The sequence below is a fragment of the Planctomicrobium mucosum genome (genome assembly GCF_051466335.1).
Taxonomy (GTDB): domain Bacteria; phylum Planctomycetota; class Planctomycetia; order Planctomycetales; family Planctomycetaceae; genus Planctomicrobium.
In genome coordinates, this window is record NZ_CP195793.1 from 1,095,760 (window position 1) to 1,211,102 (window position 115,343).

86 protein-coding genes (2 of these 86 only partly in view) are annotated in these 115,343 nt (G+C 52.5%); 51 read left to right on the forward strand and 35 right to left on the reverse strand.

The window, feature by feature from the left end:
• Positions 1-1,490, forward strand: the final stretch of a protein-coding gene (locus SH668x_RS04440; protein ID WP_437187491.1) for an FtsK/SpoIIIE domain-containing protein. 2,578 nt of this gene lie to the left of the window's left edge; the window shows 1,490 of its 4,068 coding nt (coding positions 2,579-4,068); its start codon lies beyond the left edge, outside the window; it ends in the stop codon at positions 1,488-1,490.
• Positions 1,491-1,628: 138 nt separating this feature from the next.
• A complete protein-coding gene (locus SH668x_RS04445) occupies positions 1,629-2,186 on the forward strand; it encodes a thioredoxin family protein (protein WP_437187492.1) in 558 nt (185 codons plus the stop codon).
• 43 nt (positions 2,187-2,229) lie between these two features.
• Here SH668x_RS04445 and SH668x_RS04450 read toward each other — a convergent pair whose 3' ends face one another.
• The 10 genes from SH668x_RS04450 to SH668x_RS04495 all read right to left on the reverse strand — a co-directional run bounded on the left by SH668x_RS04450 (position 2,230) and on the right by SH668x_RS04495 (position 10,972).
• On the reverse strand, positions 2,230-2,565 hold the full coding sequence (locus SH668x_RS04450; RefSeq protein WP_437187493.1) for an HDOD domain-containing protein: 336 nt from the start codon (positions 2,563-2,565) through the stop codon (positions 2,230-2,232).
• Between the two features lie 60 nt (positions 2,566-2,625).
• Entirely contained in the window at positions 2,626-3,540 is a 915-nt protein-coding gene (locus tag SH668x_RS04455) for a hypothetical protein (protein ID WP_437187494.1), read from the reverse strand.
• A gap of 42 nt (positions 3,541-3,582) precedes the next feature.
• Complete coding sequence (gene flgK / locus SH668x_RS04460; protein ID WP_437187495.1) at positions 3,583-5,550, reverse strand: flagellar hook-associated protein FlgK; 1,968 nt, start codon at positions 5,548-5,550, stop codon at positions 3,583-3,585.
• Between the two features lies 1 nt (position 5,551).
• Complete coding sequence (locus SH668x_RS04465) at positions 5,552-6,061, reverse strand: hypothetical protein (RefSeq protein ID WP_437187496.1); 510 nt, start codon at positions 6,059-6,061, stop codon at positions 5,552-5,554.
• 27 nt (positions 6,062-6,088) lie between these two features.
• A complete protein-coding gene (locus SH668x_RS04470) occupies positions 6,089-6,394 on the reverse strand; it encodes a rod-binding protein (RefSeq protein WP_437187497.1) in 306 nt (101 codons plus the stop codon).
• A 32-nt stretch (positions 6,395-6,426) separates the two neighbouring features.
• Complete coding sequence (locus tag SH668x_RS04475) at positions 6,427-7,596, reverse strand: flagellar basal body P-ring protein FlgI (protein ID WP_437187498.1); 1,170 nt, start codon at positions 7,594-7,596, stop codon at positions 6,427-6,429.
• A gap of 56 nt (positions 7,597-7,652) precedes the next feature.
• Positions 7,653-8,279, reverse strand: a complete 627-nt coding sequence (locus tag SH668x_RS04480; protein ID WP_437187499.1) for a flagellar basal body L-ring protein FlgH — start codon at positions 8,277-8,279, stop codon at positions 7,653-7,655.
• Between the two features lie 47 nt (positions 8,280-8,326).
• Complete coding sequence (gene flgA / locus SH668x_RS04485; protein WP_437187500.1) at positions 8,327-9,355, reverse strand: flagellar basal body P-ring formation chaperone FlgA; 1,029 nt, start codon at positions 9,353-9,355, stop codon at positions 8,327-8,329.
• 73 nt (positions 9,356-9,428) lie between these two features.
• Positions 9,429-10,226, reverse strand: coding sequence for a flagellar basal-body rod protein FlgG (gene flgG, locus SH668x_RS04490; RefSeq protein ID WP_437187501.1), 798 nt, complete (start codon positions 10,224-10,226; stop codon positions 9,429-9,431).
• Positions 10,227-10,231: 5 nt separating this feature from the next.
• The gene (locus SH668x_RS04495) at positions 10,232-10,972 is read right to left on the reverse strand and encodes a flagellar hook-basal body protein (protein ID WP_437187502.1); all 741 of its coding nucleotides are present in this window, start codon (positions 10,970-10,972) and stop codon (positions 10,232-10,234) included.
• 453 nt (positions 10,973-11,425) lie between these two features.
• Here SH668x_RS04495 and SH668x_RS04500 point away from each other — a divergent pair, with 453 nt between their 5' ends.
• The 12 genes from SH668x_RS04500 to dapB all read left to right on the forward strand — a co-directional run bounded on the left by SH668x_RS04500 (position 11,426) and on the right by dapB (position 21,626).
• Positions 11,426-11,935 (forward strand): flagellar basal body-associated FliL family protein, encoded by a 510-nt coding sequence (locus tag SH668x_RS04500; protein ID WP_437187503.1) that lies wholly within the window; start codon positions 11,426-11,428, stop codon positions 11,933-11,935.
• Positions 11,936-12,128: 193 nt separating this feature from the next.
• The gene (locus tag SH668x_RS04505) at positions 12,129-13,067 is read left to right on the forward strand and encodes a FliM/FliN family flagellar motor switch protein (RefSeq protein ID WP_437187504.1); all 939 of its coding nucleotides are present in this window, start codon (positions 12,129-12,131) and stop codon (positions 13,065-13,067) included.
• A 67-nt stretch (positions 13,068-13,134) separates the two neighbouring features.
• Positions 13,135-13,554, forward strand: a complete 420-nt coding sequence (fliN, locus tag SH668x_RS04510; RefSeq protein WP_437187505.1) for a flagellar motor switch protein FliN — start codon at positions 13,135-13,137, stop codon at positions 13,552-13,554.
• On the forward strand, positions 13,551-14,228 hold the full coding sequence (locus SH668x_RS04515) for a hypothetical protein (protein ID WP_437187506.1): 678 nt from the start codon (positions 13,551-13,553) through the stop codon (positions 14,226-14,228). The genes fliN and SH668x_RS04515 overlap by 4 nt, the downstream gene beginning before the upstream one ends.
• Positions 14,229-14,269: 41 nt before the next feature.
• Positions 14,270-14,947 carry a flagellar type III secretion system pore protein FliP gene (gene fliP / locus SH668x_RS04520; protein WP_437187507.1) on the forward strand — a complete coding sequence of 226 codons (678 nt, stop codon included), beginning with the start codon at positions 14,270-14,272 and terminating at the stop codon, positions 14,945-14,947.
• On the forward strand, positions 14,947-17,115 hold the full coding sequence (locus tag SH668x_RS04525) for a flagellar biosynthesis protein FlhA (RefSeq protein WP_437187508.1): 2,169 nt from the start codon (positions 14,947-14,949) through the stop codon (positions 17,113-17,115). The genes fliP and SH668x_RS04525 overlap by 1 nt, the downstream gene beginning before the upstream one ends.
• A 61-nt stretch (positions 17,116-17,176) precedes the next feature.
• A complete protein-coding gene (locus tag SH668x_RS04530; RefSeq protein WP_437187509.1) occupies positions 17,177-17,398 on the forward strand; it encodes a hypothetical protein in 222 nt (73 codons plus the stop codon).
• 76 nt (positions 17,399-17,474) lie between these two features.
• The gene (locus tag SH668x_RS04535) at positions 17,475-18,191 is read left to right on the forward strand and encodes a sigma-70 family RNA polymerase sigma factor (RefSeq protein WP_437187510.1); all 717 of its coding nucleotides are present in this window, start codon (positions 17,475-17,477) and stop codon (positions 18,189-18,191) included.
• Between the two features lie 809 nt (positions 18,192-19,000).
• The gene (locus SH668x_RS04540; RefSeq protein ID WP_437187511.1) at positions 19,001-19,297 is read left to right on the forward strand and encodes a hypothetical protein; all 297 of its coding nucleotides are present in this window, start codon (positions 19,001-19,003) and stop codon (positions 19,295-19,297) included.
• On the forward strand, positions 19,294-19,974 hold the full coding sequence (locus SH668x_RS04545; protein ID WP_437187512.1) for a hypothetical protein: 681 nt from the start codon (positions 19,294-19,296) through the stop codon (positions 19,972-19,974). Before SH668x_RS04540 ends, SH668x_RS04545 begins: the two co-directional genes overlap by 4 nt.
• 260 nt (positions 19,975-20,234) lie before the next feature.
• A complete protein-coding gene (locus SH668x_RS04550; protein WP_437187513.1) occupies positions 20,235-20,720 on the forward strand; it encodes a YfcE family phosphodiesterase in 486 nt (161 codons plus the stop codon).
• A gap of 105 nt (positions 20,721-20,825) precedes the next feature.
• Positions 20,826-21,626 (forward strand): 4-hydroxy-tetrahydrodipicolinate reductase, encoded by an 801-nt coding sequence (gene dapB, locus SH668x_RS04555; RefSeq protein WP_437187514.1) that lies wholly within the window; start codon positions 20,826-20,828, stop codon positions 21,624-21,626.
• A gap of 81 nt (positions 21,627-21,707) precedes the next feature.
• Here dapB and SH668x_RS04560 read toward each other — a convergent pair whose 3' ends face one another.
• From SH668x_RS04560 to SH668x_RS04570, 3 genes are all read right to left on the reverse strand, one after another.
• On the reverse strand, positions 21,708-22,595 hold the full coding sequence (locus SH668x_RS04560; RefSeq protein ID WP_437187515.1) for a purine-nucleoside phosphorylase: 888 nt from the start codon (positions 22,593-22,595) through the stop codon (positions 21,708-21,710).
• The gene (fmt, locus tag SH668x_RS04565) at positions 22,595-23,530 is read right to left on the reverse strand and encodes a methionyl-tRNA formyltransferase (RefSeq protein ID WP_437187516.1); all 936 of its coding nucleotides are present in this window, start codon (positions 23,528-23,530) and stop codon (positions 22,595-22,597) included. The genes SH668x_RS04560 and fmt overlap by 1 nt, the downstream gene beginning before the upstream one ends.
• Positions 23,531-23,702: 172 nt before the next feature.
• Entirely contained in the window at positions 23,703-24,446 is a 744-nt protein-coding gene (locus SH668x_RS04570; RefSeq protein WP_437187517.1) for a metallophosphoesterase, read from the reverse strand.
• A gap of 294 nt (positions 24,447-24,740) precedes the next feature.
• Here SH668x_RS04570 and SH668x_RS04575 point away from each other — a divergent pair, with 294 nt between their 5' ends.
• The 9 genes from SH668x_RS04575 (at position 24,741) to SH668x_RS04615 (ending at position 40,444) form a co-directional block, all read left to right on the forward strand.
• Positions 24,741-26,000: a formylmethanofuran dehydrogenase subunit B gene (locus SH668x_RS04575; RefSeq protein WP_437187518.1), complete on the forward strand. Its 1,260-nt coding sequence runs from the start codon at positions 24,741-24,743 to the stop codon at positions 25,998-26,000.
• Between the two features lie 218 nt (positions 26,001-26,218).
• The gene (locus tag SH668x_RS04580) at positions 26,219-28,675 is read left to right on the forward strand and encodes a hypothetical protein (protein WP_437187519.1); all 2,457 of its coding nucleotides are present in this window, start codon (positions 26,219-26,221) and stop codon (positions 28,673-28,675) included.
• 51 nt (positions 28,676-28,726) lie between these two features.
• On the forward strand, positions 28,727-31,114 hold the full coding sequence (locus SH668x_RS04585) for a hypothetical protein (RefSeq protein WP_437187520.1): 2,388 nt from the start codon (positions 28,727-28,729) through the stop codon (positions 31,112-31,114).
• Between the two features lie 49 nt (positions 31,115-31,163).
• Positions 31,164-32,924, forward strand: a complete 1,761-nt coding sequence (locus tag SH668x_RS04590) for a hypothetical protein (RefSeq protein ID WP_437187521.1) — start codon at positions 31,164-31,166, stop codon at positions 32,922-32,924.
• Entirely contained in the window at positions 32,924-34,009 is a 1,086-nt protein-coding gene (locus SH668x_RS04595; RefSeq protein ID WP_437187522.1) for a hypothetical protein, read from the forward strand. The genes SH668x_RS04590 and SH668x_RS04595 overlap by 1 nt, the downstream gene beginning before the upstream one ends.
• 302 nt (positions 34,010-34,311) lie before the next feature.
• Entirely contained in the window at positions 34,312-35,544 is a 1,233-nt protein-coding gene (locus SH668x_RS04600; RefSeq protein ID WP_437187523.1) for an NPCBM/NEW2 domain-containing protein, read from the forward strand.
• 59 nt (positions 35,545-35,603) lie between these two features.
• Positions 35,604-37,328, forward strand: a complete 1,725-nt coding sequence (locus SH668x_RS04605) for a S1C family serine protease (RefSeq protein ID WP_437187524.1) — start codon at positions 35,604-35,606, stop codon at positions 37,326-37,328.
• The gene (locus SH668x_RS04610; protein WP_437187525.1) at positions 37,325-38,362 is read left to right on the forward strand and encodes a S1C family serine protease; all 1,038 of its coding nucleotides are present in this window, start codon (positions 37,325-37,327) and stop codon (positions 38,360-38,362) included. Before SH668x_RS04605 ends, SH668x_RS04610 begins: the two co-directional genes overlap by 4 nt.
• Before the next feature lie 87 nt (positions 38,363-38,449).
• Entirely contained in the window at positions 38,450-40,444 is a 1,995-nt protein-coding gene (locus SH668x_RS04615) for a PDZ domain-containing protein (protein ID WP_437187526.1), read from the forward strand.
• Positions 40,445-40,459: 15 nt separating this feature from the next.
• Here SH668x_RS04615 and SH668x_RS04620 read toward each other — a convergent pair whose 3' ends face one another.
• From SH668x_RS04620 to tilS, 4 genes are all read right to left on the reverse strand, one after another.
• Positions 40,460-41,344 carry a sugar phosphate isomerase/epimerase family protein gene (locus SH668x_RS04620; protein ID WP_437187527.1) on the reverse strand — a complete coding sequence of 295 codons (885 nt, stop codon included), beginning with the start codon at positions 41,342-41,344 and terminating at the stop codon, positions 40,460-40,462.
• A 55-nt stretch (positions 41,345-41,399) separates the two neighbouring features.
• Entirely contained in the window at positions 41,400-42,953 is a 1,554-nt protein-coding gene (locus tag SH668x_RS04625; RefSeq protein WP_437187528.1) for a hypothetical protein, read from the reverse strand.
• 118 nt (positions 42,954-43,071) lie between these two features.
• Positions 43,072-44,259, reverse strand: coding sequence for an ADP-forming succinate--CoA ligase subunit beta (sucC, locus tag SH668x_RS04630; RefSeq protein ID WP_437187529.1), 1,188 nt, complete (start codon positions 44,257-44,259; stop codon positions 43,072-43,074).
• Between the two features lie 203 nt (positions 44,260-44,462).
• On the reverse strand, positions 44,463-45,452 hold the full coding sequence (gene tilS, locus SH668x_RS04635; protein ID WP_437187530.1) for a tRNA lysidine(34) synthetase TilS: 990 nt from the start codon (positions 45,450-45,452) through the stop codon (positions 44,463-44,465).
• Positions 45,453-45,641: 189 nt separating this feature from the next.
• Between tilS and SH668x_RS04640 the strand changes: the two genes are divergently transcribed.
• The 4 genes from SH668x_RS04640 to SH668x_RS04655 all read left to right on the forward strand — a co-directional run bounded on the left by SH668x_RS04640 (position 45,642) and on the right by SH668x_RS04655 (position 50,093).
• Positions 45,642-46,388 (forward strand): lipoyl(octanoyl) transferase LipB, encoded by a 747-nt coding sequence (locus SH668x_RS04640; protein ID WP_437187531.1) that lies wholly within the window; start codon positions 45,642-45,644, stop codon positions 46,386-46,388.
• Positions 46,381-47,349 (forward strand): lipoyl synthase, encoded by a 969-nt coding sequence (lipA, locus tag SH668x_RS04645; RefSeq protein WP_437187532.1) that lies wholly within the window; start codon positions 46,381-46,383, stop codon positions 47,347-47,349. The genes SH668x_RS04640 and lipA overlap by 8 nt, the downstream gene beginning before the upstream one ends.
• A gap of 375 nt (positions 47,350-47,724) precedes the next feature.
• Positions 47,725-48,984 (forward strand): sulfate adenylyltransferase, encoded by a 1,260-nt coding sequence (locus SH668x_RS04650; RefSeq protein WP_437184977.1) that lies wholly within the window; start codon positions 47,725-47,727, stop codon positions 48,982-48,984.
• Between the two features lie 125 nt (positions 48,985-49,109).
• The gene (locus SH668x_RS04655; RefSeq protein WP_437187533.1) at positions 49,110-50,093 is read left to right on the forward strand and encodes a 3'(2'),5'-bisphosphate nucleotidase; all 984 of its coding nucleotides are present in this window, start codon (positions 49,110-49,112) and stop codon (positions 50,091-50,093) included.
• Positions 50,094-50,225: 132 nt separating this feature from the next.
• Here the strand turns inward: SH668x_RS04655 and SH668x_RS04660 are convergent, their stop codons facing one another.
• Entirely contained in the window at positions 50,226-50,819 is a 594-nt protein-coding gene (locus tag SH668x_RS04660; RefSeq protein WP_437187534.1) for a hypothetical protein, read from the reverse strand.
• Positions 50,820-51,174: 355 nt separating this feature from the next.
• Here SH668x_RS04660 and SH668x_RS04665 point away from each other — a divergent pair, with 355 nt between their 5' ends.
• Positions 51,175-51,417, forward strand: a complete 243-nt coding sequence (locus SH668x_RS04665) for a hypothetical protein (protein ID WP_437187535.1) — start codon at positions 51,175-51,177, stop codon at positions 51,415-51,417.
• 59 nt (positions 51,418-51,476) lie between these two features.
• Here SH668x_RS04665 and SH668x_RS04670 read toward each other — a convergent pair whose 3' ends face one another.
• Positions 51,477-52,145, reverse strand: a complete 669-nt coding sequence (locus tag SH668x_RS04670; RefSeq protein ID WP_437187536.1) for a hypothetical protein — start codon at positions 52,143-52,145, stop codon at positions 51,477-51,479.
• Between the two features lie 329 nt (positions 52,146-52,474).
• Here SH668x_RS04670 and SH668x_RS04675 point away from each other — a divergent pair, with 329 nt between their 5' ends.
• From SH668x_RS04675 to SH668x_RS04690, 4 genes are all read left to right on the forward strand, one after another.
• The gene (locus tag SH668x_RS04675; protein WP_437187537.1) at positions 52,475-53,269 is read left to right on the forward strand and encodes a DUF6655 family protein; all 795 of its coding nucleotides are present in this window, start codon (positions 52,475-52,477) and stop codon (positions 53,267-53,269) included.
• 1,244 nt (positions 53,270-54,513) lie between these two features.
• Positions 54,514-56,493 carry a transcription termination factor Rho gene (rho, locus tag SH668x_RS04680; RefSeq protein WP_437187538.1) on the forward strand — a complete coding sequence of 660 codons (1,980 nt, stop codon included), beginning with the start codon at positions 54,514-54,516 and terminating at the stop codon, positions 56,491-56,493.
• Between the two features lie 103 nt (positions 56,494-56,596).
• Positions 56,597-58,123: a deoxyribodipyrimidine photolyase gene (locus SH668x_RS04685; protein WP_437187539.1), complete on the forward strand. Its 1,527-nt coding sequence runs from the start codon at positions 56,597-56,599 to the stop codon at positions 58,121-58,123.
• Positions 58,124-58,547: 424 nt separating this feature from the next.
• Positions 58,548-61,091, forward strand: coding sequence for an ATP-dependent Clp protease ATP-binding subunit (locus SH668x_RS04690; protein WP_437187540.1), 2,544 nt, complete (start codon positions 58,548-58,550; stop codon positions 61,089-61,091).
• Between the two features lie 176 nt (positions 61,092-61,267).
• Here SH668x_RS04690 and SH668x_RS04695 read toward each other — a convergent pair whose 3' ends face one another.
• The 3 genes from SH668x_RS04695 to SH668x_RS04705 all read right to left on the reverse strand — a co-directional run bounded on the left by SH668x_RS04695 (position 61,268) and on the right by SH668x_RS04705 (position 65,827).
• Entirely contained in the window at positions 61,268-63,100 is a 1,833-nt protein-coding gene (locus tag SH668x_RS04695; RefSeq protein ID WP_437187541.1) for a DEAD/DEAH box helicase, read from the reverse strand.
• A gap of 502 nt (positions 63,101-63,602) precedes the next feature.
• Positions 63,603-64,907 (reverse strand): hypothetical protein, encoded by a 1,305-nt coding sequence (locus tag SH668x_RS04700; RefSeq protein ID WP_437187542.1) that lies wholly within the window; start codon positions 64,905-64,907, stop codon positions 63,603-63,605.
• A gap of 203 nt (positions 64,908-65,110) precedes the next feature.
• Entirely contained in the window at positions 65,111-65,827 is a 717-nt protein-coding gene (locus SH668x_RS04705; protein WP_437187543.1) for a response regulator transcription factor, read from the reverse strand.
• A 296-nt stretch (positions 65,828-66,123) separates the two neighbouring features.
• Here SH668x_RS04705 and SH668x_RS04710 point away from each other — a divergent pair, with 296 nt between their 5' ends.
• The 3 genes from SH668x_RS04710 to SH668x_RS04720 all read left to right on the forward strand — a co-directional run bounded on the left by SH668x_RS04710 (position 66,124) and on the right by SH668x_RS04720 (position 71,860).
• Complete coding sequence (locus SH668x_RS04710; RefSeq protein WP_437187544.1) at positions 66,124-69,144, forward strand: PVC-type heme-binding CxxCH protein; 3,021 nt, start codon at positions 66,124-66,126, stop codon at positions 69,142-69,144.
• Between the two features lie 205 nt (positions 69,145-69,349).
• The gene (gene nadA / locus SH668x_RS04715) at positions 69,350-70,357 is read left to right on the forward strand and encodes a quinolinate synthase NadA (protein WP_437187545.1); all 1,008 of its coding nucleotides are present in this window, start codon (positions 69,350-69,352) and stop codon (positions 70,355-70,357) included.
• 213 nt (positions 70,358-70,570) lie between these two features.
• Positions 70,571-71,860, forward strand: coding sequence for a citrate synthase (locus tag SH668x_RS04720; RefSeq protein ID WP_437187546.1), 1,290 nt, complete (start codon positions 70,571-70,573; stop codon positions 71,858-71,860).
• Between the two features lie 200 nt (positions 71,861-72,060).
• Here the strand turns inward: SH668x_RS04720 and SH668x_RS04725 are convergent, their stop codons facing one another.
• Entirely contained in the window at positions 72,061-74,748 is a 2,688-nt protein-coding gene (locus SH668x_RS04725) for a protein kinase domain-containing protein (RefSeq protein WP_437187547.1), read from the reverse strand.
• 561 nt (positions 74,749-75,309) lie between these two features.
• Between SH668x_RS04725 and ilvB the strand changes: the two genes are divergently transcribed.
• The 4 genes from ilvB (at position 75,310) to aroF (ending at position 80,394) form a co-directional block, all read left to right on the forward strand.
• A complete protein-coding gene (ilvB, locus tag SH668x_RS04730; protein WP_437187548.1) occupies positions 75,310-77,130 on the forward strand; it encodes a biosynthetic-type acetolactate synthase large subunit in 1,821 nt (606 codons plus the stop codon).
• 312 nt (positions 77,131-77,442) lie between these two features.
• Positions 77,443-78,513: a DUF1559 family PulG-like putative transporter gene (locus SH668x_RS04735; protein ID WP_437187549.1), complete on the forward strand. Its 1,071-nt coding sequence runs from the start codon at positions 77,443-77,445 to the stop codon at positions 78,511-78,513.
• A 52-nt stretch (positions 78,514-78,565) separates the two neighbouring features.
• Positions 78,566-78,892, forward strand: a complete 327-nt coding sequence (locus SH668x_RS04740) for a hypothetical protein (protein WP_437187550.1) — start codon at positions 78,566-78,568, stop codon at positions 78,890-78,892.
• 488 nt (positions 78,893-79,380) lie between these two features.
• Entirely contained in the window at positions 79,381-80,394 is a 1,014-nt protein-coding gene (gene aroF, locus SH668x_RS04745; protein WP_437187551.1) for a 3-deoxy-7-phosphoheptulonate synthase, read from the forward strand.
• Between the two features lie 140 nt (positions 80,395-80,534).
• On the opposite strand, the gene SH668x_RS04750 is transcribed toward aroF, so the two are convergent.
• The 4 genes from SH668x_RS04750 to SH668x_RS04765 form a co-directional block, all read right to left on the reverse strand.
• Positions 80,535-81,560 carry a DUF1559 family PulG-like putative transporter gene (locus SH668x_RS04750; RefSeq protein ID WP_437187552.1) on the reverse strand — a complete coding sequence of 342 codons (1,026 nt, stop codon included), beginning with the start codon at positions 81,558-81,560 and terminating at the stop codon, positions 80,535-80,537.
• A 157-nt stretch (positions 81,561-81,717) separates the two neighbouring features.
• The gene (locus SH668x_RS04755; protein ID WP_437187553.1) at positions 81,718-83,274 is read right to left on the reverse strand and encodes a hypothetical protein; all 1,557 of its coding nucleotides are present in this window, start codon (positions 83,272-83,274) and stop codon (positions 81,718-81,720) included.
• Positions 83,177-84,496, reverse strand: a complete 1,320-nt coding sequence (locus SH668x_RS04760) for a B12-binding domain-containing radical SAM protein (RefSeq protein WP_437187554.1) — start codon at positions 84,494-84,496, stop codon at positions 83,177-83,179. The genes SH668x_RS04755 and SH668x_RS04760 overlap by 98 nt, the downstream gene beginning before the upstream one ends.
• A gap of 80 nt (positions 84,497-84,576) precedes the next feature.
• Positions 84,577-84,945 carry a hypothetical protein gene (locus tag SH668x_RS04765; protein WP_437187555.1) on the reverse strand — a complete coding sequence of 123 codons (369 nt, stop codon included), beginning with the start codon at positions 84,943-84,945 and terminating at the stop codon, positions 84,577-84,579.
• Between the two features lie 264 nt (positions 84,946-85,209).
• Here SH668x_RS04765 and SH668x_RS04770 point away from each other — a divergent pair, with 264 nt between their 5' ends.
• The gene (locus SH668x_RS04770) at positions 85,210-86,019 is read left to right on the forward strand and encodes a hypothetical protein (protein WP_437187556.1); all 810 of its coding nucleotides are present in this window, start codon (positions 85,210-85,212) and stop codon (positions 86,017-86,019) included.
• 238 nt (positions 86,020-86,257) lie between these two features.
• Here SH668x_RS04770 and SH668x_RS04775 read toward each other — a convergent pair whose 3' ends face one another.
• Genes SH668x_RS04775 through SH668x_RS04790 form a run of 4 tightly spaced genes read right to left on the reverse strand, consistent with a single transcriptional unit; the run spans position 86,258 to position 92,543 of the window.
• Entirely contained in the window at positions 86,258-87,193 is a 936-nt protein-coding gene (locus tag SH668x_RS04775) for an amidohydrolase family protein (RefSeq protein ID WP_437187557.1), read from the reverse strand.
• A 46-nt stretch (positions 87,194-87,239) separates the two neighbouring features.
• Positions 87,240-88,478 carry a M20 family metallopeptidase gene (locus SH668x_RS04780; RefSeq protein ID WP_437187558.1) on the reverse strand — a complete coding sequence of 413 codons (1,239 nt, stop codon included), beginning with the start codon at positions 88,476-88,478 and terminating at the stop codon, positions 87,240-87,242.
• 48 nt (positions 88,479-88,526) lie between these two features.
• A complete protein-coding gene (locus SH668x_RS04785; protein WP_437187559.1) occupies positions 88,527-89,948 on the reverse strand; it encodes a DUF1501 domain-containing protein in 1,422 nt (473 codons plus the stop codon).
• A gap of 51 nt (positions 89,949-89,999) precedes the next feature.
• A complete protein-coding gene (locus tag SH668x_RS04790) occupies positions 90,000-92,543 on the reverse strand; it encodes a PSD1 and planctomycete cytochrome C domain-containing protein (RefSeq protein ID WP_437187560.1) in 2,544 nt (847 codons plus the stop codon).
• A 183-nt stretch (positions 92,544-92,726) separates the two neighbouring features.
• Between SH668x_RS04790 and SH668x_RS04795 the strand changes: the two genes are divergently transcribed.
• Positions 92,727-93,653, forward strand: a complete 927-nt coding sequence (locus tag SH668x_RS04795) for a LysR family transcriptional regulator (protein ID WP_437187561.1) — start codon at positions 92,727-92,729, stop codon at positions 93,651-93,653.
• Positions 93,654-93,800: 147 nt separating this feature from the next.
• On the opposite strand, the gene SH668x_RS04800 is transcribed toward SH668x_RS04795, so the two are convergent.
• Positions 93,801-94,085, reverse strand: a complete 285-nt coding sequence (locus tag SH668x_RS04800; RefSeq protein WP_437187562.1) for a hypothetical protein — start codon at positions 94,083-94,085, stop codon at positions 93,801-93,803.
• A gap of 380 nt (positions 94,086-94,465) precedes the next feature.
• Between SH668x_RS04800 and SH668x_RS04805 the strand changes: the two genes are divergently transcribed.
• A complete protein-coding gene (locus tag SH668x_RS04805) occupies positions 94,466-95,860 on the forward strand; it encodes a phytoene desaturase family protein (protein ID WP_437187563.1) in 1,395 nt (464 codons plus the stop codon).
• A gap of 204 nt (positions 95,861-96,064) precedes the next feature.
• Positions 96,065-96,991 carry a YihY/virulence factor BrkB family protein gene (locus SH668x_RS04810; protein ID WP_437187564.1) on the forward strand — a complete coding sequence of 309 codons (927 nt, stop codon included), beginning with the start codon at positions 96,065-96,067 and terminating at the stop codon, positions 96,989-96,991.
• Positions 96,992-97,030: 39 nt separating this feature from the next.
• Here SH668x_RS04810 and SH668x_RS04815 read toward each other — a convergent pair whose 3' ends face one another.
• Positions 97,031-97,429 carry a Dabb family protein gene (locus SH668x_RS04815; protein ID WP_437187565.1) on the reverse strand — a complete coding sequence of 133 codons (399 nt, stop codon included), beginning with the start codon at positions 97,427-97,429 and terminating at the stop codon, positions 97,031-97,033.
• Positions 97,430-97,754: 325 nt separating this feature from the next.
• Between SH668x_RS04815 and SH668x_RS04820 the strand changes: the two genes are divergently transcribed.
• Complete coding sequence (locus SH668x_RS04820; protein WP_437187566.1) at positions 97,755-98,741, forward strand: acyl-CoA desaturase; 987 nt, start codon at positions 97,755-97,757, stop codon at positions 98,739-98,741.
• A gap of 154 nt (positions 98,742-98,895) precedes the next feature.
• Here the strand turns inward: SH668x_RS04820 and SH668x_RS04825 are convergent, their stop codons facing one another.
• Positions 98,896-99,915: an AAA family ATPase gene (locus SH668x_RS04825; protein WP_437187567.1), complete on the reverse strand. Its 1,020-nt coding sequence runs from the start codon at positions 99,913-99,915 to the stop codon at positions 98,896-98,898.
• A gap of 292 nt (positions 99,916-100,207) precedes the next feature.
• Here SH668x_RS04825 and SH668x_RS04830 point away from each other — a divergent pair, with 292 nt between their 5' ends.
• The 5 genes from SH668x_RS04830 (at position 100,208) to SH668x_RS04850 (ending at position 109,795) form a co-directional block, all read left to right on the forward strand.
• Positions 100,208-103,258, forward strand: coding sequence for a PVC-type heme-binding CxxCH protein (locus SH668x_RS04830; RefSeq protein ID WP_437187568.1), 3,051 nt, complete (start codon positions 100,208-100,210; stop codon positions 103,256-103,258).
• Positions 103,259-103,896: 638 nt separating this feature from the next.
• Complete coding sequence (locus SH668x_RS04835) at positions 103,897-104,931, forward strand: DUF1559 family PulG-like putative transporter (RefSeq protein ID WP_437187569.1); 1,035 nt, start codon at positions 103,897-103,899, stop codon at positions 104,929-104,931.
• A gap of 118 nt (positions 104,932-105,049) precedes the next feature.
• Positions 105,050-105,487, forward strand: a complete 438-nt coding sequence (locus SH668x_RS04840) for an Ig-like domain-containing protein (RefSeq protein ID WP_437187570.1) — start codon at positions 105,050-105,052, stop codon at positions 105,485-105,487.
• Between the two features lie 204 nt (positions 105,488-105,691).
• The gene (locus SH668x_RS04845) at positions 105,692-108,355 is read left to right on the forward strand and encodes a PSD1 and planctomycete cytochrome C domain-containing protein (protein ID WP_437187571.1); all 2,664 of its coding nucleotides are present in this window, start codon (positions 105,692-105,694) and stop codon (positions 108,353-108,355) included.
• A gap of 54 nt (positions 108,356-108,409) precedes the next feature.
• Positions 108,410-109,795, forward strand: coding sequence for a DUF1501 domain-containing protein (locus SH668x_RS04850; RefSeq protein WP_437187572.1), 1,386 nt, complete (start codon positions 108,410-108,412; stop codon positions 109,793-109,795).
• 78 nt (positions 109,796-109,873) lie between these two features.
• On the opposite strand, the gene SH668x_RS04855 is transcribed toward SH668x_RS04850, so the two are convergent.
• Positions 109,874-110,818 carry an aldo/keto reductase gene (locus SH668x_RS04855; RefSeq protein ID WP_437188515.1) on the reverse strand — a complete coding sequence of 315 codons (945 nt, stop codon included), beginning with the start codon at positions 110,816-110,818 and terminating at the stop codon, positions 109,874-109,876.
• Positions 110,819-111,303: 485 nt separating this feature from the next.
• Here SH668x_RS04855 and SH668x_RS04860 point away from each other — a divergent pair, with 485 nt between their 5' ends.
• Positions 111,304-114,318 (forward strand): PSD1 and planctomycete cytochrome C domain-containing protein, encoded by a 3,015-nt coding sequence (locus SH668x_RS04860; RefSeq protein ID WP_437187573.1) that lies wholly within the window; start codon positions 111,304-111,306, stop codon positions 114,316-114,318.
• A gap of 83 nt (positions 114,319-114,401) precedes the next feature.
• Positions 114,402-115,343, forward strand: partial view of a DUF1501 domain-containing protein gene (locus SH668x_RS04865; protein WP_437187574.1) — the 5' portion only. It continues 540 nt past the right edge of the window; only the first 942 of its 1,482 coding nucleotides appear in the window; the start codon lies at positions 114,402-114,404; its stop codon lies off the right edge, out of view.

Below are 115,343 nucleotides of genomic sequence, written 5' to 3' on the forward strand. Positions count from 1 at the left end.
ACGGTGTTCAGGATATCGCTGGCTATCGAAATGCAACGAACCTACAGCTTCCCCGTATCTTGCTTGTCGTCGATGAGTTTCAGGAGTTCTTTGTCGAAGACGACAAAATCAGCCATCAAGCGGCACTGCTGCTCGATCGACTTGTCAGGCAGGGGCGAGCATTCGGAATTCATGTCGTGCTGGGATCACAGACTTTGGGAGGAGCCTACTCGCTCGCTCGAAGTACGCTGGGGCAGGTGGCAGTACGCGTCGCACTGCAGTGCAGCGAGTCCGATGCCCATTTGATTCTCAGCGAGGAAAATAGTGCTGCCCGGCTTCTGACTCGACCGGGGGAGGCAATCTACAACGATGCAAATGGAATGGTGGAGGGGAATCACCCGTTTCAGATCGCGTGGCTAAGCGATCTGGAACGCGAATCGGCCTTGAACGAGATGCAGCAACGACTGTCAGGCGCTGGTATCGCTCAGCAATCGACCTTGGTTTTTGAAGGTAACATTCCATCGGATCTTTCAAGAAACAGAGATCTTTTGTTGTCGATCGCAGATTTTACTAAGCGAACTGCGTCTGTTCACACGCCCACAATCTGGTTGGGAGATGCAGTCGAGATCGCTCCGGCAACATCAATCACCTTTCATCGACAGAGTGGAGGCAACCTGTTGATTGTCGGCCAGGATGCGAGCGCAGCCTTGGGAGTGATGTCGGCAGCTTTCATCGCACTCGCTGCCGCTGTCAGTCCGAATGAAGAGGCAAACACGCTGTTCGTTCTTGATGGAAGTCACGAGGGAACAGCAGAAGCGGAATCATGGAAGAATCTGACACAGAAACTTCCTTTCCATTCACAGCAGATTCCGCAAGCGGAAGTCGCTCCTTTTTTACAGGCGGTGACCACTGAATTGCAGCGTCGACTCGATGAGAACGACGCTCAGGCCCCGTCCATGTTCATCTTCGTCTATCACGTCGCCCGGTTCCGGGATCTGCGAAAAGCAGACGACGATTTCGGGATGAGCGGTTTTGGAATGGGGCAGGCAGAAAAGCCACCTCAACCAGGGAAACTATTTGCGGATCTGTTGTCCCAAGGGCCATCGGTAGGGATTCACCTGATCGTCTGGTGCGATTCGTACAATAACCTTGATCGATGGTTCTCACGTCAGTCAATGCGAGAGATGGAACTACGAATTGCGTTCCAGATGAATGCGTCGGATTCCAGTAATTTCATCGATTCACCAGCTGCAAGTCGACTCGGCACGCATCGTGCAATCCTTCACCGTGAAGAGACAGGACATTCTGAAAAGCTCCGACCATATGGGCCGCCCAGCGAGGATTGGCTGAACCGGATTGCCCGAATCATGAGCGGTGAAGCTGAATCGCAGCAGGTTTTAAATGAACAACCTGCTGAAAACTCGGCGAAGGTGGCGGAAGCAGCATCGGAGCAAAAAAATCAGGACGATCATCTGGCCGATTTAGATCTGGAAGAGTTCACAATTCAGTGACTTTCCCCCCACCTGACCAAGAAGACCAGAGTGGATCGGTCGAATATTTGGATGCGCAAGTCGCCAGCTTGACGCGTTGAGATCGGATGAATCATGATGCCGATCAATTGGATTGGTACTTGAAAGTGAGTGACTAAGATGAATTTTGCAGCGAAGTTTGAATCTGCATTGCCATATCAGGAATTTCTGGCCAAGTATGGAACTTCGGAGCAGCAGCGACGCTGGGCGGATTTTCACGCATCGATTTCACTATCTCCTGAGCAGACTGAGTTGCTGCAGAGCTTCAAGCGGGAGATGAAGGTCATCGTGATGGCGGGGGCCTGGTGCGGTGATTGCGTGAATCAGTGTCCGATGTTCGAGCACTTTGCAGCGGCCGCACCCGTCATTCAGATTCGCTACATCGATCGAGACGCCGATCCAGAATTCGCAGCGGAAATGACAACCTGCGGCGGAGCCCGTGTTCCAGCGGTGATCTTCCTGAGTGAAGATGGCCAGTTCTGCGGTCGATACGGTGACAAGACGATTTCGAAGTATCGCAGCGCTGTTCGTAAAATCGACGGAGCGAGTTGCGATACTGGACTCGGTGCGGACGCAGGACTCACTCAGGCGGTTCTACAGGACTGGCTCAACGAATTCGAACGAATTCAGTGGATGCTTCGGACTTCAAGTCGACTCCGTCAGCTACATGGCGACTGAGACGAGACCGTCTCTAGAACATTATGAAAAACAAGCGTCCGATTCAGGAGAAGCTCTCCGTGGGATTGGACGCTTGTTCTGTTTTGACAGCTGTGGGAAGGAGATTTTGGAGAATCGCCCGAATCCGAACGAGGCCGATGAGGATCAGGGCGTGACGCATGGTTTTTACTTGGCGCGTTGAACCATGTTCGACGGAATTGGCTGCTCGAATAATTGTCGTCGACAGGAGCGGGCTGCGTTCCATCACCGCTGCAAGTCGGTAGAAGTCGACATCGTCCTCCTGAACGATTTCCAACATTGCGTGGAGATCATCGAGGGGCGGACGAGGCGAAAAATGTGGACGCGTCGGTGCGTGACCGTTGTGCCTGAGGGTTTCCATGCCAATGACTCTCTCTATGAAACTCTGCGCTGGGATTTTGGAAGACACCGCCTGTTGCTGTTACAAGTAGTCCAGGACAGAGACTCGGTTGAGCGTCATCACTGTTTGCAACGTGAACTGTAACAAGGTCTGCTGTTCCTGAAGCTTTGTGATTGCTTCCGCGTAATCAGTCGATCTCGTTTCTCCCAGAAGCGATTCCGCATTGAGTTTCAATGAGGCAAACCTGTCTTTCAGCGACTCAATCGATTCAAGGTCGACCGCCTGTTTTCCAATCACTGTCCGGAGGTGATCAGCTGCCCCGTCAATGTCTTTGATCGATCGTTCAAAGGCTGCATCAACTTCAGACGAAGTGAGATCTTCGGAATTGAGAATCGCCTTCTTCAGATCCTGAACGACCTGAAAGATGCTCGTTGTCGTCCCCGGTTCAAACACGGATTTTCCAACGTAACGCGTCTCGATGTTTGCGTGACCGGGAATCAAAACCATTCCCCCGTCCAAGCTCCCCTGGTATTGCGGGTTTCCTTCGACGATGCCTGTAAAGGGAGGTGTTCCGGTTTGGGTTCCCGAGAAGAGATAACGGCCGTTCGATTCCGCATTCGCGATCGTCTCCAGCCGATTGAGGATGGAATCGAGTTGTTGGGTCAACACGACTTTCTCGCTTTCATCCGTCGCTTGGCGAGCTTGTAACGCGATTTCTTTTGCTTTCACCAACTGCGTTTGAGCGTCAAGTAAATTGGTTTGAGCATCCGAAAGAGTACTCTGTGCGGAAGCAACTGAGCCCATCTTCGTCTCGAGGTTTTGAATGAGAGTTTCCTGCGTCAGAATGATTTTCTGACCAGAAGGACTGTCTGAGGGACGGTTGATTCGAAACCCGGTCGAAACCTGCTCTTGAATTGCAGCCCCTTTCGCGAAGTGTGTCCGGGAATGGGCTAGCCCGAGTTCGTATTGCCGGTGAGGTGTGACGCGGAGGTTCATGATCGATTCTCGGATGAGATGGATCGCATCGCTGTTGAAACATCAGGCGATGAGTCGTAACAGGTCATCGAGTGCGGTGTTCACGGAGGACATAAACCGAGCATTGGCCTGAAATGCCCGTTGGAATTGAAGCATGGCCATCAACTCTTCATTTGGATCGACTCCTGAGACAGCGTCTTGCTGGCTACGGAGTTGCTGCTGTTGTGACTCGAGTTGCTTCACCTGCAGTTGCTGCGCGTTGACGACGATACCTGTTTCACTGATCGTTGAGTGAAGCCGCTCTTCAAGAGTCTCGGTTCCACTTGAGAAGATCTTCATCGCCCGGAATTGTGCGATTCGGTCAATCTGCGTTGCATCGCCTGGGTGTTCGGTGCGACCGGCTGCCAGTAACGAGGGATTCTTTGCCACTTCTGAATTGACAGAAATCGTTCGCAGGTCGGTTGTCTGAAAGAGACCGCCGATTCCGAGCCCTGTCAGTAATCCAGATTGATCAGGATTCGCAATGGCTTGAACCGAGAACTCATCACCGCTAACGAAAGTTCCAGCACTCAACTCAATCGAGAGTCCATCTCCGATCGAGATGGGCTGTCCAGCGCGATAGCCGTCACCAACATCAAGGATCTTGACCAGTTGTCCCGTTGTCTTATTGATGACGTGCAGAGTGAGGCCGCTCGAGACTCCAACTTCTCCTGTCGACTGAGCGACGAATGAGAAATCAGTGTTCTGCAGACCAGAGTAGACTCCAGCGACGGCTGGGACCGTTGTTCCGGAGAGGGAACTGCGATTCACGGGGGATTCTGGGCGGCCTGCAAAATCAATGGACGCACCAGATTCTCCAGAAATTCGGAGCCGACCCGAGATCAGTTCCGCTTTCAGATTTGGAATTGAGTTCAGTTTGACGATGACGTCGCTCAGGCTGTCCCGTTGAGGATTCACATCGATTTGGTGCAACCGACGTTCACCCGTCACTCCATCTGTCACTGAGAGCGAGAGTGTTCCAGACTGGATGGGGAGCAGGGTTTTGGCCTGCGCAAGAGGAATCGTCGAGTCATCGATCGGGTACCCCCCCGCGATCATCGGAAGCGGGCCATTGAGTCCCAGCCCGGTTGCCTGTGCGGAGTTCGCACCACTGATGAAGGCACTTGTCCATTCCAGAAACTTTGAGCGAACATCCGGAATGAGTGACTTCAGCGAGGTGATCTCACCCGCCAACTTTCCACTTGCAGGAGTGACCGGCCCCATATTTCCGAGCATCAGTTGGACTTCGCCATTGGGACCCTGCATGACACTCAACTGAGGAGGGCGATCTCCCACGACCAGCCAGCCACCTGCAACAACCAGAGTGCTGTCGTCACTACGGAAACTTCCGACGCTGATATCGACGAGTTCACTCAAATTCGAGATGGCGAGATCGCGTTGATCGAGCAATGTGGCGGGTTCGGAGCCTTGCAGTCGGCTGAGTTTGATTTCCTGTTCGAGCTGAGAAATCTGTGTGGTCAGTGCGTTGACTCGATTCACTGTTTCATGAATCGCTTGAGTCTGTTGAGACTGAAGTCGGTCCAGACCAGTGTGAATCGCAGTAATCTGCTGAGCTACGCTGTCCGCGGCAGCGATGACCTCCTGGCGCAACGTTGAATGTTCTGGAGTGACTGAAAGCTTTTCGAATGCGTTGAAGTACTGCGAAACCGCTGCGGAGAGAGAGCCAGAGGAGGGAGTCACCAAACCCTCAATGGCCTGAATCGCTGAGAGGCGAGCCTGAGTATTTCCCAGGTCGGAACGATTTAATGTTAATGATTGGTTTGCTGCTGCGCTCACCATTCGCTGTAGACTCGCAACACTAACTCCGGCACCAAATTGAAATCCACCCTGCGTGAAGGGACGATTCTCAGCGAGGGTGATTCGCTGTCGGTGGTATCCATCCGTGTTCGCATTGGCGATGTTGTTGGAGATCGTCTGCAACGCTGCCTGATTGGCCTGCATCGCTGAAATACCAATGTTGTAGATGAGCATTCTAAGACCTCATCTCAATGTGTCCGGATCCCATGTTGGAGACTCGAAGACCATTTGCTGAATACCGTTGAGACGTGACCGATGTCTCCATGAGTTCGCCGAACATGTACCCGACGACTGTTGACCAGCTACGCAGGGAGCGAGTCGCGATCTCAAGGTTTGCCTGTACGTCGGCCGTTAATGACGCCAGCCGAGAACATTCGGCATTCAGGGCAGCCGTTTCATCCAGAGTTTGAAATTGAAGATGAGAAATACGCACCTCCGAACTGGGAACTCCAGTGACTCTTGCAATCGCTATTCGAACCAGTTCACGTTGCTTCCCGAGATGTTGTAACTCCTCCTGCACAGCGATGAGTTTGGACTGTCGATCGATGAGTAATGATGAGCGAAAACCGCATTCGGTGACGTCGATGGCAGCTTGTTTCAATCGTTCAAGGATTGCCCGTTCTTCCTGAAGGTGTGCAAAGATGGCTCCTTGAAGTTTTCGAGAAATGGCATGGTCCCGATTCATTGTCTACCTCGGTTTCGCTATGAAGCCTCAGCCAGCCACGCCGGCATCGATGGATTTCTGAATGGAATCTGCCAGTCCGATTCCTCCACTTTCAGAGAGATGCTGTCCGAGATACATGTCAAAAAGTCCGCCATAGGTGTCGGAGCCGTCTCCCGGGAACATCCCTTCGCCCATCTGGCCCGATTGTCTGAGTTCTTTCACGAGCATTGAGATAAACAGACTTTCAAACTGCTGCGCGACCGCCTGTGGTGATTGACTGTTCAGCGCTTGGGGATTGTCGCCGAATGCTGTCGGCATGACTGCGGGCGAAAATGAAGTGCTGATGCCGTGCATGATCTACATACTCATTCTGATTTCTGGAGGCGTTACCGCATTTCGATTTCGGCGTGAAGCGAACCGGATTCCTTCAACTGCTGAAGAATCGAGCTCAGGTCGCGAGGAGCGACTCCCAGGGCGTTCAGCGCCTGAGCAAGTTCACCGACTGTTGTGTTCGGTGGGACCTCCGTGAGCTTTTTGTCGTCCTCGTTCACATTCATGTTTGTTCTCGGGACAACTGTTGTTTCACCGTTGCTGAAAGCATTCGGTTGAGAAACCTGCGGGGCTTCCGTCGTCGTGATGGCCAGATTGGCGTGGGTGATCAGCACGCGGGAGACTCGGACGTTTTCTCCAACGATGATGGTCCCTGTTCGTTCGTTGATCACAACACGGGCAACGACGTCCGGAACAACATGCAAGTTGCCGATGAGCCCTGCGAATTCAGCGGGATTTGATTGATATTCAGGAGGAATACAGATGTTGACTGTCCCTGCGTCGATGCAGCGTGCGACTCCCGGTTGCTCTGCGTTAATGGCATTTGCAATTCGACGCGAGGTCTCAAAATCCTGCGACTTCAGAAGTAGGCGAAAGGAGCCATCAACTCCAATCGGGGTTTGCGTCTCTTCTTCGATCGTGGCGCCGTCGCTGATGCGACCGGTCGTTGGAAAGTTCTTTTGGACAGTCGCCGCCTCTCCTCCAAAACTGAATCCTCCGGTTGACACAGGACCTGAAGCAACTGCATAGACTTGACCATTTGCCGCGAAGAGCGGGGTCATGATCAGTTGCCCTCCTTCGATGCTTTTCGCGTCGTCAAAGGCTGAAACCATCACGTCGATCGTCGATCCGCGGCGGGCAAACGCTGGCAGATTCGCAGTGACAGTCACAACAGCCAGGTTGTCTGTCTTCTGGGTTGTGTCCGTTTGAATTTGGGCGCGAATTGCGGGGTCGACTCGCATTCCGAATCGCTGCATGAAATTGATCGCGAATTGGCGGGTAATTGGGCTTTTGCTCCCTGTGCCACTCAGGCCAGTCACTAATCCCATCCCAACGATCTGGTTGACTCGAACCCCTTCAATATCCGTAATGTCTTTAATGCGGACTTCGCCCATCGCGGTGCGAGCCGAAACGACTCCTGCAAATGCAATCAGGCACACACTCCACGCGAAGATGCAACGCCTGATGTGGTTTGGACGACAACTTGTTGAATTGAACCTGTGCATATCCGTTGCAGTCGGTTGAGGCTGTGTTTTCTGGAAGAGAAGACAATCGCCACTGTTCAAAACGGCCAGACAACATTCGCTGCCCGTCCCATCCAGCCTTGCTTGGTGAATCGCTGTGACGTCCCTCCCGCCTGATAGTCCATACGGAATTCGGAGACGTACTGGGAACTGATCATGTTGTCCGGACCGATATCGAGTCCTCGGATGATTCCCGTGACAACCAGCGTCTTTTCTTCGCCAGCGACGCGCACACGCCGTTCACCCGAAATCACCATGTTGCCGTTTGGGAGTACATCCATCACAGTCATGGTCATGCGGTCTGTGAATGCCTGTGCGGAACTGTATTGAGCTTCCCCATTGAATTTCCGCGATGATGAGTTGTTCAGGTCGAGCGCTGCTTCCGCGCCTTGGTCGCCAAATCCGCCGTCGCTAGTTCCCTTGAATTTGAACCCAGTGGCAGCAGCGGTTGATTTTCCGAGTTTGCGATCTTCTTTGTTCGACACGTTCGTTGTCTGAGTGATCAGCACCGTTACGTTGTCGCCGATGTTTCGGGCCTTGGAATCATAGAACAGGAAGCCGCGTTCCGGAGTTCGTTGTTGCCAGAGGTTCTCTGCCTGCACTCTCTCAGCAGGAAGGAGCAGTAGAAATGCTCCAGCCGCTAGAAGTGCTTTTTGTAAATTCATGTTTGGCCCCCCACTTGTGACATCCTGTCTGTCCACATCAACTTTCCCTACGGGAGTACGACGTGAACTTCCCCTTTACCTGCAACGACTCCAGTGACAATCTGATTTGACTGGATGTTTCGGACTCGAATGAGTTGTCCTTCACGACCGGGTTGCATTGCCTCCGCGACGGGAACGGTCACAGTCAGCCTCCCTTTTCGAGCAATCAGGCGGACTGCGTCGCGTGCCTGAATCAGGATCGGGCCTTCCTGAGCAACCGGTTGACCGACATGACGAAGGGTAAGTGCGTCATCGGGGCGGAATGGAATCAAAACTTGGCGCCCGATGAGTTGGTCGACCGTGAGTCGATCGGTCGGAGTATCGACGAATCGCATTTCCTCTCGAAGATGTTCTGCTTTGACGATGCTCAATCGTTCCAGCGAAGAGGCCGCGACAACGACCTGCTGGCGACGGGCGATTTCAAATGACCCCATTCTGGCTGCGATCACCCGGTCATTTTCAAGAATCCGGATCGTGAGTTGAACTCGACCGAGCGGGATCTGATTCGTCGGCATCACTTCAAGTCGTGGATGGCGTAATTCCATCCCCGGTGGAAGAGCAGTGGTCATGAACGGTGAAACCAACCGAACTCGAATTTCTTCGACAGGAATAGAATATTGCTGGCTGATGGACTCCAGGGCTGCCTGCTCAACAACCAGGTCAGTCATGACGGTGGCTGGAGGGGTCTGAAGAAGAATTTTTTCAGGGCCCAGGATTTGAATCTGCTCGGATTCAAATCCTGCGAGCATGATTCGGATATCGATAAACGATCGCTCGATTGTCACGTCTTTCGTTGCGTCAAACGCGATCAAATCGAGCGAAGCGAGTTTCGCCCGTCGTATAGGATTTCGGTCAACGATTGTCGCAATATCTCCTAACTTCACCTGCTCACTGGCAGCGAGTGTGATTTTAGGGTTGAGCCGTATCTCTGCACGCGGTTGCTCGGGCGATGTTCCTTGAGCCCTCAACTCAGGCTGAAAACCAGCCAGAATCAGGAGACTCAGCGAGATCGCAATATTTTGCAGGAGAGAAGGCACCAATGCACCAGTGGGAAATTTGTGAAGTTGATTGAGATTCAGTCAGCGAGATTCAGTTCAGAGAGACGAAGGACTAGCGAACGATTCCAGCAGACGTGGAGAGCATTTCATCCCCTGCGCGGATCGCTCGTGAGTTGATTTCATAAGCACGCTGGGCGGCGATCAGGGAGATCAGTTCTCCGACGACTTCGACGTTTGAGCCTTCAAGTGCTCCCTGACGAAGCGATCCCATCCCGTTGATTCCTGGGTTAGAAAGCGTCGCAGTTCCAGAGGCGGGTGTGGCTGCGTAGAGATTTCCACCTTCACTCGAAAGACCGGCTGGATTGCTGAATCGTGCGAGTTGCAGTTGTCCTAACTGGACAATGGAATCTGGCGTTCCGGAGAGCGATCCTGTAATCGTTCCATCAGTCCCGATAGTAATACTGTGCAGGTCGACACCGTTTTGGATCGTGACTGGTGGATTGATCAGAAAGCCATCTGTTGTGACGAGCTGGCCGTTCGAATCCATGCGAAAGGCACCATTGCGGGTGTACCGAGTCTGTTGATTCGGCAGCAGTACGGAAAAGAATCCATCCCCCTCGATCGCGATATCAAGAGGGTTATTGGTTTGTTCGGTTGTGCCAGGCGTGAATACTTTTGTCGTACCGACTGGTCGTACTCCACTTCCAATCTGTAAGCCCACCGGAACCTGCTGCGAGGCAGAGACGTTTGCCCCCGGTTGTTTGATCGTCGAGTAAAGCAGATCTGCGAAATCGAGGTGACTCCGCTTGAATCCCGCGGTGTTGACGTTGGCAAGATTGTTGGCGGTATTGTCGATCAACATTTCTTGCGCCTTCATTCCAGTGGCGCTTGTATACAGGGCTCTTAACATGACTGCTACCGTCCTTGCATATTAAGGTATTTGCCGATGGACTCGCTGAGAGTCGTCATCGACTTCTGGGCAGCTTCATGCTGCCGTTGAGTCGCGATCAGATCGACCAGTTCCTGAATGGGAGAGGCGTTTGATCGTTCTCTGGTGTTTTGGGAGACCGTCGCAGGGATCGGAGTTGGGGGAAGATCCTGCGGAGCGGAATACAGCGTCGCACCGGCCGGTTCGAGTTTTTGTAAGTCGGAGAAGGTGACGATGTGCAGCTTTCCAACGGGATTGTTCTCCGCGGTAATCGTCCCATCCATCGCGACACGAATGGACGAGACATCCGTGTTAGGCGGAAATGTGATGGGACCATTTGGCCCGAGGACCTGAAGGCCATCAGCCGTCAATAAATTCCCTGATTGGCCCAGTTGAAACGCTCCATTACGAGTGAAAAGCGTTCCTTCCGGACCCTGAATTGAGAAAAATCCTTCCCCTTGAATGGCCATGTCTAATGGATTTTGAGTCCGTTCCATGAAACCCGGGGTGAAATCAATCAGCATCTTTTCAGCGGTGTGAACCCCCTGTGATTCAAAATTGACCGCTTGGTGCATTTCGTCGCTAAACCGGGATTCACGGCTCGAATGAACAGGCATCTGTCGACGATGCCCGGGCATTTGTAAATGCGCCAGGTTCTGTGAGATCGCTTCATGACGAACTTGCGAGGCGTCCATAGCTGAAGCTGCGCTTAATAATCCGCTTATCATATTAACGGGCTCAGCAGTGATAATTTTATAGGGGTGTTTTTAACGTTGGACGACATCGAATGGCGCTATTGGTTTCGCAAGCGAACGATTCGCATGAGATGCGATCGCGATAATCGTTCGCATGTGTATGTTTAAGAAATGAAACTGTCCTGTTTTTTGTACGAAATCAGCATAATTAGACTGATCGGCACATCTTCCCGTCGCGCTGTAGGCGAAATGGTTTGTGCGATTGTCTTTTCTTTGTGTAGAACCCTGCACTTCACGTCACTCCAAGAATTGACGCGGATTAAATGCCCCCAAGATCCCCTGATGTCTCGATGTTGTCAGAAATCAACAAGTCGATCAGCGATTGCAGATCGTTACCCGAAAGCGATGCCAGTCCAGTGTGTCGAACTGATCATTGTTTTGACGAGCTCCGAGTTCGAACCTCGATTATTTAGGTAAGTATCCACCATGTCAGAAATCGAAAAAACGGATGCTAAACAGTCCTCAACCGCCGGCGGAGGTGGCGTTCTGGTCTGGGCTATGATCGCGCTCGTCGCAGCGGGTGTTGGCGTTGCGGTGCCGTTTGCAGTGAAACTACTCGCTGCCCAATCTCACGGCCATGGGGGAGGGAGCGGAACTCATACAGCGAGCTCGAATGGGATGAAGTTTCTTCCGTACCGCGAAGTGACCGTCAATCTCGATGAAGCCCGCATGAATCGATATCTGCGAATAAAGATCGTCCTGCATATCCGGGAAGCGGATGAAAAGCTGATTACAGCTGCGATCGCAAAGAACGATCTGATTCTTCGCAACTGGATGGTCAGTCATCTGTCAGACAAAGAGTTGGACGATATTCGTGGCAAAGCGGGTTTGAATATGTTGCGACGCGAGATTCGTGACTACTTCAACTCGACACTTTTCGATGACAAGTACGAACGGATCTATGATGTCTTGTTCGACGAGTTCAATGTTCAATAGGAGGTGACTTTGCGTTCGATCGTCATCAGTCCAGCGTCACTCGATCAGAATTTTCGACAAAGAAGTGATCGCGACCAGTTGGGCAATCGTCAAGTTAAATCTCTGATGTAAACCGGTTCCGGAGTCTGCTGCAGAAATTTGGACCAAGGGATTTAGCCAAGCATTTCATCTTCCCACATCTCTTCCTAGTGACATGTCTCAAACTCCTCAACCGCATCTATTAGACTTCTCTTCCCCGCGACGCCCCCCATCGTCTGCGATGCGGCAACTTGCACATTGGCAATCGCGAATTTGTGATCAGGTTCAGGAAAGTTGGGGAACACTTCTTGCTCAAAAGGTTCTGGTGCAGGCAGCATCGGTAAAATCAGTGCAACTTCAAAAAGGGCTTGAAGAACTTACCGCGGAAGCTGTCGGAGTTTACTTTTCGATCGGTGAAAACCTACTGCCTTCGATGCTGGTGATTCCAGTCCGGCAAATTCATGGGCTCATCGCCGATCTCCTTGATCTCCCCGGAGAAGGTTGGCCAGTACCAACGCCATTAAGCGCAGCAGAAGACTCGATGTTGGAACTGTTGTTTCAGAAATTCGCAGACGCGATTGGAGAATCCTGGCCAGACACGCATCCCCTCAAATGCAATTTTCTCGAGACCACCTCCAAGCCGCAACGAACAAGAGTGTTTTCTGTCGGAAGTGCGTTGTTTCAATTGGATTTGAAAATCTACTCGCGATTTGGCGAAGAAACCTGCACTTGGTTCTTGTTGAAAGATGAAACTGAAGAATTGATTCAGTTGCATTTCGGAACGCCGTTAAGCGACGTTCGCCAATGCCATCCCGCTCTCGAAGAACTGGCGGAAAAGATTCCCCTGGAAATTCGAGTGGAACTCGGGACCGTAGCATTGAGCATGCCCGAGGCTTCTGGGCTCGCAGTGGGAGACGTCTTGATTCTGGATCAAATTGTGAGTCGTCCTTTGATTGCATTCGTCGAAGGACAACCGAAATGGGCAGGCAATCCAGTCAGAATCGGTTCTCGTCAGGGATTTGAAGTGACCCACGTGCTATCCAGAGAAGAGATTGCCTCCGCGTTAAAAAATGGTGTGGGCTTCAACCGAGATGCTGTGAAGCAGGCAGAGTAATTGACTCGGTCACTGTGGTCAGTGAGCGAATCGAATTGAAAGTACTGAAGTTTCGTTGAGCAGAAAAATGGTCGAATGGATGTCGACCGGTTCAGTCCAGAGAGCGGGTAAATACATGGATGTTGAAAAATCACGATCCGATGGTCCGACTGACGTATATCCGGTCGAGTTCCCAACTTCTGGAGGACCACAGTTCACTGGGACAAAGCTCTCGTTGGATCGATTCTATGACGTCAATATGACGATCAGCGTGGAGTTGGGCAGGGTGACGATGCCCATCGGGGATCTGCTCCAACTCGCGGAAGGCTCCGTCGTCCAGTTGGAGCGGGCCGTCAGTCAGCCAGTTGACATCATCGCACAAGGGGTTCGATTGGCTCGAGGAGAAGTCGTCGTCGTCGAAGATCGATATGCAGTCCGAATTACTGAAATCGATTCAGCAAGTCATTCGCAGACCGGAGATTCTGCACAGAGGATTCTCCGGAAATGAAAACGATCCGAATTGTTGCGATCACGTTTTTCTGGCTGCTGACCCTCTCCGAAGGGGGAGGAATCACTGCATTCGGTGAAGATGCTTTCGTTGCAACAGATCGAATTCAACCTGTTTCGTTCTCGCTGTTCGAAGACTCAGAAGTAGATTCCTCGATGAATTTCGGGGAGAAAGACCCCGTTAAAACGAGACGGGATCGTGTTCAGAAGGTTCAGCGCTCGGCTGGACTGGAGGAAGAAGCGAAAGAGCAAAAGCGAAGTCAATTACAGACGTCGTTTGCCAGCGATGGAAAGACGTCCCTGGCGATTCAGGAAAACCTAACCGGCGACATCGTGAATCTGACAAAGTGGACAATCATCACGATTGTGATCGGAACGTTAGTCGCTGTCGGTTTGAAGAAGTTTCAGGAAACAAAAGTGAGCCCCGTCTCTCATCGGAAGATCCGGGTTCAGGAGACACTGCTGATTAACCGGCAGCAGATGTTGAAACTCGTTGAAGTTGATGGGGAACGATTCCTGATTGCGAGTGATCAGAGTGGCATCAAAGCGGTCACGTTATTGCCAGCGTGGCCTCAAATGGATCAGGAACGGGACACGGCGTTCCCGAGTATTGGTGATGAACCAGCATCGTTGGCTGCAATTGCAGGAAGCATTGTGCAGCGGCAAGCCGTTTAATCGAGAGTGTCAGCTACTTTAGTGAGATCGTCAGGGATGACATGATCGAACCGACAACAGCCAGTCGTATTCTGGAGTCAGAAGCGTTTCAGAACTTGTCGCCTCAATTGAAGGTGGCATTGTTTCTGGGAGCGATGGCGTTCCTGTCATCGGCCCTTGTCGCCATGACCGCATTTACACGAATCGTGATCGTCCTCTCCTTTGTCCGACGAGCACTCTCCACTCAAGAAATCCCACCGACACAAGTCATTCTCGGTTTGTCTCTATTTCTAACAGCCTATGTCATGGCTCCAACGTTCCGGGAGATCGAATCCAAAGCAATCGTTCCCTATCTGGATGGGACGATCAATGGGGCGGATGCCTGGATGAACGGTTCAGATGCCCTGAAAAGTTTCATGCTGAAACAAACGCGGAAGGAAGAGCTGAGTCTGTTTCTGGAACTCTCCGGTTCAGACGGAATTGAATCGCCTCAATCGACCCCCATGACCACGCTGATTCCAGCGTTCATCTTAAGCGAACTGAAAACCTCATTCATTATGGGGTTCTGCCTGTACCTCCCGTTCGTGCTGATTGATCTGGTGATGTCCATCATCCTCATGGCACTCGGAATGATGATGATGCCCCCGGTTGTCGTCTCGACTCCCTGCAAGATTTTGTTGTTCGTTCTGATGGATGGCTGGCAGTTAATTGCCCGCTCGCTGAGTTTGAGTTTTGCCTGATGACACACAGAGCCCTTTTTCAAGCCAACTTCACTGCTGAGAACTGCCATCGAATTATGAAACCGGAACTGACAACTCGATCCAACTGGCTCTACCAGAGTGAAACTCTGCTGTCGATGGGGCTGTTGGGCGTGCTTGTGATCATGTTGGTTCCGTTACCACCAGCGCTGCTGGACATGCTATTGGCTGTCAATCTCAGCCTGTCGATCCTCGTGATTCTAATTACTTTAAATACGAAAAAACCTCTTGAGTTTGCAGTGTTTCCTTCACTGCTTCTGCTACTCACTCTGTTTCGTCTTTCCTTAAACGTCGCGACAACCCGGCTCATCCTATTGTCAGGGCACGCGGGATCGATCGTGGAAGCGTTCGGTAATTTTGTCGTTGGTGGAAATCTGGTTGTCGGCCTCGTCATCTTTCTGATCCTCATCGTGATTCAGTTCGTTGTGATCACGAAGGGCTCGGGGCGTATTTCTGAAGTCGCTGCACGGTTTACTCTGGATGCACTGCCCGGTAAGCAGATGGCAATCGATGCCGAATTGAATGCCGGGGCAATCGACGAAGTCACAGCACGTCGACGACGCACAGAACTCGCACATGAGACCGAGTTCTATGGGGCGATGGACGGAGCCAGCAAATTTGTGCGTGGCGATGCAATTGCTGGGCTGATCATCACTGCGATCAACCTGACTGGTGGCGTAATTTTGGGAGTCTCGCGAGGAATGTCGCTGGGTGGGTCGATTACGACTTACTCCATTCTGACGGTCGGTGATGGATTGATCTCACAGGTTCCGGCATTGATCATTGCGACAAGCGCAGGGATTCTGGTCACGAAGACGACTTCCGATACCAGTCTCGGTCAGGAAATTGAAACTCAGTTCTTCCGGCAGGAGCGCCCTCTGTGGGCGGGTGTCGGCATTCTGGTTCTGCTTGCGTTTTCGCCTGGCATGCCAGCAATCCCATTTCTTGCAATCGCTGGAGGGCTGGTCTTCTATTTGATGAAACGCAAGAAAGCTGATTCGAAGAAAGCAGCGGTCGAAGAACAGACGCAGGTGTCTCAGCCAGCGTTCGCAGAAAGCAGTGTCGAAGATGAAATGCGGGAGTTTCTCTCGACTGATCGTGCGACTATAGAAGTGGGCCCGCGGCTTGTCGCCTTGATCAATCCCAAGTCGACGAAGGGTGTCGCGGAGAGGATTCGAAATCTGCGCCTCGACTTCTCTCGCGAAAAGGGACTTTGGATTCCTCCTATTCGCGTGCGGAGTAGTCTGCAACTCGAACCTGATCAGTACCGCGTCATGATTGCCGGACGGCAGGTCGGGGGCGGTACTCTGCTCGGGGATCGGCAACTTGCTATCGCTCCGGAACATGTTCGAGTCGATATTCCCGGAATTGCCACTCGCGAGCCTGCATTCGACCTCGCAGCGAAATGGATCGATCCTTCGCTCATCAACCAAGCGGAAGCACATGGATATACGGTCGTTGACGCGGTGAGCGTGCTGATCACCCATCTCGGAGAAATTCTGAAACGTCATGCCCATGAGTTAATCACTCGTGAAACGCTCAAGCAAATGCTCGATCGGGTGCGCGACTTTGCTCCGACAATTGTCGATGAACTGAAAAGTGAGTCCGTTCGGATGTCGGTCCTGCATCAGGTCGTTCAGCGTTTGGCGGAGGAAGGTGTTCCGCTAACGGATTTGACACTCATTCTTGAAGCAGCGGCGAATCATGGTCCGCATTCAAAAACCGCGGACGAGCTCACTGATCGCGTCCGTGAAGATCTCGGGCGTCTCATCTGCGATCGCTTCAAGTCTTCGGAAGGACATCTCCGCATCATCGCATTTGATCCCAAGCTGGAGTCAAAGTTGCGTGAGTCGCTACGGAACGGACAACTCGCCATTGGTCCTGTGCCGCTCGATGCATTGATGCGAAAAGTGGGAGAGATCTGGCAGAACAGCGTGCGACACGAGAAGACACTCGCGCTTCTGACAGACAGGGCGTTACGACGTCCTCTCAGGCACTTGCTGATGCGGACCGCTCCCGGAATGGGATTTATTGCCTACCAGGAAGTTCCAGGAGAAATCTCTCTCGATCCAGTTGAGATTCTTTCACATGCAGACATTTTTGCCCACGACGAAGGGCGAATTCCATCAGCTGCCACCGCAGCTGCCTAATTTTTGAATCCCCAATTAGCACTCAATTGACACTTATCTCGAAGACAACGTGGTGCGAGACATGCAGCCAGCCAGTTCACATTCCAACAGTTCCTGGGCGATTCCGATCGGACTCCTGGCGGGGTCCAGTGCGACATTACTCGGAGTGCTGATGAATCTGTCTCCAGAGATGATTTTGCTGAGGTCAGTCGTCGCGGGAGTCGTCGCAACGTTGATCGCCTCCTTGTTCTCGATTGGTTGGAAACTCGTTTCACCCGCTTCCGATGATGAGGAAATCATTTGAATGCGGAAATCGCATGTCCGCTCGAAGTAATGCAGCATGTCAATGAATCAAGTCTTTTGAAGAACTGTCGTCCCAGATGAACGCGGCTGTAAAAGCGTACCAGAACGTCGCCAGAAAAGAGCTCCGTGATCAATTGATCACAGAGCATCTGGACTCGGTACGCCATGTTCTGGGGCGGCTGACAGCAAGATTGCCTGGATTCATTGATGAAGAGAATCTCGAGGCTGCTGGATTTTTAGGGCTGGTCGAAGCAGCGACGAACTTTGATCCCGCTCGTGGAGTGGAGTTTCGAACCTTCGCGTACCACCGGATTCGCGGTGCGATTCTGGATGAGCTGCGTCGCAATTGCCCGCTTCCACAGCACATTCTCCAGCAGTGGTCACTCATTCAAGCATCGATTGCAAAGCTTGGAGAATTGGCAACGTCGCAGTCGATCGCGGCAGCTTGCGGGATTACCGAAGAAGAAGTTACTCGCTGTGTCGCTGCCGTTCGTCTGGCACAGCCTGAGTCATGGCGGGCGGAGATGACATTGATTCGAGGAGAACGTCATGGGGCGACAGAGGTTGATCTCAGCGTACGACTCGATCAGGAAGAAGAACGCCAACGGCTCACTGCAGCCATTTTAAAACTCCCAGAGCAAATGCGGTCCGTGTTGGCGATGTACCACCTCGAGGATATGCGGCTTGCAGAAATTGGAGAAGTCATGGGGCTTTCAGAATCCCGTGTGTCACGCGTTCTGAATCAGGCCATTCTTCAATTGAGAGCCATCTTCGGAAATCGGATGTTGGATTAGTCGTCGAATTTTGGAATGCGTGTACGAGTTTTCCCCCGCCAGCCTCACAACCCTTTGGAATATGATGTCGCGTCTCATTGAATCCAGCCCCGTTTTATCCGGCAATCAGATACGCCTTGCCTCACAACCTGTTCGGATCGCTGAGAAACAACAGCAGGATGCACCGGTCATCACTGTCTGTAAGGAAGGGAATCTCGTGAAGGAGATTCAGATTCGATGTCCTTGCGGGGAAGTGATTGTTCTTGATTGTCTTTATGAAGTTGTGTCCTCGCCACATTCCCACAATGCAACGTCATTCACGCCTCTCATTTGATTCGCACAGAGGAAGTCATCCGGAATGATTCAGGATGAAAAGCGTTGAAGGAAGAAACATGCACCTGAATAACCCCTTGCATCGAACCTGCTTGAGCGTTTGCTGTGGCGTACTGATAACATTCTGTGGCTGTCAGACGATACGGGGGAATGCGACGTCCTTCAATATTCCGCAGAACGTGGCTCCACCGCTGTCGACATCTCCCTACAGAACATCCACCATTGCGAACTACCACCTCGCGGGGGCTCCGACTGGACTGGATCCTGCTCCTGTTCAGGCTGTCACCCAGATCACACACGCAGTTCCGCCACAAGAAAGTCCAGCTGGCTTTCAAAGGCCCCTCGATGCCGATGTAACAACGTCTTGGGTGAAAACGGCTTCCAGTCCCGAAAGGCCATTTGAGCAACCTATTGAAGTGGCAGTGCACAAAACAAAAACAGTGATCCAATCTGAGCTGGTACCCTGTTTGCCTGCGGATGGGGAATGGCGGCAGCGCATGGAGAATCAACAGGCGGAGATGGCCGCGAAGGTCGATTCGCTGGATGAGGATCTCCGGAACGCGAGAGCATCGTTGCAGGCGGTGAACCAGACCTTGCAGCTATCTCAGGGCGAGATTACAGAGCTCACTCGAGAAGTCGCTCATTGGAAGGGCGAAGTTCAGCGGCTCGAAACGGAAATGAAGACCCAGCAACTTGCGGATCTGAAATCTCTGGATGAACTGACTGCGACAATGCATCAAGTGTTGTTGCGACAGCAGGGGACTCAGACGAACGTCAATGCGGTGATTCCATGATGATTTCATTCAGCTACCTCCCGGAAACACCTGTGAGAGGATCATTCGTCTTCGCAATGCTGATCGTGTCGCTGAACCTCCCGGGGTGCTCGCTGAAGAATCCACGTACACAGGAGTGCGAGAAGGTTCAGGTCGGCGGCCGAAGTGGAATAGAAGAAGCCGCTGTTCCCCGGCGATATTTCGTTCAGGCTGCGTCCCCTCTATCGATTAATGGAGCTCCGGGGGATTTTGCCTACGAGATTGTGGCTGCCCTCAATACCGAAGAGAATTGCTCTGCCTACTTGCTGCCTCCGGGGATGTCATTGGGAACACCTGACTCACTGTCTCAGGAGTTTCAGGATTGGAAAATGCATCTCGGAGCAGACGTGACGATCGACGAAATTCTGATCGTCAACGTGACAGACGTCGTCCCGTTTCGACCAATGAGACTGAGCGCATTCATCGAAAGACGCTCTGCCGATTCCGGATTCAGCATCTCAACACTGCACCGGACTTGGAATGCACCAATTGATGATGAACCTCTTGATCCTCACCCGTTCAATCGTAAGGTTCTACAGCGTCCGCCACCGCTAGGACTCGTGCAGCACCATGAACTTAGTCGATTGAGCCCGAAGACGTTTCAACGCAATGTGGCAACGCAGATCGGGAGCGAACTCGCTCAGTTGCCCAGAGAGTGATTCGCACTCGGAACTATTTTCATGGACCGAATGATGGCTACCTGAATTGCCCCCGCATGTTTGAGCACCTTGCGGCGAAGCATCTCGCGATTGACATCGTCGAAACGTCCGCCGTAGTTCATTAAACTGCTCAGAAAAAATTGATCGCCCATTCATTGTTGTTGAACGATATCGATGGATGTCAAAATCGGGACGTCGGCTGTGTTCAATGAGGATCAAGATTGCTGGCGGGATGGGGCGAAATTCAAGAAGGTGATGTCATGAAAATCGGTGTGGTCAGCGATACCCACGGGAGCATTCAAAACACGTTGCAGGCAGTCACTAAACTCGCTGACTACGACCTCTCAGCGGTTTTGCACTGTGGGGATATTGTATCGGCCGGAATTGTTCCGTTGTTTGTCGAATGGCCGACACACTACGTTTTCGGAAATTGCGATACCCACACTCAGGATCTAAGGCTCGCGATTCAGGAAGCGGGTCATTTCTGTCATGGCCGATTTGGTGAACTCGATCTTGGGGGAAAGAAGATCGCGATGTTGCACGGAGACGATTACTCAAGATTTGAGGAAACGGTCAACTCCGGAAAATACGATCTTGTCTGCTACGGTCATACCCATCGATATGAATTTCATCAGGTCGGCCCGACCCTCGTCTTGAATCCAGGGGCACTTTTCCGTGCTGACCCGTATACCTTTGCTGTTGTGGATCTGGATTCCATGCAGGTGACGCATGTTCCCCTTTCGTAGATACGCTGCCGTCGAAAATTTGTTATTCTGTGCTGCAGCGAGATGAGATCGGCTCACTCATCTCCCACAACAGAAGATCAACTGAACGAGATAACGGAAATTGGAATGTCTGACGTGATTCGAATTGCGATCAACGGCGCTGCTGGCCGCATGGGACAACGATTGGTTGCATTGGCTGCCGCTGATCCGGCGTTGAAAGTTGCTGCCGCACTCGAGCACGCAGGAAGTTCTGCTCTCGGCAAAGACGCGGGTGAGGTCGCAGGGATCGGTTCAATCGGGGTGGCGATCACATCGGAACTGACAGAACGAGTTGACGCAGTCATCGATTTCTCTGTTCCGAAAGCGGCGATTCACATCGCAGGGATCTGCGCTGAACGAAGAATTCCTCTTGTGGAAGCGACGACAGGCCTGTCGCCTGAGCAGAAAGAAATTATCCTGTCGACTGCACAGGAAACCGCAGTTGTTTTCTCACCCAGCATGAGCATGGCAGTGAACCTGGCGATGAAGCTTGTAGCGCAAGCGGGTCGCGCACTCAAGGATCTTCCAAGTGGCGTGGATGTGGAAATCGTTGAACGCCATCACCGCTATAAGGAAGATGCTCCCAGCGGGACCGCATTGAAGTTCGGTCAGATTGTCGCCGAAGAGATGGGACAGACAGAGCACGTCCACGGGCGAGAAGGTCAGACAGGCAAACGCCCACAAAACGAGATTGGTTACCACGCATTGCGAACCGGTGACAATGTCGGCGAACACCAGATCATTTTCGGAATGCTCGGCGAGACACTTGAAGTGTACGTCCGTGGGCAAAGCCGCGACAGCTATGCCTACGGTGCGTTAGCTGCTGCGAAATTTGCTGCTGGAAAACCTGCAGGACTTTACACGATGTCAGATGTACTCGGACTGTAGTGTCCGTTCAGCGATGAATTCAGCCCTCGTTCGATCATCGGACGAGGGCTTTTTTTGTGAATGCTGATGATCGGGAGCGTGTCAGCGATCCTCGGACGCCAGTGACCGGAAATACTCGCAAAGAAGCTTGGTAAACGCGGGGACCGTCTGCTCCGCCGCTGAACAGACATGTTCCGCGTCTGTTGTCTGAGGGGTGTCAGGAGTACACAGATTCGTGATGGTCGCGATGCCGGATACTTTCATTCCCAGTGCTTGGGCAGTCATTCCCTCCGCTACCATCGACATGCCGACCGAATCGGCAAATTGACTTAGAAACCGCTGTTCGGCGCGAGTTTCATAATTCGGTCCAAGTACGGATAGATAAGTCCCTGTCCGGGATCGCACACCAATTTCATTGGCGATTCGGCAGAGAATGGCCGTCGTTGCGACGTGATAAGGAGATTGAAGTATTGAGTCCTGTTTCGGGTGAACCGGAGTTTTCGGATGCTGAAGATTCAAATGGTCTCTCAGAAACATGAGATCCCCGACACACATTCCAGAGGACAAGCCACCCGCAGCGCATGTCAGAATCAGTTCCTGAACGCCTAATGCCGCGAGCAACTGCACTGGGTACGTCACATCGTCGGTTGAATAGCCTTCGTAAAAATGGAACCGACCTTGAAGTACAAAAACTGGAACCCCTTCCAGTCGTCCACAGACGAGTCGACCTGCATGTCCCGGCGCAGTCGATTTTCTGAAGTGCGGAATCACCTCATAAGGAATGATTTCATCGACCGATAATTCATCAACGAATCGCCCCAGTCCACTCCCGAGGATGATGGCAATGGAAGTTGAACTCGAATATCGCTGGTGAATTGCCTGAACAGACTCTGCGAGCCGTGATCGAAGGACCTCCGAATCAGCAGAGACCTCATCCCGAATCAGTCGTCGGGATTCGAAGAAATTGAGAAACTCAGACCGATCTGTCATCACTCGCGTTCGAAACGTCCTGCACTAACGGGAGTCCCTCGGAGGAAATCGTCCGCATTCATCGCCCGCTTTCCAGAAGGCTGAAGTGAATTGATTTTGACAACTCCATCGCCCGTTCGGACATGAAGTTCATTGTTGAAAGCCGCGACCGTTCCGGGGGAAGAAGCGAGTAACTTCGAATTCTCGCAGGGGTCGACATCCAGCACTAACAAGCGGATCGGTTTGCGGTCAGGCAGGTGGAGAAAGGTGAAGGGCATTGGCCAGGGTTGCATGGCCCGAACGTGCCACCCAATCTCCTGACTCGTCAGGTCCCATTGAATATTTCCTTCGTCTTTGCGGATCTTCGGAGACTTTGTGACGAGAGCGGTGTCCTGCGACAGTTGTTTGACATTCCCAGATTCAATGTCGCTCAGAACCTCAATCGTCAACGGGGCTGCCAGTTGGGCCATCCGATCATGCAGTTCGCCACTGGTTTCTTTAGGACCAATCTGAGTTTTAACGACTCCAAGAATCGGGCCAGCGTCGAGTTTCGGTTCGATCTGGAACACCGTAATCCCCGTTTCAACTTCCCCTTTCCAGACGGAATACTGGATTGGGGCGGCTCCGCGATATTTTGGAAGTAGAGAGCCATGCAGGTTGATCGCACCGAGCCGCGGGATTCCAAGCAGGTCTGCGGAAAGGATCTGACCATACGCTGCGACAACGAAGATGTCTGCCTGAAAATCCCGGAGTCGCTGCAGACTCTCTGGCGCATTTGCCTTTTCAGGCTGAAAGACCGGGATCTGATGGGCAATGGCCAGCTCTTTTAATGGATTAACGTGCTGGTGGTGTCCTGCGCCGACGCGATCGGGCTGAGTGACGAGGCCAACGACCTGATGAGTCGACTGGATGAGCTCCTGGAACGCTGGGTACGCGAAGGCGCCCGTTCCCATCATGACAACTCTCAACGACACAATCACATCCCCAGCTGAAGACTACTGAATCGCATTGTGAAATTCCGATGGTTGCGGCCCGATGGTCTTGACGGGCGGTTTGGAATTTCAATGCTGCGGGGATCTTAGAAAATCACACAGTTGGCGAAAACAGCAGTTCTGTGTGATCGAGAAATTACCGGGAAAGAGGCGACAGTTCCGGGATGTCAGATGTATCGACCTCTCTGTGAACGATGCGGAAATTTCCTTTGCCGATCGGAGCCCCGCAATTGTGGAACGTGATGTCACCGAGCTGGTAATTGTCGATCGGGCGATGGGTGTGTCCGAAGCAGACATGCTTGATTCCCGAGTCCGGGCCATGTCCGATTTGATCCATATAAGAGAGGATCCGTTTTGCGACCGTTTTTCTCGGATAGGCCGCAGTTGGAGGGAGCAAATGCAGGTTCGCCTTCACCGCCATGTCATAGAGTCGGTGCTGGATCGGGGAGCGTGAACCGTGATGAAAACTGTCTCGTTGTTGCTCCAGTCCCTCTGCTGTCATTTTTCGGTCTGCCACATCCCCGTGGAGAAAAAGGGTGTCGCCCAGGCGGTGGTAAAAACGACTCCATTGGAACCGAGGGAAATTTGAAGCCAGCGTTGGGAGTCGTTCGTGCATCAGCGGATGGTCGTCGTGATTCCCCAGTAGGAAATGGATCTCACAGTTTCCGGTACTGTTGATAAAGGTTTGCAACCACTCGATCGCTGCGTCTGCGGTGGCATCCGGCGAGCGGTAGCGGGACCACCTGAAATCGAAGATATCGCCCCCGAGAATACAGCGGTCCGATCGTTTGGACGCAGCGATCAATTCGTCGAAGTGGCTGTAAGCTGTGGAACGACTCGCGAAGAGATGTAAGTCTGAAACAAACGCAAAAGTTGCCATAGCAAAGAACTTCAGGCTTGGTCCTCTGAAAGACACTTCTCAAAGCAAGGTTCGACGCCTCGATCGAAGTGTTGATGCATGAGTCGCACCGGAAATTCTATCGAGAGATTCACTGAAAGAAACCACCTTGATTTTGATTTCTTGAAATTCGGTTGGCGGTTTATTCTATAAACTGCTTAAATTCATCTTGCAATTGGAGTGCTTGCAGCGACTTATGTCACAAAATTCAGATTCATTTTTCTCTGCAGCAGCGACAACTACCCGCTAAGACGACAGGGTGCACGGGCGCGATCAATGGTGATTTTTCGAGAGGTAGCTTGTTCACTTTGCGGTTGCGTCTGTGATGACCTCCAGCTGCAAGTTGAAAAGAATCAGATTGTCAGCAGCCAGCACGCCTGTCCGCTGGCAACGTCGACATACCAGAAGTTGAATGCGTTTCTGCCCCCAGTGGCCGAGATTGGTAGCGAGGAAGCGTCGCTGGAAGCGGCAGTCTTCGAAGCGGCGGAAATCCTGAAGAAAAGCCGCGCTCCAGTGATCGCAGGTCTTCAGGGAATGACCACTGAGATTCATCGAGCTGCCATTCGGCTGGCTGAGCAAACTCGCGGAGTGATTGACACCTCCGGAAGTCCCCTTCTCACCGCTTCAACACTGGCATTTCAGCAAGTTGGGATGTCCACCTGCACACTGGGTGAAGTGAAACAACGGGCCGATCTTGTGATCTACTGGGGGGCAGACCCGGTCGTTGCTTTTCCCCGCCATTTGGAACGCTATACCGCGGATCCTGTCAGCGAATTCCTTCCTGAAGGGCGAGCGAACCGGACGCTATATTTGATCAATGATGCGGCTACTGAGACGGAAAGAATGGTTGATGTCTCGCTGCGTCTTGATCGCAGCCTCAATCATTCCTCTGTCGCGGCATTGAGGATGCTTGTGCGGGATGAACGCTGGGAACCGGAAGGCGAATCGTCGCTTCCAATGAACGACTTGCGTCAATTGGCCGCACGTATGAAAGGCTGTCGATACGGTGTGGTTTTCGTTGGCAACGACTTTGCTACGGACGCGACCAGTCAGGTGGCGTTCGAATCGCTTTACCGGCTGGTGACCGAGTTGAATGGTTTCAGCAGATTCACTGTTCGGCCCATGGGAAATCCGGGAGCGGAAAACGTAGTCACCTGGCAGACCGGATTTCCGTTTGCGGTCAGTTTTCAGCAGGGCTTCCCTGAGTATCTCCCCGGCGAATTTTCGGCAGAATCTCTCCTTTCAAGGGGGATTGCTGACTGCTGTGTGATTGTGGGAACAGGGGCTCTGGAACACCTCTCGGAAGCATCTGTTGAACATCTCGGCAAGATCCCAACAATCCGGCTCGATTTGTTGCATCAATGCGTGGCGATGGGGTCGTCGGTCCGGATTCGCGTCTGTGTTCCGGGAGTTCATACGTCTGGCACCATTTACCGGATGGACGATGTCGCGATTCCACTCAAAAAAGTGTGCGATTCTCCCTATCCGGCAGCGGAAGAGGTGTTGAACGCACTCTCTGCCCAGCTGGGCCAATGAGGCGTAGGCGAAGAGCCGGTGTCTGACCAGTTGCTGGAGTTTCGGACAACGGACTGTGTTGATATGATCGGCTGGCTTCGAGTGTGTCCTGTTGAGGAGTTTTCAGTAAAACGAGTTGAGCTGGAAATTCTGAAACCGGCTGCCCTGGTCTTGCCTGTAATCACCTGACAATCGACAATCTGAAAGTTCACCATCGCTGAGAATGATAAGGGTTGCGATTGTACTCCCAAGTTGCCACTTCCCTGATTACTCCTTTCATGGTTGCTCCTTCGTTGGCGCAAGTTGGCAATGAGCTGACAACCTCTTCGATCGAGTGGGATCTTCCCTACGTCTGGACGGACTGGATTCCGATCGTACTGCTGCTCCTCGCGATGGGGACGACAATCTGGTTCGCACTGAGAGACCAGCGGATCGTCGGACGGGGTTGGTCAATTGCTCTATCCTGCTTGCGTCTCGTCTTTCTCGCCACTGCAATTGTCGTCGCACTCAATCCGCACGAGCGGACACAAACCGATGCATACCGTGATTCCCGGGTGATCGTTCTGGTCGACAAGTCCCAATCGATGCAGCAGCCGGAAACAGATCCTCGCAATACAACTGAAACACCGCGGACGCGATCGGCTGCGGTGGTCGAACTCCTCGATAAGACGCCTCTCATCGAGAAATTGCGTGAACAACATTCGGTGGATGTTTATGCGTTTGACTCGGATGTCAGTGAACTGCTCTTTCGATTTTCGAGCCGATTTGATGCTTCCGATGGGAAATCAATCTCATCCGCCGCGATCAATCAGCCTGCAGAAAATGATGTGAAACCGGATTGGCCGAAGATGGTTGAGCCGACCGGGATGACAACCCGGCTGGGCGATTCGCTAGATACGCTGCTGGTGGAAGCAAAATCACCAACTCTCTCTGGCGTGCTTCTGCTCAGTGACGGCTCATCGAACGCTGGTCGCGATGTTCAGGTTCCTCGAGATCGCGCGAAAGAGCAGGGGGCTCGACTTGTTGCGGTCGGTGTCGGAAGCACCGAACCACCTGTGAATCTCGAAATTGCTCGCATTATCGCGCCGACGGATGTTCAGAAGGGAGATGCCTTCGAACTGTCGGCCGTTGTCCGAGGGACAGGAGCCGCTGGGAAAAGTGTGACGGTCGAGTTACTCCAGCAAGGCCCCGATGATCCTGAACCGACCGTCGTCTTGCAGCAGGACGAAACGCTGGGAGAAGACGGGGCGTCAAAGGAATTCACGTTCGACCTGAAGCCAGCTGATGGGGGCACATTCGAATTTACTGTTCGCGCCCGGTTGCAAGGGGGAGGCGAAACACGTGAAGACGATAATCAGCTCACTCGATCGGTCAACATTTTCGATCGGCCGATGAGAGTGTTGATTGTCGCAGGAGGACCATCCCGGGATTACCGTTATGCCCGTACGATTCTTTATCGCCATCCGTCGATGGAGACCAGTGTCTGGTTGCAGTCTGCCAGTCCAGGGGTCAGTCAGGAATCAGATGAGTTGCTCTATCGGTTTCCTGATACCATTGAGGCTCTTTACGAATTCGATGTTCTGCTGGCCTTCGACCCAGACTGGTCGATGTTGACTCCAGAACAGCATCAAAATCTGACGAACTGGATTTCCAATGAAGGGGGAGGGCTGCTGGCGGTCGCTGGCGACGTCTTCACTCCGGAACTGGCCGGTGACGATGGTCTGGATGCAATTCGAAAGCTGTACCCGGTTGTTCTTGAAGAGATCAGTTTGCGATTGAACAGCCGCGAGTCCGCGAAGTCAACGTTTCCACTGGCGTTCACGCAGGAGGGGCAGGTCGCTCAGTTTCTGAAGTTGGTCGAAACGGGTGAAGAAGACGCATGGAGTCAATTCCCCGGAATCTGCTTGGTCTATCCAACTCAGGGAGCCAAGGCTGGGGCGACTGTTTACGCCGAATTCTCCGATCCCCTGTCGCGAGGCAATGGAGGGCAGCCAATCGTCTTTGCAGGCCAACGCTATGGGCAGGGGCAGGTTTTGTATGTCGGCAGTCCTGAACTCTGGAGGCTGCGGTCAGTCGATACAGCTTATCTTGAACGACTCTGGACGAAATTCGTCCGCAAAGCTGCTGAAGGTCGTTCCAAGCGTGGACTTCAACGCGGAATGTTCTTGCTGGATGGCCGGGAATTTGTTTTGGGGCAGACGATTCCCCTGCGCGTTCGCGCTCTGACGCCGCAGTTTCAACCATTGGTTTCTGACGTGCTGACTGTCGATGCATTCACAAGCGGAGGAGCACCCGTGGTCCCTTCTCCACAACTCCGCCGTGATCCGTCACGCCCCGCCGAATTTGCTGGCGACTTCCGTCCTCAGATGCCCGGGCGATACCGTCTCGAGTTTGATTTGCCGGATTCCAGCGAGAAAGTCACGACGGAAATCGACATGCAGCTTCCCAGACAGGAAGCTGCGTCGCTGGTGCAAGATGTTGAAGTGCTCAAGCGACTTGTTGATGGGACAGCGGGGGAGTATCTCCGGCTGGAAGATGCAGTTACCAGAGTTGCAGACCTGTTTCCAAACAAAGGGGAACGGGTGATTGTCGATCAGCGGATTCAGGAACTCTGGGACCGGGGATGGATGATGGGGTTGCTTGCCTTGCTGTTATCTCTGGAATGGTTGACCAGAAAGTTGTTGAAGTTGGCGTAACGTCATGCGGATGTTCGAGATTTCGTTCCTTATGAACCTGAGACATCGTCAGTGAGTCAGATTCGACCCGAGATTCAGAATATACTTAGTCGCCTGCGGCGATGGATTCGACGGTATGTCCTGTTGGAAGGGCTCGCAGCAACCATCGCCATCGCCTGCGCTCTGTTCTGGGGATCGTTTCTTATCGACCTCGCCTATTTCAAGCTAAGCAACCTTGAATTGCCGGGGTGGTTCCGCAGTCTCGCATCGATCTGTATGGGGGCTGTTCTCGTTGGAACTGCTGTCTCGTGGATCAGTTCAAAACTGTTGAAACGGATGCAGCCTGCCGATCTCGCACTGGCACTCGAACGTCAGTTTCCTGAACTCAATGACCGGCTGATTACCGCAGTTCAACTCGCGGACCGGGCCCCTGCAGGCCCTACTTCGCAGATGCTTGATCGGACCATTGAAGAGGCGGTCTCGAAGCTTTCTTCTGTGCGTATACGAGAAACGACGAGATCAGGACCGCTTCGTCAGCGGATGGTCATCGCGCTCACGTTGCTCGCCTCGGTTCTGATTCTGGGAGCGACAAACACTCAAGCGATGGAGCGATGGTACAACGCCTACATTCTCGGAAAGAATGATTACTGGGAGCCGTTTCGCCAAAATGACCTCCATGTCTACGTGATCGCGCAGCCCGGCGATCGTCCCATTCAGTTCGATCAGGACGGCGTTTACAAACATCCCCGCGGTTCCGATTTACAGATTGTTGCGGATGTTCCAGCGGAGACGCTTTCCCCGTCGCAGGTGACGATGCAGTTTCTTGGCTTCAGCGGCACGACGCAGCAACGTGGAAACGTCACGATGTCCCGTTTGGGGGAATCAGAGTTTCGCCACACGTTAATCCGTGTCGTCAACGATCAGGAACTCTGGTTCCGCGGGGGCGATTACGTCAATCGGACTCCATTTCGTATCCAGGTGGTGAACGCCCCTCAGGTCGATTCAATTGATCTGAAATGCGACTACCCCAGCTACACAGGAATGGATGGGCTGGAGGACCAACTGGTGCGCGTGGTTGGAATGATGGTTGCCCTTCCGATGGAGACGGAGTTTGACCTCACAGCCTCGCTGAATAAACCGATCCTGAAAGCGTTTGTTCGCACGAAGGGCTTCGAACTCTCGTTCGGTTTTGATCAGATTGATGGAACCCGTTCCGAAATTCCAACCACCTTGAAGCTGCTCAATGCAGCGACAGGGGACATCAAGGTGTTACCTGTCGAGCAGCAGGCGTCTTCGTTCATCGACTCAGACAACAGAAAATTTCATGTTCCTCTCGTTGTGAGCGCGAGTACTGGCGTCCAGTTGGCGGAATTGAACGAATCCGTCAAGTTCCCTCTTCCAGTCGCTCCAGATGACGTCATTCAGATTTCATTAGTGGACGAGGATCAGATTTACAGCCAGGAAACGACGACGCTGACAGTGCATGGGATCGTCGATCAGCTGCCTGTTGTTGATACTCGCAGAACAGGAATCGGAACTTCCGTTACGCGCATGGCGACGATCCCGATCGAAGGGAAATTGACGGATGATTACGGCGTGGTCGGTGCGTGGTTCGGATTTAGAATCGACAATGGTGAGATCGAGCTACGTCAACCTCTGGGGCGACCACCTTCAGGGCAGAAGGAGTTTTTTCTCAAACAGAAACCTGAGTTGAACGTCGAATATTTCAATCTCCTCCCTCTCGAACTTCAGGAAGGGCAGAAAGTCGCCCTAGCTGTGAACGCGATGGACGGGGATACCATGAACGGACCGCATACTGCGACAGGTGAGCTGTTTACGTTCAAAATCGTTTCTCCGGATGAACTGCTATTTCAACTGGCAGATCGAGAAATGACGTTACGCCTTCGATTCGAGCAGATCCGTTCCGAAATCGATGGAATTCGTTCGTTGCTGGAGACGCACCTTGGATCGGCGTCGGAAACAGCGCAAAGCGATAATGACAAGAGTGTTATGCTGGCCTATATCGATCGTGGCCTGCATCAGGTGAGAAAAAATCACACGGAATCTCGCTCAATTGAGGTATCGTTTCGAGATCTTCGGGAGGAGATGGTCAATAATCGTATCGATACGGTCGAACTTCTGGAGCGAATTGAGCGTCGTGTAATCGAGCCGCTCGGTTTGGTGAATGAAGCCGACTTCCTGCAGGTCGATCGCAGTTTAGGTGCTGCACGACTGGCGGTGGAAAGACAACGTGGAGTCCAGGCGGCAACAAGTGAAATTCTTCCAGCGATTGACAATTTGTTAAGGCAAATCGACTCGATTCTAGCCGAAATGAAAGATCGCGGGACTTTGAATGACGTGATCCAGAACTTGCAAAAGATGATTGAGCAGCAAGAGAAGTTGCTCGACGAAACAGAAAATCGACGGATAGAAGACGATTTCTTTACCCCGTTGAATTGAAGTCACGCCAGCGGATGAGTCCGCTCGACGCCGTTGAAGTGAGGCTGATATGCCACGAGAACTCGGAAAATTCCTGCAGCTATGTGTCGGGCTGTTTCTCTTAACTGTTCTCACCGTTGAGGTTTCGGCCCAGCCCCCAGCACCGGAAACCACTCCCGCGGCGGCAGCACCCGATCTTTCCATCTCCGGGATTCAGCTCCTGCGGGACTACGAACGGTTTGAGAAGTCGTTGTTCGATGTCGGCGAACAATTGCGTCGGAAGGATCCAGAGCAGGCGGAGTTGCTCTACCGGGCTAGAACTCAGAGTCAGGAGCAGAACATCCTCTCTGAAATGCAGACGATTTCGGAGTTACTGAGGAGCCAGAACGCTCAGGGAGGGAAGATCGATCCTCAACTGGGGCCGGCGGCGGATCGACAAAAAGAAGTTCTCGCCCGCATGAAAACACTGATGCGGCTGTTGCAAAGTCAGGATGAGCGCGAACGCGTCGCCGCAGAAATCGCCCGCGTTCAGGAACTGCTGAAGGAAACGAATCGCATCATCGCCCGGCAAAAAGATACGCGTGCCGAGACGCAACGCGGAAAGAATCCATCGCGAAGTAAAGAAGCTCAGGAGCAAGTCGAAAGAGACGCCCTGAAACTCGCTGAGAAAATCGATGAACAGGATCAGGAGCGGAAGGCGAAGGACGCAGATCAGAATTCAGGTGTCCCGCCCAAAGAGAAACCCGGTGAGAAGTCTCCATCCGGCGAAAAGTCGCAACCCGGCGGCGATTCCGAAAGTAAAGAGGGTGAGAAGTCGCCTTCGGAGGGGAATCCCGGTGAGCAGGGGGAGCCGAATTCCTCGGAATCTCCAACCGGCGAGCAGTCTCAGGGGGAACAGCAGTCTGGGAAGCCGGAAAGTGGAAAACCGCAATCCGGTAAGCCACAGCAAGGCGGTCCTCAGGGAGGGCAACCTCAAGATCAACAGGAATCTCAGGGAGCCGAGGATTCCCAAAAGACAGTGGGACGCGAAGAATTAGAGCAAGCCCGCCAAGAAATGCAGCAAGCTATTGAGAAGTTGGAGAAAGAAGACAAAGACGGTGCTGTCGACAATCAGGACGCCGCCGTCAATCAACTCGAACGCATGAAAGCGAAGCTTGAGGAAATTCTCAGGCAGCTGCGGGAAGATGAAAAAGACTCCTACCTGACAATGCTGGAGGCCAGATTTCAGAATCAGTTGAAGCGCCAACAGCACATTAATGCTGAAACGATCCGAGTGGACCGTATCGCTGCGGCGGATCGTGTACAGCAGAACCACGCATCACAATCCGACAAAATCCGTAAAGAGCAGGAAGACAACGCATTAGAGGCGGAGAAGGCCCTGCACCTTCTGAAAGAAGAGGGGAGCTCCGTCGCTTTCCCCGAAGCTGTCCAACAAATGCATCAGAATATGACTCTGGTGGCCGCCAGACTGTCCCGGGGAGATACTGGTCAAACAACGCAAGTTGTGGAAAAGATGATTGTTGAGACGTTGGAGGAACTCATTGCATCGCTTCGTCAGGAGATGCAGAAGAATCAGGAAGAGAGTCAAAAAGGGCAGAATTCAGGGGAACAACAGCAACAGGAACCCGGTCTGATTAACCAGATTGCAGAATTGAAGTTGATTCGATCGCTGCAGTTCCAGATTAACTTGCTCACCAAGCAGGTTGGCACAGAAGTTGTTGAACAAACGAGCACAACTCCCGAGCAGGCGCAGCTCATTCGGGATTTGCGTGTTCGACAGGAAAGAATACAGAAGGCCACCTACGACCTTTCAGTCGGCAGGAATCAATAATGCTGATATTGCGACAAAGTGTGGTTTCTTTCGCAGCTATAATCGCGTTGACAGGAGTGACTTCCATTGGGGAGCAACCTGCTTTCGCGTGGAACAGCGCTGCGGATTCCATTAACACCAGTCAGGTGTTCGCGCCACCGTCTGCCGAAGATCTCAAAGCTGAGGTGATGTCCTGGTTGCAGCATCGCCAGCTTCTGCAATCCCCAGTGATGGATGCGGTCGCTCCAAGTTGGGAGTTCTCTGCCAAACCGAGCGGAGAGCAGCTCTTCGACACCCTGATGCGGACCTACTACATCGCCGATGATCAAACACGAAGTCTCGTGGATGGCTGCCGGAATTGGGCGTACACTCCGGCCTTGGCCCGGCTGCAACTCTCCATGTCCGGGCGTGAGCAACAAGAGCCACTTCTCACGAACAATGTGCGTTACTTTCTCGCCAGGCATTTGACACTGCTGACGGCCTATAACGAGGCCCACGAGATCTTCCAGACGATCGATCCACAGTATGTTGTCGATCCAGCGGGTTGCTTTTTTCATAGAGCGGTCTGCGAGCAACATCTTCTCATGAAGGAAGATGGACTCAAATCGTTGCAGATTCTCCAGAACCAGACACAGGATGTTCCTGTCCGCTATCGAAAACTCGCAGAGTTGATGGAAGCTGACCTGTCTGGCGTCGAAGAAAAAACTCTGGGTGAAGTCGCCCGTCAGATGAGAGATGTTGAACGCCGCCTGTCGCTGGAACAGACCGACGAAGGAGTGCAGGAAGTTGAAGAGAAGATCATCGCAACTCTCGATGAGCTGATCAAAAAAATGGAAGACCAGCAGAAGCAGAGTTCATCCTCCTCAGCGGGTTCTGCAGGTGGAGCACCGAACGATCCCGCGACCGAGTCTTACGTCGGCGGTGTGAAAACGCCTGGTGAAACGGACAAGCGTGAAATCGGTCACAAAGACCACTGGGGAGATCTCCCTCCGAAGGCACGCGAAGCGGCTAAGAATATGCTCGATCAACAGTTCCCGTCGCATTACCGACAGGCAGTTGAGGAGTATCTGAAGAAGCTTGCGGACCGACCTGCTCCCGGGCGATAAGTGTTTTCTGAATTTGGTGTTTCAGCAACACTCGGCGTGCAGCCCAGTCGTTGCTGGAACCCTCGATTTCAATAAAGCTTTCTACAGAGAGTCTTTTCACATTGCACATATTCGCTGTACCATGTCTTTATTAGATTTGCGATCGCGAAACGAAGTGCGAGTGACCAGATGAATCGGCTTTACCGTCATCGGTGAAATCGTGTTCGGTCTTCATCGCAAAAGTGAAGTGGCAGTGCACTGTGTTTTGATCAATGTGGATGGCCCTTTGCCCATCCGCAGGGGAGGCTGAATTGAAACTGGAAATGACAACAGTGCTGCGACTGCTGTGCGCCGTATCGATCATTCTTGGCACCAATGTGATTTCCGCTTTCGCTGCTCCTCCTGAAGTGTCAGTGTTACTTCTTGATGGAACTTCCCGAAAAGGAGCATTGGTTTCAATCTCTCTCGAAGGGATCGAGATTTCTCAGGCAGAGACGACGGAGAAGCTCATCGGTGAGTCGCTGATGACTGTCGATTTTCCTCCGGTGACAGGAGCCTCAACTGATAACGTCCCATTTACAATGACTCTAGCAGACCAAACCGTTCTGCAATTGAAAGAGGTTGAGTCGGACGGAACACTCTTTACGTTCTCGACATCGCAAATTGAAAAAGCAACCGCGTCTGTCAGGCAGGTGAGTAGTCTGCGACTCGCTACTCTCGACGATAAAGTCAGCAGCAGTTGGGAAGATTTGCGAAGTCGAAACGCCCGTGATGATCTTATGGTCATTCGCAAAGGGGATGTGCTTGACTACGTCGCTGGATCAATTGGAAAGATGACTCCGACGACAATCACGATCATCGTTCGAGAAAGGGAGCTTTCTGCCCCTCGCGAGAAGGTGTTCGGACTGATTTTCGCATCTCGCTCTGCTCCTCCCCCCGCACGCCGTGTGACAGTTCGCAGCCACACCGGAGATCAGTGGTTAGCGGAAAGTTTGAGTCTTGAAGGCGAAGCTGTGCAGATCACTACCGCGTCTGTCGGGAAGCAGTCGATTCCACTTTCGAGCTTGCAGTCGATCGATTTTGGGGGAGGTCGGATCCGCTTTCTCGCTGACCTTCCTTTCGATCAATCTGCCTCGAAACCTCCACACGAAAACGACCCGGTTGTCTGGTTTACATGCCGAAATGCTCCATCGGGTTCAGGAGGAAAACTTCCGCTGACGATTGGGACCCAGGAATACCGTAAGGGGCTCTGGATGCACTCTGGAGCAGTCGTTCGATTTCGATTGAACCGCGAGTTCACTCAGCTCAAGGCAACGGCGGGTTTCGAACTTTCACATGTGTCCCGCATGCCACGATTTGATCCGCGGGTGAAGCTCGTGATTCTCGGCGATAACTCAGAACTCTATGCGAAAGAGTTTGGATGGAACGATGCACCAGAAAAGCTGGTGCTGGATCTGAAGGACGTCCGGGAACTGACGATTCGGGTTGAGTCGATGGGAGCGGCACAAGGCATCCTTGAGCATTTTGCGTTGGGTGATGCACAGGTGATTCAGTGATCCACTGCTGGAGTGTGGTTTTGAATACTTCACGAAGCATGAGCAGAATTCGCTCTCTGATGTCGGTCATTTTTTTGATCGCATTTCAAGCTCAGCTTGTCTCGGCGGAACAGATCGAAGTTCCACAGGAACTTCTCGACGCCGAAGCAAAGCGGATCGAAGTCATGAAGTCCGCCGCGCCCAGTGTCGTCGCCATCTTTTCATCAGATGGCAACGGGGGTGGTTCTGGCGTGTTGATCAGTGCAGATGGGTTTGCCGTGACGAACTTCCATGTGATTGAAGGCATGGACGGGTTCATGAAATGCGGTTTAAATGACGGAAAAATTTATGACGCTGTCACAGTCGGGATCGATCCGACCGGCGACGTCGCGCTGATTCAGCTTTTGGGACGCACCGATTTTCCACATGCTCGTATCGGCGATAGCGATCTGGTGCGTTTAGGCGATTCGACATTCGCGATGGGCAACCCATTTCTTCTTGCGACGGACTTTCAGCCAACTGTGACCTACGGAATTGTCAGCGGAGTCCATCGATATCAGTTCCCCGCTGGAACGTTCCTGGAATACACAGACTGTATTCAGGTCGACACCTCGATTAATCCCGGAAATTCTGGCGGCCCGCTGTTCAATATGAACGGTGAACTCATCGGGATTAACGGTCGTATTTCGGTAGAGAAGCGTGGTCGCGTCAACGTCGGTGCTGGCTATTCGATTTCGATCAATCAGGTGATGCACTTTCTGGATCATTTGAAGAGTGGCCGTGTTGTCGACCATGCAACGCTCGGTGCGACCGTCGCTGCGACTTCCGATGGAACTGTCGTTATTGACAAAATTCTGGAATCATCGGAAGCCTACCGTCGCGGCCTGCGTCGCGATGATGAAATTTTGACATTCGCCGGGCGTCCAATCCGCAGCGTGAATCAGTTCAAGAACATTCTCGGCATCTATCCCAAGGGGTGGGTTGTTCCAATTTCCTATCGTCGCGATGGGAAGCGAACTGATATTCAGGTTCGACTGATGGGACTCCATCGTCGTGCCGAACTCGCAGGGGGCGACGCCGATCCCCAGATGCCAGCGCCGCGGCCCGGAGAAGAACCTGATTTGCCAGAGCAGGCACCCCATCCTGCAGACAACGAAGTGCCAGAAGAGTTTAAACACATGTACGTCAAACGACATGAGTTTGCGAACTACTATTACAATCAGCTCGGTCAGGATCAGTTGATGCCCCTCGTCAAAGCTTGGGGAGACTATGCCAGCAAGCCGGTCGGATGGTCGTTGAATGGACGAATCAACGAGATGACTCCGGTGGAGATTCGCTTTCTTCCCGACGCGATTGCAGGCAAATTCGGAGAGCAGTTTGCGATCCAACAGCTTCAGCAAGACTTCTCCGATCTGCCTCCCAATTCTGGAGGATTGCTCGCTGCCTTGTTGCAATTGAAACACTTGCTGGCCGATCCCGAGGATTATTTCACAGAGTTCTACTATTTGGGGACAGAGCCTTTTGAGGACTCTGCGGATAAGGTCAGCGTGCTGGTGACGACCCGTAATCTGGTCACTTGCCGCTGGTATTTCAGCTTGGAGAAAAAACAACTTCTGGGATTCGATTCCTCATTGGGAGATGGTGTGGATGCCTGTGAAGTCCGCTTTGGCGAACTCGTCGATGTTGGGGGTGTTCAGTATCCGAAGGCCATGACCATTCGATATGGAAGTGCGCCCTTCGGCACGTTGAGCGTCGATTCCTTGCAGTTCTTCGCTCCTCCTCCAATGGGAGAGAACAAGCCATGATGACTAATTTGAGCCGGATTCTCATTGCCTGCTTGTTGTTTCAGTTCCTGTCGATCGATCGCACTGGCTTCGCACAGGCGAATAGTTCGGCGGAGGCGATCGACTATGTTCAGACGAGAATGGTCAAGCTCTATGGGGCAGGTGGACTGAAGAATCTGGCTAGCTACGGATCAGGTTTTGTTGTCTCTCCCGATGGTCATATCGTGACCGTTTGGAGTCACCTTCTCGATTCAGACACGGTGGCCGTCGTTCTGGCGGACGGGCGCCGATTCTTTGGTCGAGTGATTGGGACAGATTCAAAAAAGGATCTTGCCGTTATCAAGATCGATGCGAATCAGCTGTCTTATTTCGATCTGAATCAGGCGACGTCAGTTGGCCCCGGAGCGTTAGTTCTTGCCTTCAGCAACATGTTCAAGGTTGCAGTCGGTGATGAACCGGTCACGGTCACTCATGGAGTTGTCTCCGCTCGAACCGAACTCAACGCCCGTCGTGGCCGCTATCAGGCTCCATATTCGGGGCCGGTCTACATCACCGACGCTGTGACGAACAATCCCGGCGCGGAAGGGGGTGTACTGACCACCTACGATGGCAAATTACTGGCGATGTTGGGGCGACAAGTGAAAAGCGATGCCAACAACGTTTGGATTAACTACGCGGTCCCCATTTCCGAATTGCGTCCAACGATCGAAGACATCGTCGCTGGCCGTTTACATCGAACGGATCCGCTCACCGCGGACACTTCTGGAGATCGAGTCGGTTTTAATGGAATCGATTTCGGAATCGTGCTCGTCCCTGACGTCGTTTTCCGGACACCTGCTTACATCGAAACGGTTGTCGACGGTTCTCAGGCCGCCGAGTCTGGATTGAAGCCAGACGATCTGATCGTGTTTGCCAACGGAGAACTGGTTCCGTCGATTCGGAGTTTGGAGCAGGTTCTCAAATCTCTTGCTCCGGGTGATGACCTTGAACTGATTGTTCGTCGAAATGAAGAACTGATCTCCGTGACGTTTCAGGTTCCGCGTGGCAACAAATAGTTTCAGAACTCTGGTTTCTCTTCCGGGATCACCAGGATACGAATTTCATCGAATCGAATTGTCGATCTAGTGCAGGAAGTGTGCGTCATGTCAGGTTCGTGGAGATCTGCATCACACTCGTTGAGTCGTCTGGTGAGAACCGGACTTGCCATACTGGTGCTGCTTTCTGCAATGAAATCGATTGCCCACGCAGCCGATTTACGCCTCCTGGAACAGCAGGCCATTCAAAAAGCTGTGGCCTCTGTTGATGCGTCCATCGTCCGTATAGAGACTGTCGGAGGCGTGGACCTCGTTGGTGATCTGCTCACCGGAACCGGGGCGACAACAGGGATCGTGGTGCGGGAAGATGGTTATATCCTGACGAGCCGGTTCAATTTCCTGTCGAATCCCTCATCTGTTCTTGTGACATTACCTGATGAGAGAAAATTTGCCGCAGAGATCGTCGCGAACGATTTCTCGCGGATGCTGACGCTGTTGAAGATTAATGTGACTGACCTGAAACCGATGACAGCAGTCCCCAAGGAAGATTTTCAGGTCGGCAAGACGGTCATCGCACTTGGAAGAACGTTTGATCCCAAGTTTCCCAATATTTCCGTGGGAATCATCAGTGCGTTGGATCGCGTCTGGGGACGTGCTCTGCAAACGGATGCGAAAACTTCCCCCGTGAATTATGGCGGCCCCCTCATCGACTTCACCGGCCGGTGCCTTGGAATCATTGTTCCGCTGTCGCCGCAAGAGCAGGGTGAGACGGCCGGCGTTGAATGGTACGACAGTGGAATCGGCTTCGTCGTTCCTCTGGCAGACATCGAGAAAGTACTTCCCCGTTTGATTGAGAAAGAGACCCTCAGGCCGGGATTGATGGGGATTGGATTTAATGATCGGGGACCAATCAGTAGTGATGCTCGTGTTCAAAACGTCCGTCCAGAATCGCCAGCAGATGAAGCTGGAATTCTGCAAGACGACGTCGTGACAGAAATCAACGGGCATCCGGTGGTCAAGTTGAATGACCTGAAGCATCTCGTGGGGGGCCTGTATGCGAAGGATGTCGTGCACATGACAATTCGTCGTGGTGACGAGATCCTGAACAAGCAGTTGACGCTTACTGAGCGTTTGAAAGCATACCAGTTTCCCTATCTGGGGATTCGCCCGGACCGAAATCAGTCTGATAGCAGCCAGAACGGCGTCGGAGTTCGTGCGGTATTGGAAAAGACCCCTGCGGAAGTGGCGGGATTAAAGGCTGGGGATGTCATCCAGAAGGTCGGAGATGTGATCGTAAATACCCCGAAAGAGCTCGCGCAGCAGGTGCAACGGATCGATCCGGGGAAAGAGGTAACTTTCTCTGTGAGGCGGGATGAAGAGATTCTGGTTCTGACTGCAAAACTCGAAGCTTATCCGAGTCAATTGCTGAAGGACGTCAAGTACGAAATATCTGGGCCTCCTGATACTCCACCGACAGTAAAAACCGGGAGGTTCAACGATCAGCTTCCGAACGAAGGGCTTTCGTTCTGGGCTTATGTGCCTGAACGGTATCGAGCCGATCAGGCATGGGGACTCGTTGTTTGGCTCCATCCTCCGGGTGATCAGTTTGAACCAGAGATGATGCAGGCTTGGTCAGATGTCTGCCGCGACCGCGGGTTCATTCTCGTTGGGCCCAGAGCAGGGGATGTGAGTGGCTGGTCCGCTGATCAGGAGAGTCAGGTCCGGGATGTGATTTCAGTGATGCAGGAACGATACTCGATTGACCCCGTGCGAATTGTCGCCATCGGTCGGGACGCTTCCGGACCGTTCGCAACAAAATTGGCCTTCAAATACCGGGACCTCTTTCGAGGGTTGGTGCTCATCTCGGCTGCTGTCCGCGTCCCACCTCCAGATTGTGATCCGGAGTATCCACTTCAACTCGCCTGTGTCACTTCGAAAAAGGTGGAGTCCGTTTACCAACTGGTAGAGAAAACAGTTGCGGGGATGCAGAAACGCAGTTTCCCGACTGTTTTGATCGAGTCAGAAGATAATGAAAAGCATGTCTTTTCGTCAGAGACGGTGTCCGCATTAGCGGGTTGGATCGACGCTTTGGACCGCATTTAAAAGCGATTGAGCAAGTCAACGAGCGGCGGGAGCAACGCGGATCAGCCGTTCCCACTCTTGCCGGTTTGCCTGCATTGCCGAGACGATGTCGCTGGGGACATTGCCATCTTCCAGCAACGTCCATCCTTCGAACGGGATGCCATTGAGGAGCTGAAACAGTTCTTCCCAGGGATAGGTCTGTTGGGTGAGATCGTGGATGTGCACCGTAAACAGTCGATCCTGCAACAATCTGAAATTTGCTGCCAGTCCCTCTCCGTGCAGATCAGCCGGATTACAGTTCCAGCAGATTCCCACGTTGGGATGATCCGCGGCCTGCATGATGCGGTGCATCATCGGGATTTCCTGAGTCTCTTTTCCATGAACTTCGACTCGAATCTGTTGACCGAAGTCAGCTGCATCCGCCGCCACTTCGCGAAGTGCAGCTCCGATCTGTTCAATCGTCTGCTCGACTGGAACCTCCGTTGGGAGCGCATTGGGGCGAACTTTCACTCCAGATCCACCGATGTCGTGTGAAAGTCTGACAAAAGCTTTCGTCTCGTCGATGTTCTTTCTCAGAATGGCGGGATCGGTGGAGTGATATTCACAGGCACTGCCGATCCCCACGGGAGCGATGCCTGATTCTGAAAACTGTTTCTTGACCGTCGCGCGTTCCAGTTGGTTCAGCTCGAGTTCGACTCCATGCTTGTGGGTGGTTCGCAGCTCGACTCCAGAGAAATTGGCAGCGACGCAGTTGTTGATCAGAGTCTCGACATCCCAGTCTTTTCCCCATTGGTAAGTCACCAGGCCAAGCTTCATTCGAGGTGGAACGTCGTCTGCACTCAGAAGAGTTCGATGCGACAACCCTGACGAAAGTACAGCTGCTGCCGTCAGCTTCAGAAAGTCTCTTCGAACAACTTGCATGTCGACCAATTCCCTTGTGCCCGAAAGTGAAGCGGTTGAAGATCGCCAGAGAGAGCTACTTCAGCAAAATTTCAAAGTCGTCGTTGTAGAGTTGGCCGGCATCGTCACGTTGGTTGATTCCGAGACTCATCAGCTTTGCTTCCTTGGGGGAGATTCGCTGATAGATGTACGATCCGCCAGAGGCAGCATCGGCTGGAAGAGTTTTCAATATCTCGGGCGTCAAGGCGTCCAGCGACTCAGGAAACTCTCCGTTGTCTCGTTGGTACAGTTCCAGTGCCAAGCCGAGTACCGAGAGATCATTTCGAATGAGTTGTCGGTCTTCTGAGTGGCGACGTTGCCGATAATTGCATCTCAACGACATTGCCATCGTTTCACCGACCCATTGGCTGACAATCTTGGGCTCCTTAGCGAGGTTCGCGGAGATTGCAACCATCTTGGCGTCGACCGTGCTTTCCCAGGCCTCGAATGCTTTGTCGAGTTGGTCAAACATTTCGTTCTGTTTTTCACGATCTCTCGTCGCCAAGGCTTTGGCAACCTGATCTTGAATTTCATCAGCGCGCTCGATGGCGAGTTTCAATCTCACCTCTGCCATTGATTTCATCTGTTCTTCGGTCGGTTCGCCTCCCCCCTCTTCTTCGAAGAACCCGATGACAGAGTTTTTGTCCTGCTGCAGAAGTTCAATTTCCTGATGAATGATCGCTCGTTCGCCGATCTCAGCGCATTCAGCGGGTGAAGGGTAAGGAGGTAACTCGTTGTAAGCCACCAGAAGGGCAGCGAGCTGATCTTTCGTAAGGTCACCTCGTTGCAGCATTCCTCTGACAACGTTGTAACCAAGAGCTTCCATCATTTGAGCTTTGGCGACTGACAGTTCGAACGGAGAACCGTTGGCTAACAGGCGAGCGAGTTTCTGGATCGCGATCACGTTCTCGAGGCAGAGATCGAATTGACCTTCCTGAACTGCAATCGACGCCTCGGCAGCAAGCATTCGCATCAGATACGGGAGACGCCGCTCAATCACAACGGAAGCGGACATCAGTCGAGGGGGCTCTTCGAAGTCAATCAACGGGGCGTAATAGTAGGGAAGAGTCGAAGCCTTTCGCAGTGATTTCAGGCACTCACGATTCACTTCAAGATACCCTTTCAGCAATCCGGCATCCTGTGTGTTGAGCAATGCTTCGCCCGCCAGAATGAGTTGATCCTCCAGTTTGACATTCGCATCGTTCACCTGTTCGGGAGTGATCTCGTCTGAAGCATTGATAAACTCTGGAATCGACACATAGAGTGGCGAAGGAGCAGAGATTGATTCGATTCCCAGCATCTCCAGTGTGGCAGCTTCCAAAGGAACGTCGAGCGCGTTCGGTCCGTAAATCTGCATGAGCCACAGGACGGCATTCTGGTCGGCGGGTCCCTTTGCTGCGAGCTTCTCGTTAATTTCCCGCATCGCGCCGACGACTCCTTCTGGAATCGATGGAGTCTTCAACTTGACCCCTTCTGGGATCGAGACTTGGGGCGGATCTTCGGCCTGAATCGGCAGTGCGGGTGAGACGAGTGCGAGACTGATGCACAAGCACAGAAGTTGTCGAGCCCGAAGAAGTGGAACTGCAAACATGGCGACCTCGTAGTTGTCTGGCACTGTTCAACAGGACTGACTATACAAAAATTGCCCAACCATTTCTGGTTGGGCAATGAACTTTCAGTGAATTTACTGAGCAGTTTTTGGCGGCGAACTAGGCACCGAGTGTCGCGACCACTTTCTGTGCAGCGTCGGTCAAGTCCGTTCCGGTCATGATCTTCTTGCCAGATTTGGCCAGCATGTCACGAGCCAACTCGACATTTGTTCCCTCGAGTCGAACGACCAATGGAACCGTAATTCCAATGTTGTCATAGGCTGTCAGAAGTGCTTCGACGATGGTGTCGCACTTCATGATTCCACCGAAGATGTTGACGAGAATCGCTTTCACGTTCTTGTCGGCCAGAATGATTCGGAAGGCTTCAGTCACTTGTTCCACATTCGCACCGCCGCCGACGTCGAGGAAGTTGGCAGGCTCGCCACCGTGCAGCTTGATCAGGTCCATGGTGCTCATCGCGAGACCAGCACCGTTCACCAGGCAGCCGATGTTGCCGTCGAGTTTCACATAGCTCAGGCCAGTATTGGCAGCCTGGATTTCCGATGGGTCTTCTTCGCTCAGGTCGCGAAGTTCGAGCAAGTCCTTGTGACGGAACATTGCGTTGTCGTCGAAGGTGACCTTCGCATCGAGAACCAGAAGCTGACCATCTTTCGTGACGATCAGCGGATTGATTTCGGTCATGCTGGAGTCGCTCTTCACGAAGAATTCGCAGATCTTCGGGAAGAATACGTTCGCAGACTTCTGTGCTGCCGCGTCGAGATTCAACGCGCGGCTCAGCTTACGAACCTGATATGGCTGAAGGCCAATTGCAGGATCGTATGTTTCACGAAAAATCTTCTCTGGATTCGTGTGTGCCAGTTCTTCGATTGCCATTCCCCCTTCGGAGGATGCAATGATCATCGGCAAGCCTGCTTCACGGTCGACGACGATCGCAAAGTAGAGTTCGCGGGCGATTTCCAGACCCTGCTCAACGTATACAGTGCTGACCTGCTTGCCTTCTTCACCTGTCTGAATCGTGACAAGTGTGTTGCCGAGCATGCGTTCGGCGTTCTGGACAGCCTCTTCAGCTGAGCGAACAAGAACAACACCGGCCTGTTCTGGGTGCTCTTTGAAACGACCTTGTCCACGTCCACCTGCGTGGATCTGAGACTTGACCACGCAAATCTTCGTGCCGAGCTCTTCGTATGCTTTGGCTGCATCGGCTGCGTTCTTGATTACGATTCCTTTTGGAATGGGAACGCCGGTTTTTGCGAAAAGAGCCTTGGCCTGATATTCGTGAATTTTCATGGGTCAGATCGAAGTTGGTGGTGTTCTGGTCGAAACGCGTTCCCCATGCAACCGAGCATAGCGAAGCTTTCCAATTGGGAACCGCTTACGGATGGTATTCGTTCCCGCTTCGGAGCGAAACCGATTTCATGCCGACAATTGCAGTTCAGCGAGAGAATCTGGACTTCCCCGGAAAAGTTCAAAGGGAGCAATTGATCAATGAATTAGATATTCTTTGGTCGCCGGCTCATTTGGCGCAGTTCAATCACTGATCCTCGGATCGACGCTTCGATGAAATCCGGAAAACTGATTCGTTTTGGTGAACCAGCGAGTAGCATGTTCGCTGCTTTTTCTAAGTGATAGTGATTCAATGATTTTCGTGGCCAGGCTTGCTGCTTCCAGAGAAGAGAGAATGCCTCGCGAATGAGCAGCGGGGGGGCAGTTGCCAACATTGGCCGCTGGAGTTTGATTACTTCTGGCGTCTGTTCAAGAATTGCCAGTTTGAGCAATTTTTCAGCTTCAGACTGGAGGAAGTTTTGTGTTTCACCCGCCTGCTTCGCTAGCCGCAGAAGTGATTCGGAAACTCTCGGGTTAAAGTGTTCCTTCAAGTTTGGAAGTAGTTCGTGTCGCAGTCGATTTCTTGTGTAGTCTGTGAATTCATTCGTTAAATCGTTGCGAAATCCTTGCTGTAATCGCGACAGGTACTCAACGACTTGCTCCCGGGTGACGTTCAGAAGTGGCCGCATGACCGAGATTTCTGGGCTGATGTTTCGAATGGCAGGGATGCCAGAAAGTCCCTGCAACCCACTTCCTCGGAGGATGTGGTGCAGAATTGTCTCGGCTTGATCATCCGCAGTATGGCCAAGTGCGATCCAGCGGCAGCCTTGGTCGTGGGCGACCTGTGTCAGGAATTCGTATCGTTTATTGCGTGCAGATTCTTCGGACGTCCCATTTGCCGGGGGCGCGTTATTGCGGGCTGAAAAAAACGGAATCCCTAGGGAGCAGGCCAATTCCCGAACCCAACCGGCGTCATCTTGCGAATCGACTCGAATCGCATGGTCAAAATGCCCAACTGCCAGTTCCAGTTGGAATTCGTTGCGAATCTCCTGTATTTGTCGAAGTAGACTCACGCTGTCAGCGCCCCCGGAGACGGCAACCAGGATTTTGGTCTGTCTGATGTTGTGTTCAGTTGCAAAGCGTTTTAAGGATTGCATTTATATTCGTTTTGCGTTTTTTGTTGATGCGTGGGTCAATGCCGATGTCAACGGATGCATGCAGCTTGAATCGCTGGTCAGAACGAAATTTTGCCCCTCGTGAAAATCTCCAGTCGGTTCGCAATGGGAATTGCACCCGCCAAATGCCTAAAATAGGTCTGGACTTCAGTGTCAGGAATTTATTGACCCATGACGACTTCTCCTTCCAGCATGACTCAGCTTGCCGTCCATGACGGAACGCTCGAGGTTCATCTACTGGGAGTCGTTGATTTTGACGCCACATTAGCGCTGCAAGAGCAACAAGTCTACGAACTCAGTGGTCGGGACGATCTCAACGGGATGCTGTTCGTTTGCGAACATCCAGTGATGATCACGATGGGGCGTGAAGCGAGTCGGATGCACCTGCGTCTCGATGAAGACGAGCTTGCTCAGAGGGAGATTCCCGTCCGGTGGATCGCCCGAGGAGGAGGGGCGTACGTTCATGGTCCCGGCCAGATTGCGCTGTATCTTCAAATCCCCTTAAATCGACTGAAAATCAGTCCGACGCAATATCGCGATTGTTTTGAATCAGCAGTATCGCTTGCCTGCCAAGAACTTAGGGTTTCTGCTCGGCTGTCTCCTGATGGGACAGGAATCTGGAGTCGAAATGGGCAGATGGGATTCTTTGGTGCGGCGATCAAGTCATGGATTTCCTGTCACGGACTGTTTCTGAATGTTTCTCTGGACCCGCGACTCCTCGATTGGACGATGAGTAATCCACAGGGGACTCGTTCGGCTTCAATGCAATCGCAACGACTCGATCCGGTTCGAATGCCTCAACTTCGAGAGGCATTAATCCGCTCGATCGCCCGGAATTTCGGTTACGCTTCAGTCGAAGTTTCAACCGGACATCCATTCCTTCGACGTACGACACAAAGAGTGATGACCCATGCGTGAATTGCCGATCCTCGGACAAGCCGGTGCCAGCCAGTCTGCCTGCCAGAGCGGCGGACTCCAGACGTTGGAAACACAGAATCCGCAAGATCGCCGACGTTTGCCGAAATGGTTAAAACGTCCAATGCCAAGCAGTGAAATGATGTTCACGAGCGGCGTGATCGACGATTTGCGATTGGAGACGGTCTGCGAAAGTGCGAAGTGTCCGAATCGCACAGAATGCTGGTCGCAGAAGACAGCAACATTCATGATTCTCGGGAATGTCTGTACCCGTCCATGTGGCTTCTGTTCGGTTCCTCGTGGCAAGACCGAAGAAATTGAACTCGATGAACCAGATCGCGTCGCCGAAGCGGCTGAACGACTGGGGCTCAAGCACGTTGTGATTACCTGTGTGACTCGCGACGACCTTCCCGATGGGGGAGCAGAACACTTTTACCGGTGCGTTCTGGCTGTCCGCGAACGAACAGGTGCAGCAGTTGAAGTGTTGACGTCAGACTTTGGTGGAAACCGGGCTGCGATTAGTCGTGTGATCGAAGCACGTCCTGACGTATTCAATCACAACATTGAAACTGTTCCCCGTCTTTACAGCACTGTTCGTCGCAATGCCGATTACCAGCGAACACTCAATCTGCTCAAGCAGGTGAAAGAGGAAGCTCCTGAGATTCCGACTAAGAGCGGGCTCATGCTGGGGCTTGGAGAGACCATCGAAGAAGTGATGGAGGTCGCCGCTGATCTGCGTGGAGTTGGTTGCGATATGCTGACTGTTGGTCAGTACCTGCAGCCAAGCCCGCATCTGCTTCAAGTGGTGAAATATTGGACCCCAGAAGAATTTGAATGGATTGGCCAGGAGTGCCGCCTGCTGGGGTTCAGCATGGTGGCCAGTGGACCGTTTGTTCGCTCCAGCTACCACGCTGGGGAAATGGCGAACGAAGCCCATCAGACCATTCGAGAGAACGCTGAGTAATCGCGTCGAGGACAGTAAAACGGGTGCGAAAAGCCCGCGTTTTCCCACGTGAAGCGGGAAAACAGTGAATTTTCTCGACCTCATGCAACTCCAGAAGATTGTGGGGCGGCATGAGGTCGTTTTATTCGCTTGAAGTCTCAGGGGTGGGGTGGGTGGGCGCTCCATCTTGACTGGCGGATTTTGTTGTTCTATACCCCCGGAACTTCGAGAGTTTTCGCACGACTGGGGATTTGATCAGCCGTCGCGGTCTCGCTGGTCGTGTTTCTGATTCCGCAGACATCCGTTGCGTCCGCAAAGCCAGCTGCTGGCAGCCTGTTGTTTTTCGAACGCAACTGATGTTCTGCATCACTTTTGCTTTCGCTAAAGGCGTCTTTGATGGCTGATTTGATTGCTCCACATGGTGGATTATCCCAACCTGTTTGCTGCACTGTTCCAGAAGCAGAGCGTGAGGCATTTCTCGCGGAAGCGGCTTCCCTCAAGCAGGTTCCACTTTCGTCAGCGGACGTCTCCAGCGTCTACCGCTTCGGGGACGGAACTCTCAGCCCGCTGACCGGCCCGATGGACGGAAAAACCTACGATCGCGTTCTTGAAGAGTCGGTGATCGAGAACAACGGCAAGCTGTACGCTTGGACGATTCCCATCGCGTTCCCTGTCACGTCCGCTCTCGCCAAGACACTCGCTGTCGGTGAGAAGGTCGCTCTGACGACTCCGGAAGGGGACATCATCGCGACTCTTGATCTCTCCGACGTCTTCGTCTGGAACAAGACCAAGTACCTCAGCAGCGTCTACGGCACAGGCCGTCTGGATCATGCCGGGGCAGACATGGTTCTCAAGGGGCCAGATGCCGACAAGGCCTACCTGGTCGGTGGAACCATTCGCGCTCTCCCACAGCCAAAGAACTCCGCATTCGGCAAGTACGTCCTCACTCCACGTGAAGTGCGTGCTCTGATCGCAGAAACCGGCTGGGATGCGGTTGTGGCGTTCCAGACTCGGAACCCACTCCACCGTGCTCACGAGTACGCACTCGTTTACGCACTGGAAACCCTGCTCCGCGCCGGCAAGAACGCGGGAGCGGTGCTCAATCCGCTGATCGGCGAAACCAAAGGGGACGACGTTAACGCTGTCACCCGTATGGAAACCTACGAGAAGCTCATCAGCGAGCGCCAGATGGGCGACGGTGATAGCGATGTCGAACTGTGGACCGCTCGTGGCGAGCAGGTTCCAGACCGCGTGAAGCTGCTCGGGCTGGACATCAAGATGTTCTACGCCGGTCCCAAAGAAGCGATCATGCACGGGATCTACCGCCAGAACATGGGCTACACCAACATCGTCATTGGTCGTAAGCACGCGGACGTTCCTTACGCCGACGGCAGCAACATCTGGGGCGATTTCGACGCTCAGGAACTGTTCCACAAGCTGGGCGGCGAATTGCTGATTCAGCCAGTGAACGTCGGCTTCGCAGCCTACTACGACTCCATGGGTCGCGTCGACCTGATGGAGCGTCACAAGGACGAGAAGCCAGTGTTCATTTCAGGCAAAGACGTCCGCAACACGCTGCAACGCGGTGAGATGGTTGACCCACGCATCATGCGTGAATCGACCAGCCGCATCCTGGCAGCAGCGATGAAGCAGTAGTCCAGAATCTGGCCATGAGCGGCGTGTGAAGCGAATCCGCTTCCCCGCCGCGAAGGCTTGTCACAACGAGGGCGCCACACCTAAAGTGTGCCGCCCTCTTGGTTTTTGTAGAAAATGAAGTTGTTATGCTGAAGAATTACGAACAAGAACTCAACGTCGCAATTCATGCTGTGCTGACGGCCTCACGAATCTGCAGGGCAGTGCAGCGACGTATTACGGATGAATCACTTTCGAAAAAAGATGCTTCGCCCGTCACGATCGCTGACTACGCGAGTCAGGCAGTCATCTGCAAGGAGATTCGAGAAGCATTCCCTGATGAGTTCATTGTCGGGGAAGAGGATGCTGCCGATCTGCGTCTAGAAGAGAACCGTACGTTCAAGGACCAGGCCTTGGCTGAAATCCAAGCTGTCGGCATTCCTTGCACCGACGGGGAGATGCTGAGCTGGATTGATTCCGGTAATCATGATGGCACATCGGAACGCTATTGGACTTTGGACCCAATTGACGGCACGAAGGGATTCCTGAGAAAAGAACAGTTCGCAATCTCTCTAGCCTTACTTGTGAATCATCAGATTCACGTAGCGGCTTTGGCTTGTCCAAATCTGTCTGCTGCAGGCGGAACAGGAGTTCTGTTCTATGCAGTTCGAGGGGGCGGAGCCTGGATGGTTCCGATTGATGCCCCAGAGTCGCAGCCTGTTGCCGTGAAGGTTTCTCTGACTTCGGACTCAAAGCTTGCGAGAATGTGTGAATCGGTGGAATCCGGTCACAGTGCCCATGATCAGTCTGCACTGATTTTGCAATCGCTGGCGATTACCGCAGAGCCTGTCCGCATGGATAGCCAGGCGAAATATGGGGCTGTCGCACGTGGAGAGGCTGACATCTACTTGAGGCTTCCGACGCGAGTCGGCTATGCGGAGAAGATTTGGGATCACGCTGGCGGCGTACTGGTGGTTGAAGAAGCCGGCGGACGCGTGACCGACATTGACGGCAAGCCACTTGATTTCGCGGTCGGATCGACTCTCAAAAATAATCGCGGTGTTGTCGTTACGAATGGAGGGTTGCACGAGGCTGTGCTGGCAGCCATTCGGAGCATCTCTTCGCAGTCTTAGTCTCTCACTCGAGGGACAATGTGAGCGAATGAAGATGGAAAGTGGATGAGTCACGTTTTTGATCGCCGCCGACACGCCACACTCTCGTGAGATCCTGTTGAGTCCCTGTCTCAGGGGTGTGTGGCGACGAAGTCAGTGGGCTGGAGAGTACTCTTTGAGAGCCAGCTCAGCGGTCTTTCCTTGAGTCGTGATGACCTGTTTGACTTTCCCGACTCCCGGTGCGAAGTAGTAGAGCAGTTCGATTGGTCCTTCGTTGGACTCGAATTTCGTTCCGTGCACAGTGACGGTAGCGTATTCGCCCGCGGGAACAACGACTTTCGCTCGCCCCAGTGTGAATTGCCCCGCGATCTCAACTCCGTTGATCATCGAGGAGACATCCCATTTGCCCCCCAGTTGAGCGGGGAACTTGAGGATACAGAGGGCAGGGGTGACTGGTTCTCCCTGGATTGCGACGCGGTAAATTCCATTCGAGCGAGCAGTGAGATGCTCGTTCGCCAAGGCTTTTCCGTTGATGCGAGTTTCCAGCTTCGCGCAGCGTTCACCCGAAATCATCTCGATTGCAGTGATAACTTCTTCAATCTGCGTTGAGCCGGATTGGTATGTCCATTTGGTACCGACTGCGAGTGGGAGCAAGTTGCTCTCCGGCGGCGCGGCGTAAACGAGTTGAATGGCTAGAAAGATTTGGAAAAGAAGCGTCGCTGCCGCTTTCATGAAGTGCCGTTGCATTTGCAACCTCCGTGTTGCCAACAGAGCCGAATTGGCTCGGTTGAATGAGATAATATCTATTCGGAGTAGAAACGGACAAGTTGTGTTTACATTACATCATCGTAGAAATGCGTTGATGCGTCGGTTGGCGTGGATCGGAAGGGGAATCGGCAGATGTTGCCGGAGAGAAGGGGGTGCTGGTGAAAAGACACTTCCGAATTGGTTGAATTTTACGATTCTATTGAAGGTGCGGCGTGTGTAGGGTCGATAAACCAAAAGACTTCAATGTGTGATTGAACCACCCGAAAGTCAGCTGTCGTAAATTTAAAGTTCGGCGGCTTGGCCAAAAATCATTCTCAGAGATGCGAGCAAAGGTATGAACGTCCAACGAACATTCGCGACACGGTTCGCCTTGGTTTTGGGCGGTTTCACAGCCTGTGGAATCTTTGCCGGATGCCAGACAAACGTAGGCGGGCAGACGCTTCCTTCGGGATATTACCTCCGCGACGACGTGCAGTTCTTCCCGGCGGGACCAGAGTTTCTGCTCCCTGAAACAGTTCGGGCAGCCGAAGAATATCGGACAGCTCAGGCTGAAGCGGCTGCTGACTACGCTGAATAGTGCAAATAATAAATGCCCGCGGAAACTCTTGTTCGCGGGCATTTGTGTGACTGCTGAGATTAATAGATCGGCGACATGAGCCGAACCGGAGCCTCATATCTGATGAGGGGCCAATAGCTGTAGAGCTCGCTTTGCGAAATCGGATACGGCTGGGTGAATTGCGGAATTGGAGTTTGAATTCTCTCCGGCGTATCGTGACGATTGATGACAGTGTTTCTCATCGTCCCAAACAGCAATTCGACCGTGGTGTCATGCCTGTAGCTTGGATTCGCCAGATATTCTGCCCTTCGATAAGGGATCGACGCGTAAATCGCTTCGTAATTTGCAGCGATCACAGGTTTAGCCGGCTTTGCGAGTGGCCGAATCTGAATGGTCCACTCATCATTCTCCGAACCTTCTTCTTCGGGGGAAACTGCTGATTTCTCGTCACGTGATGGTTCTGGCGGGACGAGATCCAGAGAAGGCATTGGTGGAATCGCGATTCCACCAGTTGATGAGGCATTGAGCTCGGCGTCGTCTGAATTCGCTGCCTGTTCCTCTGGATCGAAGCTGGGAGCAGGCGGAATGTCGATTGGAGCGACATCGTCGACAATTTCGATGGATGGGTGCACTGCCGGGGTCGGTTCTTGGGAGAACGCCGGTGACGCGACCGCGCTGAGTGCGCAAGATGCTAGAAGCACGAATCCACGCGGAACACAGCTAGCAAAATCGAATTGAGTTCGAGACATTTCAGCGCTCGGATTGAAGTGATTTGAATTGCGCAATCCGCACAATCGTAATTTCTGGATGTTTCGAAAGTCAAAGAGAATTTTGTAAAATTGGGGGAGATGGGTTAAATTGGCTGCTCGTTAGTGAAATCTCCTATTGGTTGTATTTGGCTTACGAGCTAGGATTCCGTTCCCTTTCCATATTCAAAGTAGGTCATCTGCTTCCTGCCAATATGCAATTGCCTGCCAACCATCGCGGCTGGCCACTGGCAATAAAACGTTTCCCAATCTTCTCAATCATGGTTCAATCTGCCTTCCGAATCAGTCGAAGCGGATCACCGAAATTCGGTGTGCGTCTCTGCTGCGCGCTGCTGATTGGAGTGCTCGTCTGTGGATTCACGGGGTGCGGGACCACAAAGTCAAACATAGCGACTGAGCAATTGTTGGGGTCTGACGCTGTTGACGCAGCTGTCGCCAAAATGGACTTCACCCCGTTGAGCGGACAATTGGTCTTTTTTGACACGTCGTATATGGCTGACTACAAGGGGGTCGGGTTTGTGAACTCCCAGTATGTCATCAGCTCGCTGCGGCAACAGATGCTCGCTGCTGGAGTGTTGCTGCAGACTAAAATCGAAGACGCGGATCTGGTCATTGAAGGGCGAATCGGAACGCTGGGTGCCGACAGTCACGAACTGGTCTACGGAATTCCAGCGAGTAGTGCGTTAAATGCAGCCGCATCGACAGCATCTGTTCTGTCCGGGGCTCCCGCTGTTCCAGCACTCCCGGAAATGTCCTTGGGGCGTCGAAACTCTCAAGCAGGTGCAGCGAAGATCGGGATGTTCGCTTATGAGCGGACATCTCGTGAGGCGGTCTGGCAGTCAGGAATCTCGCTGGCGCGATCAACTGCTCGCGACTTCTGGTTCTTGGGAATTGGTCCATTTCAGGGAGGAACCATTTACAACGGTAAGACCCGGTTTGTCGGGGAGGACAAAGATGCGCCGATTGCAGGCGCTCGTGAAGGGTACGCGGGCGAGATTATCTCGTATCGTGACGAAGCAATTTTGAAGATTCCGGATCGGAATATTAAGCAGGCCGCCGGCGAGGCTGACGGCGATAAGAATCAGGTCAAGCAGGCGGGCGGCTAGCGATTGACATTGGAGATTTTGGTGACGAATACGATCAATATGAGGAATGTTTAGATGATCGTGTTCACCCAGTGTCGAATCGGAAACCTCTATTGACTTTCTTATGTTGAATCATCGATAGTAGATCTCAATGACGATTGACAATGATCAATCGGAAGCTAACATTCGATTGAACGTTGCTTCATTGGCGTCCATTGTTGTCAAATTCGGACTCATTTGATTTTGCACTGTTCGGGCGTCTTCATGGTGAGCGGCACTTGCTGTGTTTGCTTCGAAGCCAATTGATCTTTCTGCCACGATGCGAGAGCACGGGTGTGCTTGGCATTTCGAAATTTCTGAAGTGGAGTTGATTCTGCGTTCGCAGTTCCTTTCCGGCGAAATTTCAGGGCGAAAAAGCTTGATTGTTTCGTAGTAGAGAGACTTTTTTGTTTGAATTGATTGCTACCTTGTACGCGTTCTCCGGAGAGATGGTCTCCAGGAAATCAGACGTGAAATGAGTGTAGGCAGAATCATAGAGTGTGCTGTTCATTTTTGGTGAATAGCAATTATTGGCAGTGCGTTTGCTGATCTGGAAATCAGTGACTACCAATGTTCTGGTGCCTGGTTGTGGTGAGCGGGGTGTTTCGCCTGCGACATCTAAACGGGGAGTTACCCTCGGCAATTCTGGTCCAGTCAATCTGGTTCATTGCGATATCAGCAGGGCATTCAATTTTTGTGTTTTGATCGAGGTTGGTTCTCGCTCAATTTCCGCTTTCACTGTTCCTTGAAAACGAATCTGTTCGTTTAGTCAAAAAACTGAAAATCATTGACGCAGATCAGTGTGATCGCAGAAGTCCAAACATCACGAAGATGCGGCCTTCTACTTCTTCAGCGAGTGCATGGTGGCAGGCAGTTTGATTTTCACGTCTTCGATAACGTCATATTCAGTCACACAGTGCATGGATCTCGCACAGAGATTGGTTGACATCTTGATCAACGTCGGAAATTCAGTTTGTCTTACGGGAAGCGGGTCAGTCCCGTTATTAGGCGGTTTCAGTTCTGAAGGGGCTTGCCTCTTCACCAAGGGTACTCGTGATTGAGTGAATCAGAACCACTTTGTTGCTTTCTGCGTCTCGCTGAGGCAACCCTTCATCTGGCTTCTGTTCATTACGTTTTCTGCCTGCGATCTTCTCATCGGCGGGTCATGAAGAACGTTCCTGTGACGAGTCTTTCTGTTTAACTTCATGTGATAAGTCAGGTTTTGTATGCCTTCCAAAAACTCTTCATCGTCGTCGACTCCTCGTCGCTCCACGACACCACGGAAAACGCGTAAGAAAGCCGATTCTGTAGTGGAAGAGAATGTCAGCTCCTCAGCTGCCGCCTCATCGAACGATGATCTCGATTTTGGTGCAGGGATTGTTGAAGACGAACCGGTTGCTGCTGCTCCCAAGCCACGGGCAAGTCGTGCCAAGGCGGCGAAAGCAACGCCTGTTGTAGAAGAAGCGGCACCAGTACAGGCGGAAGCAGAAGAATCTCCTCGCGAAACAGCACGTCCCAAGCGGGCACCACGCACACGATCACGTGCAGTAGCTTCCGAGCCAGAATCGGTCGCTCCGCCGGCACCTGAATCAGAAAGTCGTGAATTCGAAGAGAAGCGACCTGCTCGCGAAGAGCGGTCGTCTCGTGATGATAGTTATGAACTGCCATTCGATTTTGATGGCGGAGATCACGGCGATGATGATGATCACGATTCGGCTTCAGAAGGGGGAGAGAATGCTGCACGAGACGGTGAAGGCGATGATCGTCGCCCACGTCGTCGTCGCCGTCGTCGCGGCCGTCGCAATGAACCTGGTCAGGTTCAGCAAGGGAACGGCACCGGCCAGCAAGGAAATTCCGCTGGACAGCAGGGAACCGGAGGAAATTCCGGTCAGTTCCGGCAGGAGCGCCAAGGGGGCGGGAACCGTCAGGGTGGCGGTTACGGCCAGCAGCGCGACAATAACAATCGAAATGGCGGACGTCGCGATCAACAGCGTGGCGGTCGTTCGAACGTAAATTCGAACTCGAATAACCGCGGACGTCGCGTTTCGAAGTTTGAGCAGAATGCAGCTCCATCTGAACCAGTGGCGATGACCGGCACGATCACCGGTGTGTTGGAACTCCATCCAAAGGGATATGGATTCCTCCGTTCAGGTGACAATGATTACAGCGCACGTGAAACAGACGCGTTTGTTTCCAGTTCGTTCGTCGAGAAGCATCATCTCCGCGAAGGGATTATGCTCACTGGAGACATCGGTCCTGGAACACGTGGGCAAGGTCCTCGTCTTCTCACGATCAATTCCATTGATGGTGGGTCCGTCGAAGATTACGAAAAGCTCAAACACTTCGACACGCTGACTGCGATCAACCCTTTCGAACAGATCAAGCTCGAAACTGGTCCTAAGAGCATCACAATGCGTGTCATGGACCTGTTGACTCCAATCGGCAAAGGTCAGCGGGCATTGATTGTTGCTCCGCCACGTACCGGTAAGACAATGCTCTTGCAAGACATTGCGAATTCAGTGAGCGTCAACCATCCAGAAATTCATCTCATCGTGTTGCTCATTGACGAGCGACCCGAGGAAGTGACTGAAATGCGACGAACCGTGAAGGGCGAAGTGATCGCTTCTTCAATGGATCAGGACGTCGAAAGTCATGTTCGTATCAGCCAGCTGATTATTGAACGTGGAAAACGTCTGGCTGAAGCAGGAAAAGACTGTTTCATTCTGATGGACAGTATTACGCGAACTGCTCGCGCGTTTAACAAATGGGTTCGCGGTGGAAGAGACTCCAAGATTCAGACCGGTGGTCTGGATGTTCGAGCGATGGATATTCCTCGTAAGATGTTCGGCACCGCGCGCCGGTTTGATGAAGGTGGTTCACTGACAGTTTGTGCAACCGCATTGATCGACACTGGCAGCCGCATGGACGATGCCATTTTCCAGGAGTTCAAAGGTACTGGAAACATGGAACTTGTCCTCAGTCGGGATCTCGCAGAACGACGTATCTGGCCAGCGCTGGATATCTCCCGTTCAGGAACGCGTCGCGAAGAGAAGATCCTCGATCCAGATTTGCTCGATGGAATTATTATGCTCCGTCGTAGCTTGGTGTCGATGAATCCGACAGAAGCGATGGATCAGTTGATCCGAACCTTGGCGAAGTTCGACTCGAATCGGGAATTCCTGCAGCGAATCCGATCTGTGCTGTAAGCAGCACTTTAAAGACTTTCGAAAAAGCCTGCGGCAGTTTGTGTCGCAGGCTTTTTCTTTATCAACACCGACGCAAGTCGCAGCAGTTGCTGAGTACTGATTCATGGTGAATGTCAATTCGGACATCTTGAAGTCCAGCAGTGTCCCGTCGATTCGAGTGCGCGCACTGAACTCAGCGCCCGTTGTTGAGTCAGGAGATTTTGTCCTCTACTGGATGATTGCGAATCGACGAACGACCTGGAATTTCTCGCTCCAACGAGCTGTTGACTGGGCGATTTCTCTCAAGAAACCATTGGTCATCTTTGAAGCTGTCCGAGTGAATTATCATTGGGCCAGTGACCGCATCCACCACTTCATTCTGCAGGGGATGCTGGAAAATTTACGGGCGTGCGCTGCCCTGCCAGTTTTGTATTACCCCTATGTAGAACCGAAGCAGCAGGCTGCACGGGGATTGTTAGAAGCACTCAGTGCACGTGCGTGTCTGGTTGTATCAGACGATTTTCCGTGTTTCTTTCTCCCAACGCTGCTGAAAGTGGTTTCGAAGAAGTCCGCTATCCGGGTCGAAGCTGTCGACTCCAATGGTCTCTTCCCAATGAGGGCGGCACCGTTGGCCTTTCCGACAGCGTATGCTTTTCGACGTCATTTGCAGAAAAATCTCCCTGCGCATCTCAACGAATTTCCTCGGCAGAATCCATTGGAGTTGGCGGGCATTCCTCGACTTGAATCACTGGGACAAGAGATTCTCAGTCGGTGGCCGGCCGCTGACGAGAAGCTACTGGGTGGTGGGGTTCATCAACTATCTGGGTTTGCAATCGACCATTCCGTTCCTCCGACCACCGTGAACGGCGGGTGCGTCGCAGCCCAGTCGCAACTTGTTGCGTTCGTGAAAGGACTCCTCCCTCGATATGCGGAAGATCGAAACGACGTTGACGACGAAGTCTGTAGCGGACTGTCTTCCTATCTGCATTTCGGACATCTCTCTTCCCATGAGATTTTTGATCGCATTGCGCGCAGTGAGGAATGGACTCCTGCTGAGTTAGGAAGTTCAACGGCGGGAAAGAAAGAGGGCTGGTGGGGAATGAGTCCCTCTGCTGAAGCGTTTTTAGATCAACTCACTACCTGGCGAGAGCTCGGGTACAACATGTGTGTCCATCGACCAGATTTCGATCGTTATGAGTCGTTGCCGGAGTGGGCGCTGAAGACGTTGGAGCAACACTCGAACGATCCTCGAGTCAACCGCTATTCACTCGAGGAGTTTGAACTGGCGATGACCCATGACGAAATCTGGAATGCGGCTCAGCGTCAGCTCCTGATGGAAGGACGCATTCACAACTATTTGCGGATGTTGTGGGGGAAGAAGATCCTTGAGTGGACAGAGTCTCCGCAACAGGCCCTGCAGTTCATGGTGCATCTCAACAATAAATATGCATTGGATGGACGAAATCCCAATTCGTATTCCGGCATCTTCTGGGTGCTGGGGCGTTACGACAGGGCATGGGGACCTGAGCGCCCGATCTACGGGAAAATTCGATATATGTCGAGCGACAATACCCGTCGCAAGCTCAACCTGAAGAACTATCTTGCGAACTACTCTGCGTGGAAATATCGAAATTCGGTCTCCCGTCGATGAGTTTTGAGCGGGGACTGGTGTTGCGCATCTCATTCAACTTTCCCATTTTGACTCTCGTGTGAGAGGGACTGGGAGTCCGAATGGGCTGACGCAAATCGGGAGGGTTTTAATTGCTGCGTGTACGACCTTTGGCCTGTTGTGGCAAAAAAACGACAATTTGCAGACTGTCGGGGGTGTCGAGGGTCTATTTCGTGGAACTTCTCATGCAGAATCTCCCGTAAGTTCACAAATATTGTCACCAAAAAAATTGCTCTCAAACGCAAATCTTGTCGTGCTTTCGGAGTGGGACTAGAATTCGGGAGCTTGCCTGAAAGTTCTTCGTATCGTTTCCATAAGGCTCTACTGCTGCGCTCGTCGCGCCCAGTGCCTCCGAGTGGACGATTTACGTGTCGGGAACTCGGGAAGCTCAGAGGAGTCGGAGACAATGTACGAACGATTTACAGACCGGGCTCGCAAGGTGATGCAGCTGGCCAATCAAGAGGCCCAGCGGTTTAACCATGAATACATCGGGACAGAGCACATTCTGCTCGGTCTCGTGAAAGAAGGTTCAGGTGTTGCTGCCAATGTTCTGAAAAACCTCGATGTGGATCTGCGTAAAATCCGCCTTGAGGTCGAAAAGATCGTGCAGTCAGGCCCAGACCTGGTGACCATGGGCAAACTGCCCCAGACACCTCGTGCAAAAAAAGTCATCGAATACGCGATGGAAGAAGCTCGGAACCTCAACCACAACTACGTGGGGACCGAGCACTTGCTGTTAGGACTGTTGCGTGAACAGGAAGGAGTTGCTGCTCAGGTTCTGATGAATCTCGGACTCAAACTCGAAGATGTCCGTGAGGAAGTGTTGAACCTGTTGGGGCACGGCATTGAAGGAGCGGAAACCTCCGAGCGAGGCGGAGCTCCAGCCGGGAAGACAGCTAAGAGTAAGACACCCGCACTCGACAGCTTTGGTCGCGATCTCACCGAACTCGCTCGCCATTCCAAGCTCGATCCGGTGATCGGTCGTGAAAATGAGATTGAACGCGTGACACAAATTCTGTGTCGTCGCGGCAAGAATAACCCGGTCCTCCTCGGGGAAGCTGGGGTCGGAAAGACTGCGATCGTTGAAGGCTTTGCTCAACTTGTTGTCGAAGGCAACGTTCCAGAACTGCTCCGCGAAAAGCGGATCGTCGTTTTGGATCTTGCGATGATGGTTGCAGGGACAAAGTACCGCGGTCAGTTCGAAGAGCGTATTAAAGCGGTGATGAATGAAGTGCGTCGCGCCAAGAACGTGATTCTCTTTATCGATGAACTGCATACACTGGTCGGAGCAGGGGGAGCAGAAGGGGCGATCGATGCTTCAAACGTTCTCAAGCCTGCATTGAGTCGCGGAGAACTGCAGTGTATCGGTGCGACAACTCTCGATGAGTACCGCAAGTACATCGAGAAGGATGCTGCACTCGAACGCCGCTTCCAGATGGTGATGGTGGATCCGCCGAGCAAGCAACAAGCGGTCCAGATTCTCAAGGGGCTTCGAGATCGTTACGAGTCGCATCACAAGGTGCAGTACACTGACGATGCACTTGAGAAATCGGTCGAACTGTCGACTCGATACATCACTGGACGCTGCCTGCCGGATAAAGCGATCGACGTGATCGACGAAGCGGGAGCTCGCATTCGTCTGAAGTCGATGGTGCGTCCGCCAGACTTGAAAGAGCTCGAAGAAGATATCGAGCGAATGAACGCAGCCAAAGAAGAAGCTGTTGCCAATCAGGACTTCGAAAAGGCTGCTTCTTTGCGAGATCAGGCAGATAAGCTGCGACGCAAGAAGGAAACGATTACCCGAGAATGGCGCCAGAAGTCTCAGGAGACAGATGGCGTTGTCGACGCGGAAGTCATTTCCGAAGTCGTTGCCAAGATGACTGGCGTGCCGTTGACACGACTGTCCAGCGAAGACACCGTTCGTCTGCTGAACATGGAAGAGTACCTGCATCGTCGAGTCGTCAACCAGGACGAAGCGATCAAGCTGGTATCAAAAGCAGTTCGACGTAGCCGCAGCGGATTGAAAGATCCAAAACGGCCGACTGCGACCTTCCTGTTCTCCGGACCAACTGGGGTCGGAAAGACATTGCTGGCGAAATCTCTGGCGGAATTCATCTTCGGTGATGAGGAAGCTCTGATTCAAATCGACATGTCCGAGTACCAGGAACGGCATAACATCAGCCGTTTGATCGGTGCTCCACCCGGATACGTCGGTTATGAAGAAGGGGGACAACTCACCGAGAAGATTCGCCGCCGTCCTTATGCCGTCGTGTTGCTGGACGAAATCGAAAAGGCTCATCCAGACATCTACAACATGCTGTTGCAGATCATGGAAGAAGGTCACCTGACAGACAGCTTCGGCCGTCGCGTTGACTTCAAGAACACGATTCTCATCATGACGACTAACGTCGGGGCAAAAGCAATTTCAAGCCCTGCGTTTGGATTCGCCAACAAGGCTGGCGATGCAGCCCACGATGAGATGAAGAAGAACGTGATGGGTGAAGTCAGCCGTCAGTTCAAGCCAGAGTTCATTGGTCGTCTCGATGAAGTGGTCGTCTTCCATAAGTTGAACGACTCCGACATGAAGATGATTATCGATTACGAACTCAAGAAGGTTCGCGAACGCCTCAAGGAACGCGGTCTGATTTTGGACCTGTCCGATGAAGCGAAGCAACTCGTGATCGACAAGAGCCGATCAGAGCAGGGAGATCGGGATCACACCGATTACGGTGCTCGACCGCTGCGACGTGCTGTGGAAATTTACGTGGAAGACCCACTTGCAGAAGAATTGCTGCGAGGAGTGTTCGACGGCAAGAACCACATCATTGTCAATGTGAAAGAAGTGGGAGACACCAAGCAGCTTGAGTTCATCGGTGAACTCAAGGATTCCGCTGAACCAGAATTGGCAGCAGTGGCATCGAGTGACGAGTCGGATTCGACAGACAACTAATCTGGCGAACTGACAACCAGAGAAACGAACAAAAGCCCCGGACAACTTTCGTCGTCCGGGGCTTTTTGTTTTTCTGCTTCACAGTTCCGTTTGCGAAGCCCGTTGAGGTTCGGCAAACGGAACTGTGAAGAATTCTGAGAGCGATCGCCCATTCAAAAAATGGTGGGCGATGAGAACTATCGACCAGAGAACTTCTTACCTTTGTTGAACCGTTTTTCAGGCTTACGTCCGAAAGAACGCTCCGGTGGAGGAGGAAGTGCGTTGCGGTCTGCTCGAGAGATGTTGAGCGGCTGTCCGGAGACATGCACTTTCTTCAGGGCGAAGAGAATGTCGTCAGGCATTCCTGCTGCCAGGTCAACTGTGCTGAAGTCATCGTAAATCTGGATCCGTCCGATGTAGGCTGTTTCCAGTCCGGTTTCATTGGCGATGGCGCCAACAATGTTACCGGGCTTCACCTGATGCTGATGACCAACTTCGATACGGAAAGTTTCCATGTCAGCGTCGTTGCGATGGCTTCGCTCTTTACGACCTTCAAAGGACTGTCTGTCGTCACGATCGCGCCGAGGACGATCCGAGCGGAAGTCGCCTCCGTCGAAGGACCGCTCGCGACGCTCCCGACCGTCACGTCGGCCATCGCGTTGATTGTCGGAGAAGCTGGCGGACTTCAAGTCATCGGTGATGAAGAGTGGCGACTCACCACTGGCCATGACAGCCAATGCCGCTGCGATTTGTTCGATCGCAATTTCCGGGTTTTGGGTCTTGTACTGTTCAATGACATTGCTGAAATTGACCAGTTCAGGGTTTGCCAGCGAACTGGTGATCTTCTCGTGGAAGCGAGCAGTGCGATTGCGGTTGATGTCCCGCTTGGAGGGAATCTGCATCTGCTGGATCTTCTGGCGAGTCGCCTGTTCGATGCGGCGGAGCTTGTATTGCTCTCGGGATTGAATCAGGAGAATCGCACAGCCAGCGCGACCAGCGCGTCCAGTTCTGCCGATGCGGTGGACATAGCTTTCCGAGTCGAACGGAAGATCGTAGTTGATCACGTGACTGACTCGCTGAACATCGAGCCCGCGAGCAGCAACGTCGGTCGCGATAATGACGTCGAGTTTGCCATTCTTCAGATTGTCGATGATGCGTTCTCGACTCTTCTGGACGACGTCCCCGCTCAATGCTGCGGTGCGATGTCCATGTGAAGCGAGGAATTCGGCCAACGGCTCGGTTGTGCTCTTGGTTTTCACGAAGATGATGACGCCGTCTGTCGGCTCAGCTTCAAGAACACGCGCCAACACGTCTTCTTTGGAGTGTGGTGTGACAACGATGAACCGTTGATCAATTGTCTCAGCGGTCGCGGTCTTCTGCTGAATTGTAATCTCAACAGGACTTCTCAGATGTCGCTGTGCAATGCGACGAATCGCGTCAGGCATCGTTGCGGAGAACAGCGCGATCTGGCGTTGTTCTGGTGCCTGGGTCAGAACCCATTCGACGTCTTCAGCGAAGCCCATTTTGAGCATTTCGTCTGCTTCGTCCAGAACGAGTCCCTGCAGGTTGTCGAGGTTTAATGAGCCACGGCGCATGTGGTCCATCACGCGTCCCGGTGTTCCGACGACGACGTGGATGCCACGTTTGAGTTGGCGAAGCTGAACAGAGTAATCCTGTCCACCGTAGATTGCGGTGACGCGCAATCCTGGAGTCGCGGACGCATAGCGTTCGAATGCTTCTGCAACCTGCATTGCCAATTCGCGGGTTGGTGCCAGCACCAGAACCTGTGGTTGTTTGAGCGAAAGGTCGATCCGTTGAAGCAGCGGGATCGCGAATGCACCGGTTTTGCCTGTTCCTGTCTGGGCTTGTCCGAGGACGTCTTTCCCTTCCAGAAGGTGTGGAATCGCCCGAGCCTGAATTGGCGTGGCGATGCTATAGCCCACTTTTTCCAGTGCTTCCAGCATGGTCTGATTGAGACCGAGGTCTTGGAACCGGGTTTCGGAATGTGGAACTTGACTTGAATCTGACATGTAAATGCAGCACTCTCGAATAACAGGGATACGGACGAATTGCCGTGCCACCAGCGACGATGTCGCGTGGAAAGAGCGATCGCGAGACACAACGCGAAAATGTCCGAACACCGATCCGGTGGTCGTGAAGTAGGGCTCATGCACGGGTTGATCGAACGCGTCGGTTCTGTTCAGAACCCGGCGTCTCGCCGTTCACCAGCAGGGGAATCTGCACAGCTTTTTAACTGCAGATCGCTCCAGCATATTCTGTGAACTTTTGAAACAAGCCGGCGAGGAATCAACCACGAGCCCGAAAGCGGGACAATCTGAAACTCGCCCGAAAGCAATTCATCAATCAACCTCATAGGGTATCGGGTTTTGGATCTCAGGCAAGTGGAGAAACAAAAAATGATCGCAGACAACTCTGCGACCATCGATGAGAATGGGGAGAATCCCCATGCAGGAACTTTGGGGTTTTAATTGGCTGTTGCTCTCTAAGTATTTTCTGGGTAGATGGTTGCGATTACTTTGGGGGCGGAGGCAACAACGGCCCTTCAATTTCCTCTGCTGGAGTTGGAGGAGGAAGCGGTGGCTCCGGAGTTCCCTTCGTCTCGGGGGCGGATTGAGGAACTGGGAGTGGAGGAATCCCATTGTTCAGGACGGGCTGTTTCTGCTGTCCTTGGGGTATTGCAAGTGTTGGCTCCACTTCCGGTTGCGGCAGACCAAGTGCCGGGACGGGCGAATTCGGAAGGGGTGGCTGCATTCTCGGTTGTCCGGGAGCAGGTTGCCCAAGAACGGGTCGATTGTTAGCAGGATCGCCTTGGATGAGAGGGGCTGCTGCCGGGGCGACATTTGGTGATCTGGGAGAATTGAAGGCGATCAAATAGTCCTGGTTGCCATCGATCAACGTTGCTGTGTTCAGGATGGTGGCTGCATTTGGATCGTCGTCAAGGTAAAGGAAGGCTCCCAGGAGAAACAGGCGGTTCGGATCGCGTGCATCCTCAAGAGTCCATTCAGCGACCCGTTGTTTGATGCGAGTTTTTTCGTGTTGATTGACCGCGCCGAAGAGTTGATCTAAGCCGGTCACGCGTTGAGGCCAAGTCGGGTCAAGTTTCGCAGCGAGTTTCAACTGGTCACAGGCTTCCGGAAAACGGCTCCGGGCAGCGAGCGTGACGGCAAGGCGATAGCGAGGATCAACTCGGTCACGGGCGGCATCGATTGCTTTCCGATATCGCTCCGAAGCTGCAAGGTAGTTCATCTGCTGGAGTTGGATGTCCCCCTGCGTCTGAAACTGGAAGCTGTTTTCTTGTTCTTTGGGAGTCGATTGCGGAATCAGCGGGACAGGATCAGCAAGGATTGGCTGTGGATTGAGTTGTTGAAACCCGTTGTAGTACGCACCCTGTTGCCAGTTTGCGGTCGGGTCGTAGCCGTACATCCCCTGATATCCGTAGTTCACGTTCCCGTATGGACCGTAGTACGCAGACGATGGGTAGTAAATTCCGCCACCGAACGGAGGAGGAGTGATGTACGGGCCAACGTCGAGATACAGAAATGGATTGTACGGGTAGTGGTAATGCCCACCGCGTCCACCTCCACCGCCAGGAAATCCGTTGACGTATTCCATTCCGCCACCGTTGCTTCCTGGTGAAGGTCGGCCGTACTGCTGGCGATATTGATACTCCGCCTGAGTCGGGCCATAAGGCTTTCCGGTGGAACCGATTACCTGTGGGGTCGATCCCCTTGGCCCCTGAGCATGAGCATGCGGGGCAGCGGAAAGAGAAGCACAGCAAACTAAAGCGAGAGTAGCTGCACTCTGACGAAATAACATCTGAATCTCCCGGAGGATTGTCCCGTACCCGTCATTATACAGGAGAATTGTGCACTATCAAAAATCCGATGCTGAAATTTTATGAGCGTTCTGGATTCGATTGGATCAGACAATCCATTCCGTCTCGCAATTGCAAGACGAGTGTTGGGCCGGAGCAGTTTCCATGAACTACGGCGATTCTCCAATTTTTCCAGTTTTGTCGCTCAAGGATTGGCCACGAATCGATAACCGGTGCCGCGAACGGAGAGGACGTGGTGTGGATTGCTGGGATCTTCCTCCAGGTATTTGCGGAGTCTCATGACGAAGTTGTCGATCGTTCGCGAAGTAACTTCCGCTCCTTGGTCCCAGACATCATTCAGAATGCGGGTGCGTGAGAGCACTGCCCCTTCGTGTTCAATGAAATACCGAAGAAGTTGCAGTTCCATTGTGGTGAGCGAGAACGTCTCGTCGCCGCGTTGAACTTCATAAGTTCGGAAATTCACCTGGACGTTTCCGAATTCAAAGTCATCACGCTGGCTGGATTGAAACGCCTGCTCGATCTGATGGTTCCGCTTCAGCAGATTTCGAACGCGGCTCAGCAGTTCCGGCAGCGCGAACGGCTTGGTCATGTACTGATCTGTTCCGCAATCGAATGCATGCGATTTATCTTCGCTCAGCGTTCTTGCGCTCAGCACCAGAATCGGAATTCTCAGGTCGCGGTCACGGATGGCCCGGCAGATTTCGTAGCCGCTCATTCCCGGAAGCATTAGATCGAGCACAATCAAGTCAACCCCGTGTGGATTCTCATCGAGATAGTTTAATGTCGATGGTCCATCCCCCATGACGATAGGCTGATAACCTTCGGCTTCAAAATTGAATCGAATGCCGTTAGCGATGGCCTCTTCGTCTTCGACGATCAGAATGCGAGGCGATTTTATCATTGCAGGAACGCGGGGTAAGAGAGGAGATCTGAACAGACAATTGTCTCTCTCCTGCGAGTCGTCTTCAACTCTCAAAATTCATTTTCCCGTTCTTTGTCGAATGTTGGTCAACAATGGCCTGCTGTGGGGTGTGAACTCGCTGTCGGTTCGATTTCCGTCATGTCGACTCAGAGGTATTCCAGACCGAATCCGTTAAACTTTCTCTGCATACGAGTAGGACTCTCGCGAACGGCGAATCGTTACTCGGAACATTGCTCGACGTCTCCCGCCTGTTTCCTGCCTAAGGTCTGAACTTGATGAAACGTATGATTCAAGCTGCCAGTCTTTATTTGACATTTGCTGGCTCGCTTCTGGCTGCTGAATACTCGGATTCCCCGGCGGGCCCGCGGGCCCCTCAGGACGCTGCCGCGAACTTTGTACTGGCAGAAGATTGTCGTATTGAGCTTGTCGCTGCTGAGCCCAACGTCATAGACCCGGTTGCAATGGCTTTCGGAGCAGATGGCCGTTTATGGGTGGTCGAAAACACTGATTATCCCAACGGTCCCAAAGATGGTGAATTCGGTCTGTCCCGCGTTCGTATTCTCAAGGATGTCGATGGGGACGGGCGTTTTGATGACGCTCAGGTGTTCGCAGATAAACTCCTGTTCGCAAATGGAATTCAGCTGTGGAAAGATGGAGCACTGGTGACCACTGACGGGAAACTGATCTTCCTGCGTGACACCAACGGCGATGGAGCGGCCGATGAAAATCAGATTTGGTTCAAAGGATTTGAGGTCGAGAACCCGCAATTGCGTGCGAATCATCCGACTCTCGCGGTCGACAACCTGATCTATATTGCCAACGGGTTGCGTGGCGGGAACATCGTTCCCGGAGAATCGAACCCGTGGGGGCTCGATCCTGCTGGTCCTCCGGTTTCCATTTCAGGAATGGATTTTCGGTTTGATCCTTTGACTGGAAAACATGAAGCAATTGCAGGTTGCAGCCAGTTCGGCTTGGCCTTCGATAACTGGGGGAACCGCTATCTGGTTGATAACCGCCATCCGGTTCGGCAGGTGATTCTCGAAGACGCTGACCTCAAACTCGCTCCTTGGTTGCAGCCGAATCAGGTGTACGTCGACGTTGCACCTTCGGCGGAAGCATCACGGGTCTATCCGTTGTCGCGTACCTGGACGACCTCCAACTTGCACGCGAATCAATTCACCGCGACATGCGGAACACTGATCTATCGTGGAAATGGATTGACTTCGAACTATTTCGGAAACAACTTTGTTTGCGAGCCGACGGGAAATCTGTTGCACCGCGAAGTTTTGACGCCTGCTCCTGGATACTTCACCGCTGTCCCTCAGAACACCGAAAAAGAATTTCTCGCGACAAAAGATGAGTGGTTTCGCCCGGTGAATCTGATCGAAGGTCCAGATGGCGCCCTCTATATTTGCGATATGTATCGCTGTGTGATTGAGCATCCTCAGTTCATGCCAGAGGAATTGCAGACGCGGCCCGATTTGACTCTGGGAAGCGACATGGGGCGTCTCTGGCGATTGACCAGCAAAGATGCAGCGTCGTACAAGGAGTCAATCGCTTCCAGTCCTGTTCAGATTGAGACACTCTCTTCTGCTGAACTCGTGAAGTTGCTCGCACATCCGAATCGTTGGCAACGAGAAACCGCGCAGCGTCTGCTCCTCGAACGACAGGACCAATCGATCGAGGGTGGTCTGAGCGAGATTATTGCCGATCAGAACAGCGGGCAAGGGGCGACCGTTGCCCTGTGGACTTTGAATGGTCTTGGATTACTCAAGTGGGAACATGTCGCTGCAGGCTTGCAGCACCCATTCAGCAAGAGAGCGGCTCTCCAGTTAGCACGAAAGTCGTATTCAGCAGAAAAAGGACGCCTGGAGTTCGCTGGTGAATTCTTGATTCCGCAGCCGAAATCAGATGAAGATCCACATCTGCTCGAGCAGTTGCTGTTGAACTTCGATTGGAAGGAACTTCCAGTTTCATTCGCAGGGGGAAATCCTCGTGAAGTATTGATTCGTCAGATTCCTCGCGACGGGGAGCACGAGTGGTACTGCTCGATGCTGGTGATTCACGCGGGCGATGAAATCAAAGATGTCATGAAAACGCTGTTTGCCGTGCTTCGCAGCGGAGACGGAGCCGGCGAGAACAAGTTGCAGATTGGTTCTCAGGCGGTTGAGTTCTTGACTGCGGCGTTTGGGCGCCGACGTGACCTTGTCGAGATTCAGGAGTTCTTGAGCGTCGTCTTCGAAGGTGGGAGTAAATCCGAAGACCGCAACTGGCAACGTGCGGTGCTGCGAGGATTCCTCAAGAGCGCTCCGGGGGCCCGAACTTGGTTGATGACTTCTTTGTCGCAGCTATCCGCGGAAGGAAAGCTCGCCTACTCAGCGTGCCTGAATGAGGTTCTGTTTGGGTTCCAGGATCCGACGGATGCCATGGAGTTTTCACTCACCGAATTTTCGTTGCTTTCCCTGCTTCCGCAGTCGGACACTCTTCCGGTCTTGAAGCTGATCGCATCCGGGAATGATGTCGAATTAAAGAACGCGTCGATCGAAATCTTGCGTCTGCTTCCAGGAACAGAAACGGTCGGAACACTCGACCTTCTGTTAAAAACAGGGACTCCACAGATTCGCCGCAGTGTGATTTCTGCGCTGTCTGTGTCTACGGAGGGGATTGAGCACCTGTTGAATCTGGTGGAAGCGGGCGATGTCGCTCTGTTGGAGATTGACGATGCATCGATCGCCAGGGCGAAGGAAAGTCCGGTCGAGGGACAACGATCGCGTGCTGGTTTGTTGTTGACGAAAACGCTGCCAGCAGATCGGGTACGCGTCCTTGAAGAGTATGCTTCCGTGTTGACGATGGAAGCGGATCCGCGACGAGGAATTCCGGTGTTTGAACGTGCCTGTGCGACCTGCCACAAAGTGGGAGACCGCGGCGTGAACGTGGCGCCGGATATCTCGGATTCTCGCACGAAGTCGGCAGATTTCCTTCTGGTGAATATCCTCGACCCAAATCGCGCCATCGATAACAATTTCTTCAGCTTCACAATTGTCGATGCTGACGGCATTACCCACTCCGGGATTGTTGTGAACGAGACCTCGACTGCGGTTACTTTGAAGCAGCCTGAAGGAAAGACGGTCACGATTGCTCGTAGCGACATCGATGAAATGAAAAATAATGGTGTTTCATTGATGCCTGAGGGATTGGAGCGATCAATTTCCCCTCAGGAGATGGCAGATTTAATCTCGTATATTAAAAATTGGCGGTATCTGGACGGTCAGATTCCTGAGGAAGTGATCCGCTGATGTTAATTACAGGCAAATGGATCGGTTTTTGCTGATCGGTTTGTTGTTAGCTTGGCTTGCACCTGCTGAGTGGGCGATTCAAGGGGATCGCCCCATTCGGCAGGTTGCAAAATTGACAGACTTTTTGCTCACATTGTGAAAGAAGGATTGTTGCTGGCTGACGGAGGTGGTCGACTCCCATATAATTGCGGCAAAAGGGATGAACATGCAGAATTCGACATTGCCAATTGTGAGTGCAGCTGACGCCGAGGCAGCCTACGAAGATCCATTGGATCTGATTGAAGAGATCGATCGACTGAAGGTCGAACAGGATGCGACCATCCTCGCTCACTTCTATGTCGATGGTGAAATTCAGGATATTGCTGATTTTACCGGGGACTCTTTGAAGCTTGCTCGCGATGCGACGCAAGTAAAGTCTTCGACAATCGTGTTTTGCGGCGTCCATTTTATGGCAGAATCGGCGAAGATTCTGAGCCCTGAAAAGCGGGTTCTTCTTCCTGACCTGCTGGCTGGCTGCTCGTTGGCCGACAGTTGTCCACCGCAGAAACTGGCTGCCTATCAGAATGAGCTGCGCGCTCAGGGACGCGACTTTGTGACGGTTGCGTATATCAACACCACCGCTGCGGTGAAGAGTCTGGTTGACTGGATTGTCACGAGCGGAAATGCACGCGAAATTATCGAAGAGCGAGTTCCGAAGGACAAAGAGATCCTCTTTGTTCCGGACCAGTATCTTGGTCGCTATCTGATGGAAGTGACTGGGCGCCCGATGATTCTGTGGCCAGGTTCTTGCATGGTCCACGAGGTCTTCAGTATTCAGGACTTGGTGCGAGCGAAGAAAAACAATCCGCAAGCATTGGTTCTCGCCCACCCGGAATGTCCACCCAATGTGCTGGAGCACGCCGATATGGTCGGGGGGACAGAGAAGATGCGGAAGTTTGTCGCATCTTTTGAGCAGCCTCAGATGTTTCTGGTGGCGACGGAATCAAATATGATCCATCCGCTCAAGGCGATTGCCCCTCAGCATGAGTACGTTCCTGTTCCGGGGATCATGGCAGACAGTGGCGAGACTTGTGCCTGTAATCGCTGCCCGCATATGGCGAGAAATACGCTGCAAAAAGTTCGCGACTGCCTGAAAAATGGAAGTCCAGAAATTTTCTGGCAGGATTATTTTGCCCAAGCTCAGGACGTTTTGAAGCGAAGTCTTCTCCAGTAAATTTTCAATATCGTGATTTTTCAATAGAGTGCTGACAAAATGATTCGGGTGACTTGAGCCAGCTGATTAGTTTGTCATCATTTGGGTTGGCTTCCTTTTTTACGACCAATCCGCTCCTGAATTGAAGAAACGATAGACCGCGTAAGCAGTTTGAACTGTGACGTGGACGCCGGTCGTGCCGAATTCGGTCTCCTCCAAAAAGTTGATGTTCCTATGCCTCAAAACACGCTGACGATCACAGACAATCGCACTGGAAAGACCTATGAAGTTCCAGTGCAAGACGATACGGTCAAGGCAATTGACCTCCGTCAGATCAAAGTGCAAGAGCAGGACTTCGGCCTGATGGCCTACGATCCCGGTTACACGAATACTGCTAGCTGCAAGAGTAGTATCACTTACATCGACGGCGATGCCGGGATTCTGGAATACCGCGGATACCCTATTGAAGTACTGGCTGAGAAGTGCACGTACCTCGAAGTGGCTTATCTGCTGCTAAAAGGGGAACTCCCGACAGCGACCGAACTGGCCGAATGGGAAAATGCGATTCGGTTCCATACGGTCATCCATGAGAACATCAAACGGCAGATGGAGACATTCCGTTACGATGCTCATCCGATGGGGATGTTCGTCAGCACTGTGGCAGCGATGTCCACGTTCTATCCGGAAGCGAAGAAGGTCGGTTCCCCGGAAAACCGATTCACTCAGATTAAGCGACTCATCGCCAAGGTTCCGACGATCGCAGCTTGTTCCTACCGGCACAGCCAGGGTCGGCCTTACATCTATCCGAATAATGATCTGAGCTACACTGAGAATTTTCTCGCGATGATGTTCCAGATGACTGGAACACCATACACACCACACCCAGCTCTGGTTCGCGCACTGGATGTTCTCTTTATTCTGCACGCTGATCATGAACAGAACTGTTCAACAAGTGTGATGCGAGCAATTGGGTCTTCCGACGCTGATCCTTATTCAGCCCTCGCCGGTGCCGCCGCCGCACTTTACGGACCGTTGCACGGGGGAGCGAACGAAGCGGTGCTTCGCATGCTGAGCGAAATCGGATCTGTCAAAGAAGTTCCGAAGTACGTCGAACGCTGCAAGTCGGGTGAAATGCGTTTGATGGGATTCGGACATCGTGTTTACAAGAACTACGATCCGCGCGCACGCATCATCAAGCAGTGTGCTGAAGAAGTGTTCGACGCTGTTGGCAAGAATCCACTTCTGGAAGTTGCTTTGGAACTGGAACGCATTGCGTTGGAAGACGAATACTTCGTCAAACGCAAGCTCTATCCGAACGTCGACTTCTACTCCGGTTTAATTTATCAGGCAATGGGCCTGCCTGTTGCAATCTTCCCGGTGATGTTTGCGATTCCAAGATCCAGCGGATGGTTGGCACAGTGGAAAGAGTCGCTCGAAGATCCGGAACAGCGTATTCAGCGTCCACGCCAGATTTATCTCGGCGAACGCGAGCGGTCGTTTGTCCCAATGAATCAGCGTGGTTAATCGCAAGTTCTTGGCGTGATCAAAATTAAAAACGGACCTGCAGTTTCTTCTGCAGGTCCGTTTTTTGTTTAGCCCCCAAGTCTTAAGTGAGGCAGTGACGAATGCTTGCAATATCCTGGTCAAACGCAGTGTATACTTCCGCCTGCATGACACCCTTTCGTTATGCGTCAAATGGGTGAGATGAATGTGATCGTTAGGGGTCAGTATGGAGCGACAGCTCCGATGAAGTTGAGTTCGTCCGGGACTTTTTTGCTTTCAACAATGAACATCGGTGACTTGGGACGGAGGTAATCCGTCTCTTCCGGATTGACTGATTCAAATTCAATTGGGGCTCCCGTCGTTCCCGAATCGCTGAACAGGCCGGAGTCTGGAAGACTGCCGGCTTGGTCTGTCCAATTGAACCGCGGTGGACGCGCGGATTGAGTCAGTTGTTCGAGTGTCAGCGTGGAACTTTCGATAGTCAGTTCGGGGCCGTGTCCATCGACGAACAAGTTGTTCGCCAGCGTCCATCCCTCTGAGGACTTGGAAGGACCGTCAACGAATCTGATCCCCGTCTGAAAATTCCGAAAAGTGTTGTTGCTGGCAAGCAGCCTCTTTTGTGGCAAGTCCCCTTCGAAGGCAATGCCACTTGCGCAGCCATCGAAGATGTTGAGCTGGATTTGAATGGAATCTGTTCCGCCGTGGATGGCAATTCCAGATTTGAATGGACCGAGAAATCGACAGTTTTGAATGCAGATGTCCCGGTTGTCCCAGCTTTCTCCGGAGGCCAATCGGATCGCCATCGCTTTGGCATCCATTCCTTCAAATTCGCAGTCCAGAATTCGGACAGGTTTACCAGTCAGCCCACTGGTTCCTGTTCCTGCGATCGCAATACGGTTGATATTGGTGAATTTGAGATTCTGGAGCGTTGTTCCAGAGCAGAATCCATCCAGCTCGATGGCATGCGGAAGCCCTTGGGCATCAATTTCGAAATTGACGAGATGAAATTGTTCGACTGAGCGGAGAGTGAGGATGGGGGAACGTCCCGAGGATTTCCATTTCACAGGAGTGGCACTCGCTGCTCCGACGAGTTTAATCCCGTGAGGGAACGATCCGAACGTTGTATTGTCGATGACAACTGCTTCGGTGAGCGTTTCATTTGTGGCGACGCGGATTTCGCGAATCTGTGCTGGGTCTTCTGCTGATTGGAGATCGCTGAGGAACCGGAATGCGTCGGAAACAGTCGCGAAATGCCCCGAAGGTCCCACAATGACTGCATGATCTGTGATTGGAATTCGGGGGAGAGCAGGACTGGTTGAGATGGAGTCAGATCGAGCAACGTTCACTTCAGTTCTGTTGGTCGCTGGACTCTCATCAACCTTTTTCTCGGTCCGAAGCATTAGCCACATCCCTGCAGCAAGAACGCAAATTCCAGCGAGGCCAGCGATTGCAAATCGCTTTCTGAAGAGCCAGTGTTTGAATGACTCCTGTCGTCGACGGCGTTGGGACGAGACCACTTCAGAATCGATGATCAGCGGGAGTTGTCCTCCCTTCTGCGAGTAGGACGGAGATGTGACCTGACGTGTCTCCGCGTCCGTTTCATGGATACGAGCGGTGTCGTGTGGTTTGATTTGGCTGTCAGATTTCGTCGATTGGCCTCCGTGGGCTTGCCCTAACAGGAAGTTTTTTTTGAGTGACGTCGAGTTTGGTTGTCGAATGCTGGAGGGGTCAATGTCCTGCAGGCTGCTGAGAAATCCCCCAATGGAATGCTGAGGGCCGGGTGTCATTGTCTGGGAGTTGTATACCCGAGTCACAGCGGACGCATCTGGTCTCCCTGAGAGTTCCCCATGTGTCAACTCAGCGGTTTGAACACATTGTCGCTGGAATGGAGGAGGGTACATTCGGGCAGATTCGTAGGTGGGGAAGGATTTCAGCCAGTCTTCCAGTGATTGAACCGCTTCCCACGCTGATTGAGTTCTCTGCTCCCGGTTCTTGCACATGAGCCTGCGAACAATGTCTCCCAACTCGGACGGAACTTCAGGCCGAAGCTGTTCAAGCCGTGTCGGCTCGGAGTTCTGGTGGGAGAGTAGTCGTTGAGTGAGAGTTCCCTCGCAGAATGGCGGGCGACCCGTCAGCAGGTAATACAGAGTGCATCCCAGGCTATAAAGGTCTGCCCGGGTGTCGACTCGATGGCTATCAACCGCCTGCTCCGGAGACAGGTAATCTGCTGTTCCCAGAATCCGTTCTTCGTGAGCAATGGTCAGCGAAACTTCGCCGTTCGGATTGGGAATACGGGCGAGTCCGAGATCCATGATCTTGACCAGCCCATTCTGATCAACAATGAAGTTTCCGGGTTTGATATCCCGATGGACCATTCCAGCCTGATGTGCATGGGCCAATCCGAGCGCTCCCTGCCTCATGTACTCCGCTGCAATGATCAGGGGGAGGGGCCCGGTTGCCTGAACGAGATCGTAGAGATTGCTCCCATCGATGTACTCCATGACCAAAAAGTGAATCTCGAGCGTTCCATCCAATTCGTGGTCGATATCGTACGCTCGCACGATGTTCGGATGGTCGAGTGATGCGACGGCCTGAGCTTCCCGGTGAAACCGCTGCAGGTAGGAACTGTCTTTGACCAGTTTCAACGGGAGCACTTTGATCGCGCATCGGCGCTTCATCAATACGTGCTCGGCGAGATAGACTGAACTCATTCCCCCTTTCCCGAGCAGTCGCAGCAGCTTGTATTTCCCAAGGAAGAACCCTTTGTGTTTTCCTTGAAGGAGCTTCGTTGCCTGCCATTCGGTCAGGAGGTTGGTTTTGATGAGAAAGCGGGCAAAATGCTCCGGTTGCGGATTGGTCACTTCACTCTGATAAGCAAACAATCTGTCCGCGACTACAGGATCACTCACGAGCCTGCTGCGTTTCAGTGTGCTTATGAACGTTTCCAGTGAGTTGCTCATCTGCGAGGACCGACAGTCGTCAGAGTAAAAGCAGAATCTTGAGACAGCTACTTAAAATGACATGAACTCGGCAGGGGATCTGGATGCAAATGAAGACCGGTTCTGCGCAAAAAATAGTGTTGACTGTTAAAATATGATTCCCGATTACGGAAAGTACAGCCACGTTTTCGAGAAGTTTTTGAAGACCTTGCAGAGGGGGGTGACCATGACCGACGATTGCCGCTTTTTGCATGACAATATGACAAGGTGGACTTTGACTTTAGAGCCGAATTTGTCAGAGGCTGTGATGAAGAAAAGTTCTCAGATAAAAAATAGCGAACCTGAGGGGCATTTTTCTCGTCTTGGCCTCAGAGTTTGGTTACACTTTTTCTGATACCGTGATCGGGCGGGGTCTCGGTCTATCCTCATTTTGGGTTGCTTGAACTCCCTGTGCTGTGACTTTCAATTCAGCTTGTGAGCGATTGCAAGTTGGCGGTCAGATTTCACTGGGACATGTAATAAGGCTAAATCGTGGCGACAGCGTTGGATAAGAAAACCGAGCACCAAGTTCTCACCGGCTCTGAAATCCTTGTCGAAGCATTGATTCGACAGGGGGCAAAGTACGTTTTTGCGTATCCGGGCGGTGCCAGCATGCCTTTGCATCAGGCTTTGCGTAAAAACCGTGACCGGATTCGCACAATTCTTCCTCGCCATGAGCAAGGGGGAGGCTTCGCAGCTCAAGGGGTTTCTCGAACCTCGACAGATGTCGGTGTCTGCATGGCGACTAGTGGTCCAGGGGCGACGAACCTCGTGACTGCAATCGCTGACGCCAAGATGGACAGCATTCCATTGGTTGCAGTGACCGGTCAGGTGTTTCAGAAGGTCATCGGAACCGATGCGTTTCAGGAAACTCCAATCGTTGAGATCTGCCGTGCTGTCACTAAGCACCACTATATGATCACTGCTGATGATCCGGATGATCCGGAATCAGTACAGAAGACGCTGCGAAGCATTCCTCGCATTGTCAAAGAAGCGTTTTACGTTGCACGGACAGGTCGACCTGGTCCAGTGCTGATCGACTTCCCGAAGAACATTCAGGTTTCCAGTGCAGAGCTGGAATCGCTTGATTTCGATCCTCCGATGCATTTGCCCGGTTACGATCCTGGCCGCAAGGTGGTTGCAGACGAGCAGGTGAAGCAGGTTGTGGCTGCGATTCGCCGTTCGAAACGACCGATCCTTTATGTCGGCGGTGGAATTATCAATGCGGACGCATCTGAGGAACTGACAAAATTTGCGAAAGCGTCCAACATCCCCGTGACAATGACTGTGATGGGGCTGGGAGCATTTCCGGGCGACGACCCACAGTCGTTGCATATGCTCGGTATGCACGGAACTGTCTACGCGAACTACGCTATTAACGATGCAGATTTGCTGCTCGCATTCGGGGTTCGTTTCGATGACCGCGTGACTGGCAAGCTCGAAGAGTTCGCCAAGCACGGAAAAATTGTGCACGTCGATATCGATCCATCCGAGATGCACAAGAACAAAGAAGCCCACATCCCAATTATCGGGGACGTAAAGATCTTCCTTGAGAAGCTGAACAAAGAGTTCACTCAAGACGATGTTCCAGACACCACAGCCTGGTGGTCACAGCTCAATGAATGGCGAGAAAGCTATCCATTGAAGTATCCACAGAGCGGTGACTTCATCAGCCCGCAGTACGCAATCGAAGAGTTGTGGCGTCAGTCCATCGATAGAGATCCGTACATCGCGGTCGGTGTGGGGCAGCATCAGATGTTTGCTGCTCAGTACTTCAAGTTCCGCAAGCCTAAGCACTGGTTGTCCAGTTCCGGTCTTGGAACCATGGGCTTCGGCCTTCCAGCAGCGATGGGGGTTCAGACAAAGCACCCGAACTCATTGGTCGTCGATATCGACGGTGACGGCTCCATCCTGATGAACATTCAAGAATTGGCGACGCTGCACTGTGAGAAACTTCCTGTGAAGATTCTTCTTCTCAATAACCAGCATCTGGGGATGGTGGTGCAATGGGAAGATCGCTTCATGGAAGGGCGTCGCGCCCATACTTACCTTGGACCAGTTGATCATCCTGAATGGCTGGGCGAAGGTGAAGGTGGACACTACGAGGAGACCTACCCGAACTTCGTGACAATGGCACAGAGTTTTGGATTAAAGGCCCGGCAGGTTCGCAGCAAGGCTGAATTGACCGAAGCGATTGCAGAGATGATCAATCACGATGGTCCTTACCTCCTCGACGTCGTTTGCCCATACCAGGCACACGTGTTGCCGATGATTCCTGGTGGTGCGACTGTTCGCGACATCATTATCGACTAGCCCATCCCCACGTAATTTGAGTTCCCCGAAAGGGCAGGCCTCTCAGGTCTGCCCTTTCTTTTTTTATTCAATGTCGTTTCGGCCTATCGGCTGTAAGTCCTTATTGAATTCGAGAATGTGATGAATGAAGCAGTCTCCGTTGACGTTCGATTTCTTCCTTGAATCAATCGAACTGAGTGTAATCTAATATTATCTTGCATAAGCGATGTTTTGTTTGTATTGTCGATTGAGCAGAATTTCGAGCCTGCATTGTCCTTATCGCACATTCGTGTTTTTGACACTCGTCTTCTTTATATTTTTTGGAGCACGGTCATGGACCCTCGTATTGATTCAAAACTGCCTACGCGATTTCATCGAAACAAGGACCGAAAGAGAGGATTTACGCTCATTGAGTTACTTGTTGTGATTGCGATTATCGCGGTCCTGATTGCATTGCTCTTGCCAGCTGTTCAGCAGGCGCGCGAGGCTGCTCGTCGGTCGCAGTGCAAGAACAATCTCAAGCAGTTGATGATTGCCGTGCACAATTATCACGACACCCATTCGATTTTCCCCTCTGAGTGTTACGCGCCAAACGGTGCAACATGGGAGGGGTACAGTCCTCACGTTATGATTCTGCCCTTCATCGAGCAGACACCCCTCTTTCAGATGTTTCAGACGACTTATCTGAATGTTGGTGTCCAAAGCAATGTGGTACGCAATGGAAGCCAAGGGGATGCTCAGGTGAAGTCAAAGCTTCCAGCGTTTTTGTGCCCATCTGATTCCGCACAGCTTTGGACTTCGCCGAACAGCTACGCCTTCAGCATTGGGCCAGGCTTCATGTGGGGAGTCGGTGCTGTCGATCGAATTGGGGTCTTTTCATCGATCTCTGCGCCAGAGAATAGTAACCCTCCGACGCGAATGAGCGATATTCTGGATGGAACCTCTAATACCATCGGGATCTCGGAAATCACGATTGGCAGTGGTCAAACAGCAGACTTAGGTCTGGGCGTCACAGGCGTCGACGGCGCTAATGACAGCTGGTCACCTGTGACATTTCCAAGTCAGTCGGTCGTGCAGGCGCAGTTGAACTCTTGTGCTGCATCGACTAACTACTTGAACAATGATGCCGGTAACGGTGGGTCAGCGTGGTATTGGTCATCGCCTGGAGTCACTTTGTTCAACAGCATTTGGGCGCCGAATGCGAAGGTACGAAATTGCTCCAACCATTGCTCCGGATGCTATATGGACGGTCGATCGGCCGTTCCAGCCCGAAGCCGACATACAGGCGGAGTGCATGCCGCCATGATGGACGGAGGTGTCCGATTCGTGTCAGACAACGTCGATTTGGTCACGTGGCAGCGAATTGCCGGGCGTGCAGAAGGTGGCGTCGCTGGCGAATTCTAAGCCACTATTCGTGTCACACTGTACATCTCGTCGTTGGCTAGGAAAGGTGAACATGTCCGGAATTTTGTTGAAAGTATCCTTAGTCGCTTTGCTGCTGATGGTGGCGTTGTCGGGATGCACGAAGGCTCCACAGGCTGAAACTCCCAAGCCCGATGCAGCGACCGCAACGACTGATCTCAAGCAGATGCTGGGGCCGTTGGCTTCCAGCGGGGTGGCGAGTAGTGCAATCACTGCGATCCCCGGGAAGATCGAAGCGATTAAAGCCTCGGATGCGGCTCTCGCAACGAGTCTGGAAGCAGACTACCAGAAGCTGAGCACTGCGAAGTCTCCTGGTGAGATTAAGTCGACTGCAGCGAAGATGTTGAAGCAGTTGAAGTGAGATCGTGTTTTTAAACTCGATCCCGCTGGTCTGATTAGAGCAAAACAGGAGCAGATTGGATTCCGTCTGTTCCTGTTTCCGCTTAAAGATGAATGTCTCGTATGAATCCGACTTGGGATTTCAGGAAAAACTCTACTTGACGTTCGATCTGGACCGATCTAGCATCAGTACAGCCTTCAACAGGGATTTGATTTTGAACTCCGTAGCATTCCAGCTTGCTCAGCACTCGACGTACTCCGTCGGTCTGTTTAGCTATTGGTATGCATATTTTACCCACCCGGGTTTCCGGGCACGGTAGCGAAGTTCACTGATCCAAGTTGAATTTTCCAAGACCGGCCCTGAAACCTCGCGTGAGGTTTCAGGGCCGGTCTTTTTTCGTTCCTGAATTCCCACGCTACCCCCGATGCCTGTGTCAGCACCATGTTGGTGTTGCGAGGTTCGTGGAAACAACCGTGGGCGAAAATACGAGAAGCCCGGAGAAGACAGAAATGATCGTAGTCATGAAGCTTGGCGTTAGTGAATCCGCTGTTCAGGAAGTTGCTCAACAGATTGAAAAGATGGGACTGAAGTCTCACATCATTCATGGTGAAGAGCGAACTGTGATTGCTGCAATTGGTGACAAACGCACCAGCGATAAGGAGACTCTTGAGTCGTTCGCTTCGGTCGACAAAGTTGTTCCAATTCTCGCTCCCTACAAAATTGCGAGCAAAGAGGCCAAGCCAACACCAACGGTCGTTAAGGTTCGCGATCTCGTCATGGGGGGCGGTGATATCGGGGTGATCGCCGGTCCATGTTCGGTGGAGAGTGAAGAACAGATTCTCGACGCTGCACGAAAAGTGAAGGCAGCGGGAGCGAAAGCACTTCGAGGTGGAGCCTTCAAGCCTCGAACCAGCCCTTACGCATTCCAGGGGATGAAAGAGGAAGGGCTGAAGCTATTGGCCGCTGCCCGCGAAGAAACCGGGTTGGCCGTTGTAACTGAAGTGATGACTCCCCATCACGTTGAACTGGTCGCAAAGTACGCCGATGTGCTGCAGATTGGTGCTCGCAATATGCAGAACTATCATTTGCTGCAGGCTGTTGGTGAAATTCGAAAGCCGATTCTGCTCAAGCGTGGACCGAGTGCGACAATCGAAGAATTCCTGTTGGCCGCTGAATACATTCTGGATCAGGGCAATCAGGAAGTTGTTCTCTGTGAGCGTGGAATTCGAACCTTCGAGACTCATACCCGGTTCACGTTGCCGCTGGCGACAGTTCCTTACCTGAAGGAACGGACGCACTTGCCGGTTGTCGTTGATCCAAGTCATGGAACTGGGATCGCGTCCTTGGTTGGTCCGATGTGTGCTGCTTCAGTCGCAGCGGGTGCAGATGGATTGATTATCGAAGTCCACCCAGATCCCAAGAAGGCGATGAGCGACGGTGCCCAGTCATTGACTCCGGAAGCCTTCGCAGCGGCGATCGAGCAAAGCCGAAAGGTCGCGGTGGCTTTAGGGTACCGCATGTAGTCCGGAAAATAAGAAAGACTGTCAGTTGTTCAATTCACTGACAGTCTTTTTTATTCGGATCACGACGACACTGGAAAGCAGTCGATTCAAGAGAAGTCTCTGCTGCCACCATTCGCCGCTACAGCGCCCAAAGACAGGGGCTAAAACTCTCCAACGATTTCGCCTCCGCTGCGTGTGCCAAGTGCTCGCCAGACTCCCAGATCGATATTTGAGCTGATCGAACGAACCGCGCCATCGGCCATCGCAGAATTCACTGTCCCGGTGTGATAGCTACGGGAGGTGATCATGGAATAGCTTGGCTCAGTGAGGTGGCTTCCTTCCTGCCGGGAGGAGAAATCGACGTGCGGGTAGGTGGTTCCGTCAAAGGGGAACTGCACATTTGTGTTTGGTGCACAGACTGTCGTGAATCCGCTGTGGTGTGAGTGCCCGTTCGGCCATTCGGTGTGGCCGGTTCCTGAAACAAGTCGGTCTGTTCCCCCCGCAGCGACGACACTCACATAATCTGCTGGTCCGGGAATTGTTGTTGCGCTGGCGAATGCTCCCGGGGGAGGTGCATTGCGTGTGTAGTGCGTCCATGCATGAACTTCGGATGCGAGTAAGGTGTTACTCGTTCCATCCGTGATGGCGGCGAATGTGATTTTGCTATTGGGGTAGGCGACTCCCGACCCGCCGGTGCCATTTGTCGGGTTATAGACTAACCAGCTTCCGAGATTGAAACCGTAGTTCATTGGGAAGACGCTGGGGTTGGTTCCTTCCTGTCGTTGTCTGTCAGATTTGGGATCGGTCGGACAAGCGTAAACTGGAACTCGAATGCCATTAATGGCAGCGTTGCTGGACCACGATGTTTGGAGGTCGATCATATTATACAGGTTTGCCTGATCCAGAAACGGCATGATACGTCCCTGGATGGACCATGACGCTCCGCCAGTGACACCTGACCGCAGGCAATAGCTCGGGGGAATCGTGTTATATGTGCTGTGGTAGTTGTGGATCGCCAGCCCAATCTGCTTGAGATTGTTTTTACATTGGCTGCGACGTGCAGCTTCACGGGCCTGTTGAACTGCCGGTAACAGCAATGCAATGAGCACAGCGATGATGGCGATCACCACAAGCAACTCGATGAGTGTAAATGCGGTTCGTTTGGGAGAGATGGTTCGTAAGTTCATCAGATGCTGCTGGTTGGAATTTGAGGGAGTTCGTTTTCGGCCATTTCATCAACGCAAACTCTGTTCCATCCAGGAATTTCAAAGTTCAAAGGTGAGTTGCACGTTCTCCTTCAGGAATTCGAATTTGGAAAGTCGTTTTATTCGCTGCTTGTGGCGGTTAATTCGCCTTGTCGTCGATCGGTTCGGGCCGCTCTTCGACTTCCGCCGGACCTACTCCGGGATTCACGGCTTCAGTTTGTTCTCTGTTTTCGATCAGATTGTGAATCTGGTCGCGGAGATCTCGCACCTCCGATCTCGTGGCGGCGGATTCCATCTGCTCAACATCAAATAACGAAATCAATCGAGCGAGGAGTTCTATTGAGATGACTTCTTTCGAACGCCCCCACCGTCCCTCTGTTTTCATTGATTCGGAAATCCGGGATACCACGTGGTGAATCCAATAGCTGAACGGGCCATTCATGTTGATGTTCAGTTGTTGTTGATATTGGGGGTGCAATTCAAAAAAGGTAACGACAATTTCGAGTTCATCTCCAGAAAGTTCGTACCAAAATTCGCTCTGTTGAATGCCAGATCCATGCTGTTGGATGAGCTTCTTGCCGTAGATATCGGTGATCCATGCTGGCGTCTGCGGTTCATGATTGATCTGTGCGAGCACTGTTGGAAGTGGAGGAGACTTTTCGAATCGTTCGATCCGTGGTGGAGGATCCCACTGGATCGGGAAGTCTCTGCGATTGTGTTTTGACGCAAAGTCCAATGCCTGATGAGTCTCGCCACGCTGGAGTAGCAGTCGGAATCGGGTTGCTCTTTGGAATTCGGGTTGCGTAAAAATGCAGGCAACGAACATCAGAACGAATCCAACCGCGGTCGCGATCCATGTGACGGAGCTGACTCGGTTGGAGAGATTGCCTGGTGCATCAAATTCGTTCTTTTTAGAACTCGAATCGTGCCAGAAAATGTTGACGACGTATGCGATTGCAAAAACCGCCCACGAGTAAAAGCAAGTAACAACAACTGCAACTCGCGCCTGGTTAATGATCTCGGACTCAGGCGAAAGCAAGACCCCGCCCATGATTTGAAGGAGCGGAATTGGGACCGCAAGCATTGCGAAGAATGCAATCGTGACGGAAACGAACAGAACCGTTGAGATTGCATTGGGGAGGCTGATTCTAAACAGCACGACGACAACTCGAATCATCAGTGCCACTCGCCATGTCGCCACAAACGCCAGAAATCCGATGTTGAGCTTGGTTGAGTCGACGCTGGACATGAACCGTTCTGCTGGAAACGCATAGATCACCGCCGTTGGTGCCATCATCCAGACGCAGTTCAAAAGCTGTCCGAGTTCGGATGAGGCCGGTTGGCCGCTGCGTCTGAGCTTCGGGATCAGTTTGAGAAAACCGTACATCACCGTTGTGAGCAGTGTGGAGGCAAGGAGCGGAACGATTAGCCAGTACGGTTCCTGAAGAAGATCCGCCTGATCGTAATCACGAAACAGTGCCGCCAGAATCGTGAAGCTGATTCCCAGCCACGTTGCTGACTGAGAGTTTGCAACTCTCAGAATGGCATCTCGATTTCCGAGAAGAAAGGAGATGACTGTCCCGAAAGTGATCTGGGGCTCAGTTCGCGGTTGCTCTCGAGTTGAACCGGGGATTATTTCGGTAGGTGTCGAGGCGGATTCGCTTTCTTCGTCTGGTCGCGGTTGGTCCGTAGACATGTGTTGCGCTTTCTCGAAAAGCGAGTTCAAGGTCTCCCACCGACATCTTATCTGGATGATAGGTGACTTCGAAGAGTGTGTAGTACGGCCAACGACGTTCAGATATGAGACGCCCTTCTTTCTTTAGCCGCTCTCTGAGGACTGTCCCGGGAAACGGGGTTTGCAGTGTGAGTTGAATCTCTGCGAAGGGGGCTTGCAACAGGAACTCGGTCAGGCGATCGACGGATGCCTGTGTCTCTCCTTCCGCACCGATGATGAAACAGGCATTCACGGAGACACCCGCTTCCTGAATCGCTGTGCAGGCATCGATCATCCGGTTCATCTCAGCCAGCTTGTCGCCCATACCGGGATAGCGAAAGACCATGGATTCAATGCCAACGAGAACCTGGGCACATCCCGAACCTGCCATTTTCTTGAGAAGTTCGGGGCGTTCACCGATTCGCCAATCGCTTTCTGTGAACCAGCGTGCATTGGCCTCATGCAATGCCTCGAAGAGTTCATCCGCGTCGCGATTGCCAGCGAACGTATTGTCGTCGGCGAGTTCGATCAGAGGTGCCGAGTCGAGCTTGTTGATCTGGCTTAATTCCCGACGGATCAGTTGAATCGGCTTCTCGCGAAAACGTTCGAGTAATCTGCTGGCGGCGCAGAAGTCACATGCAAACGGGCATCCCCGTTGGGTTTGAAGCGTGTAGCGGGAGACTGGTCCGAGAAGGTCGATACGTGGCAAAACCCAGTCTGTCTCTGGGAGTTTTCGAGGTGCTCGATAGACAGGTTGCAGCGCACGGCGGGTGGCGTCAGCGATCACCTGATTCCACACTGGTTCGCCCGATCCCACGATGATGGCGTCTGCGTGTCGAGCTGCTTCATCTGGACATGCTGAAACATGGAGTCCACCCAGAACAGTCTGGATTCCGGCGAGTCGCAATTGATTGCTTAATGCGTACGCTTCATCCACGGATGCGGTCAATGCGGAGATGGCGACCAATGTTGGAGATTCTGCCAGGACGGCCTCCAGAAATGCTTCGTCGACCAGAGCAGGTGCTTTGTAAGTGGAGGTCCAGTTCGAAGGCATCATTCCTGCCAGCGTGAGCAGTCCGAGCGCTGGCAATTGAGTGAGTGCATTGGCCCGATCGTGAAAACCGGGAAGAGTCATTCCGTAAGCAAGCAGTTCCTGCTCGTGAATCCGAAACCCGGAAAGTGTTATGAAGACGATGTGATGCATCGTTGGCCCTTACTGAATTGGAAGTCCCGCAGCTTTGAATGTATTCGATGAATGATTGCTGAGAAATGAGTGTGTTGAGGTTAAGGGCCCATCCGGAGAGTTTGTATGACTGCGACCATCAAAGAAACGACAGGGATGAAAAATAAATGGCGAAACCGAGGTTTCCACGCTGAGAGGAAGCAGACACCGGGCATGGTGATTCCTCCGATGATAAATCCCCAGGCTGCAATCGGGTCTGCCTGGTGCTGAGTAGAGGCCTGAGCGGAAAGAGCATAAACAACGTTCATCATCCCGAGTGCTGCCTGTGCGATATGCCCAAGTCTCAGAATTCTCCGGGAAAAGGAACTGTATCCCCCAAGGAAACTCTCCCGGTGAAAATACAGCCCAATGATCGCTCCGGTCAAAAACGCGGAGAAAATCAGCGACCAGCCAAAATACCAGTTGATCATGGAGTTCTCTTACAAACGCGAAGGCAGGGCAGGGCATTGACGATCGTGAGTCTGTGATGACACAAGATTTGTATCGATATTTCGAGAGTGGCGCGAACCCCGATTTGTGTCAGGGGTCTGACTGAGGCTGTCAACCTCGAATGTGCGCATCATGGAGATGCGCAAAGTTCCAGCCTCCTGTGAGGTCGGGATATGAGACAGTTTTCATTCTACGGGAGAATAGCCCGTCCGAATTCCCATTTCTCTGGGGCTCAAGGTGGTCTTATGAACTCGCTGATGTTGGTCAAGAAGTTTCATCAGATGGGGAGTCGATTGAGTGTCGTGCCGTTGAATGGGCGTTCCAGATTTTTGGAGGACGCGCCCGTCCGTATCGATGTTCATTCGGACCGGAAAGGGGAGTACTTTGAGTTATCCCATCATCCGAATGCGAATGTTGACGTCGACGTGATTGATCTTCGACCGAGTGATCGCCATTTACTGTTGATGGTACGGGAAGAGAACGCGAAGAACAAATTTCTTTGCGGGCATGATGAGCGCCACTGGTTTGTCGCGGGGATTCCAGAATCCGCACCGGTCGGGACCGTTTCACAAGCGAAGGATGCATTGCAGCCAGTTGCGGTGCGACAAGCTTTGAATCGATCTGGAGTGAATCTTGTTGATCGGCATTTGCGAAAGAATGTCGCTTTTCAGCGGCAGGGAGAGTGGTTCTTTCTCCCCACTTCGGGATTGGTCGTTGACACGAAGCTTGTTCTTCTGAATGAACCGCTTCGAAGAGGAATGATCGGAAAGCCACATTGGGCAGAGTTTTGCTATCGAGTTGGAGGAGAGACGGTCTACGTCAATTCGCGATACCGGAATGGTTTGACCGAAACGAATTACCAAAAGCTATTGCGAGACAATCCTCAGGCTGCCATGTGGGGGTGGCGTGTCATGAAACGCAACGCCAGTGTCTTTGTTCGCGGTCGAATCCGACATTCGGATCATGCGACGATCGTTTTGAATGATTGGCATCGAGTGTTGATGAATACCGAAAATCAATCGAACTCAATGCGGTTCGTCGCCTTTCTTGATTAGCCCATGAATCAACGGGAGATCGCTCTGCTCATGAGTGTCGGGCCCATGGACGAATCCCGATTCCAGCGAACATCAATAGGAAATCCCGCTGCGATGAAGAACCGCAGCGGGATTGTTCGTGTGTTGAAATCGGTATTTTGCCCCTGTCTCAGGGATGTGTGGCGGCGAATGGTAGCAAAAACTCGTTCAAACGCTGCGTTTATCGCCGCCGGAACGCCACTCTCTTGTGAGAGACGCTCTAGTTGAAGAAGACGGATTCAGCCGTCCCTTGCAGGATGGCTCGCTTCTCGTCTTCGCTCAGGAATGAGAGGTTCTTCTGGATCAATGCGATGGAATCGGCGTAGGTGTGCCCTTCCATGACTTGATAGGGGCAATCAGAACCCCACATCAAACGATTGGCTCCGTAAGCATCTCGAAGCGTTTTGATCATTGGGCCGAGATCCGTGTAGGGTGCTGCCTTCTTACCGAGGGCATAAAATGCAGACGTCTTTACTGTGACGGAACTGTTTTCTGACAGTCGGCACAGCAAGTCCAGCTCGGCAGAGTCGACTTCACCCTTCATTCCGATGCGAGCGAAGTGGTCGATGACGACTGGTGTTTTAGAGAACTTCTGACACAGCTTTTGAATTCCCGGAAGTGCATCAGGGTTAGCCAGTAGGCACATGTTGATGTTGAGATCCGCTCCGAGTTTCCAGAGCGACTGGATTGCTTCCGATGTCTGCCATTTCTGAACGCTGGCTTTGTCTGCCCAGAGTCGGACTCCACGAATCCCAGCAGCATGCAGCCGTTTAAGTTCGGTTTTCAGATCTGTTTGTGTTTCATCGATCTGCGCAATACCGCGGAACTGGTTTGGAGATGCCTCGATGACATCTGTCATGTAGGAGTTGTCATTCCCGTAGAAATTCATCTGCACGAGAACGATTCGATCGACGCCGCAAGGAGAGCATTCCTTGAGAAGTTCATCGGGCGTGAAACTTGGGGGGACCATATCCTTGATCGAGAACGTGTCTGCCAATGGATATCGCCTGGTGTCTGGAGTCCAGACGTGAACATGTGAGTCGATGAAGCCAGCAGGCTTTGTTTCGAATCCCTTCGCAGATGCACCTGCTAACGAGATAGCTGCAATACTCGTCTGAAGGAAGTGTCTTCGTGAAATGACATGCAAAGAAGTCATGGGCGACTCATCTGTCAGAGATGCGGTAATCGAAGAGGATACGGTGCTAAATCAGTCCGTTCAAACAGCAGTTCAGTAAGATCTCTTTCGCCTGATGAAGTTGTTCGATCTCGATCCACTCATCAACCGTATGTGCCTGCGAGATTGACCCGGGGCCGAAGACGACGGAAGGAATTCCCACAGCGGAGAACCTCGCGGCATTGGTTCCGTAGAACGCCCCTTGCAGTTCGCGAGGACCAACAATTTCTTCGACCTTGTGCAACATCGCAGAAGAGAGCGAACGATTGTTGTCATCGGACAGTGCTCCGGAATCGATCCAGGCGGGGAGCATTTCGAAATCGACGTCGATGACCGATTTCAGAAACTGCTCTGTATGCGCGATGACTTGAGTCGAATCTTCCCCGGGGGCAACGCGTCGATCGATCTCAATCTCGCAGAGATCGGGAACGATATTGACGCTGACTCCACCTTCAATGCGGCCAACGCTCAGAGATGGGCCGCCGCAAAGGGGGTGAGTCGGAAAGAGCGAAGGAAGTTCACGAGCATATTGCTCAAGGCCGATCAGCACCTTCCCCATCTTGTAGATTGCGTTCTCGCCAATTTCAGGGCGGGAACTGTGGCAAGCGCGTCCCGTTGTTCGGAGCTTCCAGCGGACAACGCCCCGGTGCGCTACGATCAGATTCAGGTCTGTAGGTTCAGCGACAATCGCAGCATCCGGGACGATGCCAGCGAGTGTGCACGGATCTGGTTGCACCCAAGCATCCGCCAGTGCTTTCGCACCCATTGCGGTGTACTCTTCGTCCACTGTGCAGGACATTAACACGTTCGCACTTGCATCGGATGGAGAGTCGATGACCAGCTGCGCAAATGCAGCCAGCATTGATGCCATTCCTCCTTTGACGTCACAGGTTCCGCGACCATACATCCGGCCTTGATCGAAGACCGGCTTGAATGGTGGAGTGATCATCCCTGTTACCGGAACGGTATCCTGATGAGCGTCGAGCAGAATCGTCTGTGTCGCGATGGGACTCTTCCAGTGCGCGATGACGTTATGGCGATTCGGAAAAACCTCCTGGCACTCGAAGGGGACGTTCAGGTGCTCAAAGAAACGGACTAGCCATTCCGTCATTCCCGCTTCGTGATAGATCTCTCCCTGAACATCCTGACCGCAAGGATTGACGCTCGGAATTGCGACCAGCTTCTCGAGAATCTGAACTGGGTCTGTCAGATCTGACGGCAATTGCTTCTGAGAGCTTAGCGGATCCTGTTGAACGGACATTGACATGAGAGCGCTCTGAAAAGGTTCAGACTGGTAAATGACGATTCAGTTTAATTAGGCGAAGATGTCGTGGTGAACATGTCCATGAACATCGGTCAGCCGGAAGTCGCGGCCAGCGTAGCGGTATGTCAGCCGTTCATGATCGACCCCCATCAGGTGCAGGAGCGTGGCATGCAGGTCGTGAATGTGCATCTTGTTGTCTTGGGCATAATACCCGTATTCATCTGTTGCCCCGTAACGGAACCCTTTCTTGACACCCGCTCCTGCCATCCACATGGTGAACCCTTCCGGGTTATGGTCACGGCCATCGTCGGTTCCCTGGCTTGTTGGAGTTCTTCCGAACTCACCTCCCCAGAGAACGAGCGTGTCATCAAGCAGCCCGCGCTGTTTGAGGTCGGTCAGCAATCCCGCGATGGGGAGATCGACTTCCGCTGCGTTCTTTGTGTGACCTGCTTTCAGATCACCATGCTGATCCCATTGCACGAGATGATCGCTGTGTGTGACCTGAATGAAACGGACGCCACGTTCAGCGAATCGTCGGGCGAGAAGACACTGACGTCCGAAGTTTTCCGTGGTGGGATTATCGAGGCCATAGAGCTTCAGAGTTTCAGGAGTCTCTTCCGCGAGATTCTGGGCAATCGGCATCTCGGATTGCATCCGGTATCCCAGCTCAAATGTCTGGATTCGGGCTTCCAGTGAAGCCTCTGGTCCGGACGTCGCTAGATGTTCGTGATTCATCTGTGAGAGAAGATCGAGCTGCTTGCGTTGAATCTCGAGTGGCAGTTTCGAGTTCTTGATGTACTTGACCTGCGCGTTTGTTGACGGCAGGCTGGCGACACCGAGGGGGACTCCCTGGTATTTGGCGGGGAGAAACGCAGAACCCCAGTTCTTGACTCCCCCGTGGGCGAGAGTCGGGCAGATCGTGATGAACCCGGGAAGGTTCTGGTTCTCAGAACCGAGTCCGTAAGTGATCCATGAGCCCATGCTGGGGCGAATGAAGTTATCGCTTCCAGTGTGTAATTTCAGCAGCGCGCCGCCATGCGCTGCATTCGTCCCGTGAAGCGAGTGCAGGAAACAGATGTCGTCAACATGCTTCCCAACGTGAGGGAACAGGTCGCTGACCAACATTCCGCTTTCGCCGTATCGCTGCCATTTCCAGGGGGATGCCAGCAGGTTTCCGGTCGGTGCAAACTGCACTGAGGGTTTGTCGAACGGCAGTGGCTTTCCGTGGTCTGCCTGCAACTTCTCCTTGTATTCGAAGGTGTCGACGTGTGACGGTCCCCCTTTCATGAATAGGAAGATGACTCGCTTGGCCCGCGGGGGGAAATGAAATGGCGATGGTGCTGCAATCGGAGTCGAAGCTTTTGCTTGTTCCGACTGGAGCATCGCAGCCATTGCAAGATATCCGAATCCGACAGCTGAGTTCTTCAGCATGCAACGCCGGTTGATTTGATGACTTTCATTCGAAAAGAGCATCGTTCGTTCCTTTGGCTGGCGATCGATCAGAACGCGGAGAGTCGGGCAGGCTTAGTTGATGTAGAAAAACTCATTGGAGGAAAGGATCGCCTGACAAGCGATTTGCCAGGCAAGTTTCACTGCATCAGCGGAAGGATCAGTCTGTTGAATCGATTCGATAAAGTCTTGGACAGACCGCAGGAATCGTTCTGCTTCATGAGATTCCGGGGGACGCCCCAGAGCAAGCTCGTAGAGACGATGAATTCGTGCTGTGTCATCGTTCGGCACTTCTTCGAAGCCACGTTCGACAAACTTCTCTGCAGCAGTCAAAAACATCTCGCTGTTCATCACGAATAGTGCTTGAGGTGCAACGGTTGAGACTTCACGTCCTCCAGAGACGACATCGGCATTGCTGTAGTCAAACAGTGAAAAAACGTCATACATATTGTTGCGGATTACCGGAAGGTAAATCGAACGGCGGTTTGTGTCGTACGTCGTCGCATCCTTCGAAGTATGGTCGAAAACGAGTTGCCACTTTGGAACCGTCAGCATCGCACTTCCCTGGGAGAGATCAATCGTTCCACTCACAGCGAGGAGTGAGTCACGAATCAATTCGGATTCAATGCGAAGTACGTTGAAACGCCAGAGAGAGACGTTCGCTGGATCAATTGCTGCATTCGCCAGATTGTCCTGGCTGCTGCGGCGATAGGTCTCGCTGAGGAGAATCTGCCGATTCAATTCTTTGACCGACCACCCGTTGTTGATGAACTCGGCAGCAAGTGCATCGAGCAGAGCGGGATTGGTAGGGGGAACACCCAGTCGTCCAAAGTTCTCTGTCGTCTCGACGATTCCTTTTCCGAAATGCCATCGCCAGATGCGATTGACTGCAACTCGTGCGGTGAGCGGATGCTCGGGGCTGGTGAGCCAGTCTGCGAGTTCCTTGCGCCCGCTGGACGTTTCTGCGATGGGCAATTCGCCTGAGGTTTTGAGAATCTCTGGAATGCCTCGGTCAACTTGGCGACCGAGCGTCATGTGACTGCCTCGCACGTGAATTTTCAGGTTCGAGACTGTTCCCTCTTTCACTCCCATTGCAGTCGGGTAGGTCGGTTCGACCAGCTGAATCTTGGCGAGTTCATCGCGAAGGATCTTCAGCTGTGCTTTGGTCTCTTCTGAAAAATTCGCTTCTTTTTCTTCGACAGTCAGACTCTCTGACACGGGATCAGCTTCTTGCAGCGCTGTCGTTGCAGTGGCGACAGCAGCGTCGATCTCTGACTGCTTGGCAGCCTTTGCTTCGTCGAATTTCGACTGAGCTTCCTGCTTCAGGGCCGAAATCTCTTCATCGCTTAAAAGGATGTGTTCGTTGTATTTTCCGATGGTCGCGAAGGATTCCATCGTCTTGGTGCTCTTGAGGATCCCGGCGAGAGCGTAGTAATCCGCTGTATAGATCGGATCAAACTTGTGGTCGTGGCAGCGGGCACAGGCAATGGTCAGGCCGAGTACAGCTTCTCCGATTGTGGCGATCTGTTCATCGATGATGTCCATTTCCATTTTGACTTTGTCGACTTCAGCGAGCACCTTGGGACCGAGTGACAGGAATCCAGTGGCGATTCGGAGATTGTTGACCTCTTCGGGAGTTTTCCCGTCAACCATCAAATCGCCAGCCAGTTGCTCTTTGAGAAACAGGTCAAAAGGCTTGTCAGCATTGAAAGCGTCGATGACGTAGTTTCGGTATCGCCACGCATCAAGGTGAGCGAGGTTTTCATCCTGCCCGTTGCTGTCAGCGTAGCGCGCGACCCCCAGCCAGTGACGTGCCCATCGCTCTCCATATTGAGGACGCGAAAGAACCTCATCGACCAGCCGTTCGTATGCTTCTGGAGACTCGTCTGCCAGAAAGTTATTCACCTCTTCTGGAGTCGGTGGAAGTCCGGTCAGATCAAACATGACCCGGCGAATCAGCGTGCGTTTGTCAGCAGGTGCGTTCGGGACCAGGCCTTTGCTGGTCAGTTCCTCATTGACGATATCGTCGATAACTTTTGCAAAGGGGATGCTTGGGTCACGCTTGATACTGCTGGTGTCAACCGGGCGGAATGACCAGAACTTACGTGACTCTTCAAGGTTGATCGCACCGACGCGAGGAGCAGCGCCGCCCGCATCTTGCTCGGGATGAGGAGCACCACGCTGAATCCACTCTGTGATGAGTGCAATCTCTGCATCAGAAAGCTTCTGATCGGGGGGCATTTGCAGATTGGGGTCTTTGTAGTTGATCGCAGCGACCAACAAACTCCCTTCGGCGTCATTGGCAATGACTGCAGGTCCAGACGTTCCACCACCGAACATCCCTGCGTATGTGTCCATGCGCAGCCCAGATTCCTGGGTGTCGGCTCCGTGACAGTCAGCACACTTTTCGATCAGCAAAGGACGGATCTTGTTCTCAAAGAACTTGACGTCTTCTTCGGATGGTCCGCTGGCAATTGCGACGCTTGAACACAGTTCGCAATTGAAGACCAAGGAGCAGAAAACGAGCACGGCGATCGCAGTAAGCCGACCCAACACTGGCTGGCGGTACGGTTGTGCTCTCAATGTCCACACAGTGACTCGCGGAAGGGTGATCTGCATTGAATCCTCGGCAGTATCAGGCGAAATCGGCGGGGAAATCCGGTAGGGAATCTCTCCTGATAATCTTAGACGAATTCACTCCAAAAAGACTCTGCATTCGTTACAATAATTTGAAATTGATGATGACATTCAATGCAATGACATTTGAGGAGGTGAATTATTTCAGGAAGGCCGCCCTCTCAATTGGTTTATAAAGATCTGTCATATTCTCTTTTAAGAAGCTTTTGTGAAGCGGCAAGACTCGGGAGTCTGTCCGCTGCAGCGAAGTCCTTGGATTTGTCGCATCCGACTGTCTGGAAACAGATTAAGGCGTTGGAGAAGCTTGTTGACCGGTCGTTGATTCAGTCCGACGGGCGGAAAAGCGAGCTGACCGACGAAGGAAAACTTCTGGCAGAACTTGCAGCCCCGGTTGTCGCGGAATTTGATTCGCTTCCGTCGAGATTTCAGGAACTTTGTGGGACGACATCGAAAGTTTTAGCAATTGCCGCCCCCCCGCGCAGCTTTACCGATGATTTAATGCCCATCATCGAAGATTTTCAGAGCCTTCACCCTGAAGTAAAGCTGAAATTACGAGAGGTATTTGAGCATCAGGGGGACGAACTTCTCTGGAATGGAGAAGTTGACCTTGTGATTGGCGATCGACACTGTTGTCAGCATCCAGAAAACTTCGACGTCGAGCCCCTTTACGAGATCCAACCGATGGTCATCATGCCGGTGGATCATCCGTTGGCGAAGAAGAAAACGATTCGTATTGAGGATATCGCAAAGTATCCCGTGTTGAATCACCCGGATAACTACCCTGACGTCGAGTCTCGAGCGGTTCTGCAGAATGCAGGGGTATTCGATCATCCGGATCGACGGTTCGATCTCGCGCTGGCAGCCTCGATTCGAGCGTGTGTGAAGCGAGGCTATGGAATCGGTCTCGTCGGTCGTCTTGCGGCAAACACACCGACTGATCCGGAGATCTGCGAGCGGTCACTGGCTCATTGTCTGCGTCCGGTCACCTGCTTCGGGTACCGACTGCGTAGGGTGACGGAGAACAGAACTCAACGTGCGTTCATCAACTTACTGAAGTTTCAGTTCGGTCATGGAGTAGAGAACGACGAATAACTTGCCGGTCTGCTTCCGGCTGTGCGCCAACGAACATTCAACGGCCCAAGGTTGCTTCGAACTGCAAGCTGGGCCGTATCGACAGCGTTCAACATCATGTGAGAACGGGTTTGGTGCCGTCTTCTGGCACGTGTGCTCAGCGTAGAACTAGGCTGGCCATTCGTGACCGCAGGCATTGCAGCTGAAGCCGACGAGGGTACCGGTGCCTGGAACCATGCGGCCGTTGCGGCCAAGGATTCCGTTGTTCAACTCGATCGATTCAACGGTCACGCGATTGCAAATCGGACAGCAACTGTTGCTCATCTGGAGACGGGCGCGTTGATCAACTGATGGAGATGAGGGGCGTTGCCGTTGGCTCGAGAATTCCACGAATGAGAGAATACGTGGTTCTTCAATGACATCGTAATCAGATACAAGTGCGAACTGGCTCATCCGTGAGTCCTTTTAACAGTGAAGAGTACTGTTTTTCTTCAAGCCGCATTCGTTGCGGGGCGGATGAAAAAACTATCTTCGGTTTCGAAGTTTAGCAACAGACCATTCGTACAGTTGTGCCGGTTTTGACGAGCGGCGTCCCAAGATATAGTAGCAATTACTCCTGACGGCACTTCATCTGGATGAATAGCATCGGCAAAAATTGCTGGTTTTCTTCACGGGATTCTCTGCCTGAAAGCGAATTCGGGGGATGGCTGTTCTGGACAGGTCCGGTTGTAATTGCGAACTTACCTGTTTCGGGATGAAGTCCTGGAGTTTTGGGCTGGTGTTTCTGGCTAACAGGCACCACCCGGTTTCCCAGCGGATTAATGGGTTCACGAGTGAAGTACGACACAATCATCATCGGTGCAGGGATGTCAGGTTTGGCAGCTGGGATCCGGCTGGCTTACTACGAGAAAAAAGTTTGTATTCTCGAACGTCACACGACCATTGGCGGACTGAATTCGTTTTACCGTCTGCGTGGTCGGAATCACGATGTTGGGCTGCATGCCGTTACGAACTTCGCGCCGGCTGGAAGTCGTACCGGTCCATTGGCAAAACTCCTGAAACAATTGCGTTTACGCTGGGATGATTTTGATCTGTGTCCGCAACGAGGCTCTTCGATCGCATTTCCCGGACATCGGTTGACGTTTTCGAACGACTATCAGGCTTTCCTGGATGGTGTCTGCGATGAGTTTCCTCATGAAGCAGACAATTTTCGTCAGCTGGTCAGCCACATCGAAAACTTCGATGAATTAAACCTGCAGCAGAAGGCGGTTTCAGCACGCCAGACTGTGGGCCAGTATCTGAAAGATCCGGTCCTGACAGACATGTTGTTCTGTCCGTTGATGTTCTACGGTTCAGCGATTCCACATGACATGGATTTCAATCAATTCGTGATCATGTATAAGAGCATTTTTCGGGAAGGCTTCGGTCGCCCGCAAGATGGCGTCCGCAAGATTCTGAAAACACTGACTCGGCATTACAAAGCTCTGGGAGGAGAACTTAAGCTTCGGGCTGGAGTGCGAGAAATTCGAGTGGTCGACGGTAAGGCGGTCGGGGTGATTCTCGATAACGGCGACGAGATCGAAGCGGAAAACATCCTTTCCTCTGCCGGCGTCGCTGAAACAGAAAGCCTATGTGGCCAGCCATCAGCACCTCCAGTGACAGAGATGTCAGCTGCAGGGGAAGTCTCGTTTAATGAGGCGATCTTTGTGCTTGACTGCCAGCCGCGAGACCTTGGGCACCATGACACGATTGTCTTCTACAATAATCTGGATCAGTTTCATTACGAACCACCGAAAGATCCATTGGATTTGCGAAGCGGAATCATTTGTTCGCCCAATAACTTTATCTACCCGAACGACGAGTTGTTGGAAGATGGGGTGATTCGGATGACGGCACTCGCCAATCCAGAATATTGGATGTCGCTGCCAGACGAGGAATACTACCCAGCGAAGCAGCTTTGGTGCGATCGAATGGCGGAAGCTGCAGTGCAACACATCCCAGACTTCCGCAGTCACATCGTCGATATCGATGTGTTTACCCCACGCACAATCAAGAAATACACAGGGAAATTGAACGGTGCTGTCTATGGGGCACCTGTCAAAATTCTCGATGGAACAACCCGGTTTCGAAACCTGTTCCTGTGCGGTACTGATCAAGGGTTCTTGGGAATCATCGGTTCCATGCTCTCAGGAATTACGATGGCTAATAACCATTTGCTCCGCGACTAGCCCATGTCTCAGGGGGAGGTGGCAGCGAATGCAGGCGAAAAGTTGTTCAAAATCTGTGTTCATCACCGGTTGTCGTCTGCGCTGCGATGACGGAATTGACCTTGTCTGAAATTCGAAATCGCTGAGAATTTACGGAACGTGTCTCTGTGTGGGGAGGCGAGTCGCGGCAGGGAAAAGAGACCCGTTGAGAGTGGTGCGGATCTGATGAAGATAATTCCGAAACGGACAGCTCGTGTGCTCTACAAAGCTGGGTTGGATTTTGTAGAAGACGACTGCATGACAATGGCTGCAGCGATTGCTTACTACGCGATATTCTCGATCACTCCGCTCACTGTTCTTCTCATGTTGATTGCCGGCAGGATCTGGGGAGAGGAGGTCGCGCAGCGCCAACTGCTCTCTGAACTGACCCAAATTATTGGAGAAGCTGCCTCTGGATTCGTGGTGACCACGGTCGAGGAGGCTCGGCCGAGCCTCAAAAACTATTGGGCAATGGTCGTGAGTAGTGTGGTCTTCGTTCTGGGGACTACCGGTGTGATGCTGCAAATGAAAGCGGCGCTCAATCGAGTTTGGAACGGGGATGAATTGCCTGCCAAGTCTGCTGTTTTGCAGGCATTGCTCAACTATCTGTTCTCCTTTTTGATGGTGTTGGCGATTGCAGGATTGCTGCTCGGGTCTTTGGTGATGACGGCAATTCTCAATGCCAGTCTGTTTTACCTCGATCCATACGTTACAAGCAGTTTGCAGGCTTTTTTGTCCAGTTGGGGACGATTTCTGGTGACCTTTCTCGTCGTTGTGATTTCACTGGCGATGCTATTTCGCTGGCTGCCGGAGGCGAAAGTGCATTGGCGAGATGTCTGGTTTGGGGCTATTCTTACAGCATTGCTTTTCAACATTGGAAAGGAACTACTCGGCAAATATCTCGGGACGATGAATCTCGCAGGGTACGGGGGCGCAGGGGCATTGGTTCTGTTGCTGGTGTGGGTCTATTACACTTCGCTCATCCTTCTGTTTGGGGCGGAAGTCACTCAGGCCCGCGCCCAATTACTCGGGGAACATCACCGCTGGCCGCTCCTGACCCGCCGAAGAAAAGCGGACCTTCAAGGAAAAGACCTCGATCAACCAATCGGGTGATCGAGGTCTCGGAATTCGGGCTGTCAGCCTCAAAACGACCTACTTGGTCCAGTAGTCTACGACTGTCGCATCTTCGAGAATTGGCTTCAGCAGCGATACGAATTCAACGTGGGCCGGATGAGTCAAATAGATGTCGCGTGCTTCATCTGATGCAAAGGTGACGAAAAAGCAGTGAGTCAGCCCTTTGTTCAACCCTTCAGGGCTTGAGTTTGTTCCCCATTCGTATTCTTTAATCTCGCTGATCTTTCCGGGCAGAGTCGCGAATGCGGAAATGACGTCGTCGATTTTCTGCTGGGTGGCGTCTTCTTTGAATTTGAACAGGACGACGTGCCGGAGGACAGCGTCCTTCTTCTTATCAGCGGATGAAGTGTTCAATAAAACTCCAGAGAGCATGAGGATCGCGATTCCGATGCAGGCGAGAGCGATGGTTTTCGTCATGTGAGGTTCTTTCTGATGGGCGCAATGTGGCATCCAGTTGATGTCATAGTAATTTTTGTTGCTTGTGGAAATCAACCGATGTGGCGTAACTCGTTGTGGTGAAAGATGTTTTTGCGGCGACTGTTGCATTGACATTTCTGTGACATTCCGTGGGAAAGTTTGACGGAAGTTTTTCCACATTCAGACACAGTCACTACGAAAAATCTGCTAGAAACATTTTGTCGCTTCGGAGGCGACGGAGTCGAGTGCGGAATGGATTCAGGAATCCTGAACGGGGTTCACACTCGATTGATCTTCACCGGATATTCACGGAAAGAACGACGTCATGTCATCAGAAATCATTGAAGAGGTCTCAGAGATTGAAGAGGCATCTTCAATCGATGGTCTCAGTGAAATTGCCGTTCTCCAGCAGATTGAAAAGCCTGCTAAACCAAAGAGTCAGGCAGCGCTGGAACGAGAAGAATTGCTTCGCTACTTCTACCCCGAAAACCTTCGCCTGAATAACATCGACTGGGTGGTTGCAATCTGGATGCTGGCGATGCACGTTGGTGCGGTCGCTGCTCTCTTCTTTGTGACTTGGCAGGCGGTTCTCGTTGCTGTTGTCCTGCACTGGGCGACTTGCAGCATCGGGATTTGCTTGACCTTCCACAGATGTCTGTCACACCGGTCATTGAAACTCAAGACACCCGCCAAACTGCTGGGCACAATCTGTGGGACAGTCGCGGGGGAAGGAAGCCCTTTGACATGGGCTGCGACACATCGTGTTCATCATGGTCACGCTGATAGCCCCGGTGATCCTCACTCTCCACTGGAAGGCCCTTGGTGGTCACATCTCTGGTGGATGATGGTCAAGACATCCCCACGGAAACGACAGTTGCTCTATCAGTACTATGCACCGGACCTTGTCCGCGATCCGATGATGCAGTTCTTTGAGAAGACCTTCGCCTTCTGGCTTTGGGGAACTGCCATCGTCCTGTATCTGGTCGGTGGACTCCCAATGCTGTTGTGGGGAATGTGCGTTCGTATGGTCCTCGCGTATCACAGCACATGGTTTGTGAACTCGGCCACTCATCTCTGGGGCTATCGTAACTACGAGATCAGTGACGCTTCACGGAATCTGTGGTGGGTCGCACTGTTTGCTTACGGAGAAGGCTGGCATAACAACCATCATGCTCATCCGCGACTGGCTCGGGCTGGTCACAAGTGGTGGGAATTCGACATGACCTGGTGGGCAATCACTTTTCTGCGACTCATCGGTCAAGCGACGGACGTCGATGATCGAATCCCGGCGTCAAAAACTGCTGCGACGTAATTCTGCTGTGATCAGTCGTCAGTGGGACAATTGATGCTCTCGCTGATGGAAATAAAGAAGACCCGCTGCACGTCGTGCAGCGGGTCTTCTTTTGTTTTCAGGTACGCTCAAAAAGACCACTCACTCCTGTCTGATTCTCAGAATCATTCGCCCGTCAGGTTGATCGCGTTGTGTTCATTTCCTCGACGAGTCGACGCACGATTTGCCCAGCATTGATTCCTTCACTCTGTGCAGCGAATGTGGTGATCAAGCGGTGGACGAGTACTGGCGCGGCGACAGCCTGAATGTCTTCTTGTCGAACCATGTATTGCCCCTGCAGTGCTGCCCGCGTCTTGCCACCCAATATCAGGTACTGTACGGCTCGCGGGCCGGCTCCCCATGAGACGAGCGGCTTCATCCAGGCAGGGGATGAAGGATCTTGAGGCCGAGTCTTTCGGACCAGTTTCGTTGCGTACTGATAGATGTGATCCGACACCGGAATTCGTCGCACGAGCTCCTGCATCTCCAGGATTTCATTTTGGTGCAGCACCGCGGAGAGATGAGGGAGTTCTCCGCCGGTCGTTGTGCGCGCAATTTGAATTTCCTCTTCCTCGGACGGATAGTCCAGTTCGATGAGGAACATAAATCGGTCCAGCTGCGCTTCCGGAAGCGGGTAAGTTCCTTCCTGCTCGACCGGGTTTTGAGTCGCCAGAACAAGAAACGGAGGATCGAGCTTAAAGTTCTTACCGAGAACTGTGATCCTGCGTTCCTGCATCGCCTCGAGAAGAGCCGCCTGGGTTTTCGGGGGAGCACGGTTAATTTCGTCTGCGAGGACGATATTTGAGAAGAGGGGACCTTTGATAAATTGGAACTCACGACGCCCTTCAGCCGTTTCCTGGAGAATGTCCGTTCCGGTGATGTCCATCGGCATCAGGTCAGGGGTAAACTGGATGCGGCTGTACTGCAGCGACAGTGTTTCGGCGAGCTTGCTGACAAGTAAGGTCTTGGCGAGCCCCGGAACCCCCATGAGCAGGGTATTTCCACGTGCGAAAAGACAGATCGCCAGTTTGTCGATCACGTCTGACTGGCCAACGATCACGCGGCCCAATTCCGACTTCAGGCGATTAAATGCGTCACGAAGCTGTTCGATGCGCTGAACATCGTCATGAGCCAATGTCTGCGAGGTCTCAGTCACTGAAAGTCTCCTGTAGTCGGAATTACTTCAAAAACGAGCTGCCCGGGTTTCTCAAGATTGTATCCAAATGTTCTGGATTGAGAGAGTCCAAGGTTTGGGTCATTTTCAGACTCTGTGAAAGCCAAATGAGTTTCAGAAAAGTTTTGGAATTTGACATTCTCTGGTTTTAACTTTGTTGAATGATCAGATTCATTGAGACGTCTGAATAGACGACTCAATGAATTCTCTTTAGTCTTTCGGATCGGACCTGTCTGTTGGGTTCGACATTGGAGTTTCTACTGGAAGAGATGAGATGGAACTACGTTTCAGTCGGGCAATTCTCAGGCACGTATTCGCTCTGTTAGCGATGACGACTTCAGTACTTGCGGAGGAATTCGTCCTTCCACCGAACACTGAAAAATCGACGACAACTCCGATGGATCCGGCCGAAGTCGTCAAGACGGCTCAGGTTCCACCGGGGTTTTCCCTTTCTGTCATTGCGTCTGAACCGCATGTTCAGAATCCAATCGCGATGACGACAGACGAGAAGGGGCGTCTCTGGATTGCTGAAAACTACAGCTGGTCCGGCAATGGGGAAGGTGGATTCAATTCCTCCCTGAAGGACCGCATCGTCATTCTTGAAGACTCCGATGGCGATGGAAGTTACGACAAACGGACCGTCTTTTGGGATCAAGCAAGAAATCTGACCAGCATCGAAGTCGGAAACGGTGGAGTGTGGGCGATCAGCCTGCCTGAGCTGATATTCATTCCAGATGCAGATCGAGACGATGTTCCAGACAGCGAGCCTCAGGTGATTCTGGATGGTCTCATTGTCGGATTGACCGGTCATACTCCTGCGAACGGGTTGAAATGGGGACCTGACGGTTGGCTGTACGGGCGGCACGGGATTCTCGCCACCAGCATGATTGGAAAGCCGGGAGCGAGTGAATCGCAGCGGTTTGCTATCAATACCGGAGTGTGGCGCTATCACCCGCAGCGTCAGGTAGGTGAAGCCGTCATGCACGGAATGACAAATCCGTGGGGCTTTGACTACGACCAGAACGGGGAAATGTTCGTCATCAACACGGTGATCGGGCATCTCTGGCATGTCATCCCCGGTGGACACACCGAGCGAATGTTCGGACTTGATATCGAACCACATTCGTATCGTTTGCTAGAGCAGACAGCGGATCACGTCCATTGGAATACCAGCGAAAACTGGCACGACGTCAATAAGGGGATCACCGACGGAACCAGTGCTGCCGGTGGAGGGCATGCTCATATTGGCTTGATGATTTATCAGGGTGACAATTGGCCTGAGGAGTACCGCAACCGCGTGTACACGTTGAACCTCCACGGGATGAGACTCAATTCGGATATTCTGGCTCGCGACGGTGCGGGCTTTACCGCGACTCATGGTCCTGATCTTTGCTTTGTTCAGGATTCCTGGTTCCGCGGAATGGAACTTCTGACCGGTCCTGACGGGACTGTGCTGATCGCAGATTGGAGCGACACAGGAGAGTGTCATGACCACGATGGAGTCCATCGGTCCAGTGGCCGAATCTATCGGCTTGCGTACGGCAATCCTGCACCGACTCCAAAATTCGACCTGAAAACGAAATCTGATCAGGAATTGATTGACCTGCTGAATCATCCAAATGCCTGGTGGGCACGACAGGCCCGTCGATTGCTCGTTGAAAGGACACATGGGGAGCAACCAAAAACTGAAGCCGCTCAGCTCGTCTCTGGGCTGGAATCCTTGCTCGCCAAGACCAATGACCACGTCCACCGAATTCGAATCCTTGAAACAATCGGGAGTGTCGGTGGATCGTCTGCTCAGTTCTGGATTGACCGTTTCGCTGCCGAAAATGAGAGCGAACGGGTCATGGCTCTGAAGTTTCTGGTCGATCAGGCGATCACTCCCGATGAGCGTACCGCCGCTTCTGTGACGGATGCATTGGAGAATCTCGCCAAGAAAGAACCATCTGGTCTGATCCAGCTTCATTTGGCGTCGTCATTGCAGCGACTCTCGTTCGATGAGCGATGGCGGATCGCTTCGCTGTTGGTGGCACGTCCGGAGTTTTGTCACGACAAGCGACTCCAGTTGATGGTTTGGTATGGCATCCTTGATGCTGTCCCAGTGTCTCCTGAAAGAGCGATCGCGCTGCTTCAGATTTCCAAGATGCCACTCGTGACTGAATGTGTTGTGCGACGCTTGAGTCTGAGCATTGAAGAGCAACCGGAAGTTGTTGAACAGGTGCTGGCATTCGTCGCGGACGGAAAGATTCCACTGGAAGCGAGTGTCGTTCACGGAATGTCTCTTGCGTTGAACGGGTGGTTAAATGCAATCCCTCCCGAATCATGGGCCGCCGTGTCGAAGAAATTCAGTGGAGCGGATAACCAACAGTTGAAGAGTGATCTTCAGGCGTTGAACCTCGTGTTCGGAGATGGTCGGGCGCTGGATGAATTGAAGACGCTTGTCGCTGATGGGATGGCACCTGCAACGACACGACAGCAAGCATTGCGAGCATTGGCAAAAGCGAGACCAGAAGGGTATTCGCAGACTTTGCTGAATCTGTTGGATGACCGGGCCTTACGCAAAGAGGCGCTGCTCGCTTTGGCCTACTACGACGATCCGAACACCCCAGCGTGGGCGTTGGCCCGTCTGGATTCATTCGATCCAGCTGAACGGAGCGCGATGATTCAGACTCTGACATCGCGGCCGCTCTTTGCCAAAGCACTGTTGGAGGCTGTTCAGGCAAAACGCATGGCTGCCTCCGAGTTGTCTGCGTTTCATGCCCGACAGATCGCTTCCTTTAATGATGAATCGTTGACAAAACTCCTGACTGACGTGTGGGGCGAACTCCGCGCCAGCCCTGCGGAGAAGAAGGCGCTGATCGAAGCACAGAAGGAGAAACTGACCGAAGCGGTCCTGGCTGAGGCGGACCTGTCCCAGGGACGCGCTCTCTATCAGAAGACTTGCGTCAACTGTCACATTCTTTACGGGAACGGTCGACGGGTCGGGCCGGATCTGACCGGGTCGAATCGCAAGAATCTGGATTACTTGTTGGAGAACATTGTCGATCCGAGTTCGAGTGTGGGGGTGGACTTTCGGACTGTTGTCGTGGCTCTTGAAGATGGTCGCGTTCTGAACGGTGTCATCAGCGAGCAGAACGACCGCACAATTACACTTCAGTCTGCGCAGGAGGCGATTACGATTGACCGTCGTGAGATTGAGGAGATGAAGGCGACGACAGTCTCTTTGATGCCAGATGGACTGCTGCAGAATCTTTCCGAAGAGCAGATACGCGATTTAATCGCCTACTTGATGGGAAGCGAGCAAGTTCCGTTACCGGCAGAGTAATTCGACTAAAGTAGTCGTTGTTACAAGAATCAGTTTTAAGCCGTCCACTCGCGTTCGCTGCGGGTGAACGGCTTTTTTTATGTCGATTTTGCATCTTGGCGAGGCTCGCCCTGTCGTGGGCTATTTTGTCGTAAATGTATTGCTCTGTAATCTGTTAAGGAAGTTGGTTGTGTTGTCTGGATTTGATGGCAGTTCTGGAAGTAGGACAAATTTCGATTCTGTGAAACATATTTTTTGAAAGGTGTTGACTTTGTCGCCCTAAAAGTCGATGATTAAATCACGACAAGATTGGTGGGATATTTGTGACGCGAAAGCGAGCTGCCACCATGGAGAACAATTGATTCGATGCTGACTTTGATTTGAGGCATCGAAGAAATCCCTCTCGCCAACAAAATGAAAACATCAAATAAAATTCTCTGCGAGCCGTTCGTGCAAAACTCTTTGCTCTCCCATCGCTGTTGTTGTCTCTCTTAGATCTGCTCACTGTCGTGAACGGCGACGGAAACTGACTGCCAGCATCGGAAGTCTTTCGATGTTGAAGCGAAACTGGTGATCCAGATTTTTAAGGTCGTTTCGGGCTTTTTCTGCATCTACCGAACGCCCTGTTCTTCATAAGAAACGTTTTAATTTGGAGTCTGATGATGTCTTTGCGTACTTCTCGCAGTGGTCGGTCGGGGTTTACATTGATTGAACTGCTCGTGGTGATTGCCATCATTGCGGTTTTGATCGCGTTGCTGCTTCCAGCCGTTCAGCAGGCCCGTGAGGCTGCCCGCCGCTCACAGTGCAAAAACAATCTCAAGCAGATTGGCCTGGCTTTGCACAACTATCATGACACTTTCAACGCGCTGCCGATCGGGTTTACAGATACGAACCTTGCAAATGTTCACGCTGCGACGAAAGATGGTGGATGGTCTTGGCGTTCCATGATTCTTCCTCAACTGGAACAGTCGACACTGTTCAATCAGTTCGACTTCAACGCACATCCGTTCGGTCAACTTCCTGCCGAAGCGGGAAACACCATCGTATCTCGGACTCCGCTTGCAGTGTTCAGCTGCCCGAGTGATCCAAAGCCAACCGCACGCAAAACCGGCAACACTGCTCCCGGTTCGACATCAACAGGGAACGGCGTCGTCGAGGGTATTGCTACAGCAAGTTACGTTGGAAATGCAGGGCCTTTTCATCACATTCTGTGCGAGGACACCAGTCCAGCACCGACAAATCCAGTCCGGAATGTGGGGCCATTCGGCGTGAATATTTCCAAGAACTTCCGAGTGGTCACGGACGGTCTATCCAACACGTTCTTTGCTGGCGAAACGACTGTTCTGGCGTCTGCAAATAATCTTCTTTACGGAGCTCTGACAAACAACGGGGGGGCGAACTGCACGAACGTTGCAGAGCACACTCCTGGAGGATTCGATGGATTGCGAACAGCGTTGCGTAAGCTGAATCCACCCGCTTCGGTTGGTCAGCCTTGGCGTGCTTTTCATAGTGCACACGTCGGCGGAGCGAATTTCCTGATGGGTGACGGTAGCGTTCGCTTCATCAGCGAGAATATCGACCACACATCTGCAACGTTCCAGCCAAATCAGCCAGATCCTTTCCAATACTCGCTGTTTGGGACATATCAGAAACTCTCTGCCGTTGGCGACGGTCAGGTTATTGGAGAGTTCTAATCTCGGGCTGCCATGAATGAGTCGAGATCAATATGCCCGGTTTATTGGTCTCGATTTTTACAGTGCTACAGAAATATCACCCCGATGCTTTTGGGGATGGCGTGTGAGGAGAGTTGTCATGTTGAGTTTTCGCCCCATTCTGGCTCTTGGTGGAATCGCTGTTTTGCTGCTAGGCGTTGGATGCGGGGGAGATGGCGTCGAGTTAGGGAATGTTGAAGGGACGCTCACTGTCGATGGCAAGCCGGTTCCCGGAGCGACAGTGGTCTTCAATCCTCAAGATTCAGAAGTGCGTTCGCCTTCATATGGAACCACCGATGCCAACGGTCACTACAAGTTAGCCTTCAACCTGCACAAGGAAGGAGCGATTCCAGCGAAGCATTTTGTGCAGATTGAGCTCGAACGGCTCACGAAAAGTGAATTGCGAGAGTACAAAGAAAACGGCATGACTCCTCCGGAGTTTTTCGAGATCCCTAAGAAATACCGCAAGCCCGACGCTCTGGAGTACGTGGTCAAACGGGGATCAAACGTGATCGATATTACGCTGGATTCAAAATAACGCTGAGAGTCAAACTGGCAGAAGTTCGGGCGGGAAGTGATCGCCATCCTTTGGTGGATGCAGCGTTTCCATTGTCTCTGTCTCAGAAGTGTGGCTGATCATAATGTCAGCACTCGCTCAGACGCCCTCCTGGTTGCTGCTGGACCGTAACACTCTCACGCGGTGCTCATTTGGGTTTTCAATACAGTTGAGTGGAAGTGAATCATGAAGAGTTCATTGCTGCGTTCACTTGGCTTGTCAGCAGCGTTTGGAGTGACGTCCCTTGCACCATTAAGCGTGCGTGCAGAGTCGGCTCCCGACCCGGCGGGCATCGAGTTTTTTGAGTCGAAGATCCGGCCGCTTCTTGTGGAGAATTGTTACACCTGCCACTCTGCCAATACGAATGCCAAAGGGGGCCTGCGAGTCGACGATCGGAATGGTTTGCTGGATGGAGGAAACCGTGGGGCTGCAGTGGTTCCCAACGATGTTGAAGGAAGCTTGCTTCTGACTGCGGTGAAGCATGAAGCAGGAGTCCCCTCGATGCCGCCGGGCAAGAAGCTCTCCGATGAAGAGATTTCGTTGCTGACAAAGTGGATCGAGACTGGAGCGGTCTGGCCCACTGTCGAGGTGACGCACGAATTGTCTGAAACACCTTCAGACTATGCGGAACTCGCTGCGACTCATTGGGCATGGCAACCGCTCAAGAGTGCGACTGCTCCAGCTGTGAAAAATGAATCCTGGCCGTTGAGCAATATCGATCGCTTTATCCTCGCCAGATTGGAAGAGAAGGGATTGGAGCCAGTGCGGGCTGCAGACCGTGTGGCACTGATTCGGCGCGTTACGTTCGATCTGACCGGACTCCCGCCAACTCCAGCAGAGATTCAGGCATTCGAAGCTGATCAATCTCCTGATGCATACGCGAATCTGGTTGATCGTCTTCTGGCCTCACCAGCATTCGGTGAGCACTGGGGACGGCATTGGCTGGATGTCGCCCGATATGGGGAGTCGACTGGTTCATCACGCAACGTCCCTTATCCACACGCATGGCGCTATCGCGACTACGTGATCGCAGCGTTCAACGCTGACAAACCTTTTGACAAATTTATACACGAGCAGATCGCGGGGGATTTGCTTCCCGCTGAGAACGAAGTCGATAAACAGGAAAATCTGGTTGCGACTGGGTTCCTCGCTCTTGGTGTCAAGGACGTGAATCAGCGATTTAAAAACCGCTTCATCATGGACAACATCGATGAGCAAATTGACACCACAACTCGTGCCTTCCTGGGACTGACTGTTGCTTGTGCTCGCTGCCATGATCATAAGTTCGATCCGATTCCAACCAGCGACTACTACGCTCTTGCTGGTATCTTCGAGAGTTCCGACATGTGTGCGGGGGTGCGGAACAAGATGGGAGGGGGCGGGCTCGATTACTACGACAAAGCGATGCTCATCGAAGTGGGCGGAGACGTTCACCCAGATTTAGTTGCGAAGAACTCAGCCGAGCTCGAGAAGGTGAAACAGGAACTCGAAGAGGCTCGAAAGCAATTTCAGAAATTGCGAGACACTCCAGAAGGGGATGAACTCGCTCCAAACGGCCGCCCTCGGAAGACCGTCGCCCGCAACCGAATGAACAGGATTCAGCAACAGCTTGAGAATTTGCAGGATCCCGCAGCATTTTCCGCTGTTGCTTATGGAGTGAGAGATGCCGCGAAGATTACGGATGCAAATATCCGTATTCGCGGAGAGGCAGAATTGATCGGGCCTGCAGTGAAGCGTGGGTTCCTGAGTCTCATGCCGCATGTCCCGGCTCCTGAAATCGGCACAGATACCAGTGGGCGGCTACAGCTTGCTCAGTGGCTGTCTCACCCTGAGAATTCGCTGACATCCCGCGTCATTGTCAATCGCATCTGGAGTCACCTGTTTCATCAGGGGCTCGTCGCAACAGTAGATAACTTTGGCGTGACAGGTGATAAGCCGACCCATCCCGAATTGCTCGATTACCTCGCTCTTCAGTTTGTGCAAGAGGGATGGTCGATAAAGAAAACTGTGCGGAATCTGGTTCTCACTCAGGCTTACCAGATGAGTTCCGATCGCTCGGAGCGAGGGATTGCTGAAGACCCTGCGAATCGGCTGGTGTGGCGGCATACCCCACGTCGACTGACTGCGGAGGAAATTCGCGATGCAATTCTCGCAGACAGTGGCCGGCTCCTTCATGGAATCCCTGCAACTCAGCCCACGCATGAGTTGAAAGTCATCGAAATGCGGAACAACGGGCCGGAAGCGGTTGAAATTAAGAGTCAAGCTGCATCCAGTGTGCATCGCAGTGTGTATTTGCCGTTGTTGCGCGGTTTGGTTCCTGAATCGTTGCAGGTGTTTGACTTCGCTGAGCAGGGGATGGTCACCGGGGCACGGGATGTGACGACAGTTGCTCCACAGGCTCTCTACATGTTGAACGATCCGCTCGTCTGGACAAGTTCATTGAAACTCGCGGAGAACTTGTTGCAACAAACTGAAGCGGATGATCAACAGCGTGTGACTCTCGCTTACCGTACGATTTTCGGACGGGATCCACGTTCGAGTGAACTGGAATTGGCTCAGGCCTACGTGGCGGAATTCATTTCGAACCGACCCGACGAAGAGGACTCTTCGGAGTCCGAGGCACAAGCTGATCCTGTTCCGGCTGAGACGCCTGAAACTGAACCGGTCCTTGTCGCTGCGGCGACCACAGGAAATGGAAATGGCGGAGCCAATGTCAATCCAGATGAAGCCGATCAGACAGATGTGGCGGTGGAGGTCGAAAAGATCGTGATCAACGACGTCGAAACGGCTGCCTGGACCAGCTTCTGCCAGGCTCTCTTCGGATCTGCCGAATTCCGCTACCTCAAATAACCTTCTGCTCCTAGATCACGTTGTCATCCGGAATCAAATGAAGAGGAAGTTGTCATGAATGACAGAACTCAAGGAATTTTTGGACAGAATCTCTCACGTCGATCTGTCTTGAAGTCTGCGGGAGCAGGCATGGGAATGGTGGCACTTGCTGGGATGCTGGCGGAGCAAAGTGCCCGAAGTGCCATCGCGGCACCTGCCGGTCCTCTGGCTCCAAAGAAGCCGTATTATCCAGTGAAGGCCAAGCGACTGATCTTCCTGTTTATGCAGGGAGCGACATCGCAGATGGATACCTGGGAGTACAAACCGGAACTTCAGGCGAACGACGGGAAAATTGCACCCGGTGGAGGGACACTCACTGCTTCCAAGTTCAAGTTTCAGCAGTACGGCGAAACGGGAACCTGGGTGTCAGAACTTTATCCTCATACTGCGAAGCACGTCGACAAGATGTGCTTTTTGAGAGGGCTGCATACTGATACTCCGGCCCATCCTCAAGCTGTCATTCAGTTGCACACAGGTACGGCGCTGGCGTCGTTGACCCGACCGTCGATGGGTGCCTGGTTGACCTACGGGTTAGGGACGGAGAATCAGGATCTTCCCGGGTACATCACAATCAATCCACCGCCCAATTTCGGTGGGGCAGTGAACTACGGGAGCGCATTCCTGCCTGCTCATTATCAGGGGACTCGCATCAACGATTCCGGGTTCATGCCGAACCTGACCGCGCAGGCGCCGACTCAGGTGCAGCGAAAGCAGATTGATTTGATTCAGTCATTAAACCGCAACCTTGGGCAGGATCCGGGAGCGCCGGATCAGCTGGATGGAGTGATTCAATCCTACGAACTGGCATTTAAGATGCAGGATCAGGTTCCTGATCTCCTCGACATTTCCAAAGAGCCGAAGCATGTGCAAGAAGCGTATGGAATCAAGCCGGGAGCAGCTGGTAGCTTTGCAAGACAGTGCTTGATGGCACGACGGTTGAGCGAGGCGGGGGTGCGGTTTGTCGAGATTTGCCATCCGGGCTGGGATCAGCACAACAATCTTCATCAAGGTTTGATTCGAAATTCACTCGCGACGGATCAAGCCACTGCCGCGTTGCTCGCTGACCTTGAACAACGTGGATTGTTGGAAGATACACTGGTTCTCTTTGGAAGTGAGTTTGGTCGTCTCCCGACGTCGCAAGGCCCGGACGGACGCGACCATAACATTACCGGATATCCAATGTGGCTGGCGGGGGCTGGAGTCAAAGCTGGATATTCACATGGAGCGACAGACGAGTTCGGCCAACACGCGATTGAAGGCCGTATGCACACGATGGACCTGCATGCAACATTGTTGCGATTGATGGGGCTTGATCACGAGTTATTGACCTACCCGTACGCTGGTCGAGAGTTCCGACTGACAGATGTCGGTGGAAACGTGGCGACTGAAATTTTTGCGTGATTTCCACTCCTCGATTTAGAAAAAGAGCAGCCTTCGGATGAGTCCTGAGGCTGCTCTTTTTATGCTGTGAATTCGAACCTATTCGTAGATCGGGAAGAAGGTATTGAATGCTGCCTCAGCGAAGTCGCCGGGATCGTTGAATCGACGATTGCGGTTGAGATTGCTGATTGTCGTCATCTCGTCGTTGGTCAGATTGAAATCGAAGATGGCAAGGTTTTCCGCCATTCGTTCTGGACTTGTTGTTTTGGGGACAATCGCGGTGTTTCGTTGAATTCCCCATCGCAGCAGCACCTGTGCGGGTGTTCGCTGAACCCGCCTTGCGATCTCTTGAATGACAGGCTGATTGATCACAGCTTCCTCGGGCTGCGCCATTCCGAGAGAGAAATAGGACTGTGCTCCAAGAGGAGAGAACCCTGTGACGACGATGTTGGATTCCTGGCAGAAGCGGAGAAGCTTTGCTTGAGTCAGATAAGGGTGCAGTTCAATCTGGAGGACTGCCGGTGGGATTGTTGCGTACGACAGGAGGTCGCGCAGTAATGAAACACCGAAATTGCTGACCCCAATGTCACGCACAAGCCCTGCCTTGACGAGTTCTTCCATCGCCCCCCAAGTCTCGCTGACAGGAACCGGGTCTGCTTCCATGCGTGGATTCGGGACGTCTGGATCATGGAACCAGCCAGCCGGATAGCGAGTTTCGACGGGGACGTATTTCAGTGAAATCGGGAAGTGAATCAGGTAGAGGTCCAGTTCATCGAGCTGAAGATCGTGGAGCGACTTTTTCAGGGCCTTGGCAACATTCTCTGGTCGATGGTTCGTGTTCCAGAGTTTTGAAGTGATCCACAAGTCTTCGCGACGACAGAGACCCTCTTTAAGTACCTTCTGAAGTCCTTCGCCGGTCTGTGTTTCGTTTCCATAATCGCTGGCAGAATCGAAATGACGGTAGCCCGCTTTGGCTGCTTCGAATACTGCATTCGCTGTTTCAGCTTCGGGGATTTTCCAGAGCCCGAATCCTACGGAAGGAATCGAACGGCCGGTCGAGAGACGGAAATGCGAGAGGTCTGAAGAAGGAGTCGGCACAGGATATCCGTCTGTTTGGAGTGAAGAAGCGAGAATGAAATGTCTGTTTTACGTTGAGTCCCATCAAGACTCAATTGAGAAGTATGTTCACTTCGCGTTGTCCGCTTCGGTTTGAGAAGTGACTTTCATGTCTGGAGATACCCCCACTGTCACGATCGACCCACGTTTGGACTACTTTCGCTGGAATCTCTTGGTCGAAGGAGGTCGCAAAATGAATCGAGCCGGGGGAGCGGCAGTGAGGCTCTGGTTTCGCCTCGCTAGCGTTTCGCGGTTCAATGCTCACCGGGCTGACCAATGTTGGCTATTGCATTTGAAGTTGTTTACTATTTGTTTGATTTGCATTTGTGTTCACAGTGATCCTCTGAAAGCAATCAGGAACATTAGGTGCGAATGCGTGAGTATCCCCCGCCTCTTACCTCCCCGAGAACGTTATGGACTTTCGCAAGTCTTTTCAGTTCTGCCTTCTTGCGATTCTGATTGCGAAGCATGCAGCCGCTTTTGCTGACGACCATTTTGAAAAACGCGTTAAGCCAATCCTCCAGTCAAAATGTCTCGGCTGCCACAATGCGGATGATCGCAAAGGAGACCTGGTTCTCGATTATCGCAGCGGATTTCTCACTGGGGGAGAGAGTGGAAGTGCGATTGATCTCAAGCGACCTGAGCTCAGCCATCTACTGGAGATGGTCACTCCGGTTGATGGAAAGGCCGCGATGCCCAAAGGGGCTGCACCACTTTCCGAAGACGAAATCGAATCACTCCGACTGTGGGTCGTGGACGGAGCGAAGTGGTCAGGGGATGAGGTTCTTCAAACGGAGGTTTGGTGGTCGCTACGACCACTCGTTCGTCCCACGGTTCCCGAAGTGACTGGGTTGCAGACTCTCGGCGGTACGCTCGCCGCACAGAATAATCCCATCGATGCATTCATCCAGCAGGGACTTCAACAACGCGGGCTGAAACCGTCTCCTCAGGCCGATCGAAGAACTCTCGCGCGCCGGGTCTACGCAGACGTGATCGGTCTACCCGCCACACCGGAAGAGATTCAGAAGTTTGTCGATGATCCCGATCCGAAGGCCTATGAGAAGTTGGTCGATCGACTTCTGGCGATGCCTCAGTACGGGGAAAAGTGGGGACGACACTGGCTGGATGTCGTCCGTTATGCAGATACGTGCGGGTATGATAAGGATAAGCTCCGTCGCAATGCGTGGCCGTATCGCGATTATGTCATTCGCTCGTTCAATGAGGACAAACAATATTCCAGATTTGTGCAGGAACAAGTGGCTGGGGATGTTCTGTTTCCCGGGACAAAAGATGGAATTCTCGGTTTAGGGTTTATAGTTGCCGGACCGTGGGACTTTATTGGGCATGTCGAAGTTTCGGAGTCCAAGATCGATGGCCAGATTGCGCGCTCTCTCGACCGCGATGAAATGGTGACCGGCACGCTGAACGCGTTTAGCAGCACAACGGTTCAATGTGCGCGCTGCCACGACCACAAATTTGATCCAATTACTCAAAAGCACTACTACGGTTTGCAGGCGGTGTTTGCTGCCGTTGACCGGGCTGATCGTGCTTATTTCGACTCCGCTTCTGACCAGGACGAATATGAGCGACTTGTGAAGCTGGTGGAGGATTCCAATCGGGAACGGATGGAGGTCGAGCAGCAGATTCAGGCTGCTTACATCGAACATGGAGAAGATTCAAACGTATCGCAGCGGCAGAAGGAACTCAGAGAACTTGAGCAGACTCGTGTCGATCGACCAGTGGAGTACGGTTATCACAGTCAGATCTCAGACAATCGGCTTGAGGAAAAATGGGTCCAGATTGATCTCAACTCGCATCACTCGCTGACTCGGGTCGTCGTCCACCCGTGTGACGATGATTACAACGATATTGGACCGGGATTCGGGTTCCCGGAGCGATTTCGCATCGAGTTTGCGAGCGACCTGAAACAGTTCGAAGAGGGGGATGAACCGGAGTTTGTGATTGATCAGTCACAAGCCGACTTCCAGAATCCGAAACGAAAGGCCGTCGAATTTTTTGTCGGTCTTGACGACATACGCTGGGTGCGATTCACTGCAACCCAATTGGCTCCTCGAAGCGGAGACTTTATTCTTGCGCTCGCTGAACTCGAAGTGTTCGATTCGGCGAATCAGAATCTGGCACGGCAGGGAGTTCTGACTGCATCGGATCATCTGGAAGCTCCCGTCAGGTGGTCGCTCCGCAATTTGAATGATGGTCTTTCTCCTGTCATGGGGTTGGCTGCCATTGAAAAGCAGTTGAGCGAACTTCGTGCATCGCTTGCAGAACTGGAGCAGCGATGTGTTCCCAAAGAACTTCTCAGCCGCCGTGATGCATTGTCTGCCGCGTCAATTCGACTGGATCAGCAGCAAAAAGAGATGCTCAACAAGCGAAAGATGGTTTACGCCGCAGCGACAGAGTTTCCCAATCAAGGAGAGTTTCGTGCAACCCGCGGAATTTCGCGCGATGTGCGGGTATTGAACCGCGGAAATGTGACTGAGCCGCTCGAGCTCGCGATTCCCGGGACAATTCCAGTTGTCGCTGGTGTCCCTGTGGAATTCGAGCTTACAGAAAATCATCTGGAAGGGGAGCGTCGTGCTGCTTTAGCGAGATGGTTGGTTCGAGAAGACAATTCGCTGACCTGGAGATCAATCGTCAACCGTGTCTGGCTGTTCCACTTCGGTTCCGGATTGGTCAGCACACCGAATGACTTCGGACGAATGGGAATGTTGCCGACGCACCCCGAGTTGCTGGACTGGTTGGCTGTTGAATTCCGTGATGATGGACAGTCGTTCAAGAAGTTACATCGGTTGATCTTGACCAGTTCGACGTACCAGCAGGCGTCTGCGAATGATGAAGCGAATGCTGAAATCGATGCATCCAATCAATCTCTTTGGAGGATGAATCGACGTCGTCTTGATGCTGAAGAACTGCGAGATGCAATTTTGGCTGTAAGTGGGAAGTTGAATCTCGAGATGGGTGGACCCGGCTTCTTTCTCTTTGATCTCGAGAAGGAGGAGCATTCACCGCACTACGAATATCACACGTTCGATCCGTCTCAACCGGAGTCACATCGCCGAAGTGTGTACCGCTTCGTGGTTCGGTCTCAACCAGACCCGTTCATGACAACTCTGGATTGCGCGGATTCATCTCAAAGCACTCCTCAACGAATGGAAACTGTCACGGCACTCCAGGCGTTGGCGATGTTAAACAATAAGTTCAATCTGGCCATGAGCGAAGCGTTCGCTGTACGGTTGAATGAGGTTTCTCCTGATGAATCACAAAAGATTCAACATGGATTTCAGTTGGTGACGGGACGGACAGCGACCCCCGAAGAACTGGAGCAACTCACCAGTTTTTCGGGTGAATTCGGGCTGCCAAGTCTCTGCCGCCTCCTCTTCAATTTGAATGAGTTTTCCTATATCGACTGAGTGTCCCTGAATTGGATGCACGAGTGTCCGCAGCATTCGTGAGTTGAGTCTGGAAGAATCCTGTGAAAGAAGAATTCACGTCGATGTTACAAATCAGCGAGAGCATGTCACGCCGTCAGTTTCTCTTTCGCAGTGCCTGTGGATTTGGCGGTTTAGCATTGTCAGCGATGATGCACGAAGATGCGGCTCAGGCGTCATCGGGAGCAGCGACAGGGGGCGTACTGGAGGCGTTGCACTACGCCCCGCGTGCCAAGCGGGTGATTCAATTGTTTATGGCGGGAGCGGCCAGCCATATCGATCTTTGGGATTACAAACCGGCTCTCGAAAAGCACCACGGGGAACCGGCGGACTTTGGCGAAAAGGTAGAAACCTTCCAGAATGGACTTGGGCCCTGGATGAAATCTCCATTCACGTTCCGCCCGTATGGGGAATGTGGAAAGATGATCAGCGACGCAGTGGCTCCTCTGGGAGACTGCGTTGATGACATTGCCTTCGTTCACAATATGGTCGGCAAGTCTGGTGTGCACAGTACGGGAACCTACTTGCAGGCGACCGGTTTTCAGCTTCCGGGATTTCCGGGAATGGGATCGTGGATCAGCTATGGGCTGGGCTCACTGAATCAGAATCTGCCGACATTTGTTGTGCTGCCAGATCATCGAGGATTTGCGAGTAACGGCCCGAAGAACTGGGGAGCGGGATTTCTTCCTGCCAGTGCTCAGGGGACGATGGTCTACCCGCAGCGGGAGATTCCAATCGAAGACATTCGAGCCCAGTCTGGGTTCGTCTCTCCGAAATCGGATCAGGCGACGTTCGCTCTGCTTGACCGACTGAACCGCCAGCACGAACAGAGCCGGGAAGGTGATTCCAGACTCGATGCCAGAATTCGATCTTATGAACTGGCAGCCCGAATGCAGCTGAGCGCCCCCGAAGCTCTGGATCTCTCGCAAGAGCCCAAGCACATCCTCGAGATGTACGGACTCGATCGACAAGGGGCCACCTATCCGAGTGAAATTAACGTTCCGGAA

What these genes read in the sequence shown, in the direction of transcription:
- flgG (WP_437187501.1), bottom strand. Translation starts at nt 10,226, where the DNA reads ATGTTAAGAGCCCTGTATACAAGCGCCACTGGAATGAAGGCGCAAGAA.
- SH668x_RS04685 (WP_437187539.1), top strand. Translation starts at nt 56,597, where the DNA reads ATGGTGAATGTCAATTCGGACATCTTGAAGTCCAGCAGTGTCCCGTCG.
- SH668x_RS04455 (WP_437187494.1), bottom strand. Translation starts at nt 3,540, where the DNA reads ATGAACCTCCGCGTCACACCTCACCGGCAATACGAACTCGGGCTAGCC.
- SH668x_RS04540 (WP_437187511.1), top strand. Translation starts at nt 19,001, where the DNA reads ATGGAGAATCAACAGGCGGAGATGGCCGCGAAGGTCGATTCGCTGGAT.
- SH668x_RS04775 (WP_437187557.1), bottom strand. Translation starts at nt 87,193, where the DNA reads ATGACTTCTTTGCATGTCATTTCACGAAGACACTTCCTTCAGACGAGT.
- SH668x_RS04735 (WP_437187549.1), top strand. Translation starts at nt 77,443, where the DNA reads ATGGACCCTCGTATTGATTCAAAACTGCCTACGCGATTTCATCGAAAC.
- SH668x_RS04710 (WP_437187544.1), top strand. Translation starts at nt 66,124, where the DNA reads ATGAAACGTATGATTCAAGCTGCCAGTCTTTATTTGACATTTGCTGGC.
- SH668x_RS04740 (WP_437187550.1), top strand. Translation starts at nt 78,566, where the DNA reads ATGTCCGGAATTTTGTTGAAAGTATCCTTAGTCGCTTTGCTGCTGATG.
- SH668x_RS04445 (WP_437187492.1), top strand. Translation starts at nt 1,629, where the DNA reads ATGAATTTTGCAGCGAAGTTTGAATCTGCATTGCCATATCAGGAATTT.
- SH668x_RS04480 (WP_437187499.1), bottom strand. Translation starts at nt 8,279, where the DNA reads ATGAATTTACAAAAAGCACTTCTAGCGGCTGGAGCATTTCTACTGCTC.
- SH668x_RS04670 (WP_437187536.1), bottom strand. Translation starts at nt 52,145, where the DNA reads ATGTCTCGAACTCAATTCGATTTTGCTAGCTGTGTTCCGCGTGGATTC.
- SH668x_RS04545 (WP_437187512.1), top strand. Translation starts at nt 19,294, where the DNA reads ATGATGATTTCATTCAGCTACCTCCCGGAAACACCTGTGAGAGGATCA.
- SH668x_RS04535 (WP_437187510.1), top strand. Translation starts at nt 17,475, where the DNA reads ATGAACGCGGCTGTAAAAGCGTACCAGAACGTCGCCAGAAAAGAGCTC.
- SH668x_RS04815 (WP_437187565.1), bottom strand. Translation starts at nt 97,429, where the DNA reads ATGACGAAAACCATCGCTCTCGCCTGCATCGGAATCGCGATCCTCATG.
- SH668x_RS04690 (WP_437187540.1), top strand. Translation starts at nt 58,548, where the DNA reads ATGTACGAACGATTTACAGACCGGGCTCGCAAGGTGATGCAGCTGGCC.
- SH668x_RS04505 (WP_437187504.1), top strand. Translation starts at nt 12,129, where the DNA reads ATGTCTCAAACTCCTCAACCGCATCTATTAGACTTCTCTTCCCCGCGA.
- SH668x_RS04560 (WP_437187515.1), bottom strand. Translation starts at nt 22,595, where the DNA reads ATGACAGATCGGTCTGAGTTTCTCAATTTCTTCGAATCCCGACGACTG.
- SH668x_RS04755 (WP_437187553.1), bottom strand. Translation starts at nt 83,274, where the DNA reads ATGTCTACGGACCAACCGCGACCAGACGAAGAAAGCGAATCCGCCTCG.
- SH668x_RS04605 (WP_437187524.1), top strand. Translation starts at nt 35,604, where the DNA reads ATGTCGGTCATTTTTTTGATCGCATTTCAAGCTCAGCTTGTCTCGGCG.
- SH668x_RS04590 (WP_437187521.1), top strand. Translation starts at nt 31,164, where the DNA reads ATGCCACGAGAACTCGGAAAATTCCTGCAGCTATGTGTCGGGCTGTTT.
- SH668x_RS04475 (WP_437187498.1), bottom strand. Translation starts at nt 7,596, where the DNA reads ATGCACAGGTTCAATTCAACAAGTTGTCGTCCAAACCACATCAGGCGT.
- SH668x_RS04790 (WP_437187560.1), bottom strand. Translation starts at nt 92,543, where the DNA reads ATGCAGATCACCCTTCCGCGAGTCACTGTGTGGACATTGAGAGCACAA.
- SH668x_RS04500 (WP_437187503.1), top strand. Translation starts at nt 11,426, where the DNA reads ATGTCAGAAATCGAAAAAACGGATGCTAAACAGTCCTCAACCGCCGGC.
- SH668x_RS04785 (WP_437187559.1), bottom strand. Translation starts at nt 89,948, where the DNA reads ATGCTCTTTTCGAATGAAAGTCATCAAATCAACCGGCGTTGCATGCTG.
- SH668x_RS04750 (WP_437187552.1), bottom strand. Translation starts at nt 81,560, where the DNA reads ATGAACTTACGAACCATCTCTCCCAAACGAACCGCATTTACACTCATC.
- SH668x_RS04705 (WP_437187543.1), bottom strand. Translation starts at nt 65,827, where the DNA reads ATGATAAAATCGCCTCGCATTCTGATCGTCGAAGACGAAGAGGCCATC.
- SH668x_RS04800 (WP_437187562.1), bottom strand. Translation starts at nt 94,085, where the DNA reads ATGAGCCAGTTCGCACTTGTATCTGATTACGATGTCATTGAAGAACCA.
- fliN (WP_437187505.1), top strand. Translation starts at nt 13,135, where the DNA reads ATGGTCGAATGGATGTCGACCGGTTCAGTCCAGAGAGCGGGTAAATAC.
- SH668x_RS04765 (WP_437187555.1), bottom strand. Translation starts at nt 84,945, where the DNA reads ATGATCAACTGGTATTTTGGCTGGTCGCTGATTTTCTCCGCGTTTTTG.
- SH668x_RS04570 (WP_437187517.1), bottom strand. Translation starts at nt 24,446, where the DNA reads ATGGCAACTTTTGCGTTTGTTTCAGACTTACATCTCTTCGCGAGTCGT.
- SH668x_RS04845 (WP_437187571.1), top strand. Translation starts at nt 105,692, where the DNA reads ATGAAGAGTTCATTGCTGCGTTCACTTGGCTTGTCAGCAGCGTTTGGA.
- flgK (WP_437187495.1), bottom strand. Translation starts at nt 5,550, where the DNA reads ATGCTCATCTACAACATTGGTATTTCAGCGATGCAGGCCAATCAGGCA.
- SH668x_RS04860 (WP_437187573.1), top strand. Translation starts at nt 111,304, where the DNA reads ATGGACTTTCGCAAGTCTTTTCAGTTCTGCCTTCTTGCGATTCTGATT.
- SH668x_RS04700 (WP_437187542.1), bottom strand. Translation starts at nt 64,907, where the DNA reads ATGTTATTTCGTCAGAGTGCAGCTACTCTCGCTTTAGTTTGCTGTGCT.
- SH668x_RS04780 (WP_437187558.1), bottom strand. Translation starts at nt 88,478, where the DNA reads ATGTCAATGTCCGTTCAACAGGATCCGCTAAGCTCTCAGAAGCAATTG.
- SH668x_RS04830 (WP_437187568.1), top strand. Translation starts at nt 100,208, where the DNA reads ATGGAACTACGTTTCAGTCGGGCAATTCTCAGGCACGTATTCGCTCTG.
- SH668x_RS04640 (WP_437187531.1), top strand. Translation starts at nt 45,642, where the DNA reads ATGACGACTTCTCCTTCCAGCATGACTCAGCTTGCCGTCCATGACGGA.
- SH668x_RS04595 (WP_437187522.1), top strand. Translation starts at nt 32,924, where the DNA reads ATGCTGATATTGCGACAAAGTGTGGTTTCTTTCGCAGCTATAATCGCG.
- fliP (WP_437187507.1), top strand. Translation starts at nt 14,270, where the DNA reads ATGATCGAACCGACAACAGCCAGTCGTATTCTGGAGTCAGAAGCGTTT.
- SH668x_RS04665 (WP_437187535.1), top strand. Translation starts at nt 51,175, where the DNA reads ATGAACGTCCAACGAACATTCGCGACACGGTTCGCCTTGGTTTTGGGC.
- SH668x_RS04470 (WP_437187497.1), bottom strand. Translation starts at nt 6,394, where the DNA reads ATGCACGGCATCAGCACTTCATTTTCGCCCGCAGTCATGCCGACAGCA.
- dapB (WP_437187514.1), top strand. Translation starts at nt 20,826, where the DNA reads ATGTCTGACGTGATTCGAATTGCGATCAACGGCGCTGCTGGCCGCATG.
- SH668x_RS04515 (WP_437187506.1), top strand. Translation starts at nt 13,551, where the DNA reads ATGAAAACGATCCGAATTGTTGCGATCACGTTTTTCTGGCTGCTGACC.
- SH668x_RS04720 (WP_437187546.1), top strand. Translation starts at nt 70,571, where the DNA reads ATGCCTCAAAACACGCTGACGATCACAGACAATCGCACTGGAAAGACC.
- SH668x_RS04615 (WP_437187526.1), top strand. Translation starts at nt 38,450, where the DNA reads ATGTCAGGTTCGTGGAGATCTGCATCACACTCGTTGAGTCGTCTGGTG.
- sucC (WP_437187529.1), bottom strand. Translation starts at nt 44,259, where the DNA reads ATGAAAATTCACGAATATCAGGCCAAGGCTCTTTTCGCAAAAACCGGC.
- SH668x_RS04770 (WP_437187556.1), top strand. Translation starts at nt 85,210, where the DNA reads ATGAACTCGCTGATGTTGGTCAAGAAGTTTCATCAGATGGGGAGTCGA.
- SH668x_RS04760 (WP_437187554.1), bottom strand. Translation starts at nt 84,496, where the DNA reads ATGCATCACATCGTCTTCATAACACTTTCCGGGTTTCGGATTCACGAG.
- tilS (WP_437187530.1), bottom strand. Translation starts at nt 45,452, where the DNA reads ATGCAATCCTTAAAACGCTTTGCAACTGAACACAACATCAGACAGACC.
- SH668x_RS04550 (WP_437187513.1), top strand. Translation starts at nt 20,235, where the DNA reads ATGAAAATCGGTGTGGTCAGCGATACCCACGGGAGCATTCAAAACACG.
- SH668x_RS04850 (WP_437187572.1), top strand. Translation starts at nt 108,410, where the DNA reads ATGAATGACAGAACTCAAGGAATTTTTGGACAGAATCTCTCACGTCGA.
- SH668x_RS04465 (WP_437187496.1), bottom strand. Translation starts at nt 6,061, where the DNA reads ATGAATCGGGACCATGCCATTTCTCGAAAACTTCAAGGAGCCATCTTT.
- SH668x_RS04495 (WP_437187502.1), bottom strand. Translation starts at nt 10,972, where the DNA reads ATGATAAGCGGATTATTAAGCGCAGCTTCAGCTATGGACGCCTCGCAA.
- SH668x_RS04835 (WP_437187569.1), top strand. Translation starts at nt 103,897, where the DNA reads ATGATGTCTTTGCGTACTTCTCGCAGTGGTCGGTCGGGGTTTACATTG.
- SH668x_RS04610 (WP_437187525.1), top strand. Translation starts at nt 37,325, where the DNA reads ATGATGACTAATTTGAGCCGGATTCTCATTGCCTGCTTGTTGTTTCAG.
- SH668x_RS04840 (WP_437187570.1), top strand. Translation starts at nt 105,050, where the DNA reads ATGTTGAGTTTTCGCCCCATTCTGGCTCTTGGTGGAATCGCTGTTTTG.
- fmt (WP_437187516.1), bottom strand. Translation starts at nt 23,530, where the DNA reads ATGATGGGAACGGGCGCCTTCGCGTACCCAGCGTTCCAGGAGCTCATC.
- SH668x_RS04650 (WP_437184977.1), top strand. Translation starts at nt 47,725, where the DNA reads ATGGCTGATTTGATTGCTCCACATGGTGGATTATCCCAACCTGTTTGC.
- SH668x_RS04450 (WP_437187493.1), bottom strand. Translation starts at nt 2,565, where the DNA reads ATGGAAACCCTCAGGCACAACGGTCACGCACCGACGCGTCCACATTTT.
- SH668x_RS04525 (WP_437187508.1), top strand. Translation starts at nt 14,947, where the DNA reads ATGACACACAGAGCCCTTTTTCAAGCCAACTTCACTGCTGAGAACTGC.
- SH668x_RS04600 (WP_437187523.1), top strand. Translation starts at nt 34,312, where the DNA reads ATGACAACAGTGCTGCGACTGCTGTGCGCCGTATCGATCATTCTTGGC.
- rho (WP_437187538.1), top strand. Translation starts at nt 54,514, where the DNA reads ATGCCTTCCAAAAACTCTTCATCGTCGTCGACTCCTCGTCGCTCCACG.
- SH668x_RS04625 (WP_437187528.1), bottom strand. Translation starts at nt 42,953, where the DNA reads ATGTTTGCAGTTCCACTTCTTCGGGCTCGACAACTTCTGTGCTTGTGC.
- SH668x_RS04695 (WP_437187541.1), bottom strand. Translation starts at nt 63,100, where the DNA reads ATGTCAGATTCAAGTCAAGTTCCACATTCCGAAACCCGGTTCCAAGAC.
- SH668x_RS04810 (WP_437187564.1), top strand. Translation starts at nt 96,065, where the DNA reads ATGAAGATAATTCCGAAACGGACAGCTCGTGTGCTCTACAAAGCTGGG.
- lipA (WP_437187532.1), top strand. Translation starts at nt 46,381, where the DNA reads ATGCGTGAATTGCCGATCCTCGGACAAGCCGGTGCCAGCCAGTCTGCC.
- SH668x_RS04655 (WP_437187533.1), top strand. Translation starts at nt 49,110, where the DNA reads ATGCTGAAGAATTACGAACAAGAACTCAACGTCGCAATTCATGCTGTG.
- SH668x_RS04620 (WP_437187527.1), bottom strand. Translation starts at nt 41,344, where the DNA reads ATGCAAGTTGTTCGAAGAGACTTTCTGAAGCTGACGGCAGCAGCTGTA.
- SH668x_RS04820 (WP_437187566.1), top strand. Translation starts at nt 97,755, where the DNA reads ATGTCATCAGAAATCATTGAAGAGGTCTCAGAGATTGAAGAGGCATCT.
- SH668x_RS04660 (WP_437187534.1), bottom strand. Translation starts at nt 50,819, where the DNA reads ATGCAACGGCACTTCATGAAAGCGGCAGCGACGCTTCTTTTCCAAATC.
- SH668x_RS04575 (WP_437187518.1), top strand. Translation starts at nt 24,741, where the DNA reads ATGGTGATTTTTCGAGAGGTAGCTTGTTCACTTTGCGGTTGCGTCTGT.
- nadA (WP_437187545.1), top strand. Translation starts at nt 69,350, where the DNA reads ATGCAGAATTCGACATTGCCAATTGTGAGTGCAGCTGACGCCGAGGCA.
- aroF (WP_437187551.1), top strand. Translation starts at nt 79,381, where the DNA reads ATGATCGTAGTCATGAAGCTTGGCGTTAGTGAATCCGCTGTTCAGGAA.
- SH668x_RS04530 (WP_437187509.1), top strand. Translation starts at nt 17,177, where the DNA reads ATGCAGCCAGCCAGTTCACATTCCAACAGTTCCTGGGCGATTCCGATC.